Origin of the sequence: Halapricum desulfuricans, from assembly GCF_017094525.1 — an archaeon.
Classification (GTDB): Archaea; Halobacteriota; Halobacteria; order Halobacteriales; family Haloarculaceae; genus Halapricum; species Halapricum desulfuricans.
Window position 1 is genome coordinate 1,395,173 of the sequence record NZ_CP064788.1, and the last position, 109,396, is coordinate 1,504,568.

117 protein-coding genes, 1 tRNA gene and 1 pseudogene (2 of these 119 cut by a window edge) are annotated in these 109,396 nt (G+C 62.4%); 56 read left to right on the forward strand and 63 right to left on the reverse strand.

The window, feature by feature from the left end; genetic code table 11:
• On the reverse strand, window positions 1–429 hold the 5' portion of the coding sequence (locus tag HSR122_RS07190; RefSeq protein ID WP_229112107.1) for an mRNA surveillance protein pelota. Its footprint begins 639 nt before the window's first position; 429 of the gene's 1,068 nt are visible here — the first part of the coding sequence; it begins with the start codon at window positions 427–429; its stop codon lies beyond the left edge, outside the window.
• Between the two features lie 402 nt (window positions 430–831).
• On the opposite strand from HSR122_RS07190, the gene HSR122_RS07195 reads away from it, so the two are divergent.
• From HSR122_RS07195 to hypB, 5 genes are read left to right on the forward strand one after another with little or no spacing between them, the layout of a single operon-like run.
• Complete coding sequence (locus HSR122_RS07195) at window positions 832–1,116, forward strand: HypC/HybG/HupF family hydrogenase formation chaperone (protein WP_229112108.1); 285 nt, start codon at window positions 832–834, stop codon at window positions 1,114–1,116.
• Entirely contained in the window at window positions 1,117–2,229 is a 1,113-nt protein-coding gene (hypD, locus tag HSR122_RS07200) for a hydrogenase formation protein HypD (RefSeq protein ID WP_229112109.1), read from the forward strand. It abuts the gene before it with no gap.
• 3 nt (window positions 2,230–2,232) lie between these two features.
• Complete coding sequence (hypE, locus tag HSR122_RS07205; protein ID WP_229112110.1) at window positions 2,233–3,270, forward strand: hydrogenase expression/formation protein HypE; 1,038 nt, start codon at window positions 2,233–2,235, stop codon at window positions 3,268–3,270.
• A 1-nt stretch (window position 3,271) separates the two neighbouring features.
• Window positions 3,272–3,688, forward strand: a complete 417-nt coding sequence (locus HSR122_RS07210) for a hydrogenase maturation nickel metallochaperone HypA/HybF (protein ID WP_229112111.1) — start codon at window positions 3,272–3,274, stop codon at window positions 3,686–3,688.
• Window positions 3,685–4,554 carry a hydrogenase nickel incorporation protein HypB gene (gene hypB / locus HSR122_RS07215; protein ID WP_229112112.1) on the forward strand — a complete coding sequence of 290 codons (870 nt, stop codon included), beginning with the start codon at window positions 3,685–3,687 and terminating at the stop codon, window positions 4,552–4,554. Before HSR122_RS07210 ends, hypB begins: the two co-directional genes overlap by 4 nt.
• Before the next feature lie 828 nt (window positions 4,555–5,382).
• On the opposite strand, the gene HSR122_RS07220 is transcribed toward hypB, so the two are convergent.
• Both HSR122_RS07220 and HSR122_RS07225 read right to left on the reverse strand, forming a co-directional pair.
• Window positions 5,383–6,411 carry a tyrosine-type recombinase/integrase gene (locus HSR122_RS07220; protein WP_229112113.1) on the reverse strand — a complete coding sequence of 343 codons (1,029 nt, stop codon included), beginning with the start codon at window positions 6,409–6,411 and terminating at the stop codon, window positions 5,383–5,385.
• A complete protein-coding gene (locus HSR122_RS07225; RefSeq protein WP_229112114.1) occupies window positions 6,408–6,809 on the reverse strand; it encodes a DUF5805 domain-containing protein in 402 nt (133 codons plus the stop codon). The genes HSR122_RS07220 and HSR122_RS07225 overlap by 4 nt, the downstream gene beginning before the upstream one ends.
• 291 nt (window positions 6,810–7,100) lie before the next feature.
• On the opposite strand from HSR122_RS07225, the gene HSR122_RS07230 reads away from it, so the two are divergent.
• The 5 genes from HSR122_RS07230 to HSR122_RS07250 all read left to right on the forward strand — a co-directional run bounded on the left by HSR122_RS07230 (window position 7,101) and on the right by HSR122_RS07250 (window position 8,904).
• Window positions 7,101–7,322, forward strand: coding sequence for an antitoxin VapB family protein (locus HSR122_RS07230; protein ID WP_229112115.1), 222 nt, complete (start codon window positions 7,101–7,103; stop codon window positions 7,320–7,322).
• Window positions 7,319–7,723, forward strand: coding sequence for a type II toxin-antitoxin system VapC family toxin (locus HSR122_RS07235; protein WP_229112116.1), 405 nt, complete (start codon window positions 7,319–7,321; stop codon window positions 7,721–7,723). The genes HSR122_RS07230 and HSR122_RS07235 overlap by 4 nt, the downstream gene beginning before the upstream one ends.
• Window positions 7,724–7,850: 127 nt before the next feature.
• The gene (locus HSR122_RS07240) at window positions 7,851–8,438 is read left to right on the forward strand and encodes a tyrosine-type recombinase/integrase (protein WP_229112117.1); all 588 of its coding nucleotides are present in this window, start codon (window positions 7,851–7,853) and stop codon (window positions 8,436–8,438) included.
• Window positions 8,439–8,462: 24 nt separating this feature from the next.
• Complete coding sequence (locus tag HSR122_RS07245; RefSeq protein WP_229112118.1) at window positions 8,463–8,729, forward strand: hypothetical protein; 267 nt, start codon at window positions 8,463–8,465, stop codon at window positions 8,727–8,729.
• Entirely contained in the window at window positions 8,722–8,904 is a 183-nt protein-coding gene (locus HSR122_RS07250) for a hypothetical protein (protein ID WP_229112119.1), read from the forward strand. Before HSR122_RS07245 ends, HSR122_RS07250 begins: the two co-directional genes overlap by 8 nt.
• A 296-nt stretch (window positions 8,905–9,200) precedes the next feature.
• Here the strand turns inward: HSR122_RS07250 and HSR122_RS07255 are convergent, their stop codons facing one another.
• The 4 genes from HSR122_RS07255 to HSR122_RS07265 form a co-directional block, all read right to left on the reverse strand.
• Window positions 9,201–9,569 carry a mechanosensitive ion channel family protein gene (locus HSR122_RS07255; protein WP_229112120.1) on the reverse strand — a complete coding sequence of 123 codons (369 nt, stop codon included), beginning with the start codon at window positions 9,567–9,569 and terminating at the stop codon, window positions 9,201–9,203.
• Between the two features lie 47 nt (window positions 9,570–9,616).
• On the reverse strand, window positions 9,617–11,017 hold the full coding sequence (locus tag HSR122_RS07260) for a transposase (protein WP_229112121.1): 1,401 nt from the start codon (window positions 11,015–11,017) through the stop codon (window positions 9,617–9,619).
• A 200-nt stretch (window positions 11,018–11,217) separates the two neighbouring features.
• Window positions 11,218–11,454 (reverse strand): mechanosensitive ion channel domain-containing protein, encoded by a 237-nt coding sequence (locus HSR122_RS15025; protein ID WP_394355546.1) that lies wholly within the window; start codon window positions 11,452–11,454, stop codon window positions 11,218–11,220.
• Window positions 11,382–11,783 carry a hypothetical protein gene (locus HSR122_RS07265; protein WP_229112122.1) on the reverse strand — a complete coding sequence of 134 codons (402 nt, stop codon included), beginning with the start codon at window positions 11,781–11,783 and terminating at the stop codon, window positions 11,382–11,384. Before HSR122_RS07265 ends, HSR122_RS15025 begins: the two co-directional genes overlap by 73 nt.
• 179 nt (window positions 11,784–11,962) lie before the next feature.
• On the opposite strand from HSR122_RS07265, the gene HSR122_RS07270 reads away from it, so the two are divergent.
• Window positions 11,963–12,790 (forward strand): inositol monophosphatase family protein, encoded by an 828-nt coding sequence (locus HSR122_RS07270; RefSeq protein ID WP_229112123.1) that lies wholly within the window; start codon window positions 11,963–11,965, stop codon window positions 12,788–12,790.
• 1 nt (window position 12,791) lies between these two features.
• Here HSR122_RS07270 and HSR122_RS07275 read toward each other — a convergent pair whose 3' ends face one another.
• Window positions 12,792–13,517, reverse strand: a complete 726-nt coding sequence (locus HSR122_RS07275; RefSeq protein WP_229112124.1) for a DUF1028 domain-containing protein — start codon at window positions 13,515–13,517, stop codon at window positions 12,792–12,794.
• A gap of 154 nt (window positions 13,518–13,671) precedes the next feature.
• Window positions 13,672–14,592, reverse strand: a complete 921-nt coding sequence (gene uppS, locus HSR122_RS07280) for a polyprenyl diphosphate synthase (protein WP_394355547.1) — start codon at window positions 14,590–14,592, stop codon at window positions 13,672–13,674.
• Window positions 14,593–14,766: 174 nt separating this feature from the next.
• On the opposite strand from uppS, the gene HSR122_RS07285 reads away from it, so the two are divergent.
• The 3 genes from HSR122_RS07285 to HSR122_RS07295 all read left to right on the forward strand — a co-directional run bounded on the left by HSR122_RS07285 (window position 14,767) and on the right by HSR122_RS07295 (window position 17,500).
• On the forward strand, window positions 14,767–15,180 hold the full coding sequence (locus tag HSR122_RS07285) for a DUF5778 family protein (RefSeq protein ID WP_229112125.1): 414 nt from the start codon (window positions 14,767–14,769) through the stop codon (window positions 15,178–15,180).
• A 136-nt stretch (window positions 15,181–15,316) separates the two neighbouring features.
• Window positions 15,317–16,642, forward strand: a complete 1,326-nt coding sequence (hemA, locus tag HSR122_RS07290) for a glutamyl-tRNA reductase (RefSeq protein ID WP_229112126.1) — start codon at window positions 15,317–15,319, stop codon at window positions 16,640–16,642.
• 120 nt (window positions 16,643–16,762) lie between these two features.
• Window positions 16,763–17,500, forward strand: coding sequence for a beta-ketoacyl-ACP reductase (locus tag HSR122_RS07295; protein ID WP_229112127.1), 738 nt, complete (start codon window positions 16,763–16,765; stop codon window positions 17,498–17,500).
• Between the two features lie 26 nt (window positions 17,501–17,526).
• Here the strand turns inward: HSR122_RS07295 and HSR122_RS07300 are convergent, their stop codons facing one another.
• The gene (locus HSR122_RS07300; RefSeq protein ID WP_394355548.1) at window positions 17,527–18,606 is read right to left on the reverse strand and encodes an acyltransferase; all 1,080 of its coding nucleotides are present in this window, start codon (window positions 18,604–18,606) and stop codon (window positions 17,527–17,529) included.
• A gap of 112 nt (window positions 18,607–18,718) precedes the next feature.
• On the opposite strand from HSR122_RS07300, the gene HSR122_RS07305 reads away from it, so the two are divergent.
• Window positions 18,719–18,931 (forward strand): DUF5800 family protein, encoded by a 213-nt coding sequence (locus HSR122_RS07305; RefSeq protein WP_229112129.1) that lies wholly within the window; start codon window positions 18,719–18,721, stop codon window positions 18,929–18,931.
• 52 nt (window positions 18,932–18,983) lie between these two features.
• On the opposite strand, the gene HSR122_RS07310 is transcribed toward HSR122_RS07305, so the two are convergent.
• The 5 genes from HSR122_RS07310 to HSR122_RS07330 all read right to left on the reverse strand — a co-directional run bounded on the left by HSR122_RS07310 (window position 18,984) and on the right by HSR122_RS07330 (window position 23,356).
• A complete protein-coding gene (locus HSR122_RS07310) occupies window positions 18,984–19,220 on the reverse strand; it encodes a UPF0058 family protein (RefSeq protein ID WP_229112130.1) in 237 nt (78 codons plus the stop codon).
• Window positions 19,221–19,488: 268 nt separating this feature from the next.
• The gene (locus HSR122_RS07315) at window positions 19,489–20,277 is read right to left on the reverse strand and encodes an ABC transporter permease (RefSeq protein WP_229112131.1); all 789 of its coding nucleotides are present in this window, start codon (window positions 20,275–20,277) and stop codon (window positions 19,489–19,491) included.
• Window positions 20,274–21,233 (reverse strand): ABC transporter ATP-binding protein, encoded by a 960-nt coding sequence (locus tag HSR122_RS07320; protein ID WP_229112132.1) that lies wholly within the window; start codon window positions 21,231–21,233, stop codon window positions 20,274–20,276. The genes HSR122_RS07315 and HSR122_RS07320 overlap by 4 nt, the downstream gene beginning before the upstream one ends.
• Window positions 21,234–21,309: 76 nt before the next feature.
• Entirely contained in the window at window positions 21,310–21,978 is a 669-nt protein-coding gene (locus tag HSR122_RS07325) for a DUF7546 family protein (RefSeq protein ID WP_229112133.1), read from the reverse strand.
• A 1-nt stretch (window position 21,979) separates the two neighbouring features.
• Window positions 21,980–23,356 carry a heme o synthase gene (locus HSR122_RS07330; RefSeq protein WP_229112134.1) on the reverse strand — a complete coding sequence of 459 codons (1,377 nt, stop codon included), beginning with the start codon at window positions 23,354–23,356 and terminating at the stop codon, window positions 21,980–21,982.
• Window positions 23,357–23,525: 169 nt separating this feature from the next.
• On the opposite strand from HSR122_RS07330, the gene coxB reads away from it, so the two are divergent.
• Together coxB and HSR122_RS07340 are read left to right on the forward strand one after the other, a co-directional pair.
• The gene (gene coxB / locus HSR122_RS07335; RefSeq protein WP_229112135.1) at window positions 23,526–24,227 is read left to right on the forward strand and encodes a cytochrome c oxidase subunit II; all 702 of its coding nucleotides are present in this window, start codon (window positions 23,526–23,528) and stop codon (window positions 24,225–24,227) included.
• Window positions 24,228–24,285: 58 nt separating this feature from the next.
• Window positions 24,286–24,465, forward strand: a complete 180-nt coding sequence (locus tag HSR122_RS07340; protein ID WP_229112136.1) for a DUF7836 family putative zinc-binding protein — start codon at window positions 24,286–24,288, stop codon at window positions 24,463–24,465.
• 38 nt (window positions 24,466–24,503) lie between these two features.
• Here HSR122_RS07340 and HSR122_RS07345 read toward each other — a convergent pair whose 3' ends face one another.
• Window positions 24,504–24,908 (reverse strand): translation initiation factor IF-2 subunit beta, encoded by a 405-nt coding sequence (locus tag HSR122_RS07345; protein ID WP_229112137.1) that lies wholly within the window; start codon window positions 24,906–24,908, stop codon window positions 24,504–24,506.
• A gap of 205 nt (window positions 24,909–25,113) precedes the next feature.
• On the opposite strand from HSR122_RS07345, the gene HSR122_RS07350 reads away from it, so the two are divergent.
• Window positions 25,114–26,175, forward strand: a complete 1,062-nt coding sequence (locus HSR122_RS07350; protein ID WP_229112138.1) for a phytoene/squalene synthase family protein — start codon at window positions 25,114–25,116, stop codon at window positions 26,173–26,175.
• Between the two features lie 45 nt (window positions 26,176–26,220).
• On the opposite strand, the gene HSR122_RS07355 is transcribed toward HSR122_RS07350, so the two are convergent.
• Window positions 26,221–26,292: transfer RNA gene (locus HSR122_RS07355), tRNA-His, on the reverse strand.
• Between the two features lie 126 nt (window positions 26,293–26,418).
• On the opposite strand from HSR122_RS07355, the gene HSR122_RS14905 reads away from it, so the two are divergent.
• Window positions 26,419–26,553, forward strand: coding sequence for a DUF7128 family protein (locus HSR122_RS14905; RefSeq protein WP_267491227.1), 135 nt, complete (start codon window positions 26,419–26,421; stop codon window positions 26,551–26,553).
• Window positions 26,554–26,611: 58 nt separating this feature from the next.
• On the opposite strand, the gene HSR122_RS07360 is transcribed toward HSR122_RS14905, so the two are convergent.
• Both HSR122_RS07360 and HSR122_RS07365 read right to left on the reverse strand, forming a co-directional pair.
• Entirely contained in the window at window positions 26,612–27,202 is a 591-nt protein-coding gene (locus HSR122_RS07360; RefSeq protein WP_229112139.1) for a 50S ribosomal protein L15e, read from the reverse strand.
• 176 nt (window positions 27,203–27,378) lie between these two features.
• Window positions 27,379–28,515 carry a thiolase family protein gene (locus HSR122_RS07365; RefSeq protein ID WP_229112140.1) on the reverse strand — a complete coding sequence of 379 codons (1,137 nt, stop codon included), beginning with the start codon at window positions 28,513–28,515 and terminating at the stop codon, window positions 27,379–27,381.
• Window positions 28,516–28,703: 188 nt separating this feature from the next.
• Between HSR122_RS07365 and HSR122_RS07370 the strand changes: the two genes are divergently transcribed.
• Complete coding sequence (locus HSR122_RS07370; RefSeq protein ID WP_229112141.1) at window positions 28,704–29,771, forward strand: M42 family metallopeptidase; 1,068 nt, start codon at window positions 28,704–28,706, stop codon at window positions 29,769–29,771.
• Between the two features lie 199 nt (window positions 29,772–29,970).
• Here HSR122_RS07370 and HSR122_RS07375 read toward each other — a convergent pair whose 3' ends face one another.
• The 8 genes from HSR122_RS07375 to HSR122_RS07410 all read right to left on the reverse strand — a co-directional run bounded on the left by HSR122_RS07375 (window position 29,971) and on the right by HSR122_RS07410 (window position 38,875).
• Window positions 29,971–31,878, reverse strand: a complete 1,908-nt coding sequence (locus HSR122_RS07375; protein WP_229112142.1) for a molybdopterin biosynthesis protein — start codon at window positions 31,876–31,878, stop codon at window positions 29,971–29,973.
• Window positions 31,875–33,095 (reverse strand): molybdopterin molybdotransferase MoeA, encoded by a 1,221-nt coding sequence (locus tag HSR122_RS07380; protein ID WP_229112143.1) that lies wholly within the window; start codon window positions 33,093–33,095, stop codon window positions 31,875–31,877. The genes HSR122_RS07375 and HSR122_RS07380 overlap by 4 nt, the downstream gene beginning before the upstream one ends.
• Window positions 33,096–33,145: 50 nt before the next feature.
• On the reverse strand, window positions 33,146–34,198 hold the full coding sequence (gene tsaA / locus HSR122_RS07385; RefSeq protein WP_229112144.1) for a tRNA (N6-threonylcarbamoyladenosine(37)-N6)-methyltransferase TrmO: 1,053 nt from the start codon (window positions 34,196–34,198) through the stop codon (window positions 33,146–33,148).
• A gap of 53 nt (window positions 34,199–34,251) precedes the next feature.
• A complete protein-coding gene (locus HSR122_RS07390) occupies window positions 34,252–35,067 on the reverse strand; it encodes an ABC transporter ATP-binding protein (RefSeq protein ID WP_229112145.1) in 816 nt (271 codons plus the stop codon).
• Window positions 35,064–35,927, reverse strand: coding sequence for an ABC transporter permease (locus HSR122_RS07395; protein ID WP_229112146.1), 864 nt, complete (start codon window positions 35,925–35,927; stop codon window positions 35,064–35,066). Before HSR122_RS07395 ends, HSR122_RS07390 begins: the two co-directional genes overlap by 4 nt.
• Window positions 35,920–36,171, reverse strand: a complete 252-nt coding sequence (locus tag HSR122_RS07400) for a DUF2061 domain-containing protein (protein ID WP_229112147.1) — start codon at window positions 36,169–36,171, stop codon at window positions 35,920–35,922. The genes HSR122_RS07395 and HSR122_RS07400 overlap by 8 nt, the downstream gene beginning before the upstream one ends.
• Window positions 36,171–37,196 carry an ABC transporter substrate-binding protein gene (locus HSR122_RS07405; protein WP_229112148.1) on the reverse strand — a complete coding sequence of 342 codons (1,026 nt, stop codon included), beginning with the start codon at window positions 37,194–37,196 and terminating at the stop codon, window positions 36,171–36,173. Before HSR122_RS07405 ends, HSR122_RS07400 begins: the two co-directional genes overlap by 1 nt.
• Before the next feature lie 506 nt (window positions 37,197–37,702).
• Window positions 37,703–38,875, reverse strand: a complete 1,173-nt coding sequence (locus tag HSR122_RS07410) for an ISH3 family transposase (protein WP_229112149.1) — start codon at window positions 38,873–38,875, stop codon at window positions 37,703–37,705.
• A 61-nt stretch (window positions 38,876–38,936) separates the two neighbouring features.
• On the opposite strand from HSR122_RS07410, the gene HSR122_RS07415 reads away from it, so the two are divergent.
• The 5 genes from HSR122_RS07415 (at window position 38,937) to HSR122_RS07435 (ending at window position 41,898) form a co-directional block, all read left to right on the forward strand.
• The gene (locus HSR122_RS07415) at window positions 38,937–39,719 is read left to right on the forward strand and encodes a hypothetical protein (protein ID WP_229112150.1); all 783 of its coding nucleotides are present in this window, start codon (window positions 38,937–38,939) and stop codon (window positions 39,717–39,719) included.
• Between the two features lie 18 nt (window positions 39,720–39,737).
• Window positions 39,738–40,031, forward strand: coding sequence for a hypothetical protein (locus HSR122_RS07420; RefSeq protein WP_229112151.1), 294 nt, complete (start codon window positions 39,738–39,740; stop codon window positions 40,029–40,031).
• Window positions 40,032–40,115: 84 nt separating this feature from the next.
• Window positions 40,116–40,388: an HVO_A0114 family putative DNA-binding protein gene (locus HSR122_RS07425; protein ID WP_229112152.1), complete on the forward strand. Its 273-nt coding sequence runs from the start codon at window positions 40,116–40,118 to the stop codon at window positions 40,386–40,388.
• Window positions 40,389–40,496: 108 nt separating this feature from the next.
• Entirely contained in the window at window positions 40,497–40,874 is a 378-nt protein-coding gene (locus HSR122_RS07430; RefSeq protein WP_229112153.1) for a hypothetical protein, read from the forward strand.
• A gap of 64 nt (window positions 40,875–40,938) precedes the next feature.
• Complete coding sequence (locus HSR122_RS07435; RefSeq protein WP_229112154.1) at window positions 40,939–41,898, forward strand: hypothetical protein; 960 nt, start codon at window positions 40,939–40,941, stop codon at window positions 41,896–41,898.
• On the opposite strand, the gene HSR122_RS07440 is transcribed toward HSR122_RS07435, so the two are convergent.
• Both HSR122_RS07440 and HSR122_RS07445 read right to left on the reverse strand, forming a co-directional pair.
• Window positions 41,895–42,860: a hypothetical protein gene (locus HSR122_RS07440; protein WP_229112155.1), complete on the reverse strand. Its 966-nt coding sequence runs from the start codon at window positions 42,858–42,860 to the stop codon at window positions 41,895–41,897. The genes HSR122_RS07435 and HSR122_RS07440 overlap by 4 nt on opposite strands.
• Window positions 42,861–43,126: 266 nt before the next feature.
• The gene (locus HSR122_RS07445; RefSeq protein ID WP_229110974.1) at window positions 43,127–44,299 is read right to left on the reverse strand and encodes an ISH3 family transposase; all 1,173 of its coding nucleotides are present in this window, start codon (window positions 44,297–44,299) and stop codon (window positions 43,127–43,129) included.
• Window positions 44,300–44,502: 203 nt separating this feature from the next.
• Between HSR122_RS07445 and HSR122_RS07450 the strand changes: the two genes are divergently transcribed.
• A complete protein-coding gene (locus HSR122_RS07450; RefSeq protein ID WP_229112156.1) occupies window positions 44,503–45,189 on the forward strand; it encodes a hypothetical protein in 687 nt (228 codons plus the stop codon).
• 22 nt (window positions 45,190–45,211) lie between these two features.
• On the opposite strand, the gene HSR122_RS07455 is transcribed toward HSR122_RS07450, so the two are convergent.
• From HSR122_RS07455 to HSR122_RS07480, 6 genes are all read right to left on the reverse strand, one after another.
• A complete protein-coding gene (locus HSR122_RS07455) occupies window positions 45,212–46,150 on the reverse strand; it encodes a hypothetical protein (protein ID WP_229112157.1) in 939 nt (312 codons plus the stop codon).
• 1,096 nt (window positions 46,151–47,246) lie between these two features.
• Window positions 47,247–47,759 carry a GNAT family N-acetyltransferase gene (locus HSR122_RS07460; RefSeq protein WP_229112158.1) on the reverse strand — a complete coding sequence of 171 codons (513 nt, stop codon included), beginning with the start codon at window positions 47,757–47,759 and terminating at the stop codon, window positions 47,247–47,249.
• Window positions 47,760–47,826: 67 nt separating this feature from the next.
• Complete coding sequence (locus HSR122_RS07465) at window positions 47,827–48,285, reverse strand: halocyanin domain-containing protein (protein ID WP_229112159.1); 459 nt, start codon at window positions 48,283–48,285, stop codon at window positions 47,827–47,829.
• Between the two features lie 53 nt (window positions 48,286–48,338).
• Window positions 48,339–50,534 (reverse strand): hybrid sensor histidine kinase/response regulator, encoded by a 2,196-nt coding sequence (locus HSR122_RS07470; RefSeq protein ID WP_229112160.1) that lies wholly within the window; start codon window positions 50,532–50,534, stop codon window positions 48,339–48,341.
• Window positions 50,535–50,624: 90 nt separating this feature from the next.
• On the reverse strand, window positions 50,625–51,560 hold the full coding sequence (locus tag HSR122_RS07475; RefSeq protein ID WP_229112161.1) for a cation diffusion facilitator family transporter: 936 nt from the start codon (window positions 51,558–51,560) through the stop codon (window positions 50,625–50,627).
• A 24-nt stretch (window positions 51,561–51,584) separates the two neighbouring features.
• Window positions 51,585–52,145 carry an HIT family protein gene (locus HSR122_RS07480; RefSeq protein ID WP_229112162.1) on the reverse strand — a complete coding sequence of 187 codons (561 nt, stop codon included), beginning with the start codon at window positions 52,143–52,145 and terminating at the stop codon, window positions 51,585–51,587.
• Window positions 52,146–52,383: 238 nt separating this feature from the next.
• On the opposite strand from HSR122_RS07480, the gene HSR122_RS07485 reads away from it, so the two are divergent.
• Window positions 52,384–52,584 carry a DUF7835 family putative zinc beta-ribbon protein gene (locus tag HSR122_RS07485; protein ID WP_229108949.1) on the forward strand — a complete coding sequence of 67 codons (201 nt, stop codon included), beginning with the start codon at window positions 52,384–52,386 and terminating at the stop codon, window positions 52,582–52,584.
• Window positions 52,585–52,646: 62 nt separating this feature from the next.
• Here the strand turns inward: HSR122_RS07485 and map are convergent, their stop codons facing one another.
• The 3 genes from map to HSR122_RS07500 all read right to left on the reverse strand — a co-directional run bounded on the left by map (window position 52,647) and on the right by HSR122_RS07500 (window position 54,944).
• Complete coding sequence (gene map / locus HSR122_RS07490; RefSeq protein WP_229108951.1) at window positions 52,647–53,543, reverse strand: type II methionyl aminopeptidase; 897 nt, start codon at window positions 53,541–53,543, stop codon at window positions 52,647–52,649.
• 69 nt (window positions 53,544–53,612) lie between these two features.
• Window positions 53,613–54,464 carry an isoaspartyl peptidase/L-asparaginase gene (locus tag HSR122_RS07495; RefSeq protein ID WP_229108953.1) on the reverse strand — a complete coding sequence of 284 codons (852 nt, stop codon included), beginning with the start codon at window positions 54,462–54,464 and terminating at the stop codon, window positions 53,613–53,615.
• A 312-nt stretch (window positions 54,465–54,776) separates the two neighbouring features.
• Window positions 54,777–54,944: a DUF1931 family protein gene (locus HSR122_RS07500; RefSeq protein ID WP_049994193.1), complete on the reverse strand. Its 168-nt coding sequence runs from the start codon at window positions 54,942–54,944 to the stop codon at window positions 54,777–54,779.
• A gap of 195 nt (window positions 54,945–55,139) precedes the next feature.
• On the opposite strand from HSR122_RS07500, the gene HSR122_RS15105 reads away from it, so the two are divergent.
• The 3 genes from HSR122_RS15105 to HSR122_RS07510 all read left to right on the forward strand — a co-directional run bounded on the left by HSR122_RS15105 (window position 55,140) and on the right by HSR122_RS07510 (window position 55,933).
• Window positions 55,140–55,301 (forward strand): DUF7563 family protein, encoded by a 162-nt coding sequence (locus HSR122_RS15105; protein ID WP_229115535.1) that lies wholly within the window; start codon window positions 55,140–55,142, stop codon window positions 55,299–55,301.
• The gene (locus HSR122_RS07505; RefSeq protein WP_229108955.1) at window positions 55,291–55,539 is read left to right on the forward strand and encodes a GIY-YIG nuclease family protein; all 249 of its coding nucleotides are present in this window, start codon (window positions 55,291–55,293) and stop codon (window positions 55,537–55,539) included. Before HSR122_RS15105 ends, HSR122_RS07505 begins: the two co-directional genes overlap by 11 nt.
• 199 nt (window positions 55,540–55,738) lie before the next feature.
• Window positions 55,739–55,933 (forward strand): methytransferase partner Trm112, encoded by a 195-nt coding sequence (locus HSR122_RS07510; protein WP_229108957.1) that lies wholly within the window; start codon window positions 55,739–55,741, stop codon window positions 55,931–55,933.
• Window positions 55,934–56,029: 96 nt separating this feature from the next.
• On the opposite strand, the gene HSR122_RS07515 is transcribed toward HSR122_RS07510, so the two are convergent.
• The 5 genes from HSR122_RS07515 to HSR122_RS07535 form a co-directional block, all read right to left on the reverse strand.
• Window positions 56,030–56,797, reverse strand: coding sequence for a Nif3-like dinuclear metal center hexameric protein (locus HSR122_RS07515; protein ID WP_229108959.1), 768 nt, complete (start codon window positions 56,795–56,797; stop codon window positions 56,030–56,032).
• Between the two features lie 64 nt (window positions 56,798–56,861).
• Window positions 56,862–57,401, reverse strand: a complete 540-nt coding sequence (locus HSR122_RS07520; RefSeq protein ID WP_229108960.1) for a hypothetical protein — start codon at window positions 57,399–57,401, stop codon at window positions 56,862–56,864.
• Between the two features lie 275 nt (window positions 57,402–57,676).
• Entirely contained in the window at window positions 57,677–58,492 is an 816-nt protein-coding gene (speB, locus tag HSR122_RS07525) for an agmatinase (protein ID WP_229108962.1), read from the reverse strand.
• Window positions 58,493–58,867 (reverse strand): translation initiation factor IF-5A, encoded by a 375-nt coding sequence (locus HSR122_RS07530; RefSeq protein ID WP_229108964.1) that lies wholly within the window; start codon window positions 58,865–58,867, stop codon window positions 58,493–58,495.
• Window positions 58,868–58,927: 60 nt separating this feature from the next.
• Window positions 58,928–59,479 (reverse strand): peptidylprolyl isomerase, encoded by a 552-nt coding sequence (locus HSR122_RS07535; protein WP_324254636.1) that lies wholly within the window; start codon window positions 59,477–59,479, stop codon window positions 58,928–58,930.
• A gap of 142 nt (window positions 59,480–59,621) precedes the next feature.
• On the opposite strand from HSR122_RS07535, the gene HSR122_RS07540 reads away from it, so the two are divergent.
• The 3 genes from HSR122_RS07540 to HSR122_RS07550 all read left to right on the forward strand — a co-directional run bounded on the left by HSR122_RS07540 (window position 59,622) and on the right by HSR122_RS07550 (window position 62,403).
• The gene (locus tag HSR122_RS07540) at window positions 59,622–60,221 is read left to right on the forward strand and encodes a HalX domain-containing protein (RefSeq protein ID WP_229108972.1); all 600 of its coding nucleotides are present in this window, start codon (window positions 59,622–59,624) and stop codon (window positions 60,219–60,221) included.
• Window positions 60,222–60,296: 75 nt separating this feature from the next.
• The gene (gene mptA / locus HSR122_RS07545) at window positions 60,297–61,235 is read left to right on the forward strand and encodes a GTP cyclohydrolase MptA (RefSeq protein WP_229108973.1); all 939 of its coding nucleotides are present in this window, start codon (window positions 60,297–60,299) and stop codon (window positions 61,233–61,235) included.
• Between the two features lie 238 nt (window positions 61,236–61,473).
• Window positions 61,474–62,403, forward strand: a complete 930-nt coding sequence (locus tag HSR122_RS07550; protein WP_229108974.1) for a hypothetical protein — start codon at window positions 61,474–61,476, stop codon at window positions 62,401–62,403.
• Between the two features lie 116 nt (window positions 62,404–62,519).
• On the opposite strand, the gene HSR122_RS15030 is transcribed toward HSR122_RS07550, so the two are convergent.
• Window positions 62,520–62,846, reverse strand: coding sequence for an outer membrane protein assembly factor BamB family protein (locus tag HSR122_RS15030; protein ID WP_394355517.1), 327 nt, complete (start codon window positions 62,844–62,846; stop codon window positions 62,520–62,522).
• A 174-nt stretch (window positions 62,847–63,020) separates the two neighbouring features.
• Between HSR122_RS15030 and HSR122_RS07555 the strand changes: the two are divergent.
• The 3 genes and pseudogenes from HSR122_RS07555 to HSR122_RS07565 form a co-directional block, all read left to right on the forward strand.
• A pseudogene (locus HSR122_RS07555) lies at window positions 63,021–63,107 on the forward strand (IS5/IS1182 family transposase); the annotation flags it as partial.
• A gap of 291 nt (window positions 63,108–63,398) precedes the next feature.
• A complete protein-coding gene (locus HSR122_RS07560; RefSeq protein WP_185191736.1) occupies window positions 63,399–63,680 on the forward strand; it encodes a DUF433 domain-containing protein in 282 nt (93 codons plus the stop codon).
• Window positions 63,680–64,021: a DUF5615 family PIN-like protein gene (locus tag HSR122_RS07565; RefSeq protein ID WP_229108975.1), complete on the forward strand. Its 342-nt coding sequence runs from the start codon at window positions 63,680–63,682 to the stop codon at window positions 64,019–64,021. The genes HSR122_RS07560 and HSR122_RS07565 overlap by 1 nt, the downstream gene beginning before the upstream one ends.
• Window positions 64,022–64,158: 137 nt before the next feature.
• Here HSR122_RS07565 and HSR122_RS07570 read toward each other — a convergent pair whose 3' ends face one another.
• Window positions 64,159–64,620 (reverse strand): hypothetical protein, encoded by a 462-nt coding sequence (locus tag HSR122_RS07570; RefSeq protein ID WP_229108976.1) that lies wholly within the window; start codon window positions 64,618–64,620, stop codon window positions 64,159–64,161.
• A 37-nt stretch (window positions 64,621–64,657) separates the two neighbouring features.
• A complete protein-coding gene (locus tag HSR122_RS07575) occupies window positions 64,658–65,863 on the reverse strand; it encodes a CBS domain-containing protein (protein WP_229108977.1) in 1,206 nt (401 codons plus the stop codon).
• Window positions 65,864–66,147: 284 nt separating this feature from the next.
• On the opposite strand from HSR122_RS07575, the gene HSR122_RS07580 reads away from it, so the two are divergent.
• A complete protein-coding gene (locus HSR122_RS07580) occupies window positions 66,148–66,444 on the forward strand; it encodes a hypothetical protein (protein WP_229108978.1) in 297 nt (98 codons plus the stop codon).
• A gap of 690 nt (window positions 66,445–67,134) precedes the next feature.
• Here HSR122_RS07580 and HSR122_RS07585 read toward each other — a convergent pair.
• The 7 genes from HSR122_RS07585 to glgP form a co-directional block, all read right to left on the reverse strand.
• Window positions 67,135–68,739: a hypothetical protein gene (locus HSR122_RS07585; protein WP_229108979.1), complete on the reverse strand. Its 1,605-nt coding sequence runs from the start codon at window positions 68,737–68,739 to the stop codon at window positions 67,135–67,137.
• Window position 68,740: 1 nt separating this feature from the next.
• Window positions 68,741–69,496 carry an ABC transporter ATP-binding protein gene (locus tag HSR122_RS07590; RefSeq protein ID WP_229108980.1) on the reverse strand — a complete coding sequence of 252 codons (756 nt, stop codon included), beginning with the start codon at window positions 69,494–69,496 and terminating at the stop codon, window positions 68,741–68,743.
• 60 nt (window positions 69,497–69,556) lie between these two features.
• Window positions 69,557–70,849: a glucose-6-phosphate isomerase gene (locus HSR122_RS07595; protein ID WP_229108981.1), complete on the reverse strand. Its 1,293-nt coding sequence runs from the start codon at window positions 70,847–70,849 to the stop codon at window positions 69,557–69,559.
• Window positions 70,850–70,901: 52 nt separating this feature from the next.
• The gene (locus tag HSR122_RS07600; RefSeq protein WP_394355518.1) at window positions 70,902–71,534 is read right to left on the reverse strand and encodes an IMPACT family protein; all 633 of its coding nucleotides are present in this window, start codon (window positions 71,532–71,534) and stop codon (window positions 70,902–70,904) included.
• A 56-nt stretch (window positions 71,535–71,590) separates the two neighbouring features.
• On the reverse strand, window positions 71,591–71,920 hold the full coding sequence (locus HSR122_RS07605; protein WP_229108982.1) for a 2Fe-2S iron-sulfur cluster-binding protein: 330 nt from the start codon (window positions 71,918–71,920) through the stop codon (window positions 71,591–71,593).
• 48 nt (window positions 71,921–71,968) lie between these two features.
• Window positions 71,969–74,533, reverse strand: a complete 2,565-nt coding sequence (locus HSR122_RS07610) for a methyl-accepting chemotaxis protein (RefSeq protein ID WP_229108983.1) — start codon at window positions 74,531–74,533, stop codon at window positions 71,969–71,971.
• A gap of 155 nt (window positions 74,534–74,688) precedes the next feature.
• Window positions 74,689–76,383, reverse strand: coding sequence for an alpha-glucan family phosphorylase (gene glgP / locus HSR122_RS07615; RefSeq protein ID WP_229108984.1), 1,695 nt, complete (start codon window positions 76,381–76,383; stop codon window positions 74,689–74,691).
• A gap of 289 nt (window positions 76,384–76,672) precedes the next feature.
• Between glgP and malA the strand changes: the two genes are divergently transcribed.
• Entirely contained in the window at window positions 76,673–78,604 is a 1,932-nt protein-coding gene (gene malA / locus HSR122_RS07620) for an alpha-amylase MalA (RefSeq protein WP_229108985.1), read from the forward strand.
• A gap of 137 nt (window positions 78,605–78,741) precedes the next feature.
• On the opposite strand, the gene malQ (HSR122_RS07625) is transcribed toward malA, so the two are convergent.
• Complete coding sequence (gene malQ, locus HSR122_RS07625) at window positions 78,742–80,235, reverse strand: 4-alpha-glucanotransferase (protein WP_229108986.1); 1,494 nt, start codon at window positions 80,233–80,235, stop codon at window positions 78,742–78,744.
• 213 nt (window positions 80,236–80,448) lie between these two features.
• Between malQ (HSR122_RS07625) and HSR122_RS07630 the strand changes: the two genes are divergently transcribed.
• From HSR122_RS07630 to HSR122_RS07645, 4 genes are all read left to right on the forward strand, one after another.
• Window positions 80,449–81,507, forward strand: coding sequence for a TrmB family transcriptional regulator (locus tag HSR122_RS07630; RefSeq protein ID WP_229108987.1), 1,059 nt, complete (start codon window positions 80,449–80,451; stop codon window positions 81,505–81,507).
• 95 nt (window positions 81,508–81,602) lie between these two features.
• On the forward strand, window positions 81,603–85,733 hold the full coding sequence (locus tag HSR122_RS07635) for a DNA topoisomerase VI subunit B (RefSeq protein ID WP_229108988.1): 4,131 nt from the start codon (window positions 81,603–81,605) through the stop codon (window positions 85,731–85,733).
• Window positions 85,730–86,836, forward strand: coding sequence for a DNA topoisomerase IV subunit A (locus HSR122_RS07640; protein ID WP_229108989.1), 1,107 nt, complete (start codon window positions 85,730–85,732; stop codon window positions 86,834–86,836). The genes HSR122_RS07635 and HSR122_RS07640 overlap by 4 nt, the downstream gene beginning before the upstream one ends.
• Window positions 86,837–86,946: 110 nt before the next feature.
• Complete coding sequence (locus HSR122_RS07645; RefSeq protein WP_229108990.1) at window positions 86,947–87,204, forward strand: hypothetical protein; 258 nt, start codon at window positions 86,947–86,949, stop codon at window positions 87,202–87,204.
• A gap of 863 nt (window positions 87,205–88,067) precedes the next feature.
• Here HSR122_RS07645 and HSR122_RS07650 read toward each other — a convergent pair.
• Window positions 88,068–88,517 (reverse strand): metal-dependent hydrolase, encoded by a 450-nt coding sequence (locus HSR122_RS07650; RefSeq protein WP_229108991.1) that lies wholly within the window; start codon window positions 88,515–88,517, stop codon window positions 88,068–88,070.
• A 109-nt stretch (window positions 88,518–88,626) separates the two neighbouring features.
• On the opposite strand from HSR122_RS07650, the gene HSR122_RS07655 reads away from it, so the two are divergent.
• From HSR122_RS07655 to HSR122_RS07685, 7 genes are all read left to right on the forward strand, one after another.
• Window positions 88,627–89,472 (forward strand): TatD family hydrolase, encoded by an 846-nt coding sequence (locus tag HSR122_RS07655; RefSeq protein ID WP_229108992.1) that lies wholly within the window; start codon window positions 88,627–88,629, stop codon window positions 89,470–89,472.
• Window positions 89,473–89,581: 109 nt separating this feature from the next.
• Window positions 89,582–90,163, forward strand: coding sequence for a DUF2150 family protein (locus HSR122_RS07660; RefSeq protein ID WP_229108993.1), 582 nt, complete (start codon window positions 89,582–89,584; stop codon window positions 90,161–90,163).
• A gap of 69 nt (window positions 90,164–90,232) precedes the next feature.
• A complete protein-coding gene (locus HSR122_RS07665; RefSeq protein ID WP_229108994.1) occupies window positions 90,233–92,254 on the forward strand; it encodes a hypothetical protein in 2,022 nt (673 codons plus the stop codon).
• Window positions 92,255–92,329: 75 nt separating this feature from the next.
• Complete coding sequence (locus tag HSR122_RS07670) at window positions 92,330–92,743, forward strand: type IV pilin (protein ID WP_229108995.1); 414 nt, start codon at window positions 92,330–92,332, stop codon at window positions 92,741–92,743.
• Between the two features lie 42 nt (window positions 92,744–92,785).
• Complete coding sequence (locus HSR122_RS07675; RefSeq protein ID WP_229108996.1) at window positions 92,786–93,526, forward strand: ThuA domain-containing protein; 741 nt, start codon at window positions 92,786–92,788, stop codon at window positions 93,524–93,526.
• A gap of 104 nt (window positions 93,527–93,630) precedes the next feature.
• Window positions 93,631–95,118 carry a 4-alpha-glucanotransferase gene (gene malQ / locus HSR122_RS07680; protein WP_229108997.1) on the forward strand — a complete coding sequence of 496 codons (1,488 nt, stop codon included), beginning with the start codon at window positions 93,631–93,633 and terminating at the stop codon, window positions 95,116–95,118.
• A gap of 182 nt (window positions 95,119–95,300) precedes the next feature.
• Window positions 95,301–96,899 carry an alpha-amylase family glycosyl hydrolase gene (locus tag HSR122_RS07685; protein ID WP_229108998.1) on the forward strand — a complete coding sequence of 533 codons (1,599 nt, stop codon included), beginning with the start codon at window positions 95,301–95,303 and terminating at the stop codon, window positions 96,897–96,899.
• Between the two features lie 45 nt (window positions 96,900–96,944).
• Here HSR122_RS07685 and HSR122_RS07690 read toward each other — a convergent pair whose 3' ends face one another.
• Window positions 96,945–97,283: a hypothetical protein gene (locus HSR122_RS07690; protein ID WP_229108999.1), complete on the reverse strand. Its 339-nt coding sequence runs from the start codon at window positions 97,281–97,283 to the stop codon at window positions 96,945–96,947.
• Between the two features lie 105 nt (window positions 97,284–97,388).
• On the opposite strand from HSR122_RS07690, the gene HSR122_RS07695 reads away from it, so the two are divergent.
• Complete coding sequence (locus tag HSR122_RS07695) at window positions 97,389–98,417, forward strand: aldo/keto reductase (RefSeq protein WP_229109000.1); 1,029 nt, start codon at window positions 97,389–97,391, stop codon at window positions 98,415–98,417.
• An 87-nt stretch (window positions 98,418–98,504) separates the two neighbouring features.
• On the opposite strand, the gene HSR122_RS07700 is transcribed toward HSR122_RS07695, so the two are convergent.
• The 4 genes from HSR122_RS07700 to HSR122_RS07715 all read right to left on the reverse strand — a co-directional run bounded on the left by HSR122_RS07700 (window position 98,505) and on the right by HSR122_RS07715 (window position 102,873).
• Window positions 98,505–99,779 carry a chemotaxis protein CheC gene (locus tag HSR122_RS07700; RefSeq protein WP_229109001.1) on the reverse strand — a complete coding sequence of 425 codons (1,275 nt, stop codon included), beginning with the start codon at window positions 99,777–99,779 and terminating at the stop codon, window positions 98,505–98,507.
• Window positions 99,780–99,965: 186 nt separating this feature from the next.
• Window positions 99,966–101,822, reverse strand: coding sequence for a PINc/VapC family ATPase (locus HSR122_RS07705; RefSeq protein ID WP_229109002.1), 1,857 nt, complete (start codon window positions 101,820–101,822; stop codon window positions 99,966–99,968).
• 77 nt (window positions 101,823–101,899) lie between these two features.
• Window positions 101,900–102,091, reverse strand: a complete 192-nt coding sequence (locus tag HSR122_RS07710) for a hypothetical protein (protein WP_229109003.1) — start codon at window positions 102,089–102,091, stop codon at window positions 101,900–101,902.
• 119 nt (window positions 102,092–102,210) lie between these two features.
• Window positions 102,211–102,873: an RNA ligase partner protein gene (locus HSR122_RS07715; RefSeq protein ID WP_394355559.1), complete on the reverse strand. Its 663-nt coding sequence runs from the start codon at window positions 102,871–102,873 to the stop codon at window positions 102,211–102,213.
• 73 nt (window positions 102,874–102,946) lie between these two features.
• Here HSR122_RS07715 and HSR122_RS07720 point away from each other — a divergent pair, with 73 nt between their 5' ends.
• Window positions 102,947–104,071, forward strand: coding sequence for an RNA ligase (locus HSR122_RS07720; protein ID WP_229109005.1), 1,125 nt, complete (start codon window positions 102,947–102,949; stop codon window positions 104,069–104,071).
• Between the two features lie 7 nt (window positions 104,072–104,078).
• Here HSR122_RS07720 and HSR122_RS07725 read toward each other — a convergent pair whose 3' ends face one another.
• On the reverse strand, window positions 104,079–104,366 hold the full coding sequence (locus HSR122_RS07725) for an amphi-Trp domain-containing protein (protein ID WP_229109006.1): 288 nt from the start codon (window positions 104,364–104,366) through the stop codon (window positions 104,079–104,081).
• A 108-nt stretch (window positions 104,367–104,474) separates the two neighbouring features.
• On the opposite strand from HSR122_RS07725, the gene HSR122_RS07730 reads away from it, so the two are divergent.
• Window positions 104,475–105,713, forward strand: a complete 1,239-nt coding sequence (locus HSR122_RS07730) for an FAD-dependent oxidoreductase (protein WP_229109007.1) — start codon at window positions 104,475–104,477, stop codon at window positions 105,711–105,713.
• 129 nt (window positions 105,714–105,842) lie between these two features.
• Here the strand turns inward: HSR122_RS07730 and HSR122_RS07735 are convergent, their stop codons facing one another.
• Entirely contained in the window at window positions 105,843–106,289 is a 447-nt protein-coding gene (locus HSR122_RS07735; protein ID WP_229109008.1) for a DUF5799 family protein, read from the reverse strand.
• Window positions 106,290–106,401: 112 nt separating this feature from the next.
• Here HSR122_RS07735 and HSR122_RS07740 point away from each other — a divergent pair, with 112 nt between their 5' ends.
• From HSR122_RS07740 to HSR122_RS07750, 3 genes are read left to right on the forward strand one after another with little or no spacing between them, the layout of a single operon-like run.
• Window positions 106,402–106,680: an antitoxin VapB family protein gene (locus tag HSR122_RS07740; RefSeq protein WP_229109009.1), complete on the forward strand. Its 279-nt coding sequence runs from the start codon at window positions 106,402–106,404 to the stop codon at window positions 106,678–106,680.
• Window positions 106,667–107,068, forward strand: a complete 402-nt coding sequence (locus tag HSR122_RS07745; protein ID WP_229109010.1) for a type II toxin-antitoxin system VapC family toxin — start codon at window positions 106,667–106,669, stop codon at window positions 107,066–107,068. The genes HSR122_RS07740 and HSR122_RS07745 overlap by 14 nt, the downstream gene beginning before the upstream one ends.
• Entirely contained in the window at window positions 107,043–108,110 is a 1,068-nt protein-coding gene (locus tag HSR122_RS07750) for an NAD(P)-dependent oxidoreductase (RefSeq protein ID WP_267491197.1), read from the forward strand. The genes HSR122_RS07745 and HSR122_RS07750 overlap by 26 nt, the downstream gene beginning before the upstream one ends.
• Window positions 108,111–108,112: 2 nt before the next feature.
• Here the strand turns inward: HSR122_RS07750 and HSR122_RS07755 are convergent, their stop codons facing one another.
• Window positions 108,113–109,174, reverse strand: coding sequence for a hypothetical protein (locus HSR122_RS07755; RefSeq protein WP_229109012.1), 1,062 nt, complete (start codon window positions 109,172–109,174; stop codon window positions 108,113–108,115).
• A gap of 80 nt (window positions 109,175–109,254) precedes the next feature.
• Between HSR122_RS07755 and HSR122_RS07760 the strand changes: the two genes are divergently transcribed.
• Window positions 109,255–109,396: the 5' portion of an AbrB/MazE/SpoVT family DNA-binding domain-containing protein gene (locus tag HSR122_RS07760; RefSeq protein ID WP_229109013.1), read on the forward strand. 125 nt of this gene lie beyond the right edge of the window; 142 of the gene's 267 nt are visible here — the first part of the coding sequence; the start codon lies at window positions 109,255–109,257; its stop codon lies beyond the right edge, outside the window.

Genomic DNA, 109,396 nt, shown 5'->3' on the forward strand with positions numbered 1-109,396 from the left:
CTCGACGGTGGCGACTGCGACGTCGGGGTTGTCCGCGGCCTCCGCGGCCGCCTCGAGGCGGTCGAGCTGATCGGTGTTCCAGACCTTCTCGACGTCGAGTTCGGTGTGTTCCTCGACGTTGATCGTGTGGTGAAGGCCGAGCTGGTCCTCCCGTGAACAGTCGGCGATGACCCCGGAGACGCGCAGTCGGTTAGCGAACTTGGCGAACTCAACGTCTTCGACATCCAGTTTGACCCAGAGGTGTTCGCGCTCGCCGCCGGTGTCCCGGAGTTCCTCGTCGTTGCGCTGGATTCGCCGGGTAGTGTCTCCGGCGACCTGATCGCCCGGGTCGATGATATACGAGAGGTGCCACAGATCGTCGAGACTCTCGGGGACGACGGTGATCCGCTCGCCCCCGCCCTCGACGGCCTGGCGCTCTGCGATTCGCATACCTCCCGTTCCGGTTGGCGTCGGTAAGTGCCTGCTGATACTGCCGGCTGTAACAAACTGAAGGAATTCGCCACCCCGGGGTGGCGAATATCTTTACGAACTTACAGCCGGCAGTATGATACTGGTGGCGATACCATTTCGAACTGATCTGGCACGCGGTTGCATCAGATATCTTATGAACGTATCGCCACCGGTATCAGTTCATTCGCGAGGACGCAGTCGTGCGATCGATGCGGAAGGGACGTACAGCGGTCACTATCACAGAGACGACCGTGACGATTTCCAGCCCGTGATAATCGGGGGAGTATAAAAGCCTGGCCGACCCCTACCTCCTGGCAGGAACCCCCACGACCGGGATGGGTGGCATCGCGGACGTGGGACGACCAACACGAGGCGATACCAATGTGTCTAGGCATACCGGGTCAGATCACGGAGATCGACGGCGCAGAAGCCACCGCGGAGTTCTGGGACGTCGAGAAGACAGTGCGGATAGACATCGTCGACGAGGACGTCGAGGTCGGCGATTACATCCTCAACCACGCGGGGTTCGCGATCCGGAAGATCCCCGACGAAGAGGTGGAGGAGACCATCGAGATCTACGAGTCGTTCCTCGAGGGCGACGAGGACGAAGCGCTCGAAGAGATCGGCGGCGAACCCGACGAGCAGCTCGGCATCGGGGGTGATTAGATGGCCGTCGAGAGCGGCGAACCGGACCTGCAATTCCGCGACCCCGAGAAGGCCGAACAGTTGACGGATCGTCTCGAGGCGCTGATGGACGACATCGGCGAGCGCGTGACGATCATGCACGTCTGCGGGAGCCACGAGCAGGCCATCGCGAAGTACGGCCTGCGGAGTCTCCTGCCCGACGGGCTGACGATTCGGATGGGCCCAGGCTGTCCCGTCTGTGTGACCGACATGCCCGAGGTCGACGAGGCGGTCGCGCTCGCCGAGGAGGGCAAAATCGTCGCGACCTACGGGGACATGCTCCGCGTGCCGGGCACCGAGAAGAGTCTCGACGACGCCAAGGCCGACGGAGCGGACGTGCGCGTCGTCTACTCGGCCAGTGAGGCCGCCGAGATCGCCGAAGAAGAAGACGAGGAGGTCGTCTTTTTCGCGACCGGCTTCGAGACGACCGCGGCCCCAACTGCAGCGGTCCTGACCGCCGCTCCGCCGGAGAACTTCTCGATTCTCTCCGCACACAAGTACGTCCCGCCGGCGATGGAGGTCGTCGCCGAACTGCCGGACACGGACGTTGACGGCTTCCTCGCGGCGGGCCACGCCGCGACAATCACCGGCTACGGCCTCTTCGAGGAGTTCGTCGAGGACTACGAGGTGCCGACCGTCGTCGGCGGGTTCGAGCCGATCGACATCCTGTTCGGACTGGCGAAACTGCTCGAGTTCATCCGCGACGACGAACCCGGACTGGCCAACGCCTACCAGCGGTGTGTCTCCGAGGAAGGGAACGTCCCCGCCAAGGAGACGATGTGGGACGTCTTCGAGACGACGACCGGCGAGTGGCGCGGGATCGCACAGATCCCCGAAGCGAACCTCGTCTTACGCGAGGAGTACAGCCAGTACGACGCCCGTGGACGGTTCGACATCGACGTCGATACCACCAGCTCCAACCCGCTGACCGAGGAGTGTCTCTGCGGGGAGATCATGGCCGGCAAGGCCGATCCCGACGACTGTGCCCTGTTCGGCGAAGAGTGTACGCCACAGGACCCCGTCGGAGCCTGTATGGTCTCGAGCGAAGGACCGTGCAAGATCTGGCTCGAATACGGCGGCCAGCCGGATATCTGAATCATGAGTGACGAACAGGAGGTCATCACGGAGGCCCACGGCGCGGGCAGCGGGCAGATGCGGGAACTAATCGAGGAACTGGCCGTCTCGCGCTTCGAGAGCGACGACGCCGAGACTGACGTCCCGCTGGCGGCGCTCGACGACGGCTCGGTCCACCGACTGGCCAACGGCGGCGGCTCGGTGGTCGTGACCACGGACAGCCACGTCGTCACGCCGCTTTTCTTCCGGGGCGGCGACATCGGCCGGCTCGCAGTCGCCGGGACGGTCAACGACCTGGCGATGATGGGCGCGACCGAACCGACCGCGCTGACCTGCTCGCTGATCGTCGAGTCGGGAACGCCCGTCGACACCGTCGAGCGCGTCATGGAGTCGATGCGCGAGACCAGCGAGGAGGCGGGCGCGCCGATCACGACCGGCGACACGAAGGTGATGGGCAGCGGCGAGATCGACACGCTCGCGATCAACACGACGGGCGTCGGGATCGTCCAGCAGGGCGGACACGTCCCGGACGCCGGGCTCTCGCCGGGCGACAAATTGATCGTCACCGGAACGGTCGGCGATCACGGCATCTCGCTGCTCTCGGAACGCGAGGGGTTCGACTTCGAGGGCGACCTGCAGAGCGACGTCGCGCCGGTCAACGACCTCGTGGCGGCCGCGATGGACGCCGGCAAGATTACCGCGATGAAAGACCCAACCCGCGGCGGGCTCGCGACCTCGCTCAACGAAATGGCGAGCAAGGGCGGCGTCGGGCTCGAGATCGACGAGCGTTCGATCCCCGTCTCGGGGGCGGTCGCCTCGGCCGGAGAGGTGCTCGGCATCGAACCACTGAACGTCGCCAACGAGGGCAAGGTCGTGCTGGGCGTCGCGAGCGAGGACGCCGACGCGGTCCTCGAAGCGATCCGGAACCACCCGCAGGGTGCGGACGCCGCGATCGTCGGCGAGGCGGTCGACGATCACGTCGGCAGGGTCATCCTCGATACTGGATTCGGGAACCGCTATCTGACCGAACCCGAGGGCGAACAACTGCCGAGGATCTGCTGACATGCACGAGTTCTCGATCGCCGCACAGATCCTCGACACCGCTCGCGAACACGCCGAGGAGGAAGGGGCCAGCTACGTCACGCGTCTGGAAATCGAGGTCGGCGAGGCCAGCCACGTCAACCCCCGTCAACTAGAAACCTGCATGGACGCAGCCAAGACCGATACGATCGCAGCCCAGGCGACGGTCGAAATCGAGACGGCCGCACCCTACGCCGAGTGTGCGTGTGGCTGGCGCGGCGAACCAGCGGTCGCGGAGAACGCGCTGGTGTACGCGCCGGACCTGACCTGTCCGTCCTGTGGCGAGCGGATCGACCTCGCCGGCGGCGACAGCTGTCGCCTGATGAGCCTGACTGTCAGCGACGAGGTGTCGGACACCGAGGAATCGGCCGACGAGCGCGAATCGGGTGAGACCGCATGACATACAATTACGTTCACGACGACCCACTACAGCACGGTATCGGACGCATCGTCGATCGACTGCTCGACGCCGGCCGAAACCTCCCGACCGGCCCGGCGCGAGCCCACCGGTTCGGACACGGCGATCACGATCACGACGGCGACGACGCCGAGGCCGACATCCTCGAACAGTTCGCCCAACAGGCCGACGACCTCCACGAGCGGGTCGTCCACGAGCACGGAATATTCGTCGCGGAGTTTCTGGGCGCGACCGGCGCGGGCAAGACCCGCCTGATCGAGCGACTGATCGAGCGCGCGCCCGAAGACGAGCGAATCGGCGTCATCGTCGGCGACGTCGCCGGCGAGGACGACGCGACGCGGTTCCGCGAACGCGGAGCCGAGGTCGCCAACGTCAACACCGGAAAGGAGTGTCATCTGGATCCGGAGTTCGTCGAGCGCGGCCTCTCGGAACTGGATCTCGACGCGCTCGATACGCTCTATATCGAGAACGTCGGGAACATGGTCTGTCCGGCGGACTTCCCGCTGGGCGCGCAGGCCCGTGTTCTGGTCGTCTCGACGACCGAGGGCGACGACGTGGTGCGCAAACACCCGCTACTCTTCCAGGCCTGTGACGCGACTGTCATCAACAAGACCGACATCGCCGACGCGGTCGGCTCGGACCTGGATCTGATGGAGTCGGACGTCAGGGACATCGTCCCCGGCATGGACGTCTTCCGCACCGACGCCGAGCACGGCGAGGGGATCGAGGACCTCGCCGCGTTCCTTGACGAACGCGGCCACGCGCACGCCCACGATAACGAGGCATACGTGAGCAAGACCGCGGGTCACGCGCACGGCGACGACGGGCACGCATCCGAACACGACTAGACCGCAGCGCGACGAGACCGGCCGCACCGGGTGAGACGAACTTCTCGAGGACGCAGCGATTTCGAACCCGGCGACACAGTCTGGAAGAGGCGATATTACAGCGGAAGCGAGGCGAAAGCCCACCGGCTTTAGCCGTGGGATGAAGCCGACATGATATGCCGCAAACCATGCAATCTAGCCAGCCCGTAATCCTAACGGTTATTTTATTGGAGAGGCTATAAACGCAATAGACATGCGACATGCTGCTGCGGGGAACGCGCTCACGCTCAAGACGGCCACGAGTGCGTCTCAACTCCTATACTCACACACCTACGCAGTCCAACCAGCAGCGGTTGGCATGTCACTACAGTACTCCCCACTTGTGGCTGCAACGGGGAGTGGGGCCGATGGCCCGGCCCGCTGCTCACGGTGCTGGACGCCCGTGAGTGCCACTCCTGCCACGGGAGGGCAACACCGAGCGGATACTCAACACGCCACACCCTTGTTCGAGGGCCGAAGGTGCATCAGCAAACCCGCAAGTTCACAGCCGGGGTAATCAACTGGCTGGATTACCCACGGAGGAATCCCACGGCTTCAGCCGTGTGGAGGAGGTCAAAGGCGTACCGCTCTGAAAGAGTAGACAGCAGATGCTCGTCGACGCCGGTAATTTCCTATATCGAAATATAGTTTATTAGTTCCGGGACGAACAACCTGCGCGACACGAACTAGTAGAATTACGACCACGTGCCTCGAAGTAGTGCGGTAAACCGACAGGCAGTCCCTCCACTCGGCCGGAGTGAGAATTCTACCGGCCGGCTACGGTAATCCTAATTAGTCCGATAATTAATGTCAGAGCAGCTGATAGATGTGCCGCTCGTACACCTCACGGACCCGCGACCCCCAGTCGTGGGTGTACGTGTCGATGATGTCCTGAGCGACGTCGCCACGGAGGTACTTGACGATGCCCCGATCGCCAGTCCGATCGCGCAGGTGCGTCGTGAAGAAGTGCCGGAAGTAGTGGGGCGTCACGTTGTTCGCCGCGCCAGCGCCGTCGTGATACCAGCCGACGTCACGGGCATGGGCTTCGACGAGGTGATGGACCATGTCGGTCGTGACCCGCCGGCCCCAGTTGTCGCTCGTACCGGTAAAGAGCGGTTTCGCCTCGGAGACCGGGTCAGGTCGGACGGCGAGCCACCGAATCAGGACCTCACCCAGTTCGGGGTCGACCGGAACGACAGTGTCACGCTGGCGCTTGTTCGAGGCGCGACGGTGCTCGCCGTTGGTCTGTGTTCCACGCGACGGCGTTGCCGACACGTACAGCGAGTTTGACCGCCCCTCTAACTGCGGGCGGACGGTTACACCGTCTCGAGGGTCGTCGACGAGATTGAGATCACGCTGATCGAGATTACAGAGTTCGCCGGCCCGGATTCCGGTTTTTAGTAGCGTAACAATGATCGCCCGATCAAGCGGGTGGGCGAGGCGATCGACGAACGAGCGCATCTCCGGGACCGAAATCTCCCGTCGCTGTGGGTCCGTGTCGATCGACTCGTCGATCTCTTCGACGACGAGCGCCATGGGGTTCGATTCGAAGGCCCCGACCTGCGTCATGTACCCGTAGAACCGATGGAGATACGAGGCGTAGGTCGCAACGGTGCTCTCGGCGACGGTTCCACGCAGGCTGTGGACGTAAGCCATGCAGTCCCGATGTGATACCTCTCCGAGTGTCTGTACCGAGTCATCGCCGTCTGCCAGAAACCCCTCGAAATCACGGAGCACGCGCTCGTAGGCGGCGCGCGTGCGTTCGCTCTTCCCCTGATACGAGATGTCTTGCAGGAAGTACGCGATCGGATCGTCCTGCGGGTCGTCGGGTCTGCTCATGAGTCGACGAGCGTGTATCCACCGTTACGACCGCTGTAGCGGACGACGTTTCGATCCTGGAGATCGGCCAGCGTCGCCTCGAGCCGGTCTTCGATACTGTCAGTGATCGCCGCCAGAAGCTCGTCCCAGCTGTAGTATTCGCCCGTCGTCAGTACGGATTCGACGCGCTCTTCCAGGTCGCCACCGTCGGTCGTGTCTGTCGTCGCTGAACTGTCCGGGGACTGTTCGTCGTCTGTTTCCCCCTCCAGAAACCCGCGCCGCCCGGCCTGAACCATCGTCCGGACGAACTCGCTCTGGCTCATGTCGAGTTCGTCGGCGTGGTCTCGCCACTCGTCTTTCTGATACGCTGGTACGTACGTCTTGACCGTAACACGCGACTCGTCTCTTTGCTCCGACATGTGCACGCCGTGAGTCCCCTGCTACATCAATGTATCCCCCCTCTCTGAGGATAAGGCCACTGAGACTCGATCAGATAGTAGTAGCAACCAAATAGACTATTCTCAGACAGTAAAATCCGCGAGCGTCAGATTCGAGGATAAGGACCTCTCGCCGTCGCTAGACGTCGGATGTAACGAACGGGAGGGGTCGGCGTGAGTCTCGACGCGAGCGACTGGCAGCCGATCGACGACGTCGACCTGTTCGAGTGAGTCGGCGAAACATCTATTCCATACCGTACACAACGTATACACATGAGTACGATCCGAGTATCCGACGACGTCAAAGACCGACTTCGAGACCTGAAACGTGAAGACGAATCATTCAACGACCTGCTGGACCGCCTCAGCCGCCAAGAGAAGGACGTTGAAGAGATGGCAGGTTTCCTCAGCGAATTCGACGACGGCGATCTCGAAGAGAAGATGAACGAAGCCCATAAGGAACTGAACGAATCGCTGGAGAAGCGAGTCGAATGATCGTTCTCGACAACGACGTCCTCGTCAAGATCGGCGGTCAAGATCCAGACCCGACCGTCGTCTCACATCTCAAGCAGTACAGCAATCAAGAGTGGACGATCCCGGCACTCGTTGCCTGGGAATTCTACAAGTCACAGGCCAGTCGGACCCAGATGCTCCAATCGCAGCGGACGCTGAACAGGGATATCGACCGAATCCTTGATTTTTCTGATGACGTCGCCCTCGAAGCGGCCTATCTCGGTGAACGGCTGCAAACCCAGGGTGTGACGCTCGACCCCATCGACATGCTCAACCTCGCGACCGCCCACGAGGCCGGCGCGACGTTCGTCACTCACAACAGCAACGATTTCGACAAGTCTCCGATCCACGAACTTACCGACATCGACGTCATCGTTTCCTGACCCCTGTCCGGTTCTGTGGGGAGACGCGGACAGATCCGGCTCGGTCACGCCGGGGACCCCCCTCGAATCGGCCCGATCACTCCCGTATTTGGGACCTTTATGGCCGGTTAGCACGTTACCCGGAAGTGTGAATCTCGACGACTACCCCGAACAAGACGGTAAGAAAGTATGGCTGTCCGAAGACGAAACTCAGCGGTTGCTCGAAACTGCCGAGGAGGGGAAGCCCCAGCTCGCGATGGCGATCGGCGTCCGGTGTGGGCTGCGGACTGACGAGATCGTGCGCGTCGCGCCCGACGACGTCGCCGACACCGACGCCGGGACGATGCTGCGGATTTGGGAGTCCGCGAAGACCGGCGAGTATCGCGAGACGCCGATCCCGACCGACCTCGCGAGTCAGATCCGCGCCGCGAGCGAGTTCGGCGACGCGCCCGGCGACGAGGCGCTGATCGACGTCTCAACGCGGACCCTTCGGCGCTGGATGGACCAGACGACCGCAACGCTTCGCGAGCAGACCGGCGACGCTGGCTGGCAGTACGTCGGGATGCACGACCTTCGGCGGACCTGGGCCACACAACTCCGCAGCGCCGACGTCGACGCGATGGTTGTGCTTGACTGGGGCGGCTGGTCGGACCTTGAGACGTTCCTCGACCACTATCGCGGGACGCACACGCCCGAGGCCCAGCGGCGCGAGCGCGCAAAAGTCGACTGGCTATGACAAATAGGAGATCTAGGAGTGTATATGGCACCACACACTGACAACATCGACAAGATGAACGAGTACAGCGATTTGGCCGATGCAGCCAGAATGGCGCGGAAAGCAGCACTTGAGGCAGATGATGAGGTTGACGGTCTTCGATGGATTGCAGCAGGTGGGCGAGGCAACGCTTCACTTAGGGATTTGAAGGGGCTTGGGGAAGCTCTCGAAAGGAATGGAAAAGCAATCCAAGAACTCGTTGAGGAAGCGCCGGAGCCTCGACGGTTGCGGGATGGTGAGACTGATGACTGACGACGCCAGCGGCGATAGAGTTTGGATGGACGATATATCCTCGGCGTTTGTCGGTGAGCATATTGAACGCGACGGGATATCGGTTGAGGTTGAACACGTCACGGCGATTGATGATGACCCGAGAGACGACGATGCGCGTTATACCCTCGAAGTGAGGGCCTACAAAAGCGAATAAACGTAGTTATTTGTGTCTCTCGATCCCTATTTGCCGGCGGTCGACGGGCTATTTCTCCATTTCGACTCGGACGTGCCCAATATGGCCCCATATTCGAGTCTAAACCAGTTCTTCTTCGCAGGGGTGTGGTGCTCACTATCTACGTACGGCCGGAAACCGGAAAGTCGCTTCGAGGGTGATCTCTCCGGGTGAACCCCTGGGGAAAGGTTCCGGAAACCCGGTTTCTCGTTGTCGGCTGTGTTTGGGCCAGACGATACGACCGGTCGCTGGCAAGGAGCGATCGCACTCGCCGGCCGTCAAGAACGGTCCGCCGATCGCCGTTCGATCGCGAGCGATCCCGAGAGTTCCTGCGGGGACGCGGGAGCGACTGCCACACCGGCCTCGGCGAGTCGGGCGACCACGCGTTCGGCGTAGTCCGTCCGTGCGGCGAGGATGTCGGTCTCCGCAGGCTCGACTACCCAGTAGCGGATCGTCAACCGGACGGACGAGTCGTCGAGCTGCGCCACGTGGAGCGCCGGGGCGGGCTTCGAGAGAATTCGGTCGTCCTCGTCGGCGACCGCCTGAAGGACGGACCGTATCTCGTCGTGGTTCGCTTCGTAGGCGACGCTTATCGGCTCTTCGACCCGGTATCGAACGCCGTCGTACGGATGCTTGACCTCCTCCACACGACTGAAGTCGTGGGATTCCTCCGTGGGTAATCCAACCAGATCGATTACCCCGGCTGTGAACTTGCGGGTTCGCTGAGGCTGGGTTGGTCAAGTGAACGCGACTGTTCCCCAAAATCGGCGGGTATCCAGTCGTGTTCGTTCCACTGCCAGTACGCCCCCTCACGAGGTGCGTCCCTGTCGCGTTCAGCAGACAGGGCAGCGGGCCGGGCCATCGGCCCCACTTCAGACTGCAAGATGTTCCACGCCCCTGCCACGTCACTGTGTGCTTCAAGATCGCAGTCGTGGCACCGGAACGAATCACTCGCCCGAGTCACATCGCTACTCTCACACTCGGGACACTTGCTACTTGAATCGGCTTCGGTCACTTCCGCAACAGCAATCCCAACATCACCGAGTGTGAGGGTGATCCGATCTACGAGTTGCCGGTGTGACCAGAAATTGTGTGTCTTCTCGTTCACGCCAGCACTCCAATGAGTGTCCAGCACATCAGTCAAGTCACCAACGTACACCATGTCAACGTTCCGTTCGAACAGCCATTCTGTTGCGTGTTTTACTGCCGCATCGCGACTGTGATCCCGCGTTCGTGACCGCTCCTCGTACAGGCGTTGGATACGGTGGCTCGTGTATTTGTCGTCTGGCAGTTCCGATTGGAGTGTCGCGATTCGCTCGGAATAGCTCTGGAACCGCTCAAACTCCGGACGAGCGTGATACACCGCCGTCTCACCAGTTTCAGTGACGACTGCCAACGTGTTGTTTGCACCGACGTCGATGGCGGCTGCCTGCGTCGTGTTCTCGGTGTCGAGTGTGTGAGTGAAGGCATCCTCTCGCTGTTCGCTGAGTGTGTCTGGTTGTATGCGGACAGGATGCTGGACACGAAGCTGGTCAACGTGTTCGTCGTAGCTGAGTTCTAATCGGCTGTCGTCACCGTTCCACTGTGGATTGCCTCGGACTTCGAGGGAGATGCGTTCGTTGTGGTCGAAATCGTAGCGGTCTTCGAGTACGTCACCGACGCCGAATTCGAGTGTACTCCGGTCGTCGTCCCAGTCGAACGTGTAGAGGTCGTTGCGGACGAGACCGTGCAACTCGTAGCCCTCTTTGTGATTGCCCCAGTAGCCCGGCGGTGACGGTTTCTCGGTCACTGCCGGATTGGAGTCGTTGTGGTACTGGTCAAGCAACCGGAAGTGACTGCGCCACGCCTCGCTGTTTTTGCGAGTGATCTGCTGGCAGGTTGCTTTGCCAATGAGTGGGGCATACTCATCGTAGAGGTCAGTGTAGTCGGCGTCCCAAACGTCACCATCGTCGCTGAAGTACGCTTGTCGGCGTCGGTAGTTGATTTGATTCCAGAGGGGTGGTTGGGCGGCCAGCCAGTCGAACAAACACTGCCGATACCTGTCGCTGGTTGCTTCAGCAGTGTAGGTATTCGTTCGTTGTGGCCGGTCGCTCACACAGCATATTATGTGATAGATTAAGTTAATAGTTGGGATTACAACAAGGCGACGTCACGTGGTTTATGGCATATCATGTCGGCTTCATCCCACGGCTAAACAGTAGTTGCTGAAGTGGGAAATTGGACGGACTCGGTTGCGTCTCTTACTGGCTCTGAACCGCGTGCACCGAGTGTACGGAATTTTGAGTCGTGTTCGATCTACTGGCGAAACGCTATCGTCCGCGATTCAGCAACTACTGTAAAGCCGATGGGCTTTCGCCTCGCTACCGCTGTAACCCGCTTTGTCGAGAGGTCGTTGTTCGGGATCGTCACGATCTCGTTGTTCGGTGTCCGCACTCTGGTCGTCCGGAGCCCGATCCCGATCACGGTCCCGCCCCGGTCGTTCCAGCGCACGAAGTCCCCGACGTTGAAATTGCGATCAAGGATGAGGAACACGCCGCTGACGAGGTTGCTGATGACGTCCTGGCCGGCGACACCGATCGCCAGGGTACCGCGACGACGATAGCCGAGCCCGAGAGGTACCGCCCCAGGCCCGCGGCGGTGACCGCAACCGGGAACGCGAGAACCACGAAAAACACGCGTGTATAGAGGTCGACTGCGTTCTCCAGCGTCGGGTTGTTCTCGTTTCGCCGGTGAACGATCCGTACGACCGGGGGCATGAAGAGTACGCGGCCCGCTGCGTAGACGGCCAGATACGCGACGACGAACAATCCAACGCTGACGAGCAAGGACCGATACTGTTCGACGAGTGCCTCGAGAGCCATGCGGTCAGCACGTCCGCGCTATTCGTTAATCTTCGCCACGACCCGGAAATCGTCATCTCGTTTGCAACGCGTCGTCGTTGCTGTGCAACTCATAAATCACATATGGGTATATAGAGTGCGCTGACTCAGTCCGGGCCGCGAACGGAGCTACTATCACAGTGGTCTCCACACCGACACGTATGAACGATGCCCGACAGCGGGCCGCGATAGTCGAGCGAGCTGCACGCGCTGGTGGAGCAGTCGCACGGGACGCGTTCAGGGGGCCGCTCACGATCGAGACGAAAGCGGGCAAGAACGATCTCGTGACCGACTCCGACCGAGAGACACAGCGACAGATCGTCCATACAGTTGCCCAAGAGTTCCCGGATGAGCCGTTTGTCTGCGAAGAAGAACTCGAACCGGCAGGGGACGCGGGCGGGCTGCCCAGCCAGCATACCGGGCCGATGGTCGAAGCGGTCCCCGAGACGGGACCGTGCTGGGTGGTCGATCCCATTGACGGAACCGCCAACTTTGCGAGAGGGAACGTCCTGTGGGCGAACAGCGTCGCGGCGGTCGTAGACAGCGAGACAGTCGCAGCAGCGACGTACCTGCCCGCAGTGCAGGACATCTACACCGCAGGACTGGAGAATGCAACGCGAAACGGCCAGCGACTCGCGGTCAGCGAACGGACCGATCCAGAAACCTTTGCCGTCGCGCTGGTCGCAGCGTGGTCCAACGAGCGAAGCGACCGGTTCGGCGACCTCGCGCGCGCGATCAACCTGCGATTCGGTGACGGTCGCCGGTATGGGACGCTACAGTCGACGCTGGCGTTCGTTGCCAGCGGCGAACTCGAAGCGGCGGTCACGACCGAACCGACGACACCGTGGGACACGCTCGCGGGCGTCGAACTCGTCCGATCGGCTGGCGGTGTCGTAACTGACCTTCACGGCGACCAGTGGACGATCGGCAGTGACGGACTCGTCGCTTCAAATGGTGAGGCACACGAGGAACTCCTCGCAGCTGTCTGAGCTATTCGGCGTCGAGTTCGTCGGACTCGTAGTCGTCCTCGTATCGTTCCAGCGCCATTTCGAAGCCACGCCTGGCCTGCTCGTAGGTCTCGCGGAGGTCGGCGATCGGCGTCTCGGTCGCGTCGACCCGCAAGTCGTCGTAGTACGGGTCGATCGCTCGCTGTTCGGTCGAGCGAACGAGCAAGGCCGCGCTCTGGACCGGGAGTTCCTCGCGCTTGTCGCCGCCCTCGACGTGGCCGGCCTCGAGCGCGTCGATCAGTCGCGCGGCGAGTGGACGATCCGGATCGGTGGACGGATCGTCCGGAGACGTGACCTCGTAGGCCGTCGCGGTCGCTTCGATGACCGATTCGCCGGTCAGGAGGTTACCCGCAACGGTGTAGTTGTCTCCGACACGGTGTCCGTACCAGGGCTTGCACTCGTCCCCGGAGAACGCGAACTCCCCGTCCGTCCCGACGCCGTGCAACTGACGCTGCTCGCTCCCGTCGTCGGCGTTGAGCAGCGATTCCAGCGCGTCTTCGACAGCCAGTCCGTCGTCCAGGTATTCGACGCCCTTGCGGCCGAGTTCGACGTTGACGAGACTCTGGGTCGCGACCGCTCCGTTCTCGCTGGCGAACGGACAGAGCGTCCCGACGCCGGGGAGTCGAGTCGTGACCGCGACGCCGAACCGGGTCTGCTCGGTACCGTCCTGATCGCGGTAGCGCTCGCGAACGCAGATACTGAACGTCACAATTCGACGGTCGAGTGGGGTCGATGTTATACTATCGGCTCGGCTCACAGGACAACGGCCGGCTTACGCAACGTATAAATTGTATTTCGCTATATCAAATTCACCCCTCTACGGAGATGTCTACCACCGACTGCGAGAACGGACTCGGTCCCGATCAGTCCGCGAACCGTTCGACGTCGGCCTGCTCGGATAGCGCGTCGGCCTGCTCGCTGGGGAGTCGCTCGCGAAGGCGTTCGAGAAGTTGTCCGCCCTCACCGCGTTCGTTCTCGATCGCTCTGATCAGCGCGAGCGCACGCTGGACCCTGGTCTTGCGCCAGGACACCTCTCGGGACTCGTAGGTTCGGATCGCCCGCAAGAGGTCGACCTTCCGGAACTCCGGCCAGTAGGGGGCACAGAAGTACACGGCGGCCTCGTTGCCGTTGGCGTGCCACGGCAGAAAGTTCGAAGTCCGCTCGTCCCCGCCAGTTCGGATGATGAGATCGACGTCGCGGGTCGGCCCGTCGTACAGGCGGCGATCGACCGTCCCGACGTCAACGGCACCGGGATCGAGGTCGCCGTCGCGCACGTCCCGGGCGATGCCCCGGGCCGCGTTCAGCAGTTCGGCACGGCCACCGTACGCCAGCGCGACGTTGAGCTGGAACTGGTCGTACGACCGCGTTCGCCGGTCGGCGTAGGCGATCGCGTCCTGTACTCGCTCCGGCAAGCGGTCGATCTCGCCGATCGCACGGATCCGGACACCTGCCTCGTGGACGCGATCCGCGTCCGCGAACTCCCGGAGCTTCCGCTCGAGGAGATCGAACAGCGCCTCGCGTTCGTCGGCTGGCCGCTCGAAGTTCTCCGTCGAGAAGGCATACAGCGTCAACTCCTCGATCCCCAGTTCCTCGCACCATTCGAGGACAGCTTCCGTCGTCTCGGCACCCTCTCTGTGACCGTCAGTGGCGTCGTCGCCCTGCTCGCGGGCGTACCGTCGATTGCCGTCCTGAATGACGGCGACGTGGTCCGGCGTTCCCGATACTTCCCACTCCAGAAGCGTCTCGTACAGCCGCATCGCCGGTCCACGAAGCAACGATCGCACACGTGAGTCATGTCGAGCAGTCAGTATGAGTGTTGTGTTCTGATCTCGGCAACGGGAATATCGCGTCCCGGGACGGACATGACGGTCCGGTCGTCCGTCTGGACGACACGGGCTGGTCGGGCGGGCCACCGAAATATCGTGAGGCGTATTAGGCCGGGCGACAGAGCACTGATAATGGCCGAAGAGATCATCGACGAGGAACTGTACGAACAGGCCGAGAACCTGCTCGAACCGGGCGAGATCGAGCTCAACGGTCTGATCGTCCACACCGATTTCGGTCGCGACAAGGAGGCGGAACTGAACCAGGCGACAATCGAAATCGGTGACATCATCGCCGAGCATGCCGCGCCGGACGAGGAGACGTTCGTCTACTCGGGCACCGACGACCCGGAGTTCGGCCTCAACCAGCACCAGGGACTGACGCTCGAAGACGAGGAGTTCGTCTGGGAGTGCCAGCAACTCCTCCGCGAGGGGACGTTTCGGATCGTCTTCTACTACGAAGCCGACGCCGACCAGGAGGCGATCCTCGATGCTGTCTCGGCGGCCGGCTACACGGTCGTCGGCGTCGAAGGTCCACACGCTGCGTGACGTCAGGATCGATCTATCATGCGTCAAACTGGCATGGTGAATGTACACATGGACTTTGAACAGGTTTTAGATACTGTCGGACCTAACGTTCGATGAGAGACGACAACGTGACCGTAGCGACCACAGGTGAGATTACGTGACACGGGCAACAGGCGTCATCACCGGGATGAGCGTTTCCCACCGTCAGGCGGACGTCCGCGAGATCGAGTCGGCAGCGGCGACAGACCAGCACGCCGTGGTCGACTGTCTGCTCGAAGAGGAGGCCGTCGCGGAGGCGTTCGCACTACAGACGTGCAACCGTGTCGAGGCCTACGTGGTGACTGACAGCGCCGACGCCGGTCGGGCCGTTCTGGAGGAGTATGCCGCCGAGATCCCCGACTCGGTGATCGAGTGGCTCGACCACGAGGCGAGCCTCCGGCACCTGATGCGCGTGGCGGCCGGGCTGGAGTCGCTCGTCATCGGCGAGGACCAGATCATCGGACAGGTCAGAGACGCCTTCGAGGACGCCCGAACCGCCGGAGGTATCGGACCGGTACTTGAGTCCGCGATCACCAAGGCGATCCACGTCGGCGAGCGCGCGCGTTCGGAGACGGCGATCAACGACGGCGTCGTCTCGGTCGGTAGCGCCGCCGTCGAACTGGCCGCCGCCGAGCACGACATCGATGGAGCGACCGCTACAGTGATCGGTGCCGGCGAGATGGCGACGCTCTCGGCGAAGGCCCTCGACGCCAGAACCGACGTCGATCAACTGTTCGTGGTGAATCGGACGGTCGAACACGCCGAACGCGTCCTCGATAGTGTCTCAGTCGACGGTGACTCGCTCGATATGAGCGACCTCGAGCAGGCGGTGACGACCGCGGATATCGTCATTTCGGCGACGGGGACGACCGAACCAGTCGTCGATTCGGCATTGCTGGCCGATGCGGGCGAGACCATCGTGCTCGATCTCGCTCGCCCGCGAGACGTTCCCGAACGGGTCGGCCAGTTATCCGGCGTGACGCGGTACGATCTGGACGCGCTGAAGTCGGTCACCGAGGAGACGCGCGCTCAGCGCCGCGACGCCGCGCTCGAGGTCGAACAGTTGATCGAGAAGGCGTTCGAAGAACTGCTCACCCAGTACAAGCGCAAGCGAGCGGACGAGGTCATCTCCGCCATGTACGAAGGAGCGGAGCGTCACAAAGCCGCCGAGCTACAGAAGGCGTTCGCGAAACTCGATCTCGACGAGGGAGAGCGCGAAGTCGTCGAATCGATGGCGGACGCGATCGTCAACAAGTTACTCGCCCCGCCGACGAGCAGTCTTCGGGACGCGGCCGAAGACGACGACTGGTCGACGATCAACACCGCCCTGCGACTGTTCGATCCCTCTCTCGAGGGCGAAACGCCGCCGATCGAGGAGTTCGTGACGGACGCGCCGGGGTCGGAGACGGACCGCGAGATCGTGCAGGATCGATTCGACGATTGATACGGATCGTCGTGTGCCGCTCTGACCAGCCTGTCGGTACGGAATAGACTTACACGAGAGGGGTTGGGAATATTTGCCAAGGTCGCCATTGTTTTGCCGTGCTGGGGAGTAACTCTACACATGACGGCAAAAACCTGTGTCGTGACGGGATCCTCGAGCGGAATCGGGCGGGCTATCGCCGAGCGGTTCGGCGAGGAAGGACACAACGTCGCAGTGAATTACAGAAGTTCCAGAGAGGGGGCCGAGCGGACGGCGGCCGCCGTCGAAGCGGCCGGTGGCTCGGCGTTGATCGCTCAGGCCGACGTGACCGACATCGAGGCTGTCCAACGGATGGGTGAGAAGGTCCACAGGGAGTTCGGATCGGTAGACGTGCTGGTGAACAACGCCGGGATCAATCAGGACGTCAAGTTCACCGAGATGACCCACGAGGAGTGGGATACGGTTCTGGACGTGCATCTCGACGGCGCGTTCCACGCCACCCAGACGTTCTACGACGACCTGGCCGCGTCCGAGGAGGGTCGGTTGATCAACATCTCCAGTATCATCGGCAAAGGCGGGAATTTCGGACAGGCGAACTACGCGACGGCCAAGGCAGGAATGTTCGGGTTCACGCGGACGCTCGCGCTCGAACTCGCTCCCAAGGGATCGACCGCGAACTGTGTCGCGCCCGGCTTCATCGCGACCAGAATGGTCGAGGACCTCCCCGAGCATATCAAAGATCAGATCCGGGAGGACACGCCGCTCGGCCGGCTGGGTACGCCCGAGGAAATCGCGGAAATCGTCGCGTTTCTGGCGAGCGACCGATCGTCGTTCATCACCGGTGAGGTCATCGACGCTAACGGGGGCAAGGACCTGTAGCTCCCGACGAGCGAGAGTGGTTTCCGTCAGGTCGCAGGATCCGGATGATCGCCGTCAGCAGCCGGCTCGGATAGTTCCGTTGCCGCGCTGTCATCGGGTGCTTCTGCCGGGTCGTCGTCTCCCGGTTTCTCTTCGTCGGGTTCGTCTACAGCGGACGCGTCTTCGACGGGTCCGTCGTCCTCGGCGACTGGAGTCGATGCAGCTTCCATCTCGGCGGCCATCTCGGCCATCGCCTCGGCGTCCTCGTCGGGGTCGTTGAGCACGTCCGCGGTATGCAACTTGATCTCCCCGCCGGCGCGGATCGTTCCGTCGACGGTCGCGTTCTCGTGCAGGCGGACGTTCTCGGCCGCGACGTCGCCCCAGATCTTGACGCCCGGCCCGACCGCCAGATCGCCGTTGCGTGTCGTGACGTTCCCCTTGATCTCCGATCCGCGACCGACGACGACGTCGTCTTTGCCCCGGAGGCTCCCGAAGAGGACGTTGTCCCGGCCGACAGTCACCGACTCGGCCCGGACGTTGCCGTGGATCCGGCAGTCGTCACCGACCCGCGCGGGCGTCGAGACGCGCCAGGCGTCGTCGCCGACGGTCGCACCCCGCGGGATGACGACCGGCTCCTCGTCGTGGTCGCCATCGAGCAACTCCGAGAGGGCGTCCTCGGCGGCCTCCTGCTCGCCGATCCGCAACAGCTGGCCGAGATAGACGAACAGGAAGACGATCGTCGGCATGGGATTGCGGATGACGATCCAGCCGTTGGCCTCGAACCCCTCCTCGATGTCGACGTCGTCGCCGATGTCGATATCGCCTGCGACCTTCAACTGGCCGCCGACGTGGACGCGCTCGCCGAGATAGGCGTCCTCGCCGACGAGCACGTTGTCCGCGACATCACACCACATGTCCAGCCGACAGTCGCCCTCGGCCTCGATGTGGCCCCCGAAACGGACGCGCTCGCCCGCGATCACGTTCCGTCCGCGGACGCCGAACTCCACGGTCGACTGGCCGCCGACCAGTACGTCGCCGTCGGTGACGAGGTCGTGTTCCTCGACGGTCGTTCCGTCGGGAATCGCCAGTTCCTCGAGCGGGTCCGATCGAAACAGCACACGTATCATACGTCGATCGTCCGTATTAAAGCCATAGCACGCGTCTGCCGCGCGTCTGCCGCGCGTCTGACGTGCGATCGGATCGCGCTCGTTTTGAGGGTCGGGACCCAACCCGAAAGTAATGACAGTACTTTCGTTCGACGAACAGGGCGTGGACGTGATCTACGAAGGCCACGAGTTCCGCCTGGAGAAGTCCCTCATTGAGGACGCCATCGAGAAGCCCTATCCGGACGTGACCGACCACGAGGTGCTCAGGATCGTCGAGGAAAACCCGTCGCTGTCAGGAGAGCCACGGCGGATCAGCGAGGTGCTGGAGTCACCGACCGACGAGTGACCCGGGCGTTGCGACTCGTCTCGGGTCGAGCCGCGGGGCCGCGACGAGGAAATCAGTCCGCGCTGGCAGAAAGAGGTTCTTTGACTTCCGATTCCAGTTCGGACGTCAGCCCGTCAGCGAGAGCGAAGACGGCCGCCTTGTGGTCGGTTTTCGACTTGTGAATCGATGTCGGTCGAACGCCCTGGTCGAGGTATTCGTCGTGTTCGACGGTGTTTCCGGTGTGCTCCTCGTAGTGTTCCTGTACCTGTGCGAGCAGGCCGTGAAGGTGAATGAGTTCCTGCTTTTTCATGGTCATCCATCCCTACCAACTGGAGGGTTATAGTAGTATCCCGAGAATAGTTAACACACACCTCCCGTATTTCGGCGTTTTATTAGGTTCTATTACCCGATATGAAGGTAGACGAAAAACTACCTCACAGACTCGGGACGGGAACCGGTGGTCACGCCGACCGTCGACGATATTCGCTCCTTGCAGATCATACTGATGGCGATCCCCTTTCGAACTGATCTGGCACGCCGGCGTGCCAGATATCCTCACGAACGTCTAGCCACCAGTATCAATCCGTTTGTGGCAGTGCCAGTGCCCCGACCGCCAGCGCGAGCACGGCCAGTCCGGTCAGGATCGCGAGGTTCACGAGCGGGTCCTCCCGGCCGTAAGAGGCGAGCACGACGCCGTCGGCCAGCGCCGGGGTTTCGAACGTGGCCGCTCGCACGCCCCGGGAGAAGTACGTCAGCGGCGACAGTTCCAGCAGCGGTCGGAACCACGCCGGCAGCAGCGACGGCGGAACGAACGTCTCCGAGAGGAACAGAAGCGGGAGCGCGATCGCGTTGCTGGCGGCGATGACGCCGTCCTGTGAGTCGGCGAGCGCGCCGAGTATCGCTCCGATCCCGCAGAACAGCGCCACAGCGGCGACGACGAACGGAACCAAAAGCGGCGACAGGACGATCTCGGCACCCGTCACGGCGAGCAACAGACCGAGCAACAGTAACGCGGCCAGTCCGATGACCGCGACGTTGACGACCGTCTGTGCGAGCAGCCACTCCCAGCGCCGCAGCGGCGTGGTCGCGAGTTTCTCGAAGCGGTTGCCCTCGCGGTGGCGAGCCACTTCGCTGCCGACCCGCGAGAGCGGCGTGAATAGCACGACGACGGCGAGATAGCCGGGCACGTAGTAGCCGGGCGGTTCGGTGAATAGCCCACCGCCGGTCGGCTGGGTCTCGACTAGCGCGCCGAAGATGAGGACGATCAACAGTGGAAACAGGAACGTGAAGAACACGGCCGTCCGCCGCCGGAGAAACGACAGTGCCGCCGCCCGCGAGGCGGCGTGGACCCGTCCGAACCGGCTCATGGCTGGCCTCCGTCGGCCGCGATCGGACCTGCCGCGTCCAGCTCTGCCGGATCGAGCGGATCGCCCCCGTGGCCGACCGCCGTGCCGGTCAGACCCAGATAGACGTCCTCCATATCGGGTTCGCGCCAGGTGAGCGATCCGGGTGTGATCCCGGCTGAACTCAACCGATCGACGACCGTCCCAATCTCCGTCGGCGCGATGTCCATCACGACGAGTTGCCCGTCCCGCCTGGTTGTCTCGAACCCGATCGAGAGCGGCTCTGATGGCTCGCCATCGACGTCGATCACGAGCCGGGTCCGCCCGCCGTATTCCCCGATCAGCGCCCGCGGGGAATCCAGCGCGAGCAGTTCGCCGTCCGCGAGCAGCCCAACCCGGTCGGCCAGCCGCTCGACCTCGGCCATGTAGTGGGTCGTCAGCACGATCGTCGTCCCGCCGTCCGCGAGCCCCTCCAGCAGTCGCCAGACAGCGCGGCGACCCGACGGGTCGATCCCGGTCGTCGGCTCGTCGAGCACGAGCAGTTCAGGGTCGTTGACCAGCGCCGTTCCGACGCAGACCCGGCGCTGCTGGCCGCCGGAGAGGTGCTCGTAGGCGGTGTCGGTCGCGTCCTCGAGGCCGACGTCCGAGAGGACAGCCGTCGCGTCCCGGGCGTGGTCGTAGAGGCCGGCGTAGTACTCTAGCAGTTCCCGCGCGGTGAGCCGAGCAGGCGGGTCGAACGACTGGGGGAGCAGGCCGATGCGCGATCGGTCGACCGACCGCGGCGACTCGCCGAACAGCTCGACCGTGCCCTCTGCGTCGGTCGTACCCGTCAGCGCGCGCACGAGCGTCGTCTTGCCCGCACCGTTCGGGCCGACCAGCCCCAGTACCTCGCCCTCGCCGACCGAGAGCGAGACGCCCGCGAGCGCGACCGTGTCGCCGTACGTGCGGGCGAGGTCGCGCGCGAGGAGTACGTCAGTCATGTGTCTCTCTCAGAGCACGCGCGGGAAAGCCAGTTCGGTTCCGGCAGAGCCACACACCCACGAACAGCAACCGCGGTCACACTGTCGGCCGCCAGTACAATAGCCCGACAGTGACGACGAACACGGCGACCGAGAGGTCGTATCCGCCGGCGTAGACCGCGCCGGCGATCGCCGCACCGCCACCGATCGTCCCCGTGACGAAGGCGGCGACGATCGGCCACGTACAGGAGATACACGAGAACAGTCCGAGCACGCCCGCGATGGCCGATCCGGCGGCATCGATGACCGTCGCATAGACCAGATAGGCCAGCGCGAGGTAGCCGACCAGCTTGTAGGGGAGGACGGTCAGCTTCAACATCGCTCCGTCGTACAGTAGGGCCGGGCTGAATCCGGGCGGGGTCCCGAGCGCCACCTGTGGAGTGACGACGTGATGGGTGGCTGTGCCGAACAACCCGCCGACGTACGCCAATAGCAGGAGGTATCCGGCCGCGAGCGCGCCGGCGAGATACCGTCGGCGCGGCGGGGCCGGCGCGGGCGTCGTCCGCCAGAGCGCCCACAGCCCGACGTTGATCCAGACGAACGGATAGAGCACGTACCGCGCCCCGAGCAGCGAAGCGAACGTCGGTCGCGCCGTCACGAACCACAGCCACAGCACGAGCAACTCGGCGTTGACGACGAGAAACGCCCAGCGCGCGGTCTCGGGGGCCGGTCGCAGGCGGGCCGTCAAGGTGGTCGCGTTGTGCATCTTAGATCGCCAGGGCGTCGATCACGACGGCCACGAGGAACGCCCCGAGGTAGGCGTTCGAGGCGTGAAACGCTCGAAACGCGGCCGATTCAGTTCGCTCGCGGTGCAACCGGACGACCATCCACAGGAAGACGGCTCCCAGCACCACCGTCGTCGCGCCGACGAGCGCGCCCAGATCGGCGATCGCGGTCACGACCGTCGCAGCCAGCAGCGTCGCCGCCAGATACCAGAGGATGTGCTTGCGCGTGGTCGCTTCCCCGCGAACGACGGGCATCATCGGGAAACCGCCCCGGGCGTAGTCGTCCTTATACGCCAGCGCGAGGTTGTAGAAGTGTGCGGGCGTCCACAGGAAGATCAGCGTCGCCAGCGCCAGCCCGGCAGGTCCGATCGTCCCCGTGACGGCCGCCGACCCGATCAGCGCCGGGAGCGCACCGGCGAACCCGCCGATGACGGTGTTCTGGACGGTGTTGGGTTTCAAAACGAGCGTGTATATCACGCTGTAGAAGACGATCGCGACCAGCCCCAGCACGGCAACGAGGACGTTGACCGTCAGGAAGGCCGCAAGCGAGAGCGCGCCGAGCGCGAACCCGAACGCCAGCGCGTTCGTTACCGGGACCTGTTCGGTCGTCAGCGGTCGGTCCGCCGTCCGGTTCATCCGGCGGTCGACGTCGCGTTCGAGGATGTGATTGAAAGTGCCACTGGAGCCGATCGCAAGCACCCCGCCGCCGATCGTCGCGAGGATCGTCTCGATCGGGATCGAGCCGTCGGCAGCGAGCGCCATCCCGGCGGCGGCGACGAGACTGAGCAGCCACATCAGTCGCGGCTTGGTCAGGCTGACGTACGCACGAACTGTCTCGACGAGGCCGCTTGGACGGGTAACCGTCACGTCTCCGACCGGCTCGGACACGGGTCCAGGGTCGGTCGTCACCGGCTGGTCGTCGGCACCGGCCTCCAGATGCCAGGCCAGCGCGGCGACGAGCGCGCCGAAGATCGACGCCGCGACGCCGAGGTGAACCGAGGGGATCTCGCCGGCTGCGCCGGTCGTCGCGACGGCCGCACCGACGCCGATCTGGACCGGAAACAGCGCGAGGGCAACCGCCAGCGCGTATTTCACCCGGCGTCGCCGTGCGACGCGCCAGCCGACGACGGCCGTCGCGATCACGAGCAGGCCGACCAGCAGCGCAGTCACGCGATGCCCCCAGGCGATCATCAGTGCTGGCTCGGTCAGCGACGGCGGCTGCGAACAGGTCGGCCAGCTCGAACAGGCACTGGCCGCGTCTGCGATAGCCGCCGTCGCGCCGGCGACGATCAGCGCGTAGACGCCGATCACCGCCCCGGTGAGCAACGCCGTGAACGTCCGTGTGTCTGTCTCCCGCACGGGATCTGTCTCACCTATCAGGTCCGGCTCTGGATATTTAATTCTCGCGTTACCCCTCGTCCTATGTAGGGTTTTGTATATAAGGTACCAGAATAGTAGGGGTGAAAAGTCAAGGATAAAACCGCAGGGGAAGCAGGTTATTTATACCCAAGTTCCCAACACAGTGGCAATGACGCGCAACCGTGCAGGGGTCGTCGCGGTGCTATCGGGCGCGCTGGTCGCCGTCGGCAGTCAGCCCGCGCTCGCTCAGTCGACGGCCAGTTCCTCGACGGAAGAGGCGATCTGGGGGCTGAACTTCGAGTTGCTCGCGGTCGCGATCCCGATCACGATCCTCGTCGAGGCGATCCTCTTCTATACCGTCTGGCGGTTTCGGTCGAGCAACGTCGAGGAGGCAAAACCGACGAAAGAGAACCGACGGCTCGAGATCACCTGGACGGTCGCGACGGCGATCGTCCTGCTGTTCGTCGGTATCGGGGCCTACGGCGTCCTCGCGCAGGACGACGTCTCCGGGCAAGGCGAGGCGGACATGGAAGTACAGGTCTTCGCCGAGCGGTACGCCTGGAGTTACGAGTATCCCGAACAGAACGTCTCGAGCAGCGATCAACTCGTCATTCCGGTCAACCAGACGGTGAAGTTGAACATCACCTCGAAAGACTGGTTGCATGCCTTCCACGTGCCCGAACTCGGGCTGAAATCAGACGCGTTCCCCGCGCAGTCGAACTACCTCGTCACGACCCCACAGGAGACCGGCACCTATCAGGTCTACTGTGCCGAGTACTGCGGGGCGGGTCACTCGCTGATGATGTCGGAGGTCAACGTGACGACTCAGGAGAGATACGAGTCCTGGCTGGCTTCCCAGCAGGCCGAGTAATAACGCGCAAACGAGCTAGCGGCAACCTTTTTCTACCTACCCCGTGTGATACGTACACATGGAGGAAGCGTACGTACGGCTATTATGTCCCGAATGTTCCAAAGACTGGCAGTCGACGCCCCGTGACCTGCCGGAGCCGAGCGAAACCTATCACTGCCCGAACTGTCACGCTTCACGTCGTCTCTCGGAGTTCATGCGGACTGATCAGGACCTCCAGACGCTCAAGGAATTGCAGTAGTTCCAGCACGCTCCCGTCTACGACCGAACCCGAGTCGTTCACCCGCTCGTGGACGACCGGGCCCCGCAGGCCTCACATTGCAACAGCACCGCCCCTTTTTCTCGGATGAGCTTCGTGTCTGGCAGGCCACACTCCGAACAGAGGACGAACTCCGAGACGTAGGCGTCGATCGCCTCCGAGATCCGGCGTTCGCTGAAGCTCCCCGTCAGACGCGCGCGCCCGCTCTCGTCGATGTGACCACTGGTCCCCAGTTCGTTCTGGAGGAACTTGACCACGTGGCCGTCCTCGCGTCCGAGCCGATCCACGGTCGTCTGGAAGTTCTCGTAGACGGTGACGTTCCCCTCCTGTCGGATGTCGGGATCCGGTACGTCGAAGCGCTCGTTTCCGCCCTCGATGTCCGGCGTCTCCGAAATCGCACGGTCGAGCATGTCGTCGTAATCCATACCTGACCGTATCCGGCCGTCGAGTAAAAGCCTTTCATAGTGGCCGTTGTACGTCCCTTTCGGATCAACCGCACGACCTCGTGCGGTCGCACCGCTACAACGGTCACTGTCATCCTTGCTGCTGTATGTCTGTTCCGGGTCGACCGCACGCCGTCGAAGATGTGACGGAGTTTTCAACCTCCAACCCTAACAGACGATACAACGAATGGCAGACACTTCGGAAGCCGTCGACCCAGCGACGATAGAGAGCGATCTCGCCTGGAGCCACGAGATCGTCCAGGAGGTCTCCCGAACCTTCGCTATCACGATCGACATCCTCGAGGAGCCGATGTCTTCGTCTATCTGTGTCGGGTATCTCCTGTGTCGGATCCCGGATACGATCGAAGACGCCGGACACATCCCTCCCGAAACGAAGGCGTCACTGCTGGAGACGTACGATTCGATACTCGACCCGGCGGAGAGCACGTCCGTTGAAGCGTTCGAGCGAGACGTCGCGGAGTGGATTCCGGAGGATGGGGGTGCTGACTGGGAACTGGTCGCACAGACGGACCGTGTCCTGCGAGTGTTCGAGTCCCGGCCCGAGCGGATCCGGGAAGCGATCCGGCCACCGGCGCGGGAGTTAGTCGGCGGGATGGTGACGTTCGTCAGGCGGTACGCCTCGGAGGGCGGGCTGCGCCTGCAGGCGCGCGAGGAACTACACGAGTACTGTCACTACGCCGCCGGGACTGTCGGCGAACTCGTGACGAACCTCGTCACGGACGAGGAGACGCCCGCCGAAACCCGCGAACCACTGGAAGACAACGCCGAGTCGTTCGGGCTCGCGCTCCAGCTCGTCAACATCGCCAAAGACGTCGGCGCGGACTTTCACAAGGAGGACAACGTCTACCTGCCCGCCGACGAACTGAACGCACAGGGCGTCGATCAGGACGCGCTCGACAACCCGGACAACGCCGACGGCGTAGTCGCAGTCGTCAGGCGAACGATCGACGACGCCCGCGGGTATCTCGATGACGCCCAGACGTGGCTCGAACACGTCCCCGAGCGGGCGGGCAACCGCACCGCTGCGTGGGCGATTCCCTACCTGCTCGCGGTGGGCACGCTCAGAGAAGTCGAATCCCGGCCCGAGGACGTGCTCAGACCGGAGGGCGTGAAAGTCTCTCGACAGGAGGTCGGTGCCGTCATCGAGGCCTCTCTCGGCGGACTCGACGCTGACACGCTCGGGGAACTCCGTCGGCAAATCGCCGACGAACCGCTCGTTTCCCTCTGATTCTCTGACGATTTCTACGGCTCGCGGTTTGCTCGCCGCAAGAAGGTCCGGGTGCGAGAATCGAACCCGCGTCCCAGCCTCCACAAGGCTGGAGGATAACCACTACCCCAACCCGGACACGCGTTGGGTACCTCATTGTAGCCGGAGTGCGATTGATATAGGTTACGCTCCTGAACGGGTACGCCACGCCGTCACGAGGTTCCCGGAGAAACCTCTATACGGTATCACGCCACACATACAAACATGGTAACCACGACTGAGAAGGACGGCGAGACGTGGTATCAATGCGAGAAATGCGGGATGCTGTTCGACAGCCGTTCGGACGCCGAACAGCACGAACAGAACTGCGACGCGGAAGACCCGTCGTACATCCAGTGATCGCGGGCCGGCTCACGCGACGCCGTTCGACCGTCGGATCGGAGAAGCGACGACGCCGTTATTTGCCGCGTCCTTTGCCGCTGTTGTTCGAAGGACGCGTGTGCTCGGTGCCTTTGCCCTTCTGCTGGAGGCCGCGATTGGACTGGCCGGCGCTGGTTAGCCCGCGCAGCGCGCGGTTGTCGTGTGCGTCGTCGCAGATCCAGTTGAGGTCGTCGTCGGTCTCGATCGCCGGGTGGTTCGGGTCGACCAGAATGACCTCGAACCACTTCTGGCTGCCGTCTTCGCCGACCCAGTAGGAGTTGAGTACACGCAGGTTGCGGTACTTGCGAGTCGCGCGCTCCTCGGCGACGCGCTGGAGGTTCTTCCGGCGCGTGATCCGGGTGACGCCCTGCCGCTTCGAGCGTCGTCCGGCCTTGTGGCGAACTTTGCGAGCGCTGCCCTTGCGGACGCTGACACGTGCGACGACGACACCCTGCTTGGCCTTGTAGCCGAGCGAACGCGCCTTGTCCAGCCGCGTCGGGCGCTCGACCCGCTCGATCGCGCCCTGCTGGCGCCATTCCTGCATGCGCTGCCACTGTAGTTCCGCGACTTTGCCGTCGTCCGGGTCCTTCCAGGCGTCCCGGATGTGTGAGTAGAAGCTCTTTGCCATGGTTTCACCGCGGGCGTCGAGTGGTTCAGTCGGTTGCCCGACCACATTCCAGCCTGCGACTCGCCGGTCGCGCGACCGACGACGGCAGGTGCCCGCTGGAGCCCGCCACCAGCGAGTTGGCGAATCTTCTGCGCTGGTGCGCTTAAGGGCTTCGAACCCGATCGACGGTCGGATAGCTACCGTCGTGTGAACTCGATCGCGGCCCCTTGCCCGAAGCCGACACACTCGGTCGCCAGCCCCAGTTCGGCATCGCGCCTGCGCATCTCGTGCAGCAACGTCACGGGCAGGCGCGCACCCGATGCTCCGAGCGGATGGCCGAGCGCGATCGCCCCGCCGTTGACGTTGAGCACGTCGTCGTCGAACCCGAGTTCGCGCTGGCAGTACAGCGTCTGGGAGGCGAACGCCTCGTTCAACTCCACGAGGTCGTAATCAGCGGGATCGTGACCGGTCCGCTCGCCGAGTTGCCGTACCGCCGGCACGGGACCGACCCCCATCTCCGTCGGATCGACGCCGACCACCTCGTGGGCACCCACTTCCGCCAGAATCGGCAACCCGCGGTCCTCGGCGACAGACCTTGAGGTCATCAGCACGCCGGCAGCGCCGTCGCTGACCTGTGAGGCGTTGCCCGGCGTGACCGTCCCGTCGGACTTGAACACCGTCGGCAATCCGGCGAGCGTCTCCAGATCAGTCTCCCGGCGGATCCCCTCGTCTTCCTCGACGAGCCCCTCCGCCGTCTCGATCGGGACGATTTCGTCGTCGAATCGGCCGGAATCGGTCGCTTCGGCGGCCCGTTCGTGGCTCCTGAGCGCGTACTCGTCCTGAGCCTCCCTGCTGATGTCGTACCTCTCGGCGACCGTCTCGGCGGTCATCCCCATCTGGAGCTCGCCGACGTTGTACAGCTCTGCGAGTCGCGGGTGGACGTTGTGGGTGTTCTCGCCCATCTTCACCCGGGACATCGACTCGACGCCGCCAGCGATCACGCAGTCGCGCTGGCCGGCGGCGATGGCGTCCGCCCCGCGCATAATCGCTTCCGCGGAAGACGCACACCACCGGTTGATCGTCGTCGCCGGCACCGACTCGCCGAGTTCCGAGAGCAACGCGATCACTCGCGCGACGTTGTTGCCCTGTTCGCCGCGCTGCTGGGCACAGCCCCACAGCAGGTCGTCTACGTCCTCACTGCCCAGCCCCGTCGCCGCGAGCAACTTGTCGATCAACGGGACCGACAGGTCCTCGCTCCTGACGTCCGCGTAGACGCCGTCTTCCGTTCCCTGCGGCGTTCGCACCGCCTGCACGATCACGGGTGCCTGATCCATAATCATCTATCAATCGAATACTGGCCTGTTAACAGTTATCCAACCGGAAACGGATTGTCATATGGGTTATTGTACGTCTGTTCCGGATCGGTCGCCCGATGCAGGGCAGCCGGAGCGGTAAATCGTTACAGTAATCTGTATCGGGGGGCAGGCGTGACACTCTTGGTCGCCTCGGTCCGAGTGATCGTATGGAGGACTACCAGCGGGAGTTTCTCGACAGCCTGCTCGAGACGGCATCACCGTCGGGGTTCGAGACGGCGAGCCAGCGTGTCTGGGTCGAGTACGTCTCGGAGTTCGCCGACGACGTGCGCGTCGACGACTACGGGAACGCCGTCGCTGTCCACGAGGGCGACGCGACCAAGGTAATGATCGCGGGTCACGGCGACGAGATCGGGTTCATGGTTCGGGACGTCACCGACGATGGCTATCTCAGGTTGGCCCGGATCGGCGTCTCCGACCGGACGGTCACGCGAGGCCAGCACGTCACCGTCCACACTGACGGCGGTCCGGTCAACGGCGTCATCGGCCAGACGGCAATCCACCTCCGCGAGCGCGAGGACGAGAGCGTCGACGACGTGGCCGAGCAGTACGTCGACATCGGCGTCGCGGACGGCGACGCGGCCCGCGAGCGAGTCTCGATCGGCGATCCGATCACGTTCGCCTCGGGGGTACGATCGCTCGCCGGGGCCCGACTGGCCGGCCGGGGGATGGACAACCGCGTCGGGATCTGGACGGCCGCGGAGGCGCTGCGCCGGGCCAGCGACTGCGACGCGGACGCGACGGTCTATGCCGTCAGCACCGTGCAGGAAGAGGTCGGGCTCAAGGGCGCGAAGATGGTCGGGTTCGATATCGATCCGGATGTCGCCGTGGCCGTGGACGTCACGCACGCGACCGATACGTTGGGTGTGCCCGAGAAACAGTCCAGCGCGATCGAGCTCGGCGGCGGCCCGGTCGTCGCTCGCGGGAGCGCGAACCACCCGCAACTCGTCGAGGCGCTTCGATCCGTGGCCGACGCCAACGCGGTGTCGATCCAGCTCGAGGCGGCCGGTATCAGCACGGGAACCGACGCCGACGCGTTCTACACCCAGCGCGGCGGTGTCCCGTCTGTGAATCTCGGGCTCCCCAACCGGTACATGCACACGCCCGTCGAAGTCGTCGACACCGAGGATCTGGACGCGGCCGCCGACCTGCTTGGCGCGTTTGCCACGTCTGTCGGCGAGTTCGAGCCGTTCACTGTCGATCTGACCAGTGAGTGATACTGCTGGCTGTAACAAACTGAAGGAATTCGCCACCCCGGGGTGGCGAATATCTTTACGAACTTACAGCCGGTAGTATGAGCAGTCTGTCATCGATCCCCCGGGGGGTACGGGGCTGTTGAGGGTGGTAGTGTCACGATGGAAACGCTGCTACGCCATGAGAGCGTGAGCCAAGATATGGGTCGTGTTGCAAAGTGCCCTATAATACGCCGTCGGTAGCGTATCCCGGCGTCGAATCAGCGACCGAGTCGAGTTCGCGTTCAAGCACTGATTGGAGCGTCCGCATACCGGACTTGCCGAGACGGTCGGGGGCCGCGACAACGCTGAGCCGTTGTGTTCCGATCGGCACGAAATCAACATCAAGCACTGTTTCGGCGAATCGAAGCCCGAGCCCGACTGTCGCCGACCCATCGGCCACACGACGGGCCGGACTCCGAATGCCGGACACCGTCCGGTCGTAGCCGTGGATCTGATCGGCGAGATCGCGTCCTGACACACCGGATTCGGCGGCTATCTCGCTGAGGGCGTCGTCGAGAGTCGACCGCAAGGCCGACGACTGCGGGAGGTTGTAGAACCCTTCCACCTCGAAGAGGTCGGTGAGTTCCGACACGTCGTTGGGATTGCCCGCCGGGACGATCAGCCCCCATTCACGGGTGTACGTGGCGAGGGTATCGCCATCAGCGGCATCGGCGTCGTCCTCGTCAAGCAGGGCGAAATCCGGGACCCCATCGCGCAGACGGCGACGCCCCTCGGCACTTCCGTGCGGGAGATAGCGCGGCCCGTCGAGCCGATCAAGCAACCGCGAGAGCAGCGGGTCAGGCTCGCCAATAGCGAGTATCGACGGCGGGCGCGTCTCCGCGGAGAACAGCTCGACAGTGACGGACTCGCCCCGGTCGAGCAGTTCGGTCTCGGGCGCCATCTCGACGACGCCGTCGGCCTCGGTGAGACTTGTGATCGCCCCGCTGCCCTTGTCGACCGGATAGACGAGAACGTCGCCCGCCTCGTCTTCAATGACGGCGACCGGGAGCAGGTAGGTCCGACCTTCGGTGTAGCGCTTGGAGGCGACCATCTCCCCTGCAAGCGTTGGCGCGGATTCCGGGGGTCGGCCGGCAGCCTCCCGGATCGCGGGCGCGACGAAGGTCCGGAAGATACTCAGCGCCGAGACGGGGTTGCCGGGGAGCCCGACGTAGGGAGTGTCGGCGATTTCCCCGACGATCGTCGGGCGTCCGGGCTTGACCGCCACGCCGTGGAGATCGAGCGATCCGTGGTCGTCGACGACCCGATAGAGTACGTCGGTGTCACTCGCGCTCGTCGAGCCCGAAGAGAGGACGAGTTCACACCGCTCGCCGACCGACTGTAGCGTCTCGTGCATCTTCTCGTAATCGTCGGCGATGTGTGGAACGACCTCCGGTCGGCCACCGGCCGCTCGTACTGCCGCCGCCAGCGCGTACGTGTTGAGGTCGTAGATCTGGCCGCGCTCGGCTTCGAGGGGCTCGCCCGGTCGCACGAGTTCGTTCCCGGTCGAGACGATTCCGACCGACGGCGGCTCGACGACCGGGACCGTCTCGACGCCGAGCGCAGCAAGCAGGCCCACATCCCGCGTCGTCAGCACCGTCCCCGGACCGACGGCCCGGTCGCCGGCGGCCACGTCGTCGCCGCTGTGCATGACGTTGTCCCCCGGCGCGACGGCCGTTCGGATCTCGACGACGGTGCTATCGTCGGTCGCACGTCGGGTCGTGCGCTCGACCGGGACCACTGCGTCAGCACCCTGGGACAGCGGCGCACCCGTCGCGACGCTGACAACGGTTCCCGCGGAGACGTCCGTCTCGGGGCGCTCCCCGGCGTCGACGGCGCCGGCGAGGTCGGCCACCAGCGGATCACCCTCGGAGGCGTCGAACGTGTCGGTAGCCTGGACGGCGTATCCGTCCATCGTCGAGCGATCGAACCCCGGTACGTCGATAGCGGCGTCGACCCGCTCGGCCGCGACGCGACCGTCGGCGTCCAGTAGCTCGACCGATTCCGTCCCAGCCCCAATATCCAGCGCCTCTATTGCCAAACGGAGTTCAGACGGCGTCGCAAGGTCGCGGAACTGCTTGCGCTCGGTCACGGCTGGGCCTCCCAGAACTCGACTGTGACGCGATCGCCCGCGTCGTACCCCTCGATCGACTCGGGCACCTGCACCCAGCCGTCGGCAAGCGAAACACTCGAGAGAATGCTCGCGCCGCTTTCGTGGACCGGTTCGGCGATAGCGCCCTCGTCAGTCTCGCTGACGGTCACTCGAACGCAACTCCGGATCCCGGGTTCGCTCCGGATCTTCCGGTCGAGTTCGGCCTCGACCCGGGCTGGCTCGTCGGGTTCCGTGTCGGCTGTCCAGTTGAGGACCGGTCGGACGAACTGCCAGGCGTTGACGATACAGGCGACGGGATACCCCGGCAACATAAGCACCGGCGTGTCCTCGACCTGGCCGAGCGCGACCGGATGACCTGGCTTGAGTGCGACGCCGTGGACGAGCAATTCGCCACGGTCCTCGACGACGGCCGGCAGCAGGTCCCGCTTGCCGATCGAAGAGCCGCCGGTCGTCACGATCACGTCCGCGTCGAGATCGGCCTCGATCGCGTCCACGAGCGCGTCCCGGTCGTCGGTCACGACGTCGCGATACCGGGTGTCGCCGCCCCAGCGCTCGGCCAGCGAGGAGACCATCAGCCCGTTGGTCTCGATCGCCTCTCCAGGGTCTGGGTCGCTCTCGACCAGCTCCTCGCCGGTCGGGATCACGGCGACTGAGGGCCGTTCCCGAACCGTGACCGACTCGATGCCGACCGACCGCAGCAGCGCCAGATCCGACGGTCGGAGCCGATGCCCTGAGTCGAACAGGTGCTGGTCGGCCTCGATGTCCTCGCCGACCTCGCTGACGTTCTGGCCGACCGCGGCGGCGCTGGTGACCTCTATGGAGTCGCCCACTTCCCGTGCGTTCTCGGTCTTGACGACGGCGTCGGCCGGCTCCGCGACGGGACTGCCCGTGTGAACCCAGGTCGCCCGTTGCGGGCCAGCACTGTCACCGACGGCGAGGGTGGCGGGCGATCGGTCGGCCGCGCCGAAGGTATCCTCGGCTCTGACCGCGTAGCCGTCCATCGCCGCCCGCGGGAAGTCCGGGACGTTCCGTGGCGATGTCACTGTCTCGGCAAGGACACGTCCGTCCGCCGCCGCGAGCGCGAGTGTCCGCGTGCCCGTCGAGACGTTCATTGCCGCTCTGAGGGTTTCGAGTGCCTCACGGACCCGCGTCCGCTCGACGAATCCTGCTCCTCGAACTGACTCGGCATCTCCCATAGTAGAACCGAATGCCGGCCGGAACCAAAAACCCGTGTCTCCGACGACGCCTACTCGACGAACCGATCGTCCGACGTCCGGCGGTGTTCGTTGTCGATTGCGCCCTCAAGCCACCCGATCCGGGCGTCTTCGACCCCGTTGAACTCGGGGACAAACGGTTTGATATCGAGCAGCGGCGTCCCGTCGAGTACGTCGACCCCGGAGACGAACAGCGAGCCATCCGAGACGTTCTCCAACTCGAGGACGGACATCCCGAGCGGGTTCGGTCGTCGCGGGGCCCGCGTCGCGAAGACGCCGTGGACCTCGTCTTCCATAAACGGCTGGGGCTGCAGGTCGTAGTCCTCGGCGGCGTGGAACTGATAGAGCACGACGATATGGGAGAACTCCGCCAGATCGAGCAGCCCAGGTTCGTACTCGGGGTCGACCTCGACGACACCCATCGCCTCGGAGAAGGCACCCTGGATCGGCATCCCTGTCTCCTCGGTGTACGGCGAGTGGATGGTGCCGATCGGCTGGGTTGACCCGTCCGACGATCGGGTCGAATCGAGTCCGGCGGTCGAAGCCGTCACGCCGCTGCCGTCGGTCGTCGCCGGCGTCGTGACTTCCCTGAGGACGGCGGCGAGCCAGTCGGCCACGTCGGAGTAATCCCGGGCCGTAATCAGGTTGCCGTCGACGACGCCCGCATCGTTCACGAACGTCCCACCGGCGGCCTCGACGTCGTCTTTGATCGAGGGATGGCAGGCCAGTCGCCGCCCCTCGACGACGCCGGCACTGACGAGCAACTGTGCGCCGTGACAGACCGACGCGATCGGTTTGTCCCGCTCGTCGAACGAGCGAACGATATCGATGGCCTCGGGGGCTTGCATCCGGATCGCCTCCGAGGAGTACCCGCCCGGAAGCACGAGCAGGTCGTAGGCCGCCGCGTCGGCCTCCGCGATCGGCAGGTCGGCTTCGAAGTCGATCCCGTTGAGCCCGGTGATCGGCTGTCCGCCGGGAGCGGCGATATCGACGGTGTGGCCGGCCTCCTGGAGGCGGTAGTAGGGGTAACTGAGCGAGCGATCGCCGAATCGATCCGCCGCGAGTGCGAGTGCGTTCAGTGTCATAGGTTATTTGGGTGGTGTCTGGTGAGTGTCTGGATTATCTGTGCGTTGTTCAGTCAGTGTCTTGGCTTGGTGGTGTGTTTTTCGGAGCGTCGAGCAGTCGACTGGTCGGTTCCCCGGCTGTCCCGAATCGTGTTTCGGATGGCGCTCACGTAGGGGTCGAACCGGTCGGTCTCGAAGTCCCGCGGCCGATCGAGATCAACATCGACGACAGTCCCAATCGTCCCGCGCCCGTCGAAGACGACGACCGCATCCGAGAGTCGAACCGCCTCGCCGACGGTGTGTGTCACGAGGACGACTGTCTTGTCCAGGTCGTTCCAAATCCCGAGCAGATCCTCCTGCAGTGACTCCCGGGTCGCCACGTCGAGATCCGAGAACGGCTCGTCAAGCAGCAGGACCTCGGGATCGGGAGCGAGCGCCCGAGAGATCCCGACACGGGTTCGCATACCGCCGCTGAGTTCGGAGGGATAGGCGTCGGCCCGGTCGGCAAGCCCGACCATCGAAAGGAGCCGCTCGACTCGCCGGTCAGCCACAGTCGCGCTCGTGTCATCGACCTCCAGTCCGAAGCGAACGTTCTCGGCCACCGTCCGCCAGGGATACAGCGTCGTCGACTGGAAGACGAGTCCCCGGTCGGGGTCCGGCCCGGTGACCACGTCGCCGTCGACGCGGACGCGCCCGGAGGACGGCGATTCCAGACCCGCGACCAGCCGGAGAAGCGTCGTCTTCCCACAGCCGGAGGGGCCGACGAGACTCACGAACCCGCCCTCGTGGACTGAGAGGTCGATCCCCTTGAGTGCGGCGATAGTCCCCTCGCCGGTCTCGTAACGCTTCGAGACGTTTTCGAGGGCGAGAAACGTGTCCTCGTCAGTCACGGGGCAACCACCTCGCGAGTGACCTGAAAGAGCGCGTCCGTGGCCAGATACGCAAGCCCGAGCGCGAGCATATAGGCCATACTGACGTCCATCGCGAGACTCTGGGCCGTGTGGATGATTCGATAGCCGAGCCCCGGCGCGCCGAACAGTTCGGCGGCGACGATGATCATCCAGCTTCGGCCGAGGCTGGTTCGGACGGCGGTGAAAACCGACGGCGCAACGCCAGGAACCACGACCTTCCGAAGCATCGTAGTGTGATCCTGGACGCCGAGACTCTCCCCGACCTCGATCCACTCCGTCGGGAGTTCCCGGACTCCGTCGTGGGCGCCAAGCAGTGTGATCCAGAACGAACCGATGGCGACGATGACCGCCGCGCCGGCGTGGCCGATGCCGACCCAGGCGATGACAAAGCCCATCCACGCCAGCGGTGGGATCGGTCGCAGCAGCCCCACAGCAGGCGTGAAATACTCGTCCAGCCGCGTCGAATACCCCAATGCGATGCCCAGCGGCGTCCCCAGCCCAACACCGAGAAGCAAGCCGGGGACGTAATGCAGCAGGCTCTGCAAAAGGACGGCCGAAAGTTCCGTCAACTGGAGTGTAACGCCGGCGAACGCGAACGTCGCCGGCGTCGTCAGCTCCGTGACGAACGCCCCAAGGACAGCCGCAGGTGTCGGAAGCAGGTACGACGGGACCGTACCCGCGAGCGACCACCAGCCGGCCACGAAGACGACCGCGCCGACGAGACCGCGCCCTACTCGACCCGAAATGAGCGACGATCGGTCGACCGCCCCGAACGCGACAGTGGCGGATTCGCGCGTGGCCGACAATACGTCATTGCGATCGGACGGCCGACTAGCCATCGCTGCCCCCCTCGAATCGGAAGCGGTCCCAGATTCGCTCGTAGGCGTAGTACGTCCCCGTCTTGAGGATATTGGTGACGACCCCGATCTGTAGCGAGGCCGTCGAGTCGGCCGTGACGGCGTAGGCGACGACGACAGTCAGGACGATCATAAACAGCCGGTAGACCAGCGCTTTAAGGAGCGACTCACTCCAACTGCGGCGCGGATCGTCGACCGTGATCGGTAACAGCGATCTGCCAGCCATCACTGATCCCCGACGGCTTGGTCGTAATGAGACATATCGAACAACTCATCGGCCGTAAGACGCGAATCAGTTTTCCCGAGTCGGTGGGCATACTCGGCCAGCACCTCGGCCCCGGACGTAATATCGTGTGGGTCGGTGGTGTACTGCGTCGCCGGTGAGTCGAGCGCGGCCCGCGCTGTCGAGGCGTCGAGGGCATTTTCGCCACCGTAGACGTCGCTCATATACGTCGCGGCCTGGTCGGGATTGTCGTGGATGAACTGGGTTGCCGATGCGTGCCGATCGATGAACGCCGCAACGGCATCGGGACGCTTCTCCGCGAACGCGTCCCGGACGACAGTCACGCCGGCCGGTTCGCCGGGAATGAACTGCTCGACGCGTGCGACGCGCTGGTAGGGGGCGTCCGTACGCTCCTCGATCAGCGTCGGCGTCGGCTCCGGGATAACGGCCCCGTCGACCTCACCGGCGAGTAAGGCCTGCCGGGCAGCGCCCGGTCCGCCGAGATGGACGAGTTCGACGTCCTCGAGCGACGCTTCACGTTCGTTGCTGATCCAGTATCGAGCAGTGATGTCCGAGACACTCCCTTTCGGATACGTGCCGAGTGTGAACCGTCGCCCGTCTACCGCGTCGAACCCACCGCTGTCGGCCGCGAACCGGTCGGCGACCGACTCCGCGATCAGCACGACGAAGCCGTTTTTCGAACTCGCCGAGACGACGTGCGCCTCGGCGTCCGAATCCGCGACGACGAGTGCCGGAACCACACCGATCATCCCGATATCAGCTTTGCCAGTCGTAAGCAGCTGGACGATACTATTGCAGCTGGCTTCGTCGGTCTCGAAGTCGGCATCCATCGCCTCGAACCAGCCTTCCCGATCCATAACGACTGCCTGGAAGTGAGGTGGTGCCGCGTCGTAGGCCAGCTGGACCGGCCCAGTAGCGCCGCTGTTTTGCCCGAACACCGTACAACCTGAAAGGGCGGTCGTGCTGGCAACACCGAGACTCCCAAGGAACGCACGCCGATTCATCATACCCGAATATCGGAGAATATTGCCATAAGAGTAACGATTATAGCCAATATCTTGCGAGGGAGTAACCATAATCGGCAACAATTTTCGGATCTTTCCATAGCGGTCCGATCGCGTTCGAGTCGGCTCGTCTGATCTCAAGACTCTCGATGAGGTCATTGAGGAACTCTCGAAGGAGTGCAACGACTCCGGTTCGAACCGATCGTGGAACGCTGCATAGGAGGGTTGCGTAACAGCTACGAAAATCGAAAATATTAAGCAGTAAACAGCATTAAACAGCAGTAATGGCAAAGGTCGTTACTTCCCGAACGAGTCGAGAGGATGCTGCCTGAACGCCGCGAAACAATCACTTTCTGTATGATTTGGCGGTCAGTCTCGGCTGCTACCGCTGCGTAGATCAAGACAAGTCTAATTCACCACTCCAAACAGACGATCTCACCCGGACTTCGACGGTCTCTGCCGACAGCTGTTGCTCACCGCCCAACGAATAGGCTGTGGGCTGACCCCAGTCAGCCCGCTGCCGTTGCCTGTGACGCCCGCACACCAACCCCGTTCGCTTTGATCTTCCACCGGCGGTGTAACTCCTCTTCCAGTTCGTGCCGAATCCAGTCACAGAACGTCTTGAACGTGAACTCCTCGGGCAGGTCGCGCCCGCCCCGCCGCGGGCGGGCGACGACCGCCCACCTCAGCACGAGCCACAGGTTCTCCAGCAGTGCCGCGACGAGCATAATCGCAAACCGCACGATTGGATCACGTGTCGTCGTGATCCCGCGTGCTTGCCGCAGCAAGCGATAGGTTGTTTCAATGCCTGACCGCTTCCTGTAGAGGCGTTCGACCTGCTTGGCCGAGCGATCAGTAACGCCGCACGCGACGTAGCCACGGACAACCTCACCGTGCTTGCCGCGATCACCGTTTTGGTAGGAGACAGCGACCACGAGCGGGAAGCGCAGTTCCCGCTCGCTGTCTTTGTACATACGATAGGTCGTCATGTACGACTTGTGGACGTCGAGTTTGTCCTTCATACGTTCGCCCTTCTTGGGCACGTGAACGACCGTTGCGGCGATATCACGAGCACGGCGGATGACGCGTTCGTTGTAGAATCCGCTGTCGGCAAGCAGCAGGTCGATCTCGAAGGGGTAGTTCTCGACGCGGGCGAGCACGCGCTCGACCGCGTCAGCCTCATCTTCGTCACTGCGGACATACGTCATCGCCAGCGTCACCGGCTTCTTGTTGGAGACGACGTAGGCCGTGCAATAGCGGTGGCAGGTAGTTGTCCCGTCCTTGGGAGCCATCGAGCAGAGTTCGCCGTCGTCGGCGTAGTGCTCGCCATGATAGGGGTTATCGATGAAGTCGATGGAGACGATTCTCGACCGGTCAGGGTCGAGAATCGTCATGGCGAGGCGTCCGAGCAGACGGTTAGCGACGAACTCGAGCCACGCTCGGTCGAGCGTATGGAGCCATGTGAAGACAGTGTCGTCACACGGCGTTCCGTTGGTGTCGTTGCAGGTTTCCCAGATTGAGGTCTGGTTGACGCAAGCCAAGATGACGACGAGCCAGATGTCGCCGGGGTCGAGGGGGCTCCCCTCGACACCCGGCAACGGGAGTGGAGTAATGACTTCTTCCGCTACGTCTTTCACGTCCGATGCCGAAAGGTAACCGTCTGGATCGGGGATCTTGAACACATCCAGATCCAGACACTTTCTCGTTGTTAACTCGGCGATTCAATTCCGCTGATTACGCCGGTTGGGAAGTACCGAAGCTGCATACGGAAAGTATGGTACTGATTCCTGTTTTGCGGTTCCCCGGGTTGAGAAGAACGGACAGGTGATCGATGACTACGATCTTCAGAATAATCCGATCGTCCGATATTCCAGTTGGGTCGACAAGGACAGCACAGACAATAGGAACGTTGATTACGGTGATGTCGAGGCCAGGTTTGCTGTTGCTTTCTACATGGAGGAGGCGGTTCATTACGGGACTTACTACGGTGTGCAGCAGTGCTACGGGCCGTTCAATAATTACGTCCTGGATGTGCCGTTTGACGAAATCTCGATGACTACTGATGCCCCTGAAAACGTGACTGAGGGGGAGCCAGTAGAGGTTGATGTCCGGTTTGAGAACGATTGGAAGCCGTTAGAGGCAGATCTGAATGGAGAAGCCTGTATTTCTGGTTACTGTAGTGAGTTCTCCAGGGAGAACGTTTCTATCCCGACCGGTGGTAGAACGATAGATGTTGAAGTGGCGGAGCCGGTGTCGAACTTCACTGGCGATGTCTCAGTGGATATGGGTGGTACTCTTGGCTTGGATATGGAGGAGTTCCGGACGGAGAATGTGGCTACTGATTGTGACGGCGACGGCGAGAAAGAGGATGCTTCAACGTGTAGCACGGTGAAGATTGCAGATTTGGAAGGTAGTCAAGTGGTGAACGTTGTTCGGGCTCCGGAGGAGCCACCTGAGGATTCCGGGCTCTTCGAGGAGGTCTTGCAAATGCTGCAACCCGTAATCAAGATCCTGACCTTCGGGTGATGTTGTATAGTAAGTAATGTGTCGGAAGCCGTGGCTTCGGCTGGGAATTATACGGGATCGTTGAATTACAGTGAGGCGATTCAGGTGTTGTCGAGTCCGGAGTCGGCGGAGCAGGCGTTGATGTTGTTTCAGTTGGAGAGTTCTTTGGCGGTGGCGTTGACCTTGCTGGCGTTTGTTCCGTCGGTTGCGTTATTTGCAGCAGGGGGTGCCTTGGAGATGTATGAGGATTCCCGGTTCTGGCTGCTGTTGTTGGTCGAGGTTTTCTTTTCGGTGGTGGTGCTGGGTTCGGTGCCGTTCCTAATCTCGATGTAGGAACTGTGTTCGGCTTTCGGTGAACCCTTTTAAATGTCGGGTGAGGTATAGTTCTTAGAGGATCTGTTTTAGGGGTGGATTGATGTGGAATACTTAGTACTGAGGAGTTCGGTGATCGGCAAACTGAATGAGACGAATCGAGAGATGTTGGAAGAGTTGAAAATGGCTGACAGTGAAGGGATGCGGGTGAAGGATTTGGCCGGGTCTCTGGATAAGAGTAAGGGTCATATCTCTGATCAGGTCTCCAAGCTTGAGAACTATGATTTGGTGGAGAAACGAGTTGCTGATGATGGAAAGCAGCGTGTCTTCCTTGGTGACGACATTCGGTTCCTGCAGGAAGCCAACTTCCCCCGGTGAGTTCTCCGGGCCATATACTTTTTACATCTGATTCTTCTCAATTTACTCAAGGGTTCTCCCGTTCCTTCGAAACGGGTTTCCCTAGAGGGAAAGGGGTGCAGTAGTTGAGTGGTTGATGACGATCTGTACGATGAATTGGAGCCATCAGAGGATGGTGAGCGGTATTCTTGGGGTGATGTCGTTGAGGAGTTGGAAGAGCCTCGGATGAAGAAGCTGGCAAGGAAGATACGGAAGCGGAGGGACGACGTCGTTGAGGATTTGGATGATGCGATCGAGGAGAATCGTGAACAGCTTCGTAGATCTCAGGGCTTTGCGGGCGGTGATACCGAAGAGTTCCGTGAAAGGATACGAGAATTAGAGCGGGAGAAGCGGGATAAGAAGCAGCGTTTTGCTGACCGAGTTGACGAGATCCGGGACGAGATCTTGGAAATCCAGGAAGAGATTGAGAAGCTGGAGGACATCAAGCCAGTCGACGAACTACTATAATTCGTGCGTAGCGATCTCATCAGCACTCCAGCTCGTACTCGTGACACTGGTAGGTGGAACCGTGATGGGAGTCGTCGCCGGGCCCATGATGGGACAGATCGAGGACGGCTTCTCCGTACTCGGAGAGATGACTACCAGCACAACACTGAACATCTCGGACGAAGCAACTTTCTCCGCAGCAGCGGACTACGTCTACCATAGAGCATCAAACGATGGATGCAGAGACCCGGATGAGACAGGAAAGACCACCGTACAGGACCGGATAAACGAAGGTAAATACGACGCTCTAGAAGACACATTCCTCACCTCCCAACCACCGTGTGTGGCGACAGACGACCCACAGGGAGGAGATCAGGAAGGAAAACTCTCCCGCGTAGAATTCGTCATAGACGAGACCAGTGAGGGGATCACACTGAACACAAGCGGGCAGCTTTGGATAGAGAAAAACCGACGTATAATGGGCGTCAGAGATGCCGGATTCTACGATGCAACAAGAGAACAGTGCAGTAGAGATGTTTGGGAAAATGGACTACAAGCAGGTGGACACGCAGCAGTTATGGGTGCTGCAGTGAGTAGTGGCAACCTAGCTGTAACGGTAGCCAGTGGAGGAGTAGGATTTTTCACTGGTGCAGCAACGTCAGCCATAGCTGGAGAAAGATTCGTGGGCAACAAAGACAAATACATTATCTATGTAAATGATGGAGAAGCATCAGAAATCAGCGACGATATACTTGACGATAGCACCGGTTTCGGAAATTCAATCTATTGTTACGCTGTAACCGACCAGTTGACAGGATTTAGCTTAAGTGGGGACGACGGAGTCCAATTTCTGGCTTCTCCTCTTAAACAGACCTATGATAATGAGTTTGGAGGCAAGGTGGATGTAAAACTCTGTCCCGGGACTCGAGGATATATTCAGGTCAATAAAGAAAAGCCCCAGAACGATGGAGAGGCCGGGGAGAGCATCTGGGGATGGGCTCAGAAATACCCATTTATTCAGATAACCGAAATGGGGGAGTGTTAGAAGAGTTTCACTCCCAAGTGTCCCAAGTCATAGGTGTCATCCGGCATCCCGATTCCTCTTACATCTTCTTCTGTCTCAGTGATCTGACCATTACTTTCTATAACAAAGTTGTCTACTTCTACACCCTCTGATTGATAGTCAAAATTAGCTCCCGGATATCTTCCCTCTGATTCACTTATAGGCGATGAACCTCTTACATTCTCTTCTAGATATATATCAAAACCATCGGAAATATCCCTCTTGGAGAGCCCATCTAATATTGGGGTGCCATCAACGAGGGAAGTAGGATTTTCTGATTGTATTGTCTCTACAATCGGAATAATTGTTTCTTCACTATAATTTTCTGGAAGACTTGCTCCAAGGCCTTCTACTACTATTTCTCCATCATAGGCTATTACAAAATCACCTTCTTCACCATCACTGAGTTCTTCTGTTCCTTGATAGATATCGAAGCCATTATACTCTTCAGCAGAGCCAAATGATTCCTCCAACTCTTTTGTTACATCTTCATCCACGACCCAGATTGTCGCTGGCCAAGCCGCTAATCCCTCAGATACTTGTTCCATACCTATATCAGTCCAGTATTGAGGACTAAACACTCCTTGATCATCGTATTCAGAGACTGCCTGAGCACCTATATCTTCAGCTATATCACTCGGCCTTGCATATATGAAATTTGCAATATCTTGATTCCTTGTTTCTGGAATCCATGTCAGCATGTCCAGACCGTATCCTTCCAGGTCCTGTGATGTTTCCGTCGTGGTCTCTTCTTCTGTCGTTTCCTCGCCTTCGGTAGTATTTTCTTCTGTTGTGGGATCGCTGGATGTTGTTTCGGGTGTGTCGGTGGCGGTGTTGGTCGGCGTTTCTTCGTCTTCTCCGCCTCCGAGGCATCCTGCGGCTCCGACTACTCCTGCTGCGATTCCAAAGTCCTTCAGGTATTCACGACGGGTGCGTTCTGACATACCATCGTTTTAGAAGGATATTGACTTAAAATCCATCAAACAACCCAAATATCGTTACTTCCCAAATGAGTCGAGAGGGGCCTGTCTGAACGGCCCGAAAAAGTCACTTTCTGTATGATTTGACTATCAGTTTCGGCTGCTCCCGCGGTGTAGATCGAGATGATTCCGATTCACCGCTCCGAACAGACGATAGCAACCAAATCTCGCCGGTGTCTGCCGACAGCTGTCGCTCACCGCCCAGTGAACAGGCCGTGGGCTGACCCCGGTCAGCCCGCGGCCGTTGCCTGTGACGCCCGCACACCAACCCCGTTCGCTTTGACTTTCCACCGGCGTCGTAACTCTTCTTCCAGCTCGTGCCGAATCCAGTCACGGAACGTCTTGAATGTGAACTCCTCGGGCAGGTCGCGCCCGCCCCGGCGCGGGCGGGCGACGACCGCCCACCTGAGCACGAGCCACAGGTTCTCCAGCAATGCTGCGACCAACATGATGGCAAACCGCACGACAGGATCACGCGTCGTCGTGATCCCGCGTGCTTGCCGGAGTAAGCGGTAGGTTGTTTCAATGCCAGAGCGTTTCCTGTAGAGGCGTTCGATTTGCTTGGCCGAGCGATCAGTAACGCCGCACGCGACGTAGCCACGGACAACCTCACCGTGCTTGCCACGATCACCGTTCTGGTAGGAGACAGCGACCGCGAGCGGGAAGCGCAGTTCCCGCTCGCTGTCTTTGTACATGCGATAGGTCGTCATGTACGACTTGTGGACGTCGAGTTTGTCTTTCATGCGCTCGCCCTTCTTCGGAACGTGGACGACCGTTGCGGCGATATCGCGAGCACGGCGGATGACGCGCTCGTTGTAGAAGCCGCTGTCGGCAAGCAGCAGGTCGATCTCGAAGGGGTAGTTCTCGACGCGGGCGAGCACGCGCTCGACCGCGTCAGCCTCATCTTCGTCACTGCGGACATACGTCATCGCCAGCGTCACCGGCTTCTCGTTGGAGACGACGTAGGCCGTGCAATAGCGGTGGCAGGTAGTTGTCCCGTCCTTGGGAGCCATCGAGCAGAGTTCGCCGTCGTCGGCGTAGTGCTCGCCATGATAGGGGTTATCGATGAAGTCGATGGAGACGATTCTCGACCGGTCAGGGTCGAGAATCGTCATGGCGAGGCGTCCGAGCAGACGGTTAGCGACGAACTCGAGCCACGCTCGGTCGAGCGTATGGAGCCATGTGAAGACAGTGTCGTCACACGGCGTTCCGTTGGTGTCGTTGCAGGTTTCCCAGATTGAGGTCTGGTTGACGCAAGCCAAGATGACGACGAGCCAGATGTCGCCGGGGTCGAGGGGGCTCCCCTCGACACCCGGCAACGGGAGTGGAGTAATGACTTCTTCCGCTACGTCTTTCACGTCCGATGCCGAAAGGTAACCGTCTGGATCGGGGATCTTGAACACATCCAGATCCAGACACTTTCTCGTTGTTAACTCGGCGATTCAATTCCGCTGATTACGCCGGTTGGGAAGTACCGAAGCTACCTACCGTACCAGCACAAAATGATCCTGACATAGATCTTGGTAATGAGTTAAATGAGCCAGCCCGTCGCCAAGAAGGCTACCCCAAACTCAAGAATACCTTCTTAACTGAAAAACCACCTTGCGTGGCCACCGATGAAGCAGAAGGTGCAGATCAGGAGGGAACACTCTCCCGGGTAGAATTCGTCATAGACGAGACAGAAGGACCAATTGTTCTCAAGAAAGGAGGTCAAACATGGATCGAACAACGTATGCGAGGCGCTAGACAGAAAGGTTTCTATGAAGCAACCCAAGAAGAATGCTCAAGAGACATTTTCGGAAACGGAGCTAATGCAGCCGCGATGGGTGCAGCATTAGCTTATCAATCTACAGGAAACCCTTATCTCACCGCAGGAGCAGCTGCAGGAGGATTCATTATAGCAGGATCTGCTGAAGCAATAGCAGGGGAACGTTTCGTGGGAGCAGGAAATAGATACCTAATATTCTTCAAAGACGACGTATCTGACTCTAGAACGAGCGCTTGGTTATCAAATACAGATGCTGAAGATTTCTCCGACCGGATTTATTGTTATGCTTTCTTGGACGAACTTAATTTCCCTTGGTCCGACTATCAGTTACATAGCTCCCCTCTAGACCAGACACAACAGGATTTCAACGATAACTACGAAATTAAGTTATGTCCGGGAGACCGAGGATACATCCAGATGAACAAGATGAAACCTCAAAATGACGGAGAAGCCGGAGAGAAGTGGGGAAATGCCCACAATTTCCCATTCATCCATGTGACCCAGACCAAGACAGACTCATGTTAAACCTTCCAAATACGAACCTCTGTCAGAGTTGACCCGCATATTTACCCGGATCGTAATTCTCGGTAGCTGTAACGCTTACATCTCCATCCTCACTGAGTTCTATTCTCTCCATCTGGAGTTCATCTTCCCCAAACACGTATCTCGCTCCTCCAGCGACAACGTCTTCCCAACCTTCTGAACCTATTTCTGTTGCATCTTTGTAATCTATCTCAGTCAGAGCCTGACCTAGACTGGTTTCATCCACAAACCTATTCGCTTCTCCTTCTGAAGCATCTACTAAGGTCTTCAAAGTATTGTAAAATCTTTCCTCATCACCAGGCATCGTTACACTCATTGCGTATTCTCCGTCTGTCAGAACTAACCTATCTATGGTATCATCTGAGAAAGGTTGCTCTGCATCCTCTAAATATAGGATATCAAAACCTTCATACTCTCCTCTTTTTTCCATCTCACTGTTCAGACTCTGGGAGATATCTTCATTAAACTTCCAAATCGGAATCCAATCTACTCCCTTAATATCTGCTACAACTTCTTGTTCGACCTGAGACATGTCTACGTCAGCAAAATCGTATGGAATAAATGTGCCTCGTTCTTCATAGCCCTGCTGAATTTGATTAGAAATATTTCCCGCGATCTGGCTGGGAAAACCTACACCTATTGCCGTTACTGGGGTCTCACCATCGTATTCAGAACTGTTTATCTCATCCGCCGTAGGAACAAAATCCATTACCTCTGGTACACTTTCATCATGAGAATTACCGGTCTCTTCTTCTGTCGTTTCCTCGCCTTCGGTAGTATTTTCTTCTGTTGTGGGATCGCTGGAGGTTGTTCCGGGTGTGTCGGTGGTGGTGTTGGTCGGCGTTTCTTCGTCTTCTCCGCCTCCAAGGCATCCTGCGGCTCCGACTACTCCTGCTGCGATTCCAAAGTCCTTCAAGTATTCACGGCGAGTGCGTTCTGACATACCATCGTTTTAGAAGGATATTGACTTAAAATCCATCAAATAACCCAAATACGGGAGCTTTTGATACCCTTGATCCACAATTTCGAGAGGTCGATCGCTGCCATTTAGTAGACTAATCAATACAAAAACCACGATATTAGAGGTAGGACGAAGGGTCGATTAACATGGACGCTTCCCCGGTGTTTTATTGAATTGGCTGCATAACACTACTCCTACGGAGTACAGCGCTGACTGCCGGAAAATCGGGGACAGCGAAGGGATCCCGGCCGTGGATGGAAATCTGTGAATCTGAGACGCCAGAATTCTATTGATGCTTGTGTAGTTGTCGGTGGCAGTCTGCGCAGAGCCAGGTGACATCTAACGGTCTGCTGTAGTCTTCATGGTGGGCGTGAACGTTCTCCGTAGAACCGCATTCTTCGCAGGGTTGTCTTTCTAGACGTCCGGATCGAAGTGCGTGGTGGACTTTTTTCCTGGCAGCTACTTTTTCGGGGTGTCGCTGTTTGGCTCGTTTCTTGTACCGGTAGTGGTTCTGGGAGATTCCTCCTTTCCAGTTTGGGTTGTTGGCTCCTTCGAGGCCGTGTTCGGCGTTGCGTTTCTTGGCTCCGAGTGTTCCGGCGCAGGATCTGCTACAGGTCTTTCCGTTTCCCTGTTTTAGGTTGTCGAGTCGTGCTAGGTATGGGTCGTTGCAGATGACGCAGTATCTCAGGAGGTAGCGTCTGAATTCGCCGTCAACCTTGGCTGCGTGGACGAATTGTCCTTGAAAGGTTGCTGTGGTCAGTACTGTAGCTTGTATTGGCGAGTCACCTTTCTACGGTTACCTGGTGACTCGATTTTTATTAGGGTAAGGAGGGGAGGTGCTGCGGGTGAGTCGGTTTGATTTATTGAATATCTGTTGCCGAAAGGCTTAGTAAGTAGACGTGCGTGTTGCTTTCCGCCTATGCTTGGCACCAAAGGTGTGGCCTCGGCACTCACAGGGATCGTCATCGCCGGGTGTCGAAGCCGGCTCGGAACGCGGGGTCGTCCCGCGCTGGAGTCGTCATCGGCCATCGAGACGTTGTGCGGCAGGGAAAATGAGCGCACCGCTCTCGACGCGCGGTCACAGCGCGTGGAAGGGAATCGGGTGACGGATCTCGCCGCTGACGCCCTCGAGCGCCCCCGGCCGACACGGCCAGACCTGAAAGGCCCCCGGCGGCGGATCGAGGTCGCTCTCCAGCCCGTAGGTCGACGCAGGTTCGAAGCCGAACCGCTCGTAGAAGGCGGGGTCACCCTCCAGAACGACGGCGGCACAGCCGGCGCGGACACAGCAGCGCATGGCCGTGCGCACGAGTTCCGAGCCGATCCCCTCGCCCTGACGATCGGGAACGACGCCAACTGGCCCGATGACGGCGACGTCCACGCCGGGCGCGTCCGGGAGATCGGCGTCCGAGACAGCCGCGAACCCGGTGGGTTCGCCGTCCACCCTGGCGAGTACCGAACAGTCCTCACGGAGCGTTCCCTCCTCGCGCAACACGTCGACGAGTTCGGCCTCGGTTTCGTCTCCGAACGCCGCCGCCAACACGGCGTGGATCGTCTCGCGGTCGGCAGTCGCCGCTGGTTCGATATCGACCACGCCGGGGGCTTCTGTCGGCGGGTGTATTTATATGTCGATTCGAGCGCCGGGGACCGACGGGGCGCGATCACGCCGATTCGACGACGACTGCCCCTTTCATGCCGTATCGTCTGTGTGGCGAACAGTAGTACGTGTACGTGCCGGGGTCTTCGAACGTGTGCTCGAACGTCAGGTTGGTCCCGAGATCCGACTCGAAGGTGCCGTCGGTGTCGATGACGTTGTGGCTGCCGCGAATCCACTCCCAGACGACCGTCGTCCCGGGCGAAATCTGGATCGCCGGTGGGCTGTAAGCGTTGTTTCCGCTATTGCCTTCAGCCCCGACGGCGACGTCCACTGCCTCACGGTCCGTGAGATCGAGTGCCTCACCCTCGAAATGTCCGGTATCCGAGAGGTACGAACGCACTTCCTCGGGCACGGGAACGGTCGGGGCGTCGTAGCTCGGCGTCTGTGCACCGCCGGTCGAACAGCCGGCGACCGCGGCAGTGCCGCCGACGAGTGCCAGATACGTGCGTCGCGAGAGCGCCATACCAGGCTATTCGTTCGGCGGAAGGTGCGACTGTCGCCCCCGGCGAATATTGGTCATACCCACTCGACGCCGGTAAACTCGAACCGCGCGCCGCCGGCGTCGCTTTCGGTCACGTTGACGTCCCACCCGTGGGCCGTCGCGACCTGCTCAACGATGCTCAGCCCGAATCCCGTCCCCGTCTCGGTCGTCGAATACCCTGCCTCGAAGACCCGCTCGCGCACGTCCGGCGGGATACCGGGACCGTCGTCCCCGACGTAGAACCCGCCTTCCAGTTCGCCGATCCGGATCGTGACGCCACGGGTCGGGGAGCCCTGATCGGCCTGTGTGCCGGCACTCGATCCGCGCACCAGCTCCGGGGAAGCGCCGATGTCGCTGCCGGCCGATCCGTGCTCGACGGCGTTCCTGAACAGGTTTTCGAACAGTTGCCGGAGGCGGTTCCGATCGGCACTGACAGTTCGATCGATCGCGACCTGCAGGGTGGCGACGCTGTCGACGTTCCGCCAGCAGCTTTCGACGAGCGAGGCCAGATCGATGTGTTCGCGCTCGTTCACTTGATCGTCCTCACGTGCTAGCGTCAGCAGATCGTCGATCAGCGTGTCCATCCGATCGAGGGCGTCGACGATCGTTTCGTGGTGTTCGCTGTCGCAGTCCTCGCTGGCCAGTTCGAGCCGCCCGCGGGCAACGTGAAGCGGGTTCCGGAGGTCGTGGCTGACGACATTCGCGAATTCCTCGAAGCGGTCACGCTCGCGCTTGAGGGTTCGCTCGCGCTCTTTCTGCTCGGTGACGTCCCGATACATCCACAGGTGACCGCTTCCGTCCGGGAGTTCGAGCGGTCGATAACTCAGGGCGAATGTCCGGTCGTCTTCGAGCACGAACTCCACGTCGTCGACGGGATTGCGCGTCTCGATTCGGTGCTCAATTTCGGCAATGAAGGCCTCCGTGTCCGCAAATATGCCTCCCGCGTCTTCTGCCAGTCGCTCGCAGTCGGCACCGACGATGTCGCTCGGCGTCTCCTTAATGTCGAACAGTTCGAACAGTCGTTCGTTCGCCGCGAGTACCTGTCGGGATTCGTCTTCGGCGAGTACGCCGACCGGCAGGGCCTCGAACAGCGTCGAAAGCAGTGCGTTCGTCTCCTCGAGTTGCTGCTCGTATTCGCGCTGCTCGGTCACCTCGCGCGTGACGCCGACGACGCCCTCGACGTCGCCGTCGACTATCAGCGGTGTCAGCCGGTAATCGAGGACCTGATACCCGCCTTCCGGAAACTCGCCGGCGACTTCGCCCGTGAGTTCCTCCCGCTCGCCGGTGAACAACTCCCCGAACGCGTCGTCGTCGTACTGGGCGTTGATTCTCGGCACGAGGTTGCTCTTCTCGCCGACGAGGTCGTCCGGAGTCGTATCGTAAAAATCGGCCAGGTACTCATTGACGGCCTCGAAACGCGCGTCCTCGTCGTAGATGCAGGCCGATTCCTGCATCGTGTTGACCATCCGTTCGTACTGGCGTCGTTCGCGTTTGCGGCGCTCGCGCTCGGTGATGTCTCGCACCGTATACAGTCTCGTCCCAACCGGGATGTCGACCTGTTTGACCGTCACCAGTACCGTTCGTCGGTCGCCCTCTGCCGTCGTGATTTCCGTCTCAATGTTTTCGATTTCGCCGCGTTCGTCGAGTTCACCCGGCTCGAACAGCGGCTCCTCGAACAGTGCATCGACAGTACCGAGATCGGTCACCTCGCCCGCAGAGTACCCGAAGACGTGGCTGACGTTCGGGCAAACGTAAGAGAAAGCCCCGTTTTCGTCAGTCATCAACACAGTGTCGGAGATGTCCGCCAGGAGCATCTCGTATCGCTGGATGGCCGAGGCCTGCTGTTGGCGGTCGCGATAGTCAGCACAGGCTCGCTGGATCCGCTCGGCAACGTCCGAAAGCCGATCCGACTCCTCTCGCGGGAGGTAGTCCGCCGCACCTGCTGCAAGCGCGTCGCTCGCGAGACGCTCGGAGCCGTGTGCGGGCCAGAACACGACCGGCAGGTCCGGGTGAGTTTCCTTGAGTGTCGAGAGAACATCGAGGCCGTTTCCGTCCGGGAGTTCGTATGCACTGAGAACGCAGTCGAAACCGCCTTCGCTGAGTGTGTCGAGCGCGCGTTCCGGAGTCGATGTGACGACAACGTCCAGCCGGTCGTCGACGTCCGAGAGCGACGCTGCGCTCGGGGTCAGACTCTCGGGCTCGACTGCGAGCACCCGGACCGGCTGGTCCATACCTACGCAGACACATTCAGAACGTATATTTCCACCGACAGACTCGTATACTGCCGACACGTCCTTTGTTCGACAATGACGAGTTTCGGTCTACCGGTTCGATTCGTCGCCGGGCTGGACCAGTCGATCGACCTCGTCGTCTGCCTTCCACTCGCCGAGTTCCCTCGGATCGACGTGGACGAACACGTCGTCGACCTCCGGCAACGCCTGGATCGACTGGATGACCGCCGTCTCGATGTCGTGAGCTTCCCGGAGCGTTCGGTCGCCCTCGACCTCGATGTGGAGGCTCACGTCGATCTCGGGGCCGACGTAGTGGGCGATCACGTCGTGCGCTCCTTCCACGTCTGGGTGTGAGAGGGCGCGCCTGACGATCCGCTTTCGGAGGTCTTCCGGTGGTGCTCGACCGACCAGGTAATCGACGTTGTCCTGGACGATCTCGACGCCGGTGTAAAGGATCCCGAACGCGACGACGAACGCGGCGATCGGGTCCAGCAGCGGGAAGCCGAGCGTGGCCCCGACGACGCCAGCGAGCGCGGCGCTGGCAGTGAGCACGTCCGCGCGGTTGTCGGCCGCCGTGGCCCGCAACGCCGGCGAGCCGTGCTCCCGGCCGATGGCGTCGACGTATCGATAGAGACCGTACTTGACGACGACGGTCCCGGCGAGAACGGCGACCGCCGCGAGGTTGCGCGTGACGGAGACGTTCCCGCTGAGCACGGTCCGACCGGCCTGATAGAGGACGCCGATCCCGGCCGCGAACACCCCCAGCGCGACGAACAGCGAGACGAACGGCTCGATTCGCTCGTGGCCATGCGGGTGTTCGAAATCGGGCGGCTGGGTCGTCAGGTAGAGCCCGCCGACCGTGACGACGCTGTAGACCGAATCGGCGAGGCTGTTGACGGCCTCCGACTGGACGGCCAGACTGCCCGTGTACCACCAGACAGTCCCCTTCGCGAGCACGAGGGCCACGTTGCTCGCGAGCACGAGCAGCCCGACCCGGCGTAGCGTTGCCCGACGGGACCTCGACATCGGTGTCGGCTTCGATGCGAACGGTCAAATCGGCTTCGACGTCGTCTCGATCTCGACCGCGGTGTCGTCGCCGTGCGTCGTCGCGCCCTCCTGGGCGGCGAACGCGTCGTGGAGCCGATCGTAGGTGTCCTCGATGGCCTCGACGATGACGGTCGTCTCCGCGATGACGGCCATGAAGTTGGCGTCACCGTTCCAGCGCGGGACGACGTGCGTGTGGAGATGGTCGTCGATCGAACCGCCGGCAGCGCCCCCGCCGAGGTTCATGCCGACGTTCAACCCGTCGGGTTCGAGGGCCGTCTCGATCGCCTCGACGGTCCGCTGTTGCAGTCTGGCGTGATCGAACAGTACCTCGGAACTCAATTCCTCGTATGCGCCCGTGTGCTCGTAGGGAACCACCATCGCGTGCCCCGGGTTGTACGGGTAGTTGTTCAGCAAGACGTAGGCGTGGTCGCTCCGGGCGACGAGGTGGTACTCGCGGTCCGCGCCGAGTTCCGGGAGTTCACAGAACACGCACTCGTCGATTCCGGGATCGTCGTGTGGACGTTCTACCCACTCGATTCGCCATGGCGCGAACACCTGCTCCATGTGGTCCGTTGTGTCACCCCGACAGATATGCGTGCTGTTCGGCGGCTGAAGTACGTACTTAACTATTTCGGCCGTTTTCGAAGTAATACCATCAAAACGGTCTCAAATAGAGCAATAAACAGTCTGCATCTGTCTGAGGCTATAACACCGAATACGCCTCCAATCCGTCGATTATCCCGTAAACAGTTCCTAACAGTCAGCCGTTTTTATACCCCGTACGGCGGAACGAGTAACCACGATGGCAACGAACGCGGGGGCTCCGACCGAACGATCCGAGTTCTGTGAGCACTGTGGGCGGGAAACCATTCATTCCGTCTCGCTGCAGCTCGTGACCGAGAGCGACCGCTCCGACAACGCGGAGTTCTCGCGAGAGCCGTATCGCGTCACGGAGTGTCTGGTCTGTGGGGAACAGACGGCCGTACGGATGAACAACGCGTGACACCCCAGTACAGCACGCGGCTGGCGTCGAGTGCAGGGCAATGCGTAGCCGGCGCGTACTGATTATCGCGATCGGGTCGTCACTTCACAGCCGTCTTCGGTGACGATGATCGTATGCTCTTTCTGGCTGACGTAGTAGCCGTCGTCTTCCTTCAGGACGGGATAGCCGTGGACGATGTCCTGCTGTTTGAGACGGCGTAGCGCCATCTTCGGCCGGGAGACGTCGAGCCATCGAGTGGCGAACGGGAGGGTTCGGAACTCCTCGACGATCTGGTTGAGCGCCTGCCGGGCTGTCCGATCGCGGACCGACCCCTCGCTGTCGAGCGCGAAGATCTCCTCGTCGCTGCCCTCGCTGACCTTGCCGCTGCCGTCGGTCGCGAACGGTTCGATCGCCACCACGTCGCCGACCTCCAGTGTCGTGCTCTGGGACACCTCGCGGTTCGGGATGTTCGGCGTCGTGTGCTGCTCCCAGTGGCCCAGTCCGTGGCCGGTGAGGTTCACGACCGGGTTGAAACCGTATCCGTCGATGACCGACTCGACGGCCGCGCCGATCTCGCCGGTTTCGACGCCGGGTTCGACCAGTTCGAGGGCGGCGTCGAGCGCTTCTTCGGAGGCGCGGGTCAGTTCGTCGTGGCCGGAGAGATCGACCGTGACGGCGGTGTCGGCCAGCCAGCCGTCGACGTGGACGCCGATGTCGAGATTGACCATCTCCTCGCCGAAGGTGCTGTCGTCGTCGATCTTCGGCGTCGCGTGGGCGGCCTCCTCGTCAATCGAGATGTTCACCGGGAACGCGGGCTCGCCGCCGAGTTCGCGGATGCGCTGTTCGGCCCACTCGGCGACTTCGAGGTGTGACGCACCGACCTCAACCATCTCGGCGGCCTCGTCGCGCACCTCCGCGAGGATCTCGCCGGCCTCGCGACACTTCTCGTACTGTTCGCTCGTCAGGTCGACCTCGCTCATGTCGATGGCGTTCGACCCCCGCGACCGAAAGCGTTTGTGTTCCGCCCCGTGGTTCGGAGTCGCCGCCGACTAGAAACGGTCTCTGGCAGTCTGCATCGATTCCCCGCAGTGAGCACGCCCGGCGTCGCCGTCCGTATCCATGACGATCACGCCGGCGACGCTGTCGTGGCTGTTCTCGAATTCGGCGATCGTCCGATCTGCAGCGGTCTGTGGGCCCGCCCCTTCCTCGAGGTGGCGAACGGCCCGCCTGGCGAGCGTCTCGCGGGCGATGTCCTCACCGGCACCGGTGGCGCTGGCTCCGCCCGTCTCGCTGGCGTAGAACCCCGCACCGATCTGGGGGACGTCACCGACCCGACCGGCCAGTGCGAACCACCGACCCCCCGTCGAGGTTGCGGTCGCAACCCGTTCGCCGTCCGACGCGACTGCACCGACCGTGTCGTGCCCGGTGAAGTGATCTTGGACCCATGCGAGCTGATCGGCGGTGCCCGTCATCGGCGGGTCGACCTCGTTCCAGCGTCGCCGCGTCCGTTCGGTCCAGAGATCGACGCGCGTGTTGACTCCGAACGACGCGGCCAGATCGACGGCGTGCTCGCCGGAGATGAGCACGTGTGGCGTCGAGGTCATGACGGCGCGTGCGACCTCCACGGCGTGTTCGACACCCGGCATCGAACAGGCCGCACCCGCCGACCCGTGGCCGGTCATGATTCCCGCGTCCGTCCGGATCGTCCCGTCGCTCTGGACGACGCTCCCGACGCCCGCGTTGAACGCCGGAGCCGACTCCAGCCAGCGAACGGCGGCGACGACGGCGTCGACCGGTGACGCGGCTTCCGAGCCCCTGCTGGCCGCCGTTTCCAGCACCGAAAGCCGTTCGGACGGCTGTTCCGGCTGTGTGCCTGCCCCGCCGTGCACGATCACGTCCATACCCCGTGTTTTCGCCCGTCTGACTTAACTCTCCACGTCGGCACGTGACGCCACGAGCAGCCGATGCGCGCGCATCGACGCAATTACTATAATGTTCTATAATTAATGTACTTGTATGACGCCACAACGAGTCAGTGAGCGTCTCGAGCAACTCCAGGAACGGGTCGACCGGGAGCAATATTACCGGGCGCTTGAGTACGTCCACGACGACGGTCGCTGAGAGTCGGGAACAGACGCACGATGGTCACACCAGACGACAGCAGCCGCTGGCGCGTCAGTCGGCAAAAAAACGGGTCCGTCTAGAAGCGTCAGTTACAGGTCGCGCGGCTGGACCGTCTTGCGGTCGTTGGCCTCGGCACGACGAGCGGCGTCTTCGAGCAGCTCGTCGACTTCCTCGTCGAGGGCATCGTAGAAGTCCGAGGCGACGTTCATGTCATCGAGCGCTTCCTTGACAGCGGCTTTGACGATTAGGTCTGCCATACAGGACTGGTATTCCAGAGGGGAGTTTATAAACGTTCCCGTTTTCGACCGGTCTCGAACTCGCTCGCGGCGGTTTGTGGGCCGATGATTCGGTCGCCAACACTCTCGCCGATCGACATACCCAACTATATCGGGCCAAGGGTATTCCCCTCGCATCTCCAACGAATACGTGCCGGCGGTGGCCGGCGGAGTCGAATGCCAAAGTGTAATCACTGCAACGCACACGTTTCAGACCAGTTCGCACGCGTCTTCGCCAACGAGTACGGCGAGGTGCTCGCATGCCCGAATTGCTCGGCGAACGCGGGAATCGCGGAAGTCGCTCAACAGCGCGCCCGCGAAGCGTCGAATGTCGGATAGTCACTACGTTTACGTTCTCGAGTGCGCCGACGGGACCTTCTATACGGGATACACGACCGATGTCCAGCGGCGGGTCTCCGATCATCAGGCTGGAGAGGGTGCGAAATACACGCGCGGGCGCACACCGGTCGAACTCGTCCACGTGGAATCGTACGACGACAGGGGCGAAGCGATGTCCCGCGAGTACGAGGTCAAACAGCTCTCGCGGGCAGCCAAAGAGCGGCTGGTCGAGGCCTAACGTCCATCAGACGAGTGTTTCGAACCTCGTTCGGCCGTGACCGGGCGGTCGGCACGAGCGCGATCTCCGGGAAATCGTCGAACGGGTCGTCACACGGGACCGTCTATTTGATCGTTGATACGATCTCGAAAATCGTTACAACCGACCGTATGATCGCAGCACCGAGGACTTTTTCACCTGCGGGCCCCGATCCGAGGGTATGAACGAGGACCTGCTTGACATCATCTGTTGCCCGCTGGACAAGGCCGAACTCGAACTCGATGTCGACGACCGCGACGACGGCGAGATCGTCAGCGGAACGCTAACTTGCACGGACTGTGGCGAGACGTTCCCGATCGAGGACGGCATCCCGAACCTCCTGCCGCCGGACATGCGAGAGGAAACACCTGCGTAACGATTTATCGGTGCGACCACACGCCCTCGTGTGGTCGACCCAGAAGGGGCGTACAACGGTCACTGTGAAGGCGATCCCTGCACCGACGTGACGGTGTCACAACCCCGTCGGTTCGTGAATGAACGTCGTTTTCAATCCCCACTCTTCCAGCCGGTCCTGGAGGGCCTTGACGCCGAACGTTTCGGTCGCGTAGTGGCCGGCGAGGAAGACGTGTATCCCGTGTTCCTTCGCCAGGTGATAGGCTTTCTGCTTGCCCTCGCCGGTGATGAACGCGTCGACGCCGTTCTCGGCGGCGTCTTCGAGCCAGTCGACGCCGCTCCCGGTGACGATGGCGATGTCTTTGATCTCGGTCGGGCCGAACTCGAGTACCTGCACGCCCTCGCCGCCGTGGACGAGTTCGCCCGCGAGGAGATTGCGCAGCGCGTCGACGCTGTAGGCGTCGGGGGCGGTTCCCCGCTGGCCGACGTGGACGGCTCCGAGTTCGCCGAACGGCTCGGTGTCCGTCAGTTCGAGTAGGTCGGCCAGTCCGGCAGCGTTCCCGAGCGTCTGGTGACCGTCCAGCGGGAGATGAGCCGCGTACAGCGCCAGCCCGTTTTCCATCAGGGGGGCGAGTCGCCGGTAGGCCGTCCCGGTCACGCGGTCGATGCCGCCCCAGGAGATTCCGTGATGGGCAATCAGGAGGTCTGCCTGCGCGTCGACGGCCTGCTCGACCGTCGAGACGGCCGCATCGACCGTGACGGCGACGCGGGCGACCTCCCGGTCGGCCGGACCGACCTGAAGTCCGTTAGCACTCGCGTCGATGTCCGCGTACTCGTCGATCCGCAGCCGTTCGTCCAGCCGTTCGGCGAGCTCACCACAGCGCATGGTCTCCGATTGACCGCCCGGTAGTGTAGTGGTTGCGGTCACGAACGCGCCGACGCACTCGCGATCAGGCGCGAACGAGTTCGTCGCCCCGGTCCTCGAGGATCTCGTTCTCGATCAGCGCGCTGAGAATCGCGTGTGTCGTATCTCGGTCGATCCCGTACGCGCTGCGTGCAACGACCGTGATCTCCTCGATCTCGACGGGGAACTCCCGGTTCTGGAGCAGGCGCACGACTTTGTTGTACTCGCTACGCCGGAAGTCGTCGTCAGCGGTCCCCGTCTGACCCACAGTCCCCTCGCTGTCTCCCGAGTCCGTTGTCTCTCCGTCATCGAGGACTGCCGTTTCGCTCTCGCTGCCGCCCGCTATTCGGGTTTCATTGTCGTCGCTCTCGTCAATCTGAACGTCGTTTTCGTCAGCCTGAACGTCGTCTGCGTCGTGTCCGTCTGCTGGATCTCCTGAACCGTCCGATGACTCGTCGCCCAGGGAGTCGACCGACGCGCTGTCTGCTGCAGCCATCGCGTCCGGAGCGGACGCTTCGAGCGTCTCCAGTGGGTCGCCGTCGAGATCGACCGACTGCGAGTCAGGCGACTCGGTCGCAGCGTCCAACACTTCCTCGACGACGGCCGTGAGTTTGCGTCGACATGACGGACAGAGGACGACGGACGTGCCGGTCTCGACGCTGTCTGATACGGTCGGTTGTAACGATTTACCGGTACGATCGCATAACGGATGCGATCGATCTGGAACAGACTTACAACCGACCGTATGAGGTGACGAGCGGATACTCCTCAAGCTGGGCGTCGACGGCGTCACCGCAAAAGTAACACGAGACGAGGTTGTCCATGTCCACGATCAGAACGGCGCGGATCAAAAGCTATATGTCAGCGATATGTTCTGGCGTCGGCGTGCGCGAAGACAACTGATCGAGCGAGCTTCGCCCCGAGGACGGCGGCCTGGTCGTCGTCCTGGTCGTTGACTTCGACGACGTCGGCACCGACGGCCTGTGGCGCGACCGTTCGCACGACCCGTTCCATCGTGGCCGGGTCGAGACCGAACGGTTCGAGCGTCCCGGTCCCCGGCGCGAACCCGGGATCCGCCGCGTCGATGTCGACGCTGAGGTAGACCTCGCGGTCGAACGCGGGGTCCCAGTCGGGCACCTCCTCCGGCGGAACGACCGTCACGTCGGCCGCGGCTGTGCGCTCCCACTCGCGTTTGCTGCCGGCGCGCGCACCGAGGATCACGGCCTCCTCGGCGACCGAAAGCGCGTGACGGGTGACGGTCGAGTGACTGTACGGATCACCGCCGAACTCCTCGCGGAGGTCGAGATGCGCGTCCAGACAGACGAACACGTCCGGTTCCAGCGCCCGGACGGCCGCGACGGTGACGGTATGCTCGCCGCCGAGCAAGAGGGGAACTGCGCCGTCCCGGTCGGCGTCGCCGACGACTCCCTCGAGAAACGTCAGGTACTCTTCGACGTCCCCGCCGGGGTGGACGTCACCGTGGTCGTGAACGTCGAGGGCAGTGAAGCGACTGTCGGTGTGGTGGTCGTAGTCCTCGAAAGATTCGGCGACGGCGCGGATCCGCCGCGGTCCGAACCGCGTCCCCGGCTGGTAGGTCGTCGAGCGGTCGAGTGGCGCACCGACGACGACGTAGTCGGCGTCCGATCGCTCGGCGTGTGCGCCAGGGAACCCCGCCATTCAGACGATCTTGCGCTGCCCCTCGTACTCAAGGAACTCGATATCGTCGTCGGGACTCAGATTGACGTCGTCAGGGCTGACCATCACGAACGTCTCGTAGGTGTCCAGGTCCATGACCTGAATCTCGTCGTCTTCGACGTTAACGACCTGTCCCTGCTTGCGCTCGATGATCGGGACCCACACCTTCGCGTCCACAGGTTGAGAGAGCGATCGCTTCTTGCTGTCGAAGACGCCCTTGCCTTCGATTCGGGCCTTTGCGCTACCGTGTTTGCCCGGCTTGGCCGTGCTGTAACTGGTGATCTTGCACGGCGTCTCGTCCATCATGACGTAACTCCCTTCGTCGAGGTCACGCACCTCGTTCTGCTCTTTCGCCATGTAGCGTCGTTGCCTCCCGCCCAGTATAAACGGTTTGGAACGCCGCGGGAACGACAGTCGCTACTCGTGAACCTCGACGCTTTCAATTGTGACCGGTGACGTCGGCTGGTCGTTGGGATCGGTATCGACTGACCCGATGGCCTCGACGACGTCCATCCCGTCGATCACTTCACCGAACACCGGGTGTTTCTCGTCGAGGTGCGGCTGGGCTGCGAGCGTGATGAAAAACTGCGAGCCGTTGGTGTTGGGGCCGCGGTTGGCCATCGAGAGGACCCCGGGGCCGTCGTGGCGTAACTCCTCGTGGAACTCGTCGTCGAAGGTGTAGCCGGGGCCGCCGCGGCCGTTGCCCAGCGGGTCGCCGGTCTGGATCATGAAGTCCTCGATCACACGGTGGAACTCGACGCCGTCGTACAGCGGGTCGATCCGCTTTTCGCCGGTCTCCGGGTCCTCCCAGGCACCGGTCCCCGGCGCGATTTCGGTGTTCTCGTAGTCGTCCGCACCTTCGGCCAGCCCGACGAAGTTCTCGACCGTTCGGGGGGCGCGCTCCTCGAACAGCCGCGCTTCGATATCGCCCTCGCTCGTGTGTATCGTCGCAGTCAGATCCGAACTCATGGGAATCACTGACGGGCCGGGCGGCATAACAGTGGCGATGCGACCGGCGACGGAGCGCCGGAAAGCGATCGGGTTAATGACGCTTTTCTAATCGGTAGCCAGAAACTTTTTCATTATCCGGGAAAGTTACTCACGTATTCACATGGCATCCGGTGACACACAGACCGTACTCGTCGTCGACGACGAACCGGACGTCGCCGACGCCTACGCCGCACAGTTACGCGATCGGTATACTGTGTGGACGGCGTATAGCGGCCAGCAGGCGCTCGAGGCGGTCGACGAGACGGTCGACGTCGTGTTACTGGATCGACGAATGCCGGAGCAGTCCGGCGACGACGTGCTCGAATCGCTGCGATCGAAGGGAATCGAGACGCGGGTTGCGATGGTGACGGCCGTCGATCCGGATTTCGACATCATCGAGATGCCGTTCGACGACTATCTCACGAAGCCGGTCTCGCGCACGGAGTTGTTCGACACGGTCGAGCGCTTGCTCACCTGTGCGAAGTACGACGAGCAGTTTCAGGAGTTCTATTCGCTGACGAGCAAACTCGCGACGCTGCAGGCCAACAAGAGCCAGTCCGAACTCGAAAACAGCGAGGAATTCGCCGAGCTCACCGAGCGGCGTGAGAACGTCCGCGAGCAACTCGACCGGACGCTCTCGGAGTTCAACGACGACGCGTTCGCCGCGATGTTCCGCGAGTTGAATCCGAGGCCGCCGCTCACAGACGAGTTGATCGATTGACCTTCCGCTGTCGGCTGTCCCGGATAGTGTCGCTTCCGAAAGCACTAACGTCGGTTCGTCCCTAGGACTGTTCGAATGAGTGAGCAGTTGCCGGACGTCCAGGCGACAAGCCCGGACGTTACAGTCGGATTGAATCGGGTCGGCGTCACGGGTGTCGAGAAACTCGTCAAACTCGGGCGCGAGGATAAACGGCCGATCGTCCTGATGGCCGAGTTCGAGGTGTTCGTCGATCTCCCGTCCTGGCGGAAAGGTGCCGATATGTCCCGGAACATGGAGGTTATCGACGAGACGCTTGAGGCCGCCGTCGCCGAGGAGGTCTACCGGGTCGAGAACGTCTGCGGCGAGGCCGCGGAGCGCCTGCTGGAGAAACACGACTACACCGAGGAGGCCGAAGTGCGCATGGAGGCCGAGTACGTCACGCGGGATCGGACGCCCGAGAGTGACAAGCCGACTCAGTCGACGGCCACTATCATCGCGTCCGCGACTGCTACCGAGGACGGCACCAGAGAGGAGATCGGTGCCGAGGTTACGGGCATGACGGTCTGTCCCTGCAGTCAGGGGATGTCCGTCGCCCGTGCCCGGCAGACGCTGACCGATCTCGACGTCGAGGAGGACGTCATCGACGAGTTCCTCGAGAAGGTGCCCCAGCCGGGACACTCCCAGCGCGGCCACGCCACGCTGACGGTCGAGACCGACGGCGACCCGCCAGTGGATCTCAACGAACTCATCGAGATCGCCCGTGAGTCGATGAGCGCTCGGATCTACAACCTGGCCAAGCGCCCCGACGAGGACTATATGACCTACCAGTCACACAGCGACGCCAAGTTCGTCGAGGACTGCGTCCGCTCGATGGCCGAGGGCATCGTCGATCAGTACCCCGACCTGGACGACGACGCGGTCGTCCGCATGAAACAGTCTAACGACGAGTCGATCCACCAGCACAACGCCCACGCCGAACGGATCGCGACCGCCGAGGACCTGAGAGGCGAAGTCAACGGCGACGGCAGCGAGTGAGCGCGGCGATCGAGCAAACGCGGCCACCAGAGGTTTTCAGGACCCGGAAGGTCACCGGGAGACTTCCCTGGGGTCGTCTCCCGAGCCTTTGCTCGCTACGCTCGGAAAGACGCCGGTTCGCTCGCGCGAACGGATGTGAGCGTGAGGCCGACGAGCGACTAACGCGAGCGAAGCGAGCGGCAGGAGCGAGGACAGCTTTTCCTTTATTTTTATCAGGTGCGCACTCAGAAGAGTTCTTATGGTGGATGAAGGACGTCGACGAACATTAAAGCAGATCAGTACATCTGTTGGTGTACTAGCTATTGCTGGTTGTTCTGGAAGCGGAGAAAATGAAGAAGCAGGTTCTGAGACGACAGAGAAACCAAACAAAACTCCCGGGAGTACATCCGAGGGTGCTTCTCAAACCACTCCGGACGATACGGAAGCACCTGGAAACACCGAGACAGAACAACAGACAGTTTCGGGGTATGGAACCGAGATGTTCAGTTGGCTTCCGGACACCCGCAGTGAAGATGAGATGGGATTCATTTCGTATTCCCGTCCGTCGGACATAGCGAAATCTGTGGGGGACACAGTAGCATCTCAGTACCGAGAAAATGGCTATTTTGTGCCGATCTGGGCCGACATCTCGTTATCTGATATGCCCGAAGCGATCAATTCCAGATACGAGACTATACGGATGATTGATCGGGATATTTCATCACAGTTAGAGGAACGGTTCGAAACAGTCGGAGAAGAGTATGGCTTTACAATTTATCGAGGACAGGCTGAGAATGACCGGGGTGGTGATAATGATGTGGTAGTCGCATATGACGGTGAAAAAGCCGTAAGTGAAGCAGTATTCGATCTCCCCGAGAATTATGTACAGAACTATCTGCTGCCCGTACTTGCTAGACTAAATGAAGAGGGCACCCCATTCATTCAGAACAGACCTGCCGAAGCGGCAGTCGAGCAGGTAGGTTTTGACGATGCACTCCGCGTTATATTTGGGAGAGATCCTGAAGAAGGAGAAATATTGATGCAAGCTATTGATTTCACGAGTGATGGGTATTCTGTAAGCGTATATGGTGCGACTCAGGATGGAGAAGTTGTCGAGACGACGGGATTAGCAATAGACGGCCATAGTGAAACCTTTGAGCTCGGAGAGTATCCAGGAACTCTATTATAGATTGTTCTCTGTTGAAGTGGAGTTGCTGTACCGCTTGATCGACAGCATGTAGCACGGACATCCACACCTGACTGGTGTATAACTCCCGGCAGATCTCATCTCGGACTCGTCAGCACCTATTCGAGAACGTGCAGACGTCCCAAACCGCCCGCCGGATTGGCCGTCGCTACGAACAATCTCCCGTCAGCTACCACCACTGATGACCGGACGTGATCGCCACGCTTGAGTCGGAGTTCCCAGAGGAACTCACCTGTTGACCGGTCGAACCCAACGACAGTCTCGTTGTCGGTTCCTGCAAAAACGTGACCCTCAGTTACGGCGGGTGAACCAGACACCGGATTGGGTGACCCTGTATTTTCGTCCCATTCGAGTTCACCGGTTTCAAGCGACAAGGCTTGGATGTTGCCTGATTCCGAACCGACGTAGACAGTCCCATCGTACACTGTTGGCGAGGAATCCTCGTGAGTTTCATAATAATATGAGCGGTGGTGCAGAAGTCTTCACACACTCTGAACTGTCCGATCTCGGTTTTTGAATGGGACAAGCTTTCGCCCCGATATGAACCGCTATTGCCCTCCGAACATTGGTTCGGTTTATACGAGCCCGCTGATCGAAACGTGCGTGCGCGATCCTGGTATGGCCAATTTCGAGAACTCGTCTTGATGTGTGCGGTTCACAACATCAACCAGGCAGTGAAACAGTGAAATCAAGCTACGTCTGGCGATTCACCACGGCCGGCGGACCTCATTCCGGTCTCATTGTCATCGGCAGTAACCGAAATCCGGAGAGAAAGAGGAGCTACTACGGGTAAATCTCATTCAACGATAGACCCTGACTGAAGTGATTTGTATTATTTACAGATAGTTCTAGTAACATACTTGGAGTGTACGCCCGCAACACTACGGGGCGAGTTTCTACTAGTAGGCTCGGTGAAAGTGAAATCGGACAGAAATCCAGTCCAGACGTTCAAGTATGATGGCGGCGTAGCGTACAGTATGAGCCAGGTGACGAGACGTATCGTGCGGGAACTCCACGACGAGCCACATCTCGAAGGCCGACGGATTACTGTTCAGTTCCTCAAAGAACAAGTCGAAGAGCGGGGGCTCTCCCCGAGAACGGTTGCCGATCGCCACGACCTCGATGTGGCCGATGTCTATCGGGCGCTCACCTACTATCATGACCATCCTGAGGAGATGCGGACGATCGAACGCCAGCGGCAATCCGCGATCGAAGAACACGACCACTTGACGACCGATCCCGACAGTGTGCGTGACTAATGGGGTATCGCATCCTCGCTGACGAAAATGTCGAGCGGGCGACGATCAACTACCTGCGGAAACTCGGTCACGATGTCGAATGGATCGGCGATATCGAAGAACTCGGCCTCGGGGCTGACGATGGATCGATCGCTACGTACGGACGCGAGACAGACCGCCTCATTCTCACGCAAGATGACGACTTCTTCACCCAACTGGATATTGGGGATACTGCCGGCATTCTCTTTCAGAAAGATCAGACGCTTTCGGCTCAAGAGGTCGGGGACATCGTACACGAACTCTCCGAATACATAGACCAGTCCGAAGTGACGCTCGAATACGTGAGTCGGAACTGGCTATAGAGCACCTTTTCGTTGAATATCTGAAATGTACGCCCGCAACACTACCGGGCGAGCAACTACTAGTAGGCACAGCGGAAGTGACATTGTGTGGCAGTATCCTTCTCTCAGATGCCGTCGAGCAGGCTGTCGTGAGTCTTTCACTCCTCGCGGTTCCCGTACGCTTGCTCACCCCACCCATGGTCGGACACGTCGTCGTTCCGTTCGATGTAGTTCTTCAGCACCTCCTGTACCACTCGGCCGAGATCGTCTACTTCATCGTTGATCATCGAAACCGTACTCGAATCGAGCGACGCAGTCGCGTCTCGCTCCCGCCAGTCGTCCGGAATCGTCGGGGCGTCGAAGCGAAGGCGGTCCTCTGTTGGGTCCCAGTAGAAGTCCAACGCCTGGAACAGGCCGAAGTCGCTCACGATTCGAATCTGCGCTTCGTCGAGGGTTGTGTACTCGCCCCACTCGTTAAATCCTTCCTCCCACGCCCCCTCCTGGAGCAGGTCCTCGATGTCCTCGCGGTAGAAGTCCTCTGACCCGAGCGTCTCGTCTTGCCACTCGAATTCTCGCGGCGTCCCTCGGTTCGAGAGGTCCGGCGGTTCTGGAACGTCCATCAGGAATCACCCACAGCCCTTCGGACAACTGAACCGGTCATCCGCCGAGCCACCACCCGTAGAGGCGCTGTTGGGCCTCGTTGTCAGGGCGACGCTCCGATTGCGCGTACGTTTTCCCCTTGAGTATCTGTCGCTCGACTTTGTTCGCGGCCAGTCTGAGGGCGTGAGAGGCACCGTAACCTTCAGCGTCGGCTGAGAAATAGCCACGATCAGTCACCAGCCGAATCCGTGCGAGCACCAGCGACACGCCCCGAGATTGCTCTTTGTGTTCCTGGAGTTCAATGCTGGCTTTGATCACGCTCATCTCAGCGTACTTCGAAGTCATGTCCTCGATCAATGCGGAGACAGCGTCGTAGTCCATTCTGTCCAACAGATCGAGCCCGAACACCTGTATTGCGTTCCGGTCGTCCCGTTCCCAGGTGAGTGCCTCGAGAATATCCGTTTTGGTGAGTAGGCCGATGGGTTCATCGCCCTCATCGTCGAGGACGACCACCGAGGAGATCCCCCGGTCAAACATCGTTTCGACGACATCGCCGAGAGTCCCGCTTTGTCGAGCCGTGACGACGACGTCGGACATCAGGTTCCGTATCGGCAGATCGAGCATACGATCGGAATCGCCCTCACGCGCTCCCATTCCACCGGGGCTCTCACCGCCACCTCGGATCCCGAAGTCCCCTGATGAGCCGCCCTGGCTCTTGGTTCCGCCCCGCGTCGTGAAATCGACGACATCGTACAAACTGACCATCCCAACGGCTTCGCCGTCCTCGATGACGGGCAGGTGGGCGATTCGTCCTTCTCGGAGCGTGTTGAGGGCTTTCCCGATTGTCGTGTCGGGGGTCGCACTGATCAGTTTCTCCGTGTACGCGTCCGCGACCGATGCGGCACGGAGGAAGGACTGCACTGCCGTAAGGACGCTATCGCCAGTCACGACACCGACGATTCGGTCGTCGTCCAAGACAGGGAGCGTTTTGGCACCGCTGCCGATCATGAGTCGCGCGACTTCGCGGACGTCTTCGGTTCGGTTGACAGTCGGGACGTGCTGTACTCGTGATCCAACCTTCGCCGACGGCTGGTTAGAGGACTCGGCCAACTGTCGGCGGCTCACGACGCCCCGGTACTCGTCACCGTCTGTTACAACGACGGCGTCGAGTTCCTGATTCTCGAACGCCCCCGCGACTTTGGAAAGTGGGGTCCCAATATCGAACTCAGTATACTTCGGCGACACGATTTCAGCAATGTCCATGTGTGATCCAGCAGGCGGAACCGCACAGTAATGTCGTGCTTAACCGGTCCTGAGGGAGTGTGAAAATGTGACCCGCACACTGTCGGGGGAAACTACTGGCAGGCATAGTAACAGTGGAGTGTGACTACTTAGTCCAGTAAGCTGGTGCAAACAGGACGAGCGTGAATCGTTTGTCGGCGTCACTTTCGTCTGCGAGATATGTCGCAGTGCTGTACTTGACCATCGTCTCTCACCTGTGTCGTGTCGAGTTCATCGCCCGTCTCGCATTCGCCGTCGATGGGTGAGTGGTCCTCGGGATACTCGCCGATGACATCGGTACCCTCCAGGTTATCGTGAACAACAGTACCCACCCGTTTGCCGACGAGCAGCACGTCGCTGTCGCTATCTCTACGAAGACATACGACGACTCGCTTCCGCTCAGTGAGGTCATTTGGGAAGTCGGCGGCATTCCACGAGAGTCGTTCGTCTCGCCATGGGCGATCCATTCTCCCCGGAGCGAGGACCTCGTCGCGTGGCAAGGTCGAGTGACAGATCAGTTCGTGGACCGGGTCGTTGACTCGATAGAGACGTATCTACGGTAGTTCTGAAATGTACGCCCGCAACACTACCGGGCGAGTTTCTACTAGTAGGCGCAGTGGAAATGAAATGGTCGAAAGAGAGCATCCGGCGACCGAGCGGTCCGTCAGGACCCGGAAGGTCACCGGGAGACTTCCCTGGGGTCGTCTCCCGAGCCTTTGCTCGCTACGCTCGGAAAGACGCCGGTTCACTCGCGCGAACGGACGTGAGCGCGAGGCCGACGAGCGACTAACGCGAGCGAAGCGAGCGGCAGGAGCGAGGACGGCTTTTGGTCGAGCTTTTGCAAGTGAGCGAAGCGAACGCTGCAAAAGGTCGTAATGTACGCCCGCAACACTAACGACCGACATCATCCCTGGCGGCGTGCCGGGTCAGCCGGGAAACCCTCGTGGCGGGCGGGTTCTGCTGTCAGGCAGAACCGATCGCCGAGACGGCGTCAGCCGTCGAAGCGAGTCGCCCTCCGGGCGACTAGGGGCACGAGCGGCGCGAGCCGCGAGTGCGGGCGACGCTACGCGTCACCGGATGCCAGGGCGGTAGAACCGCCGAGGCGGGAGATCCCAGTTGGGACCTCCGGATGTGTATGTGCCGTACCTGGGTTCTCCGTGCCGTCATCGCACCCGTTCGGGAACGCTCGGGCGGGGACTGTGGTACGCAGGGTTCTGTTGGCGTCGGCCCCGAATAAGTCCTTCGCGGTGGTGTCAAATATCGTCCAGCGTGAACGCGTCGAAACGCTGAACGGCATACCGGTAGCCGCCCCACGACGCGAGAGCGAGGACGGACACGTACAGGAGCCAGCCGAGCGCGACCGGGAGCAGATATTCCCCTGATAGCGTCACCGCGAGCAACGCGAACCCGATCACTGCGACGATCGTGCCCCCGAAGAAGAAACCGAGTGACGCCCACTGTGAGGGATGTGCGCGCTCGACGTTCATGTACTCGTTGCGCTCGAACTTCGGGGCGATCGCACCGAGACCAACGGCGATGCCGACGCTGGCGACGATCAACACGACCGCGAGCAGCGATTGCCCGAAGACGTATCCCGGGTCGTGTTCGACCACCGCAAGGGGTGTTCCGATCCCGAGCGCGACGACGGTCCCGAGCGCGCCGCCGGCGACCATCCGACCGCGAAGCACGACGTCGACCGAGCGCGTACTGGTCAAAAGGAGCGGGAGTTGATCGCGGTCGTCGCCCATCGGGTTCAGACAGTAGGCACTGCCGGCGAGCACCGCGCCAGCGACGACCGTCGCGCCCGGACCGATCGTGAGCACGAGACCGGGATCCTGAAACGCCGATCCGGCGAGGCCGAACGCGCCGAACAGGATCGGCGTGAGGTGTGCGAGCATCCGGGGATCGCGTCGCGTCCGGACGAGATAGCGCCAGCCGACGCGCACGGTGGGCGACGCATCGAAGACGCGCGGCACGCCGTAACTCTCCTCGACGTGGCCGGTCGTCGATGCGTCACTGCCGAGGTCGCTGACGAGTAAATACGTCTCGAGTTTGAGCGCGATGACGACCCCAAGCGGGATCGCCGCCAGTAACAGGCCCGTGACGACGACCCCGAACGGCCCCGTCGTCGTTCCAAACGGTGCGAACACGACGGCCGCGTAGGACTGCAGCGGCGTCCCGGGGACGAGCGCCCCCACGGCGAACTGGGTGCCAGTCTCGTATCTCGCGTCGAGCAGGACCTGCGTCCCGAGGAAGATCGCACCCATCACCCCGAGCAACAGGAGCGCTTTCACCCACATCGATATCTGCAGGCGCTCGTTTCCGTATCTCGCGACCGTCCCGACCACTCGTCCGACGAACAGTCCGACGACCATCGGGGGCAGCACGGCAAGTAGCACGGCCCCCGCGACGAGCGGGCCGCCGCCGACCGCGACGCCCCCGAGCAACAGTGCACCGACCGGCACGATAAACCAGGTCGCCCGGACGGTCTGTGTGACGATCCGTCCGAGCGAGACAGCCCGCGGCGGGATCGACGTCCGGGCGAGAGCGGCCACCGTCCCGACCTGTGACTGGTTGAATCCGCTTGCCGCCCCGAAGTACGCGACGGCTAGTGTCACGGCCCACAGTGCCAGCCCCGCCGTCCCGAGCGGGACCGCCTCCCCGAACTCGTCGCCGAACGCGATCGAGCCGGGCACGAAACTCAGGCCAAGAAACGCGCCGAATCCGAGTACGCCGACGACTGTGGCGAGCAATCGTCGCCTGTCCGATCGGAGACGTCTGAGCTGTGCACGCAACTCGGTCCGGGCGAGCGTCCAGCCGTCCCGCAGGTCCTCGATAGCGTGTGCCCGTGCCGTCATGTTACCACGCCGTCGCCGGGTCGTCGGTCACCTTGAGGAACGCTTCTTCGAGGTCGGCGTCTCCGTCATTGCCGACGCCGTCAGTGAGTTCCGCGGGCGACCCTTCCGAGACCAGCCGTCCGTCGTAGAGGACGCCCACCTGATCGGCGATCTCCTCGACGACCGGCAGGATATGCGTCGAGAGGAAGACGGTCGTCCCGTCGTCGGCCAGCTCGACGATCAGTTCTCTGAGGGTTCGAGCCGCACGCGGATCGAGCCCGGAGGTCGGCTCGTCGAGAAAGACCACTGCCGGATCGTGCTGGACCGCCTGGACGAAGGCAGTCTTCTGGCGCATGCCCTTCGAGTAGCCGTCGATCCGTCGATCGAGATCGTCGTCGAGATCGAGACGGTCAGCGAGGCCGAGCGCCCGATCGAAGATGCGCTCCCAGGGGATATTCCGGAGATCAGCCGCGAACTGGAGTTGCTCGCGACCGGTGAGTTCGTCGTATAGCGGCGGTTTTTCGGGTAGCAGCCCGATCCGGTCCACGAGGTGTCGGCGCTCGCTGCAGTGGGTTCCGGCGACGAACCCGTCACCGTCGGTCGGCTCGACCAGCCCGGTCAACATCCGCATCGTCGTCGTCTTCCCGGCCCCGTTCGGCCCCAGAAAGCCGTAGACGACTCCCGACGGCACCTCGAAGCTCAACCCGTCGACTGCGGTCGTCGAACCGTACTGCTTGGTCAGCGAACGCGTCGATATTGCCGGCGAGGACCCATCCATCGCCCGGGATTTCGGCCGAGGGATATAAAAATGTCGCTGATCCGACCGACTTGCCTCGTGCTACTCGATCGTCAGTGTCGTCTTCTCCGCGACGGCGTCGGCCTCTTCGAAGTCGCCGCCGCCTAGCAGTCCGCGCGCGGCCTTTTTGCCCCACTCGACGGCCGGTTGGACGAACGTGTCGACATCGTAGAGTTCGCCCGCCATGACGGTCGCGGCCTCCATGCTGTAGAGCAACTCGCCCAGTCCGTACTCGTCGACGCTGTCGATCTCGATCCGGACGTTCGGCAGATCCGCGGCGGCGAGACTGGCCTCGGTGGCCTCGAACTCCGCGTCGAGCAACCCGCCCAGCGACGAACCGCCGAGATACGAGAGGCCTTCGAGGTCGGTCTCGGGGATCGCCGTGTCCTCGCGGTCGGTCGCTCGCACGAACGTGACCATCTTGTTGTTGGGTCCGGCCCGGTACAGCTGCAGTTGCGAGTGCTGGTCGGTCGCACCGAGTGCCCGGACGGGCGTCTGGCCCAGGCCGTCCTTGCCGAGGCTCTCGGCCCACAACTGGGCGTACCACTCGGCGAAAGTCTCCAGGCTCTCCTCGTAGGGCATCATCACGTTCGTTCCCGCGCCGCGAACGTCAAGCGCGTAGGCGATCGCGCCGTAGGCGTAAGCCGGTGAGTCATACAGCGAGGGCGTGAGGTCAGCCTCGGCGGCCGCGGCACCCTCGACGATCGCGTCGATGTCGTGGCCCTGCAGCGCGGCGGCTGCCAGCCCGACCGTCGACAGTACCGAAAAGCGGCCGGGGACGCCGTCGGGAACCTTCAGTGACGGGAGGTCGTGTTTCTCGGCCAGATCGCGGAGATTGCCCTCCTCGCCAGTCGTGACCCACGTGCGCTCGGTCCAGTCGACGCCCGCGTCGTCCATGGCGTCCCGGACGACCAGGAAGTTCGACAGGGTCTCGGCGGTCGTCCCCGACCGGGAGACGACGTTGACGGCCGTCCTCGAGAGGTCGACCTCCTCGAGGATCGACGCGACCCACTCGGGATCGACGTTATCGAGGTAGTAGGCCTCGACGTCGCTTTCCAGTCCGGCCGAAAGCGTCGCCGCGCCCAGCGCCGAGCCACCGATCCCGACGTTGAGCAGGTACTCACTGTCCGCGAACGGTTTGACGGCTGCCCGAATCTCGTCGGTGTCGACCGTCCCGGGCAGGTTCAGCGCCTCGTACCCGTGTTCGTTGTTCGCACGCCCCTCCTCGATGCGGGCGTGGGCGTCAGCGACCCGATCGTCGAGTCGGTCCAGCGCGTCCTCGGGGACGCCCGGCGTCGCGACCCGCTCCAGTGCGTTTCCGATATCGACTCGCATACCCGGACAGTCGCCGCCCACCTACCTACCTTTATCGGACTCCGGTCGCCGGTCACGCGTCCCGATCGATGTCGGCGCGTCCGCTGGTGGCGCTTCGGATCCGATCTCGAAGGGCGGCCGCGTCCGGTTCGGGCACTCGCACTGCGAAGGAGACGACTTCGCCGTAGTCGGCCTCGAACTCGACGCCCTCGCTCTCGAGGATTCCCCGCGCCGTTCCGCTGTCGTCGTACTCGACAGTGACCTCGAAGCGTTCGTGCGGGCGCTCGGTGACGACGCCGGCGTCGTCGACGCCCTCCTTGACGGCCCGCGAGTACGCCCGGGCCAGTCCCCCGACGCCGAGCTCCGTCCCGCCGAAGTACCGGGTGACCACGGCGACGACGTTCTCGACCTCGCGCTGGGCGAGGACGTTCAGCGCGGGCTTGCCGGCGCTGCCGGAGGGTTCGGCGTCGTCGTTCTGGTACTCGCGCAACGGGTCCGCCCGGACGCGATAGGCGGGGACGTTGTGTGTCGCGTCGGCGTATTCGTCGCGGATCGACTCGACGAACGCCTCCGCCTCCACGACGGTCGTCGCGGGCGCGACGTGGCCGATGAACTCCGACCCGCGGACCTCGAAGCGAGCGCGTCCGCGACCGGCGACCGTCTGGTACTGCTCGGACACGACCGGCCGTTCGTCGGCGAGTGCCAAACGGGTTGTGCTTTGCGGGCTCGACGGCGCAGCTGCTCGGGTCGCGCGCCCCGGCGCTACGCTCGACCGCCCCACATGCGCTTGTCCGGCACGACGACCGAGCAGTCCGTCGCGAGTTCGATCTGACACGACAGTCGGGGATAGCCGAACTCCTCGGCCAGTTTGTCGTGCCAGTGGTCGGCGTCGGGCGTGTCCGTCTCGAAGCGAACGCCACAGGTCGCACACAGGCCACGACCCCCGCAGTTTGCCTTCGTTGCGTACCGGCCGTGCGGCGAGATACCGGCTTCGAGCAGGACATCCCGTAGCGTCGCCCCGCGCGTGCTCTCGATGCGACGGGTCTCGCCGGTCGCTTCCTCGCGAACCCGGACCATGATGCGCTCGTCCATACGGACGTTCGGGCGGCCGACAGGAAAGTTCTCCCGGCCGCGGTCGGCTCATCCGGTCCGGTAGTTCTCCAGCAGTCGCTCGACCTGTGCGTCGAGATCGGTCAGAGCCGTCTCGACGTCGGTGTCGCGGGCATCGAGATACGCTTCTTCGACGAGCGTCCGAACCGTATCGAAGGGGCCGATCCGGGCTCCGTTGGTTGCCGGGATATCAGAACTCGCGAGCAACTCCTCGAGGGCGGTCTCGAAGTGGGGGTTCTCCCGGAACCAGCCGTCGGAGCGTAGCGACTCGACCGCGCCGTGGTTGATCGGGAAGTAGCCGGTCTCGCGGTGCCAGCGGGCCTGCTGGGCGGGCCGGGCCAGCCACGCGAGGAACTCGCCGGCGAGCCGCTGGCGCTCGCGCGACACTGATTCGGGCACCCACAGCGAGGCCCCGCCGACGACCAGCCCGTTGCGCTCGTCGGCCACCGGGAGCGGTGCCGTTCCCAGCTCGAAGCCGGCCTCTCGTGCGCTGTCTTCGATCCCGGAAAGCGACGAACTCGACGCGACGAGCATCGCCGCCGTCCCGTCGAAAAACGCCGATTTGGCCGCTCCGCGCGCCTCGATGCCGGGATTGTGGTAGAGCCCGTCGAGTTCGAGGTCGCGCCACCACGAGAAGAGTTCGCGGCCCGCTTCGCTGTCGAAATACGACTCTGTGGCATCGCCGTCCCGGCCGTTGCGCCGGTCCACGAGCGGCTGACCCGCCTGTGCGAACCACTGCTCGACGTACCAGGCGTAGTTGGCGAACGTGATCCCGTAGTCGGCGACGCCCGCATCGACGAGATCGCTCGCAGCCCTCCGGACGGCGTCGAACGTCTCGGGCGGACGGTCGGGGTCCAGTCCGGCGCGCTCGAAGGCCGTGCGGTTGTAACAGAGCACCGGCGTCGAGGAATTAAACGGCAGCGAGTACAGCTGGTGATCCGTCGTGTAGTACGATCGGACGGGATCGAGCAGATCGGTTTCGTCGAAGTCGGCCGGTAACACCGATTCGACGGGGACGAACCCGCCGCTGTCCATCGCTCGCTTGGTCCCGATCTCGAAGATCTGGGCGATCGTCGGCGGCCGACCGTTCTCGACGGCGTTAAGCGTCGCATCGAGCGTCCCGCGGTAGCTCCCCTTTGCGGTCAGCTCGACCGAGACGTCCCCGTCGTGTTCGTCCTCGAACTCGCGGGCCAGCGACTCCAGCAGGACGCCCTTCTGGCCGCTCATCGCGTGCCACATCTCGATCGTCGTGCTGTCGGCGTCGGCTGCGGCTCGCGTCGTCTCGAACTCGTCGAGCGACTCGATCAGCGTCTCGGTCCGGTCGGCGAGCGTGTTCGTCGCCGTCTGGACCTCGGTGAGGACGCTGGTCTGGTCGCGGGCGGCCGCGGCGACCTCGTCGGCGGTGTCCGCGGTCTCCTCGCTGATCTCGCCGACTTCCTCGGCCATGACGGCCACCTGCTGGGTGGACTCGGCCTGGGACTCGGTCGCGTTGCTGATCTCGCCGACTCGGCCGGAGACCTCCTCGACGTCCTCGACGATGTCCTCCAGGGCCGTCAGCGCCTCGTCGATCGTCTCCCGGCCGGAACCGACCCGATCGCGCGTCTCGCGCATGTCGGCGGCGGCCTCGTCGGCCTCCTCGCGCACCGCGTCGATCGCACCCTCGATATCATCCAGCGCCGACTGCGTCTCCTCTGCGAGGCTCTTGACCTCGTCGGCGACGACCGCGAAGCCGGCACCCTCCTCGCCGGCGCGGGCCGCCTCGATCGAGGCGTTCAGCGCGAGGATGTTCGTCTGCTCGGCGATATCGTCGATCACCTCGACGATCGATTCGATGTTCTCGACCGAGTCGGCCAGGCTCTCGACGCTCTCGAGGGTCGTCTCGGTCTTCGTCTCGATCCGCTCGAGTTCGTCGATCGCGGTCGTCGCGGCCTCGCCGCCGGAACGGGCGCGCTCCGCGGAGACTTCCGCCGCACTGGCGACTTCTTCGGCAGACGACGCGACTTCCTCGACTGTCGCCGAGAGGTCCTCGACTTCGCCGGCGACATCTTCGATGCGATCGTGCTGGCGGTCGGCGTCGGTCGCGATGTCGCGGATCGACTCGTTGACCTCCCGGCTTTTCGTCCGGACGGTCTCGGCCGTCGTGGCGACCTGTTCGGTCGCGCCGCTGACCTGCTGGCTGAACTCCTCGACGCGTCTGATGGACGCCGACCACTCGCCGATGAGTTCGTTACACGCGGTCTCGAGTTCCTGTGCCGCCGGGTCGTCGGCCGCGATCTCAGCCCGCACGGTCAGGTCGCCGTCGACCGCCCGCTCCATCGTGTCGGTCGCCGTCGTGATCGCCGTCTCCAGCCGATCGGCCCGCTCCCGTGCTCGATCGCGTTCCTCCCGCAGTCCGTCTCGCTGGTCCTGCAGTTCGTCCACCTGCTCGCGCAGACGCGCGAGCTCGTCCGGATCACACTCCTCCCCCTCCACCGTTTCTGATTGTGACACTGATGCTGTCGATGGGTCGTCCCCGCCCTCGTTTTCGACGTCCGATGCGCTCTTAGAGGTATCGTCCGCCGTCCCGAGGTAGAGACTGGTGAGGAATCCGGTCATACGCGCTGTGTGGGTAACACGTTGTCCTCTCCTGAATAATAAGTATATTTATTTCTGGCAGTCAATCAACAGTAAACTTCGGGCCACAACCTATCGGGTCGCACGACCGTGGTTCGATCGGCGGGAAAACAAGTTTGTCGGACTCGACGGGACCGTCACTGGGTGTAGGCGTCGTCGAGGTACTCCCGGACCATCCGCTGGGTGTGGTAGTACGGGCCGTTGAAGGACATCGTATTGCGCATGATATCGATCCACTTCTCGCGGTCTTCGTAGTACATCGGCACGACCGTGTTCTCCAGTTGGTCGTACAGGTCCATCGCGTCCTGGCGGTCCTCGTCTGCAGCCGCAGTCTCGTCGGGTTCGCTCTCCTCGGCCTCGGGACCGATCTTCCAGCCGGTCTCGTTCTCGATGTGGCCCTCGACCCACCAGCCGTCGAGCGTGCCGAGCTGCGGGATCCCGTTGTAAGCGGCTTTCATCCCCGAGGTGCCGCAGGCCTCAAGCGGCCGTCGGGGGTTGTTGAGCCAGACGTCGACGCCGGAGGTGAGCTTCGCGCCGACCTCCATGTCGTAGTCCTCAACGTACTCGACGTTGATCGCGTCGTTGAGCTGCCAGGCGTCGTGGAAAATTTTCTGGATGTTCCCGCTGCCGTCCTCGTCACCGGGGAACGCCTTGCCGGCGAAGACGAGCTGGAACTCGCCGACGTTCTCGGCGATGTGACGCAGGCGTTCGTGCTCGTAGAAGATCAGGTCCGCGCGCTTGTAGGCGGTCGCTCGGCGAGCGAACCCGATTGTGAGCTTCTCCGGATCGAGATCCGACCCCTCGCGCTCGTTGATGAACTCGATCGTGTCCCGCTTTTCCTCCATGTGGGCCTCCCAGAGGTCGTCGTCGGGGATGACCGACGCGTGCTTGAGCTTGTAGGGGTTCTCGCGCCAGCCCTCGACGTACTCGTCGTACAGCTCCTTGAAGGAGTCACCGACCCAGAAGGGCACGTGGACGCCGTTAGTGATGGCGTCGATCTCGTACCCGGGGAACATGTTCTGGGAGACTTCCTGGTGTTTCTTCGCCACGGAGTTGGCGTACCGCGAGAGGTTCAACGCGAGCAAGGTCATGTGCAGGTCCTGCTCGCGGCTGTACTTCTTGAGGACGTCCTGGGGAACAAACTCCCCGAGAACCTCGTTGACCAGTCCCCAGTTAAACTGATCGTGGCCGGCCTCGACCGGCGTGTGGGTCGTGAAGACGGTCTGTTCGCGGACCGGCTCGGGATCCATATCGTTCTCTTTCAGCAGCTCCAGCGTCAGGAGGGCGGCGTGGCCCTCGTTCATGTGGTACGTGTCGATCTCGTAGCCGAGTTCGGCGAGTATCCGGGTGCCGCCGATTCCGAGGACGATCTCCTGAGCCAGCTGGACGTCCTCGCCGTAGCCGGGGCTGTACAGCCGCTGGGTGTACTCCCTGGCCTCCGGATCGTTACTTTCGACGTTCGTGTCCAGATAGATGATCGGGACCGTGTGCCCACTTCGTTCGGAGACGACGTCGTACTGCCAGGCCGTCACCGTCACGTCTCGCCCGTTGATCGGGACTGTCACTTCGACGTCGAGTTTCTCGCAGTACTCCTCGACCGGCCACGGGTCCTCCTCGCTGATCTGTGTCCCGTCCTCTTCGAGCGTCTGCTTGCAGTAGCCACGCTCGTTGAGCTGGGCGACACAGACCGCGGGGACGCCCATGTCCGCGAAAGACCGGATCGTATCGCCCGCCAGCACGCCCAGCCCGCCGCTGTACGTCTTGACGTCGTTTTCGATTCCGATCTCCATCGTGTAATACGCGATCCGTCCGTCCAGGTTTTCCGACACCATGTGCGCGACCTCTTCTATGAGATTGCGTATCTCGGGGTAAAACTGTTGTTGTTTTATTTCATCAACGATCCGATCCCAGTAGCGGGCCTGAAACGCCGACAGACGAGAAATAAACCATCGATAATACGATTTATCGAAGGCACACAGTCACGAATAAATATATCTTGCGACGGCTGCTGTGCGGCTCTGTCCCCTTCTAGTCTGCATATTTGACCAAGGTGTCTCCCCAATGGTGCAGACCGATGTCGGAAGATTGATTGGAGGTGGTCTCGCTGACATACATACATACATGCACCACCCAGGCCCACCGCGGTTCATGGCAGTCGGAGAGACACAAGAACTAGCCCCACGCGACCCCGATCCCGGCGAGACCTACGTCTGGTCGATCTCGGAGTCGCCGGCGGACAGTTCGGTCGTGCTCGGCGACGAGCCGATCGAGTATCTCACGCCGGACGAACCGGGGACTTACACGGTCGAACTCGACGCGCCGGACGGAACCCACGAGCTGACCGTCCGCGTCTATCCCGGTGAGAAAGCGGTCTCCCAGCAACCGAGTCGTGCCGGCTACAGCGGCCAGAGCGGCTACAGCGGTTACAGCGGCTACAGCGGTTACAGCGGCGTCCCGGGTGTCTCCGGGGGACAGAGCGGTAGCGGCGTCGGTTCCGGAATCGCCCGCGACATTGGCGAACGCGGTCGTCCCCGGATCACGCTCACGGGCGAGCAGGTCGGCGACGAGGTCGTCATCACGGCCCATCCCAAGACTGCGCCAGGCGCTCCCGAGGAAGACCTCGACGTCGAGTTTTTCGTCGACGACCGTGACGATCTCGAAGAATACGAGATCGACGGCTACGAGTTCCGCGCCCCGCTTGCGGCTGTCGAGGAGCCGGTTCGGATCCACGGCGTCGCGATCGGCTACCAGTACAGCGTCCCGGACACCGTCAGCGTCCACCCCGACGGCGGCGTCGATCTGCTCAACGAACCGCCGGAGTGGACCGACGAGATGTCCGTCTACGAACTGTACGTGCGCGGGTTCGTCGAACCCGAAGACGACGAGTCGATCCTCGAGGCGATCACCGACCGGCTCGACGACATCAAGGATCTCGGGCTGAACACGCTGTGGTTCACGCCCGTTCTGCAGAACGACGACTTCGACCACGGCTACAACATCACGGACTTCTACTCGATCGCCGACGACCTCGGCGGCGAGGAGGACTTCGAGAAACTTATCGAGGAAGCCCACGAGCGGGACATGAAGGTCCTGTTCGACCTCGTGCTCAACCACTCCGCGCGCGAGCACGAGTTCTACCAGCGCGCCGTCGAGGGCGATCCGAAGTACCGCGAGTGGTACGACTGGCAGGACGAGGAGAACAACGTCCCCGACACGTACTTCGACTGGCCGTACATCGCGAACTTCAACTACGACAACCTCGAAGTACGTCGGCACCTGCTGGACGCCGTCGAGAAGTGGGCCGAATACGTCGACGGCTTCCGGTGTGACATGGCATGGGCCGTGCCACGGCCGTTCTGGCAGGAGATCCGCGCCCTCACCAAGTCCAAGGACAGCGAGTTCCTGCTGATGGACGAGACGATCCCCTACGTCGCGGACTTCCACAACCTCTGTTTCGACGTTCACTTCGACGCCGGGCTGTACTTCGATCTGCTCCAGATCGGCCAGGGTAACCAGCCCGCCGACCAGATATTCGATTCGATCGAGAACCGGTACAAGATCGGCTTCCCGGATCACGCCGGGTTCCTCACCTACATCGAGAACCACGACGAGGATCGCTACATCGAGCAGGCCGGTGAAGCGGCCGTCCGGGCGGCTGCAACCGCGTCCTGGACGGTTCCCGGCATCCCCATGATCTACGCCGGCCAGGAAATCGGCGAACGCCAGCGTCGCGGCCACACCCACTGGGAGTACGCCAACGAGGAACTGCGGGAGTTCTACCACCAGTTGACCGAGACCTGGGAGGATATCGACGCGCTGAAAGTCGACGCCGACTTCGAGCGCGTCGATTACGAGAGTGACGACGACGCCGTCACCGCCTTCGCTCGAGACGGCGAGGACGGTCGCTACGTCGTCGTGCTGAACTTCTCGGGCGAATCAGAGGTCGTCGGACTCGACGAAGAAGTCGAAGCCATCGACCAGATCACCGGCGAGAACGTCGCCGCCGAGAACGGCGTCACCGTCGAGGACGCGGTCGTCCTCCCCGCAGAATAGCGTTTCCGGTCAGATCCCGCTGCTTTGCTCGTCGACTTCTAGCCCGTCGCGTCCCCGACGACGGCCTCGCGACCCACCCGCCCGACCCAGAACATATCGGCGAGGTTGTGAACCTGCCTCGGGGCCAAGTGGTTCTCCTAGTCGGTCAGCCGTCCGGTCGCCTCGGTGATGTCATACAGTCGCTGGGCGACCTCGTCGGTCAGAGCGTCTTCACTGACCCGCCAGGACCAGTTGCCTTCCTCAGTGCCGGGGACGTTGAACCGTGCTTCCGAGCCGTAACCCAGCGGATCCTGCACCTGCGCGAGCGTGATGGCCGAGTCCGACCCCCAGACGGTATCGAGGATGTCCCAGTGGACGTCCCCGCCCTCGTAGTCGACGGCGTAGTGCAGACAGTCGAGCTGTCGATCGTCGAGGTCCTCGTACCAGCCGACGAGCGTGTCGGTGTCGTGGGTTGAGGTGTAGGCGACGGAGTTCTCGTCGTAGGTCACCGGGTGATAGCGACTATCGCCGTCACACCAGTCGGCGAACGCTGCGACGTTCATGCCCGGATACCCCAGATCGTCGCGGATCCGGTCCATCTCCTCGGTGATCTCGCCGAGGTCCTCGACGACGATCGGGAGGTCGCCCAGCTGGTCGCGGACAGCATAGAAGACCTCCTCGTGTGGTCCGACGACCCACTCGCCCTCACGGGCGGTGTCGGCGTCGGCCGGGATCTCCCAGTAGCTCTCGAATGCCTTGAAGTGGTCGATCCGGAAGATGTCGACTCGCTGGAGCAGACGCTCGAAGCGACTGACCCACCAGCCGTAATCGCGCTCGGCCAGCGCGGCCCAGTCGTAGACCGGCGTCCCCCACATCTGGCCGTCGTCCGAGAACTCGTCCGGCGGGACGCCGGAGACGTACTCGGGTTCGCGCTGTTCGTCGAGTTTGAATATCTCCGGGTTGGCCCAGACGTCGGCGCTGTCGAGGTCGACGTAGATCGGCACGTCCCCGACCAGCTTGACGCCGCGTTCGTTGGCGTACTCTTTCAGCGCGGACCACTGCTGGTCGAACAGCCACTGGAGGAACTGCCGGTACTCGATCGTCTCGGCCAGTTCCTCGCGGTACCGTTCGAGGGCGTCTGGATCGCGCATCTTCGCCTCTTCGGGCCAGTCCAGCCAGGAGACGCCGTCGAAGTGCGTTCGGAGCGCCCGATACAGCGCGTACTCCTCGAGCCACTCGCCGGCGTCGTCCTTGAACTGCTCGAACGCCGCCCGCTCGTCGTCGCTGGCCGCCTCCTGAAAGGTCTCGAAGGCCTCCTCGAGACGGGCCTCTTTGAACTCCCGAACCGGTTCGTACTCCACGTTCGCGTCGTCGAAATCGGGGCGGTCGAGTTCCTCGAGCCAGCCGCGCTCGACCAGATCGTCCAGATCGAGAAACAGCGGATTGCCGGCGAACGCCGAGTAGGACTGATACGGGGAGTTGTCGTGGATTGGGATCGTCGGTCCCAGCGGACAAAACTGCCACAGCGACTGCCCGGAATCGGCAAGAAAATCGACGAACGTTTCCGCCGGGTCACCGAGCGTTCCGATGCCGTCCGGACCTGGTAACGAGGCAATGTGCAAGAACAGTCCGCTCTGTCTATCAAATTCCATCCGTACCGTTCAGGTTGTTCATCCGAAGACTTCAAAGTAGCCGATTCGTCCCGACCGTCTCGTTTTTCAGTTACTCCCACCAGAAGTATGAAGAAAAATTACAAACAATATATGTATCCCGAGTGCGAGGGTACGAAACAGGATGTGGGCACATAGACCGGCGGCAGGTCGAATCGGAACACCCATAACTTGGAGTCAAGGAGGCAAGAAAGTATGACTTCGGCCGGGATCGAAGACCAGCTCAAGCAGTTCGGACTTTCCGAAAAAGAGATTCAGACGTACCTCGCGATTCTCGAACAGGGTGAGGCGAAAGCGAGCACGATCGCCGACGACACAGGCGTTTCGAAGCGATACGTCTACAGTATCTGCGAGAAACTCGAAGACCGAGGCTTCGTCGATGTCGACGACCACGTCGTTCCGACGAAGATTCGGGCGAAGCCACCCGAAACCGTCATCGAGATGCTCTCCGGGCGGCTCGAAGATATCGAACCCGTCCTGAAACAGCGCTTCTCCGAGACCTCTTCGCGACCACAGCGGTTCGACGTCATCAAATCGCGCGTGACCGTCATTAAACGCCTGCGCGAGTACATCGAGAGCGCCGAGCAGGAGGTGGTACTGGCCGTCCCCGAAGGGTATCTTCCGGAGGTAGCCGAGGAACTTTCCGCGGCCATCGACCGCGGCGTTCTGGTCCTGTTGTTGGTCAGCGATGTCGACGATCCCGAGCACGCGCTCGACGGCATCGACGGCCCGGTCGGGAGCGTCGTTCGCGTCTGGGAACTCGGGATGCCGGTCCTGCTGGCGGCCGACGAGCAACTCGGGATCGCCTCGCCGGCGGAGATGGTCTCGCGAGCCAACAGCGACGACCGGGCGATCGCCATCGTTCAGGGACAGATCGTGCCGATCATCTCCAGTTCGTTCCTCGCGAACTACTGGCCGTTCGCCCGGCAACACTTCGTGGTCGATCCGGTCGAACTCCCCCAGACCTACCGGAGTTTCCGCCACGCGACACTACAGGCGACGTTGCACAGTCAGGCCGAAGCGACAGTCTACGCTCGAGCGACCGGCCAGCCAGTCGAAACCGACGACTCGTTTACCACGCTGCAGGGTGCCGTCGTCGAGACCCGCCAGGGCATGGTCGAACCGCAGACGAATACAATCCCGATTGAGCACACGATCATCATCGAAACCGAAGAGGGCAACGTCTCGATCGGCGGCCCGGATTCGTTCCTCGAAGATTACGAGGCGCGCAAGGTCACGCTGGAACGGCCGTAGCGGTTCTGCCTCCCCGGTCGCTCGAAGGAGCAGTATCACTTTCACCGCGGTACCGAGAAGGCTTTATGCCATGCAGGACTGGTTGTTCCCAACGAATGCCATCGATGCAGTCCACACTGGGCGAGTCGGGGATCGCCGAGGAACTGGCCGAGAGCCAGCGCCAGATCTCCATCGCCGAGTTCTTCGAGAAGAACAAGCACATGCTCGGGTTCGACTCGGGGGCCCGGGCGCTCGTCACGGCAGTCAAGGAGGGCGTCGACAACAGCCTCGACGCCTGTGAGGAAGCCGATATCTTTCCCGATATCTACGTCGAAATCGAGGACCTCGGCGACTACTACCGGCTCGTCATCGAGGACAACGGCCCCGGGATCACCCGCGAGCAGGTGCCGAAGGTCTTCGGGAAACTGCTGTACGGTTCGCGGTTCCACAAGCGCGAGCAGTCGTTGACGCCAGACCAGCGAGTGCTCGTCAGGCGGAACGACACGGTCGAGACAATCCCGATCAGGGTCCTGTGCGACGCCTACCTTCCGGAAGACGGGGAAGCGACACGACCGATCCCCGACGACATCGAAGTACCGTCGTTCAATCGTGAAACCCACGAGATGTCCTGGGAGTCGGTCACGAACGCCATTCGACACGAAACCGACGAGGCCACGTACGAGATAACGACCGAGAAAGGTCGGACTGTGGAAGTGACCGGTAACCACAGCCTGTTTTCGGTGACGAGTGCGGGCGAGACGAAGGAGGTCGAGGCCAGCGACTTACAGCCAGGTGACACGGTTCTCACACCCCAGACGCTTCCGTCGTTCGAGGAGTCGGTTGAGTCGGTGAACCTGCTGGAGTACATCACGCCGGACCAACTCGACGGTCGGCGAGTGTACGTATACGGCTTCGACCGGGAGACACTCGAACGACTAAAAACTGGAGAGAAGGTCCGAAAGAAACCGTCGCCGGACAGCGATCGAAAGCGGACCTTCTATCGGTACGATGGCGTCGAGGTTCTCAAAGACAGTCTCGAAACGAACTACCTCGAAAAGGGATACCTACCCGCAGAGACGGTGATCGAACTCGGCTGGGAAGCGAAAGCCGCCGACTGTGAGTTCAAGACCTACCAGGTCGGTGGCGAAGAGACGACGATACCGGTGTCCGTCCCCATCGACCGGTCGTTCATGCGTCTGCTGGGGTACTACGTCGCAGAAGGACACGTCGACGACCGGCAGGTCGGGTTCACCTTCGGTACCCACGAGGAGGAACTGATAGCGGAGACCGAGTCGGCCGTCGCTACTGTGGGAGGGACCACGACGACCGTCGATCGCGAGCGCAACTCGACGCGAGTGAAAGCGTTCGGGTCACCGCTCTCGATGTTTCTCGAAACCGTCTGTGGCGAGAGGGCAGAGAACAAACGGATCCCCGAGTTCGTGTTCAGCACGGACCGCGAACACCAGCAGGAGTTCATCACGGCACTGTACCAGGGAGACGGCTCCGACTCGCATCCGAGCAACGAACTGTCCCATACGACGACCAGCGAGACGCTCGCACGGCAGCTATCGGTACTGTGGAACATGCAAGGCGTGCTCGCGAGTACGGAGATTGCGACGGACGACAACGGATACAGTGACGACCCCAGCACGCAATACAGGACGAAAGTCTACGGCGAGGACGTGAACCTGACGGACGTATTCAGCGAGCGCCGCCCGCCGGGCGAGCAGCAGTACAAACGCGTTCCCGTCTCGCTGCTCTCGGACCACCGAGTGGGACACGTCGGCCACGAGACTGTTCCGGATACCATCCCAGGGTTGTTGCTCGGCGTTGGAATCGGCTCGAACCTCGAACACGCCGAGGTCTACCGGTCGTTGATCGAACGGGCACTGGATGGAGAGTACGTCGAGAAGCCCCGGTACGTGCACAATCTCAAAGAGATGGGGCTGCTCGACGGCGACCACCAGCCGACTGAAACGCTCGAAGACCTGTGGGAGACGATTCACGAACTCCAGGGGATCACCGAGACGGACCTGTGTCTGCTCCCGGTGAAAGACGTCGAACAGACTGAACCACCCGAATACGTCTACGACATCTCGGTTCCAGGAACGACGGGCTACGACGAAAATTTCGTCGTGGTCAACGAGGGGGCACTCTCGGTGAAAAACAGCCGCGGTCAGCAGGGGATAGGGATCTCCGCAGCGGTCCTCTACTCCCAGTTGACGAGCGGCAAGCCCGCCAAGATCACCTCCCGAACGAAAGGGTCGAGCGAGGCACACTACTTCGAACTCATCATCGACACCGACACCAACGAACCGGAGATCAGCGTCGAGGAGACGACCTCGTGGGACCGGCCGCACGGCACGCGGATCGAGCTGGAACTGGAGGCGAACATGCGCGCGCGCCAGAGCCTCCACGAGTATATCGAACAGACGGCGGTCGTCAACCCGCATGCTCGCATCGAGTTCGACGAGCCGAACCTCAAGGAGCCGCTGAAGTTCGAGCGCGCCGAGGACGCCGAACTCCCCGCCGAAACCGAGGAGATCCGTCCGCATCCCCACGGCGTCGAACTCGGGACGCTGTTGAAGATGCTCGAGGCGACCGATTCCTACTCCGTGTCCGGGTTCCTGCAGGAGGAGTTCACGCGGGTCGGTCAGAAGACCGCAGACAGCGTTCTCGACCGATTTCGCGATCGGCACTTCGGTCGCGAGATGGCCTGGCGGCCGCCGCAGGTCCACGAGGACGCCGACGTCACGACCGCCGTCCGGGCCGCCGTCTCGAACAAGGGCAAAGAGGCGACGAAGTCTTTCGCGAGTGCGGTGGCCGAGACTATCGACGATCGCGACCGTGTGGCCCACCACGAGGTCCGCGAGATCGTCGACCGCGAGGCCGACGTCGTCGAGGACGAGTTCGGGACGACCTTCGGTTCGACCGTGCGCGAGAAGGGCACCGAGGCCGCCTGGACCCAGCTACTCGGCAATGGTGAGAGCGACGAGGACCGCAGGGAGGCGCTCACATCGGACCTCTACCCCCTCGTGGACGACGCCACGAGCACCCGGAAAGACGACGCAGTGTTGCAGGGGCTCTCAGAGCGGCTCGCGGCCAAGTTCGTCACCAGTGATGACGAGCGCCATCGACTGACCCGCGAGGGCCTGGCCGACTACGTGGCCCGGGCGGCCGATGCGACCGAGGAGTACGACGACGCGACCTTCGGCGACACGGCCAGAGAGAACGTGATCGAGGCGATCTGGGACGTGATGGTCACGGTGCCGGACGACCTGCCAACCGTCAGCTCGATCGCCGACGACCGCGACGCGGCGTCCGAACTCCTGGAGGCGATGCGAGCGACCGACATCATGTCGCCGCCGACAGGGTGTCTCGCGCCGATCACCGACGACCTCGTTCTTTCGGGGCTGCAAAAGGAGTTCGACGCGGACTTCTACGCCGCGGCGACTCGCGACGCCGCGGTCCACGGCGGCGATCCGTTCGTCGTCGAGGCGGGGATCGCCTACGGCGGCGAACTCGAAGACAGTAGTAGCGTCGACGTGATGCGCTTCGCCAACCGCGTCCCGCTGGTCTACCAGCGCGGCGCGTGTGCGACCACCGACGTGGTCAAGTCGATCAACTGGCGCAATTACGGGCTTGACCAGCCTGGCGGGAGCGGCATCCCGAACGGCCCCGCAGTCGTGATGATCCACGTGGCCTCGACGAACGTTCCGTTCACCAGCGAGTCCAAGGACGCAGTCGCGAACGTCCCCGAGATCGAAAGCGAGATCGAACTCGCCGTCCGGGAGGCGGCCCGTGATCTCAAAAGCTACCTCAAGAAGCGCCGATCGATGCGCAAACGCCGCGAAAAGCAGGACAAGCTGGCGACGATCCTACCTGAGATGGCAGAGAAGCTCGCCTCGGTCACCGGTCACGAAGAGCCGGACATCGACGAGGCGCTGGCCCGCATCATGAACAACGTGCTGGTCGAGCGCGCGGTCGAGGACGGCACGGCGACGATCAGCGTCGAGAACAACGCCGATAGAAACGCAGACCTCGAAGTGACCGAGATTCTCGACGCCCAGCCCCAGGACGCGAACGGCGCGAACGTCGTCGAGATGGACGGCGAGTACTACCTCAAGTGGTCACCGACGGTGCGGAGCGGCGAGACGGAACGACTCGAATACAGCATCGACGGCGACGCCGACAGCGAACTCGCAGTCGACGGAATCGACGACGAGAAACTCACGATCCAGTCATGAGCACGGACGACGATATCAACTACGGCGAGGGCGACGCGCGCCAGCGACTTCTCGATCTGGCCGAACAGTTCTACGAGCAGTTCGAGGACGGTGACGTCCCCCGATTGCAGGTCCCGACACGGACCAAGACCAACATCGAGTACGACGAGGACAGCGACGTCTGGGTGTACGGCGACCGGACCTCGACACGGAGCGCCAAGACCGTCTCGGGGGCGCAGAAACTCCTGAAGGCTGTCTACACGATCGACTTTCTCGCCCAGCAACTCGGTGAGGACCGCTCCTCGACTCTGCGTGAACTATATTATCTCAGCGAGTCCTGGGACCTCGACGAGGCGCAGTTCAACAGTCAGGACGAATCGAACCAACTGATCGAGGACCTGGAGATCGTCTCCGGGGTCACGCGCGAGGACTTCCACATGCGTCCCGAGGAGTCGGGCGCGACGCTGATGGGACCGCTCTTGATCCGCGAGCAGACCCGCCGCGGCGAGCGCGAGATCCACTGTCAGGAAGACGTCGGCGAGGGCGGGTATCAGATCCCGAACAACCCCGATCAGATCGAGTTCCTCGAAAACGACGCCGAGTTCGTGCTCGCAGTCGAGACCGGCGGGATGCGCGATCGGCTGGTCGAAAACGGCTTCGACGAGGAACACGACGCCCTGATCGTCCACCTGAAGGGCCAGCCCGCCCGCGCGACGCGGCGGATCACCAAGCGCCTGCACGACGAGCTCGATCTGCCGGTAACGGTGTTCACCGACGGCGACCCCTGGTCGTATCGCATCTACGGCTCGGTCGCCTACGGCTCGATCAAGTCCGCTCACCTCTCGGAGTATCTGGCGACGCCACAGGCGCAGTTCGTGGGCGTCCAGCCCGAAGACATCGTCGAGTACGATCTGCCGACGGATCCGCTGAGCGACTCGGACATCAACGCGCTGGAGTCGGAACTCGAAGACCCCCGGTTCCAGACCGACTACTGGGAAGAACAGATCGAACTGCAACTGGACATCGAGAAGAAGTCCGAACAGCAGGCACTGGCCTCTCACGGGCTGGACTTCGTTACCGAGACCTATCTGCCCGAACGTCTCGAGGCAATGGACGTGCTCTAGAGAGGATCGAGACGTCGTCTCGTCGCTGAATTCTGCCGCGCGATTTATATACCCCTGATAGTAACGATCGTTCTTGATGGTCGTGGATGACTAACAGTCACATGGGAACAATGGTCACTATCGAAGTCAGTGAGGCTGTATACGAGGCGCTCGAGGCAGAGACCGATCCGGGGGAATCGATCGACGATCTACTGACGCGCGTACTCGACGTCGGATCGGTGGAGGAGCCGGCAGAGGTAGACGATTCCGGGGTCGAGTCGGGAGACATCCACGGCGGCACGAACATGTGGACCGTCTACGACCAGCTCGGGCGCGAGCGAAAGGAAGGCGAGTCGCTTTCGGACACGTTCCGTCGACTTCAGGGTTAAGGCACTGTGATCGCTCTCCTGTTTTCGAGAACAGTAAGTCGCCGCGAAGCCGCCGCCTAGCGAGGCGGATAGGCTTGCAGCAGCGGCACGGGCCGGCGGTCAGGGGTAGCGGCCCGACGGAAACCGGCAGGATCAGCGCACACCTGATCCGCCGGCGCAAGCGTCGAACACTGGTAGCTTAAGCGCACGTGGTCAGTCGCCGGACGATACTTTCAGTCTGCCGTTTGAGTGGACTTAGTATTATTCTTTGATTCTCTCACTATCTTGTCGACGTAGGCTGGTGAAACACCACGACCTTGTGTTTCCATAGCAAATAGTTCCAGGAAACAGGAATATATAATGCTTTTGTGCAGACGTGGTTTCAGTGTCCGGCATTCATAATACGATATTATGACTGATTTCCCACGAGAACCACAGCGATCACTGGGAAGTATTTCGGACCGGCTCGCCGCTGGATGATAACTCTCCTGGTTTCGAGAACGGTAGTTCGCCGCGAAGCCGCCGCCCGGCGGGGCGGATGGGCTTGCGGCAGCGGCACGGGCCGGCGGTCAGGGGCACCGGCCCGACGGAAACCGGCGGGATCAGCGCACACCTGATCCGCCGGCGCAAGCATCGAACACTGGTAGCACGCTCAAGGGCACGTGGTCAGTCGTCGGGCGATACGTTCAGTCTGCCGTTTGGGTGTATTTTGACTTATTCTTTGATTCTCTCGCTATCTTGTCGACGTAGGGTGGTGAAATACCACGTCTTTTCGTTTTCGTCGGCAATTAGTCGCAGGAACGAGTACCATATAAGGTTTACGTGCAGATGTCGCTAGGGCGTTGGGTATTCCTTATATTATATCAAGCCATTTGTCACCGCGATCAGCCGAGGCGTCGTCCGCTGGACAGCCAGAGGACGACCAGACAGCACGTCCAGATGGCCACGGTCGGGATCGGTGAATGTCCGGTCGTTCCGAGGTCGAGGTAGTAGTTCGTCTCGAAGAGCGGATAGAGGTGTGGAACGCCCTTCGGGGTGGTCGTGTCGATCAGCAGGTGCGAGCCGTACGTGACCGCGACGGCCGCAGCGGTCTGGCGGTTTCGATAGGCGACGATCCCGACGACCAGCGCGCCCACGAGCAGCGTGTGCGTGATCCCCCGATGGACGAACGGCCACCCGAGCGCGTTCGGAAACAGGAAGTCGACGTCCGGGGCCACGCCAGCGAGCAGCCCGGCGATCGGCCGGTCGAAGAGGGCCTTCCCGAGCGTGTAGCCGATGACTCCGTGGGTCGCGATCGCAACGGTCAGAAAGACCGCGTGCTCCAGCGAAACCATCATTGCCTGCTGGGAGCCACCAGCCTATAGTATTGCCGAAGACCGTCCGTGCGTGGTCGTCGTTTCCGGAGACAAACCCCTTTTGCGCTCGCCACACTCACCTACAGGTATGGATATCGAGGACACGCCGGTACTGGACAACCACATGCATCTCGATCCGATCGAGGGGCAGAATATCGACGCCGTCGAGGACTTCGAAAGCGTCGGCGGGACGCACCTGCTCGTGCTCAACAAGCCGTCGTGGCATCTGTTCGACCCTGCAAGCGACGAGGCGACCTTCGAGGAGGTGTTCGAGTTGACGATTGAGGCGGCCGCCGACGCGAGCGAGGTATTGCCCGGTCGCGCCTGGCCCGTGCTGGGCGTGCACCCGGGGCTGATCTCGCAACTGGTCGACGAGGGATACACGGCGGCGCAGGCGCGGGATATCATGCAGGCAGGGCTCGACGTCGCCGCCGAGTACGTCGCCGACGGCCCGGCGCTGGCGATCAAGTCCGGGCGGCCCCACTACGACGTCTCCGAGGACGTCTGGGAGGCCTCGAACGCCGTCATGCGCCACGCGTTCGACCTGGCGAGTGAGGTCGGCTGTGCCGTCCAACTTCACACCGAGGGAAGCGAGGACCTCACCGAGATCACCGAGTGGGCACAGGACGAGGGACTGCCACCCGAGCAGGTCGTCAAGCACTACTCGGGGGGCCGCCTCGCTGGCCCGATCAAGAGCGTCATCGCCGAGAAAGACGAACTCGAGATCGCGGCCGAACTCGACGAGCCGTTCCTCATGGAGACGGACTTTATCGACGATCCCGACCGGCCGGGCGCGGTGCTGGGCCCGAAGACCGTTCCGCGACGGGTACGGTGGATGCTCGAGGAGGGATGGGAAGACGCCGTCCGGCGCGCTCATGTCGAGACGCCCGCGAGAGTGTACGGAATCGACACCGAGGCGACGCTGGGTCGGTGATTCGGACGGGTCTCTGGAGAACGTATAGCCACCAGTATGAGTATGCGGGACCCCCACAGACGGACCGGGCAACGAAAACCATATCCCCCGACGGACGAACAGGGTTGACATGAGCACACCACCGGGGGAGTACTACACCGAGGAACGGTGGCAGAACTGGTTAGACCGCATCGCAGCCGAAGAGATCGATCCCGAGGACGAGGACTCGGCGCGCCTGCTGTTGAATCTGCAGGACGATACCGCCATCGCCGTCGCGAAGATCATCACCGACTATCAGGACGCCGACCTCGAAGCGGAGACCGCGCTCGAGGAGCTGGCGGACATCCGCGAGGTCGTGCTTTCGGAGGTCGATATCGACGACGAAGAGAAGTTGATGCTCGTCGACGGCGTCCAGACGTCGCTCGTCTGCGTGTTCTACGCGGCCGAAGAGTACGTCGCGGGTGGCCCGCCGGAAGAGGGAACGGTCGGCGGGTACATCGAGGCCGCGAACGAGGCCGAAGGCGAAGAGGACCTAGACGCGGCGCTCGGCTACTGCGCACAGGCCGGGACGCTGATTATCGACGGGGCGGAGCTGGATCGGGAGGTCGCAGAGGATCTGGAGTTCGGGCTGGTCGCCGAGTGGGTCAACGGCCTGGACAGCCTCCAGACCGCGATGAGCGACCCGGAAGTTATCGAAGAGGACGACGAGTAGGCGGCTTCGCTTCGAGTTTTGAGAACCGGGTGGTCACCTTTTTGCGTCTCGGGCAGTCATATCAGGGCAATGCAGTTCCGGGGCGACCGTCGCGGCCAGGCGATCCAGATCGGAGCCGTGCTGCTGCTCGGCGCGATCGTCCTCTCGTTTGCGATCTATCAGTCGACGGTCGTCCCCGAGCAGAACCGCGAGATCGAGTTCCAGCACAGCCAGACCGTCGGTGACCAGCTTCAGGACGCTCGAAACGGGATCGTCTCGACTGGCTCGACCGGCGACGGACGCTCAGTATCGGTAACGCTCGGAACCCAGTACCCCTCGCGGGTGATCGCGATGAACCCCGCCCCGCCGTCCGGGACGCTCGCGACCGTCGGGACCACAGACAGATCGATCAATGCGACGATCGCCAACGCGGAGGCGACCGGCGAGACGGGCGATTTCTGGAACGGAACGAACCGGACGTACAACACGGGTTCGCTGGTCTACCGACCGGGATACAACGAGTATCGGAACGCGCCGACGACGTGGTACGAGAACTCGGTACTGTTTGATGAGTTCCGGGACGCGAACCTGACGGAAACCGGCCAGCGACTGATCGACGGGACGACGATATCGCTGGTAGCGCTCAACGGCTCCTACCGGGCGAGCCGAACGGGAAGCGTCTCGCTGGATTTCCGCGGGACGAGCGTCTCGAGTCGGACAGTCTCTGTCACCAACGAAACCGGCTCGAACGTCACGATCACGGTGCCGACCCGGCTAGACGAACAGAACTGGGAGGAGTTGCTCGCAGACGAGCCCCACTTCGTGGATGCGCGTCCGGTGTCGGTCGCCGGGGCGGACTATCACCTGATGCAGATCGTCCTCGAGCGGAGCGTGACCTACGACCTTCGGTTGTCCCGGGCCGGACTCGGGACGAACGTCGTCAAGCCGGAGCCGGCGTATCTGACCCGGGTTGCCGAGAACACGCCGACAGTGCCCGAGGGCGGGAAGGTGGATGTCACTGTCGAGGTCCGCGATCGGTTCGACAATCCGAAGCGGGACGTCGAAGTGATCGCCGGAACGAGCGCAAGCGGGTCGACAGTCTCGCCGAACAGTCTCACAAGCGACGGCGACGGACAGGTGACAGTGACCTACGAGGCACCGAGTATCTCGGGCGAGAGCCAGCTAACAGATCACGTCCAACTGAGTCTGAACACGTCGCTTTCGAGTGCGGTCAACGGGTCGGAGTTCAACGGCTCGACACCGGTCAACGTCTCGGTTCCGATTCGGGTCGACAACAGCGACGGGAGCGGGCTGGGCGGTAACGGTGGCGGCGGTGCATATGACACGACCTGGAAGGACCCCTCCGGGCAAACGGGCGTGAGTGGCAGCAACGGCGTCTACAGGGTCGACGCCAGCGAGACGTCGAGCGTGACGCTGACGGGAGAAACCACCCCGGTCGCCGAAAACGCCTCGATGGAGTTCACGCTGAACGACTCCTCGGTCGGCAGCCTCTCGCCGACGACCACCAGGACCGATAGTAACGGTGAGGCGACGACGACGTTCACGCCTATGTCGAACGGGGCAGTCGCGACGTTCGTTTCGAGTGGCGGGAGCGGTGAGCAACTTGATTTGATAGTCGAAAACCCCACAGTACAGACAAGTGCCAACTCGGTACAACTCATTACCAATAGCGAAAGCAAGAGTGGTAACGACAACCAGAGCGTGACCTTTGAGTTGGAAAATACAGGATCCTCAGTCGCGACGATACAGAATATTACTGTAATAAATACATCTAACGGAAACGCTGAAATAGTCGGTAACGGAACACGGGTAACCGGCGGTGGACGCAGCGATCCCTATGTTGATGCAGGACCCGAACTTCGTAGTAACCGATCCGGGACGCTACTCAATACCACAGACCCATTCAATGTCGGGAGCACTGTCACGCTGAACACCACAAGTTCGCTATCTAGTGGCGAAGCGACACAGTACAAGCTCGCCGAATTTAGGCAATCCGCCAATTACAAGCAACGGGACCCGGGGAGCCAAGTCTACGTCAGTTTCGGATTCGATGACGGAAGTATCAAAGTCGTCGAACTCAACTTCCCGTGATATTCACGCTCGTTCGATAATATCTATGTCTGCTAATCCAGCGGATCGCGGCGAAACAGAATTCAGGAACGAGAAATGAAGCGACGCGCCCAATCCGAAGTCGTCGGCGTCGTCATCCTCGTCGGGGTGTTCGCGCTCCTCGCGACCATCGTCGGCGTGCTCGTCATCGGCAACGTCACCGACCAGGCAAGCGACGAACCGCTGGTCGATCTAAGTGCCACAGCGACCGCCGGGAACCTGACGCTAGCCCACGGCGGCGGTGATGCACTCGATGCGGCCGACGTAGACGTGATCGTCCGCAACACGAGCGAGGAGCGCCGGTTAGATCTCGAGGACTTCGACGAAACGCAGGGCAACGACGATGATCGCTTTACTGCCGGCGAGAAGCGCCGACACGAAACGCCGTTCGATTCAGGGACGCTCCGGGTGCTCGTCGTCCACGAACCGTCGAACGCTGTCATCCACGACGAGACAATCGAGATCTCGTGAACGACCACGGTATTTACTCCCGGAGGATATAACACTTCGAGTATGCCCACAATCACAGTCTGGAACGAGTACGTCCACGAGAAAGAGAACGACCGCGCCGCCGAGCTCTACCCCGACGGTATCCACACTCACATCGCCAACATTCTCGCTGAAGCGGGCCACGACACCCACACTGCCACCCTACAGGAACCCGACCACGGCCTCACAGAAGACGTACTCGAGGACACTGACGTCCTCTACTGGTGGGGGCACATCGCACACGACGAAGTAGCGGATCAGGTCGCCGAGCGCGTCGCCCGGCACGTCCGCGAGGGGATGGGACTGGTCGTATTGCACTCGGGCCATCACAGCAAACCCTTCCGGAAACTCCTGGGAATGGACGCCGACCTGACCTGGCGCGAGGTCGGAGAGCGCGAGCGCCTGCACGTGATCGACCCCGGCCACCCCATCGCAAGCGGGCTGCCCGAGAGCTTCGTCGTGCCCGAGGCCGAGATGTACGGCGAACCCTTCACCGTCCCCGAACCCGACCGGCTGGTGTTCGTCTCGTGGTTCGAGGGCGGGGAAGTCTTCCGCTCGGGGTGTTGCTATCGCCGCGGCAAGGGCCGGGTTTTCTACTTTCGGCCCGGCCACGAGACCTATCCCGTCTACCATCAGTCGGAGGTCCAGACAGTCCTGCGAAACGCCGCCGAGTGGGCCGCGCCCGTCGAGGGCAGTCCCTACCCGACCGAACCCCGCAACGTGCCCGACCCCGCCGAAGACATCGACGGGTACGAACCGCGATAGTGACGTGACTCGTTGCCGATCGCCGAGCCATCTCCTTCAGCGGTGGGTCCCGACGCCGGGCGAACCGCCCACATATAAGACCCTTCCACCGGAACCGTTCGGGTATGTCCTTCGAGAGACAGAGCGGCGTCTTTCTTCACGTGTCGTCGCTGTCCGGGCCTGACGGCATCGGGACGCTCGGAGAGCCGGCTCACGAGTTCGTCGAGTACCTCGAGACGGCCGAACAGTCCCTCTGGCAGACCTGCCCGATCGGTCCAACCGATCCGAGACAGGGCAACTCCCCGTACTCGTCGTTCTCCGCGCGTGCGGGCAATCCCCTGTTCATCGAACTCGACGCGCTCGTCGAGGAAGGCTGGCTCGACGACCCTGACCGCCCCGATTTCGACGACCGCGAGGTCGAGTACGAACGGGTGATGGCGTTCAAGCGGGAGGCGCTTCGGGACGCCTTCGAGGGCTTTTCCGACGTCGCCGACCCGGACGACTTGACGGCCTTCGAGTCGTTCTGTGAGGAGAACGCCGAGTGGCTCGACGACTACGCGCTCTTCCGGGCGCTCGATGATCACTTCGACGCCGATACCTGGCTGGACTGGCCCGACGGGGCGAAGTTCCGCGATCCCGACGCGCTCGAGCGGTACCGGGAGCAACTCGCTCGGGACGTTCGGTTCCGACAGTTCCTCCAGTGGGTCTTCGATCGACAGTGGGCGGAGCTACGCGAGCACGCCCACGAACACGGGATCGAACTCGTCGGAGACATGGCGATCTACGTCGGTACCAACAGTGCCGACGTCTGGGCCAACCCGGAGATATTCAAACTCGACGAGGAGCGAGAACCGATTTACGTCTCTGGGGTCCCGCCGGACGACTTCTCGGACACGGGACAGCTCTGGGGCACGCCAGTCTACGACTGGGAGACGCTCGCCGACCGCGAGTACGACTGGTGGATACAGCGTTTCGCCGGATTACTCGACCGCTTCGACGTCTTCAGGATAGACCACTTCAAGGGGTTCGAGAGTTACTATCAGGTGCCAGCCGAGGAAGACACGGCGATGAACGGCGAGTGGGTCTCAGGTCCGGGTCGGGACTTCTTCGAGGCCGTCCGTGAGAGACTCGGCGACCTCCCGATCGTCGTCGAGGACCTGGGCGAGGTCACCGACGCGACGCGGGCGCTCCGGGACGCGTTCGGGTTCCCCGGGATGCGAGTGGCGGGGATGGCTGACTGGTGTGACGACGATCACACGCATCACCCGGCGAACTACGACGACGACTCGGTCGCCTACGCTTCCACGCACGACACGAGCACGACGCCCGGGTGGTACGAGGACCTCTCCGAGACGCAGAAACAGTGTCTCCACTCCGTGGTCGATCACGAAGGCGACGAGGTGCACTGGGATATCATCGAAGCCGTCTGGGCGTCCCCGGCGATCATCACGCTCGCACAGTTCCAGGACTTCCTCGGCCTGGGGGACGAACATCGGTTCAACCTTCCCGGCACGGCGACGGGGAACTGGAAGTGGCGAATGCGTCGGTCAGAGCTCGATCCGGCTGTTGCTGAGCGGCTCGCCGACGTCACCCGACGGACTGACCGACGCTGATACTGCCGGCGTCAGCGCGTATCCGGCACTCTGTCGCGCCGTGATACACCTACCGTAATGACTAAGTTTAACTGCGGTTGTAAAAACACTAGGACGGTAAAGCGGACGCGACCGGCTCGATCCTACTCGTGGCCGTTCGTCCCCGCCCGCGTTCGGGGTCCGTCTCACGCGGAGGAGCTACCATGACAGACCGGATCGAGACGCTGTGGCGAGAGATTTACGGGACCGACTATCCAGAACGCTTCGAGGAGTTGCGGGCGCTGCTCGACGAACGGAGCACGCAGGTCGACTACGCGCCAGAGGAAACTGACTGGTACCAGACCGGCGTCGTTTATTCGATGTACGTCGATCTCTTCGCGGACGACTTCGACGGGCTGGTTGAGCGGCTCGAGTATCTCGACGAGCTCGGTGTGACGATCGTCTGGCTGCTGCCCGTTCTCGAATCGCCGATGGTAGATCAGGGATTCGACGTCTCGGATTTCACCAGCATTCGGGACGAGCTCGGCGGGAACGAAGCGTTTCTCGAGTTCGTCGACGCTGCTCACGACCGGGGAATCAAAGTCGTCTTCGACGTGCCGATCAACCACACGTCCGACCAGCACCCGTGGTTCCAGAACGCCCGACAGAGCGAAGATGCCGAGTACCGCGACTACTACATCTGGAACGACGATACCGAAAAATACCAGGACGCGCGCTTGCTATTGAAGGGCGTCTCCGACTCGAACTGGACGTACAACGAACCCACGGACGACTACTACTTCCATCGGTTCTACGACATCCAGCCGGATCTGAACTACAGGAACCCGGACGTCCTGATCGACATGCTCCGAATCCTGACACGCTGGCGTGTCGCAGGCGTCGACGGGTTCCGGATGGACGCCGCCCCGTTCCTCTGGAAGCGAGAGGGGACCGACTGCGAGAACCTCCCGGAGACCCACGCGATCCTGAAGCTCTTCCGGGCGGCGGTCGAGTACGTCGCCGACGGGACGGTGATAATCGCCGAAGCCAACCAGGAGCCCGCGGACGTCATCGACTACTTCGGCGACGATGACGAGTGTCATGTCGCGTATAATTTCCCCGTCATGCCGAAGTTCTTCCTGGCGCTGGCCGAGAACGACCCGACCCGTCTCACTGACGAACTGGCGGCACTCGAGACGCTTGACGTTCCCGATGACGCACAGTGGTTCACGTTCTTGCGCGTCCACGACGAGCTGACGCTGGAGTTCGTCAGTCCGGACGAGCGCCAGTTGCTCAACGATCACTATCTCGAGGACGAACGCTGGTCGTTCCGCGACGGTGAGGGGATTTCCGGGCGGCTGTACAACCTTCTGGAGGAGGATCCCGACCGGGTACTGCTCGCCTATTCGATGCTGTTCGCCGTCGAGGGCACCCCGATCATCTACTACGGCGACGAGATCGGTATGGAAAACGATCGCGGGTTTTACGAGGAAATGAACGAGACACTCGGCTACGGTGACAGCCGCTACCTCCATCGCGGCCCCTTCGACGAGACGCGCAAGACGTCAGCAGTAACCGGCGAGGACGACGACGCCCACGCGATATGGTCCGGGCTCCGGGAGATGATCGATGTCCGGACGAATAACCCGGTTCTGTTCGGACAGACACCGACATACAGCGCCGAGAACGGCGTATTCGTCTCGACGCGAGTGCATGACGATCGGACCGCGACGATATACAACAACGTCACTCCGGAACCTCGAACCGTCGACGGGGTCAAACTCGACGGCTACGAGTACGTGTGGGACCTATCGGACCGCTAGTACCGTTCGCCATCCGGTTGCGAGACGCCGAGCAATCTGACTGCTTCAGAACTGGTAGCGACGGTCGTCAGGGTCGCCCTGTGGGCCGTTGCCCACGCCGGCCGTCCCGCCAGTCATCTCGTCGAATGTCATACCGGAGAGATATTCGTCGTAGGTAACGTCGTACTGATCGCGGAGCTGGAAATCGAGTCGGCCCGTATCGACCTGCTGCTGGAAGAACGCGTGGACGGCCCGCCGGACGAGTTCGTCGGGATCGGTCGGCCCCAGCGCGGCGGTCAGCATCGCGAGTTCCGTTCGAGTCTCCCGATCGAGAGTGACGTCGATCGAATCGCCGAGTTCGCCTGCCGTGTCGGTCACGTCCGCGTCGAGGTCGTCGAGACTCATACCGGGTGATACGCCGCGACCGGGAAACGCCTTTCGACGACGGACGACGGTGTCCGACGGTCCGGCCGGTACTTATACGTGCTCGGGAGATGTACTCTGGACGGCATGGAGTACACGACACTCGGAGCGACCGGCACGCGCGTCTCGCAACTGTGTTTCGGCACGTGGCGGTTCGGACGGGAGACCGGCGGCGTCGTCGAGACCGGCCGCGAGCAGGCACACGAGTTGCTCGATGCGGCCAGAGATCACGGGATCAACTTCATCGACACGGCCAACGTCTACGGGACGCCACACGGTACGAGCGAGGAATACGTCGGCGAGTGGCTGGCCAGCCACGACCGGGAGGACTTCGTCGTCGCCTCGAAGGTCTACTTCCCCTTCGACGGCTGGGGCGAACCCGGACCGAACGACCGGGGGCTGGGACGCAAGCACATCCGCGCCCAGATCGAGGGGACGCTCGAACGGCTCGACACCGACTATCTCGATCTGTACTACATCCACCGCTGGGACGAACAGACGCCGATCGAGGAGACGCTCCGGACACTGAACGACCTCGTCCGGGCGGGGAAGGTCAACTACCTCGGCGCGTCGACGATGGCGTCCTGGCAGCTGACGAAAGCGCTCTGGAAGAGCGACGTCGAGGACCTCGCCCGGTTCGACGTAGCCCAGCCGCTCTTTCACGCGGGGTATCGCGACGACGTCAAGGACTATCTCGACGTCTGTGCCGATCAGGAGCTGGCAGTCTGTCCGTACTCGCCGCTCGCGGGCGGGTTCCTGACCGGCAAGTACGAGCGCGTCGACGAGGACGACCCCACGGCGTTCGAGGGGCCGGAGGGCGCCCGCGGAAGTCTCGACGATCGGTTCGACGACTACTACCTCTCGGAACGGGGCTGGCACGTCCTGGATGAGATCCGTGCGATCGCGGACGAACTCCACGCGACTCCCGCGCAGGTGGCGTTGCGCTGGTTGATCGAGCAGCCCGACTTCACGACGGTCCCGATCGTCGGGGCGCGGACGACAGAGCAGCTCGAGGAGAACGTCGGCGCGGTCGACATCTCGCTGTCCGACGAGCAGTTCAACCGCATCGTCGACGCGAGATACGCCGACGAAGGCAAACGCTGGGGACACCGGTGACAGCGACACCGTGAACGAGACGATAAACTGACACATTCGCGATACGGTGAACCGACGCCGATCCCGGACCAGTCGCTGTGGCGGCAATCAGAAGATCTCGTCGGGGTCAGCCTCGGTCCGGTCGCGCCGCGAGACCAGCAGGTCGTCGAGCGCTTCGCTCAGTTGCGTCTCGTTGGGGAGCGCGTGGATCTCGCAGTCGAACGCGACCGAGTCGGTTGTGATCCGCGACTCGATCGTGTACGCGTGCGTCTGGAACGGACCGAGCTGTTCGGTGACCAGTTCGATCAGCGTCATCTCCATGTCGTCGCTGAACTCCGGCGGCGTGTGATCGACGGCGGTCTGCAGGACGTTAGCCCACCCGTCGATGAACCCCGAGGCCATGTTGTTGCCCAGCTCCTCGAGCGCGCTTCTGTGCATCTGCGTGAGTCCGTCCCCGTCCGGGTCAGTCGGGAGCATCTCCTCGGCGACGCGACGGGCCGACTCGTCGGGGAACATGATCGCCAGGTGACCGCTTGGCTTGCCCTCGAACTCCAGGGTCGTCCCCACGTAGGAGTCGGCGTCCAGACTCGTCGAGATGTCGTCGATCGGTGTGAAGTTAATCCCCGCGATTTCGGTGTCAGTCTCAATCCCGGTAAACGCCGTCACCCGCTCGGCGGCAGCTCTCGTCCCGGCTCTGGTCAGATCGCTGAAAACCGAGAGCTTGTCCAGCGACAGCGGCGTCGACGTGCCGTCGTCGCTCTCGAAGAGGCCGCTGTCGCTCTCTCCAAACGAGGTGTCACCGCCGTCGGAAGTAGCATCGTCGCCGATCTCGACACGCTCGTTGCCCTCCTTCGACAGCAGTGTCTCCAGCGACGCCGCGTCGGGTACGAGGTACAACTTCACCCGTCCCGGACGACCGACGACGTCGATGCTGCCCTGAAACAGCGGCGTACTCTCGGCGTCGTCGCTGATCGAATCGAAGCCGAAATCGTGTACGGCCGGATCAGGTACGTACGTTACCGTCTCGACTCTCAGATCGCCGCCGACGTACGATTCCCACTCGTCGACGAACGCGTCGAACAACTCGCTAGCCAGTCCGTCGACTCCCTCCTCATCGCTGCGGCTCCGCACCAGCGACCGCACTCCCTCGTCGAACGTCAGAAGCGCCGTCCCGGAGAGCGGACCGGCGACATCGAACTTGAGACACTCCTCGTCGCCTGTCAGCAGCGCCGCGACCAGATCCTGCTGGCTGGTAATCCGGATCCGGCTCGCGCCGATCGTCGTCTCGACACCGATCGTGTCCGAGAACTGCTTTCCCGCCCGCTCGGCTCCGTCTCGCGTCCTGAGATTGAGCTGCTCGAGGGAGTCGGCGTCTACTTGCATGTGCTCACCTCCAGTGGTCCGGACGTCCCTGCTGGCCGCTTGCAGGTCTGTGTGTCCATCACGCGAGAGACTCGACTACGGCCGTTAAGGTCTTGGGGAGCAGTTCTCAATCGTGGTAATCGAAGGTCTGCTAGTGGTCGCTCGGAATTTGCGGCGGTTCGGCGTTCCGAGTGAGAGACGTTCGACCTACGAGGGCACGACGGTGATCCGCTTGCCCCGGTCGACCGCCTGCTCCAGCTCGTCGGCGATCGCACTGCCGCGGGAGACCTGAATCTCGCCGCCGCGGGAGACCGTCGCTGTGAAGAGGTACTCCCCGTCGGCCTGTACTTCGACGGTCTCGCCCGTGTACTCGTGGGCCGGGACGATCACGTGCCGCGAGGTGATCTCCGGCGTGACGACGTCGCCTGTGGAGCTGGCCGGCTCGGCGCTGCCGCCCTCACTGCTCGACCCCGATTTCCCGCCGGGGCGCTCCTCGAAGGTGCGGACGTCGATGTCGATGCCCAGCCGGTTCTCGATGTCGGAGATCCGGCCGCCGCCCTTGCCGATCACGTGGCTGATGTCGTGCTGTTCGACCCAGACGACCGCGCGGTTCGACCCCTGCAGTTCGACCTCGACGTGGCCGTCCGCGACCGATCGGATCTCGCGCTGGATCTCCTGGCGGGCGATCCGATCGACGCCGCTCTCGTCTCCCTCACCTTCGTCCAGCGGCACCGTCACGACCTGCCGGTTGAACGTGTAGATCTCATACTCGGGGCGGCCCGTCTCGAAGTCCTGAATGGTGATAACCGGCCGCGCGAGGTCCTCTTCCATCAGCCCCTCCGGCACCTTGACTTCCGTCTGCACGTCGTAGACTTTCGCGATCTCGCCGGCCTCGATGTAGACGACGGTGTCGACGATCTGGGGGATCATCCCCAGCTCGACCCGTCCGACGAGCCGCTGGAGGGCGTCGATGGCTCGCGTCGCGTGGACGACGCCGATCATCCCCACACCCGCAAGACGCATGTCCGCGAAGACCTCGAAGTCGTCGGTCTTGCGGACCTCGTCGTAGATGGTGTAGTCCGGTCGGACCATCAACAGCGAGTCGGCGGTCTTGGCCATCTCCCCGCCCAGTGCCGTGTACTGGGTGATGTCCGCGCCGACCTGCAGGTCACGGGGTTTCTCCATGGTCTTGACCGCGTAGTCGTTGTCGGTCAGAAACTCCGCGACTGCCTGGGCGAACGTGGACTTGCCGGCCCCCGGCGACCCGGAGATGAGGACGCCGCGCTGGTGTTCGGCGAGCCGATCCCGAAGTTCGTCGGCGTACTCGTAGTCGTCCAGTTCGGTCTTGACAATCGGTCGGACCGCAGTGATCTCCAGCGCGTCAGCAAAGGGCGGTCGGGCGATTGCGATCCGGAACTCCCGGAACTGGACGATGCTCATCCCGGGTTCGTCGAGTTCGAGGAACCCGTCCGGACTGGCGCGGGCCCCCTCCTCGATCTCGTGGGCGTACTCTTTCAGTTCGGATTCGGTGGCCGGCTCGTCGCGGATCCGCTGGTAGTGCATGTCGCCGATGTCGCCGCGCTTTGCCTTCGGCGAGACGCCCACCTTGAGGTGGACCGACATCGTCGACTCATCGAAGAAGTTCTCGATCGAGAGTCGCTCGACGTCTCGGCCGTGAGGTTCGAGATAGATGACCTCCAGCCCCTTGGCACGAGCGACCTCGCTCTGGACGACGTCGCTGGTCAGCAGCGTCGCGTCGCGCTCGTCGGCGAGGTCGCGGATCAGCGCGTCGATTTCGCCCTCGCCGGCCTCGCGTTTCTCCACGGCGTCGGGACGCCGACCGACGTACTCGACCGCGATGTCGCCCTTGTCGTGAAGATCGGCCAGTTTCTGTAACTCCTCGAGGCCGTCCCAGCCCTGCTGGCGGCTGTCGTTGGCCTGTGACTCGAGCTCGCCGACGACCGCCTCCGGAACGACAATCGTCGCCCCCGCGAGGTCGCCGTCGGCGATCTGCTCGGACACGCGGCCGTCGATGACCACGCTCGTGTCCGGTACGATTTCCATACGCTAATTCGGCGACCGAGCCTGATAAACACGATGACTCCCCCTCTGCTCGCGGCCGCTCGGCCGCGAAGAGCTGCCTAAAGTCCGTACTGTCGCTTGCAGCGACTCTCGAACGCCCGGATGCGATCGAACTCGCGCGGGCTACCGACAGTCGTGCTGTCGAGGACCTCTCGGCTCCCGTTCCCGTAGACGCCGATGCCCTCGATGTAGACGCCCATCGCCCTGTCGGTCTGCTCGAACTCGATCGCCTGGATATCGGTGTCAGTCATCATCTGTGTGTGCCGATTCGAGCCACAAGTACCCTTCCCTGATACGCGCTTGGACAGCCTAAAGTATGGATACGCCTACTAGGGGCACGTGTTATCGTCACACATCTTTCTCGGCATCGCTACTCCTCGACACCAGTGGCTCGCAGGTACTCCTCCAGTAGCGTCGGGAACTGCCCGCCCCGGACGTACCTGAGCCCGAACCGATCGGCCCAGGAGATGATCCCCCGGTCCTCGGTCACGACGCCGGCCTCGAGTTCCTTCGCGAGCACGAGCAGGTCAAAGTCCTCCCGGGAGTCGAGCACGCCCTGTCGTAGCGCCTGGCGGTACTTGTCCCGGAGGTTCGAGAGCACGCGGTCTGCCTCGGTCATGTAGTCCTCGCTCGTCCCCAGCGTGTCGGGATCGAGTTGTTCGACTTCCCGGAGTGCTTCCTCGGAAACTCGGAGTCCACGGTCGACCCGGTCGCTCATCTCGTCGACGAACTGGTAGACGATGTCGGCGGGAATGTCGACCCCGTAGCGGTCGGGGCTCTTGCGGACGACCCACGTCTCCAGTCGGTGGAAGACTTCCTCACTCACGTCGCGTTCGCGCAGCATCGTCACGAGTTCATCGTGAATGGAGGGCGGCATGTGACAGGAGATGTTGAGTTCGAGCCGGGCCGTCGCGATCAGATCGAGCAGCCTGAGGATGGCGTCCTCCAGCGTCTCCTCGGGCTCTCGGATCTCGTCGGTGATGAACAGCGACGTGTCGAGCACGAACTGCTGTCGCCGTAGTTCCGCGGGCATGCCCGGACGTTGTACGTCGATGCCCATAGAACCACCCCCGTCGCTTTTGTCCGAATCCGGCGTAGATGCGGGTATGGACAGGGACGCCTGGCACGAGCGACTCGAGACGAGCGCCGACAGCCCGTCGGAACTGTTCGAACACTTCCAGACCCGCACTGATCAGCGGCTCGAGTACCAGTACCTGCCCGACGCCAGGCACGGTCTCGAGCGCGGGACGGTCCTCGTCGAGACGACCGGCGAGGTCGTCCGGGGCTATCCCAGCGTTCCGCGCGTGCTCGTGCTCAATCCCGGCGTCCGGAACTACTTCGAGAGCGACCGAATCACGCTCGAAGAGAAGCTCAACGGCTTCAACGTCCGCGTCGCCGACGTCGACGGCACGACGGCGTTCACCCGCAGCGGCTACGTCTGTCCCTACACGACCGCACGGGCTCGCGAACTACTGGATCCGGCGGATTTCTTCGCGGACCACCCCGGAAAGATGCTCTGTGCGGAACTGGTCGGCCCGGAGAACCCCTACACGGTACACGACTACGAGGGGATCGAGACGAACGCCTTCCGGGTGTTCGACATCCGCGATCGGCAGACCGGTCGGCCGGTGGCGCCCGATCGACGGCGGGAGCTGTGCGAGGCGTACGGGTTCGAACAGCCCCCGACGTTCGGCTGGCACGACACCGACGACGCCGCCGGGGCCGTGCGCGACGCTATCGAGCAACTCGACGCCGAAGGGCGGGAAGGCGTCGTGATGAAATCGGACGACGGACAGTCGATACTGAAGTACACGACCGAGGCGACCCACCACCAGGAGCTGGGTCACGCGTTCTCGCTGCCGTTCGATTACGGTCGGGACTTCCTGTTCTCGCGGCTGCTCCGGGAGGCCTTCCAGACGGTCGAGTTCGAGGAATCGCCCGAGCGGCGGCGCGAGCGGGCGCGCGACATCGGGGAGTCGATCCTTCTGCCGATGGCCGAGACGATCGAAGCCGTCGCCGACGGCGAGACGGTCGGCGAGCGACACACGGTCCGGGGCGATCCCGCAACGATCGACGCGCTACTCGCCCACCTCCGGGAGTTTCAGCTGACGCTCGACGTGGAGTCCGACCGCCGCCTCGACGGCGAGCGCGTCGTCACCTTCACCAAAGTCGCCGCCTCGACCAACGACCGGATCGAGCACTACCTCGACGGCGGGATTGTCGACGAGTGACGCCCAGTCACTCGATTTCCAGTTCCCCGCCGGGTTCTCCCTCGCCCTCGGCGTTCTCGGGCCACTCGAGTTCGAACTCGACGCTCAGTTCCTTCGGGCCGTCGGTCGCCCCTTCGCGTTCGGCTTTGACTTCGAAGGTCGGACGCGCAGGCGGGCTCAACGTTACGGATTCGCTCCCCGCTTTGAGCGTGATGTCCGTTCCCTGCTCCAGGTTGTCCGCGACGGTTCGGAGGAACGACGCGATCTCATCCCCGCTCTGTCGGTTCTCGGATTTGAATAGCACTTCTTCGGGCATACACGACAGATACGGTCTGTGCGTTGATAACTGTACGTGTCGCCGACTCGCTGGTGGCCAATATACCCGTTAGCGGCAAGCACATGTGGCTGTGGCCGAATAGGACGTATGCGAACGACAACCGTTCTCGTGATTGGCGGCGGTGCAACCGGCGTCGGAATCGCCCGCGACCTTGCGCTTCGGGGCGTCGACGTGACGCTCGTCGAGCGCGACGGTCTCGGAAGCGGCACCTCCGGGCGCTCGCATGGACTGTTACACAGCGGCGCGCGCTACGCGGAGTCCGACCAGATCGGTGCCGAGGAATGTATCGTCGAGAGCCGGATTCTCAAAGACATCGCGGGCGAGTGCATCCGCGATACCGGCGGCCTGTTCGTCCAGCTCGCCGGGGACGATCCCGAGTACTTCGAGCGAAAGCGAGACGCCTGCGAAGACGTGGGGATCCCGACCGAGACGCTCGACGCCGAGGCCGTCCGCGAGCGCGTCCCCGAGATCGCCCCGGATGTCGAGCGGGCGATGGAGGTGCCCGACGCTGTCATCTACCCCTCCCGGCTCGTCGCCGCGAACGCGGCCGACGCCCGGGATCACGGCGCGACGATTCACACGCACGCACCAGTCGAAGACGTCACCGTCGAAGACGGACAGGTTCAGCACGTCACGGTCGGCGGGAGCGTCGACGACCGGATCGAGGCCGAGTACGTCGTCAACGCGACCGGGGCCTGGGCCGAGCAACTCGCCGAGATGGCGGGCCTCGACGTCGGGATGAAGCCGACCCGCGGCGTGATGCTGTCGGTCGAATACGACGGACTCGGACCGGTGTTGAACCGCGCCCGGGATCCGGACGACGGTGACATCGTCGTCCCGCACGAGGGGGAAGTCGTCCTGGGGACCACCAGCGTCGAAGTCGAGAATCCGGACGAGTACCCGCAGGCGGACTGGGAGGTCGAGCGGACGGTCGAGGAGTGTGCGGCGATGCTGCCGCCGGTCGCGGACGCGCCGACAGTCCGTACTTGGTGGGGCGTGCGCCCGCTGTACGCGCCCGACGAGGACGAGCGCGGCGGACGGGGGATCTCGCGCGGCTTCTTCCGGCTCGATCACGCCGAAGACGGCATCGAGAACGCGGTCAGCGTCGTCGGCGGGAAGTTGACCACCTACCGGCAGATGGCCGAATCGACGGCGGACCTCGTCTGTGACCGACTCGGCGTCGAGGCCGAGTCCGTGACGGCCGACCGGCGGCTGCCCGGCGCTGACGACCCCGACCGGCTCGACGCGTTCGTCGCGGAGTTCGACGCGCAGGGCGAGACCGACGCGGGCGTGGTCTCACCGCCGGCGAACTCCGGAAGCGACTGATACTGGTGGCTACACGTTCGTGACGATATCTGGCACGACGGCGTGCCAGATCATTTCGAGATGGTATAGCTACCAGTATGGCTTCCCCTTTCGGAGCGCCCGCCGAGAACCGATCGCGGTCGCGGGTCGTCACTCCTCGGCGGCCTGCTCGCAGATACTTTGCCAGCGGTCGCGTTTCTCAAGGCGCTCCTGGAGTTGCTCTGCGTACTCCTCGGCGAGCGATTCGGCCTCACGCTGGCGCTCCCCGCCACCGGAGCCGCCACCGGAGAGCAGACTTGCGAGTTTGCTCAGCAGTCCCCCGCCGCCTGCAGTACCGCCCGTACCGCCCGCGGCACCACCCATGCTGCCCCCGTCCATCTGTTCGATCTGGCCCATGACGCTCGGGAGACTGTTCGTGTCCGCGATCAGCTGTGCCGTCTCCGGGTCGGACGGGGTTTCGATGTCGAACTCGACGGCCGTCATCACCAGCCCCCACTGCTGGCGGGAGAACGACGACGACTGGACCCGGTCCTCGAACTCCTGGTCGACGCGCATCCGCTCGGCGGCGAGCATGTCTCGCCAGCTGTTGTCGCTCATGCGTGGGTGTTCGTCCCCTGCCCCGATGAACGTTTCCCGACCGGTTTTGTCGCCTGTCTCGGGTTTGAAAATACCGGGCGATTATTTGTGTTTGTGTACACATACACAAACTATGGGGACCAAGACGATCGGTCTCAGAGAAGACGTATATGAACGGCTAAAGGCCCGGAAACGAGAAGACGAGAGCTTTACAGACCTCATGGACCGGCTCCTGGACCAAACGACTACCGACTGGCGTGAGGGGTTCGGCACACTGGCTGCGGAAGACGCCGACGAACTCGAAGCGATCGCTGCGGATTCACGCGACAGAACGAGCAAGGGATTATCCGCGCGACAACAGGAGGCGCTCAGTGAGATGACGAAACGCGGGGCTGACGATGAAACTGCTTGATACGACGTTTCTCATCCACTACTGGGCGGGACGAGAAGCGGTCGCGGACTACCTCGAACAACACGACGAATCGGAGTTCGTGACGACGACCCTGAATATCAAAGAGATCGCCGTCGGACGAGTGATGCAAGAGCGGCTCAATCCACATGAAATCCGGTCAATATTCGGGTGGACGACTACCATTCCGTTTCGATCCGAACACGCCTTTGCTGCCGGAGAACTGGAGGCGGAGCTTCGTCGGAACACGGACCTCAATCGGGACAAAATAAATTCCCTCGCAGGGGATCTGTTGATTGGGGCCGTCGCCAGAGTGGAAGGCGCAACGATCGTCACACGGAACACGGACGACTTCCGGCTGCTCGATGGCGTGGCTGTCGACACCTATTGAGATCACGGGGACGAGCGCAACCGATCGGAGCAAGTTCGTCTCCGAGTGGATCGACAGATGGACAAAGCGGGTGACTCAGCACTTGATCCAGAGCGGTTCACGCGAATCCCCATCAGAAGAGACTTACAGAAATCACTCCAAAATCCATCTACGCATGCAAACGATCGGATTCATCGGACTGGGCGCGATGGGAGCGCCGATGGCTTGGAACCTCGAGGAGGCCGGCTACGACCTGCTCGTGTACAACCGCAGCGACGGCCCGACGGAGCCGTTCGCCGAGGCCGGTATCGAGGTCGCAGACTCGCCTCGGGCGGTCGGCCAACAGGCCGATATCGTCGTGACGATGGTCACCGACGACGAGGCGCTGGCGGCCGTGCTGGACAGCGAGACGGGACTGCTCGCCGGTCTCGGATCGGGGACGACCGTCGTCCAGATGAGCACGGTCACGCCCGAAGCCACCGAGGCGGCCGCCCAGACCGTCCGCGCGCAGAACGCCCGGTTCGTCGACGCACCGGTCTCGGGCACGGTCGGCCCGGCCGAGGAGGGGGCGCTGACGGTTCTCGCCGGCGGTGACGACGACGTCATCGACGACGTCGAGGGGGTCCTGGCCGCGATGGGGGAGCCGATCGTCCGGTGTGGCGAGGCCGGCGACGGCGCGCGAATGAAGCTGTTCGTCAACCTCCTGCTGGGCGATATGATGGGCGCGTACGCCGAAGCGCTGACTTTCGGGGCCGCACAGGGGCTGGATCTGGAAGCGATGCAGCAGGTCGTCGAGGCCGGCGCGGTGGACTCGCCGCTGTTCGAGATCAAGGGCGACCTCATCGCCGATCGGGACTTCGAGCCCCGATTCCCGGTCGACCTGCAGTTCAAGGACCTGCGGTACGCCAACGAGGTGGGCAACGAGATCGGCGTCCAGCTGCCCCAGACCGCTGCCGCGCGCGAGTCGTTCAGTGCCGCCAGCGCGATGGGGCACGGCGACGAGGACATGACGGCCGTGATCAAGTACCTCGAATCGATCGCCGGCGTGACCGTCGAGCGGTAAGCTTACCCGGATCGACTGTTCGCCGGAACAGCCGCCCAATCTCCCGCTATCGCGGCTGCGATCCACCGCTCGTCGCTGCCGGTCCGCCGTTCGACGAGCCCGACGAATCGCTCGACGGTGACTGGTTCGTCCTCGGCGTTTATCGCCCGGAAGACGTCGACCAGCGCGTGCTCGCCGCCGGTTTCGGCACGGATCTCGGCGTCGACGGCCGCCAGCAGCTGAGCGCCGGCGTGATAGTGGTCAGTCGTCCCCGCCCAGGTCGTCCGGTTCGCGAGGACGACGCGTTCGTCCCCGGGCGATGCGGCGAGTTCCGCCCGGAGGTCGGCTGCTGTCACACCCTCGTATTGCTCCTGCATGAACCGGGCACTGAGATAGCGGGCGCTGGCCTCCCGGAACCACACCATGCCGTCGGCGGTCCGGAAGTCCTGACGCGCGTGGACGTACTCGTGGAGCCAGACGCTGTGGGCGTCGCCGTCCCAGAACGCCTCGACGGTCACGTATCCGCGGTCGTCGGAATACATGAGTCCCTCGTGTGGGAGTGCGTCGGGGACCGAGAGGAGTACGACGCTCCGATCGGCGTTCGGCGACAGCGGGTACGGGCCGGCGAAGGCCTCGATGAACCCGGCTTTGCGGGCCGGATCGACGTCCCGCCCCGCCGGAACGACGACGGACAGTTCCGTCCCGTCGATCGGAACCGTCGCCGTCTCGACCGCGCCGACCAGCGCCCACTCGCCGAATCCGACCACGCCGTTGCCGGGGTCGTCATCGACGGCACGCAGCACCGAGGGCAGCGACGACCGATCGACGATCGCCCAGCCGTGTTCGGGGCTGGCGAGGGCCGGATCGACGCCGGCGACCGTAAACTGATCGGACGCGCCGGAAGTGTCGGTGTAGGTGACTGTGACAGTCCCGGTGCCCGAGACCGACTCGACGGACGGGCCGTCGTCGGCACCGGCTGTTGCACCGGGATCGAGAACGACGACAGTGACGACCGCGCCCGCAAAGAGGACGACGAGCACGACACTCGCTGCCGAACCCGGGAGTTCCTGGAACCGACTGGGCATCTTCTGACCGTTTCGGGCTACGGGATGATAACTTTCGTCGGCCCGAAACCGTTTTGAGTATGAATATGATATGAATATGCATGGATCGAGCCGAAAAGCGCAAGGTCGGAGAGCGCGGGCAAGTCACGCTGCCCAAGGAACTTCGAGAGAAATTCGATATTCAGGGGGGAGACGAGGTACTCATCCACGAGGAAGACGGGAGAATCACCATCGAAAAGCCGG

Excerpts from the sequence above, each read along its gene's own strand:
- HSR122_RS15105 (WP_229115535.1), top strand. The coding sequence starts at position 55,140 with ATGCCAAAGTGTAATCACTGCAACGCACACGTTTCAGACCAGTTCGCA.
- HSR122_RS07655 (WP_229108992.1), top strand. The coding sequence starts at position 88,627 with ATGGATATCGAGGACACGCCGGTACTGGACAACCACATGCATCTCGAT.
- HSR122_RS07665 (WP_229108994.1), top strand. The coding sequence starts at position 90,233 with ATGCAGTTCCGGGGCGACCGTCGCGGCCAGGCGATCCAGATCGGAGCC.
- HSR122_RS07405 (WP_229112148.1), bottom strand. The coding sequence starts at position 37,196 with ATGATGAATCGGCGTGCGTTCCTTGGGAGTCTCGGTGTTGCCAGCACG.
- HSR122_RS07710 (WP_229109003.1), bottom strand. The coding sequence starts at position 102,091 with ATGACTGACACCGATATCCAGGCGATCGAGTTCGAGCAGACCGACAGG.
- HSR122_RS07360 (WP_229112139.1), bottom strand. The coding sequence starts at position 27,202 with ATGGCAAAGAGCTTCTACTCACACATCCGGGACGCCTGGAAGGACCCG.
- HSR122_RS07475 (WP_229112161.1), bottom strand. The coding sequence starts at position 51,560 with ATGTCGAGGTCCCGTCGGGCAACGCTACGCCGGGTCGGGCTGCTCGTG.
- HSR122_RS07235 (WP_229112116.1), top strand. The coding sequence starts at position 7,319 with ATGATCGTTCTCGACAACGACGTCCTCGTCAAGATCGGCGGTCAAGAT.
- HSR122_RS07285 (WP_229112125.1), top strand. The coding sequence starts at position 14,767 with ATGGCCGAAGAGATCATCGACGAGGAACTGTACGAACAGGCCGAGAAC.
- HSR122_RS07575 (WP_229108977.1), bottom strand. The coding sequence starts at position 65,863 with ATGGACATTGCTGAAATCGTGTCGCCGAAGTATACTGAGTTCGATATT.
- hypE (WP_229112110.1), top strand. The coding sequence starts at position 2,233 with ATGAGTGACGAACAGGAGGTCATCACGGAGGCCCACGGCGCGGGCAGC.
- HSR122_RS07370 (WP_229112141.1), top strand. The coding sequence starts at position 28,704 with ATGGAGGACTACCAGCGGGAGTTTCTCGACAGCCTGCTCGAGACGGCA.
- HSR122_RS07485 (WP_229108949.1), top strand. The coding sequence starts at position 52,384 with ATGGCAACGAACGCGGGGGCTCCGACCGAACGATCCGAGTTCTGTGAG.
- HSR122_RS07230 (WP_229112115.1), top strand. The coding sequence starts at position 7,101 with ATGAGTACGATCCGAGTATCCGACGACGTCAAAGACCGACTTCGAGAC.
- HSR122_RS07435 (WP_229112154.1), top strand. The coding sequence starts at position 40,939 with ATGGGAGTCGTCGCCGGGCCCATGATGGGACAGATCGAGGACGGCTTC.
- HSR122_RS07640 (WP_229108989.1), top strand. The coding sequence starts at position 85,730 with ATGAGCACGGACGACGATATCAACTACGGCGAGGGCGACGCGCGCCAG.
- glgP (WP_229108984.1), bottom strand. The coding sequence starts at position 76,383 with ATGGTGTCGGAAAACCTGGACGGACGGATCGCGTATTACACGATGGAG.
- HSR122_RS07750 (WP_267491197.1), top strand. The coding sequence starts at position 107,043 with ATGGCGTGGCTGTCGACACCTATTGAGATCACGGGGACGAGCGCAACC.
- hypD (WP_229112109.1), top strand. The coding sequence starts at position 1,117 with ATGGCCGTCGAGAGCGGCGAACCGGACCTGCAATTCCGCGACCCCGAG.
- HSR122_RS07540 (WP_229108972.1), top strand. The coding sequence starts at position 59,622 with ATGGCATCCGGTGACACACAGACCGTACTCGTCGTCGACGACGAACCG.
- HSR122_RS07400 (WP_229112147.1), bottom strand. The coding sequence starts at position 36,171 with ATGGCTGGCAGATCGCTGTTACCGATCACGGTCGACGATCCGCGCCGC.
- HSR122_RS14905 (WP_267491227.1), top strand. The coding sequence starts at position 26,419 with ATGGTAACCACGACTGAGAAGGACGGCGAGACGTGGTATCAATGCGAG.
- HSR122_RS07645 (WP_229108990.1), top strand. The coding sequence starts at position 86,947 with ATGGTCACTATCGAAGTCAGTGAGGCTGTATACGAGGCGCTCGAGGCA.
- HSR122_RS07195 (WP_229112108.1), top strand. The coding sequence starts at position 832 with ATGTGTCTAGGCATACCGGGTCAGATCACGGAGATCGACGGCGCAGAA.
- HSR122_RS07315 (WP_229112131.1), bottom strand. The coding sequence starts at position 20,277 with ATGAGCCGGTTCGGACGGGTCCACGCCGCCTCGCGGGCGGCGGCACTG.
- HSR122_RS07345 (WP_229112137.1), bottom strand. The coding sequence starts at position 24,908 with ATGGATTACGACGACATGCTCGACCGTGCGATTTCGGAGACGCCGGAC.
- HSR122_RS07675 (WP_229108996.1), top strand. The coding sequence starts at position 92,786 with ATGCCCACAATCACAGTCTGGAACGAGTACGTCCACGAGAAAGAGAAC.
- HSR122_RS07745 (WP_229109010.1), top strand. The coding sequence starts at position 106,667 with ATGAAACTGCTTGATACGACGTTTCTCATCCACTACTGGGCGGGACGA.
- tsaA (WP_229112144.1), bottom strand. The coding sequence starts at position 34,198 with ATGACACTGAACGCACTCGCACTCGCGGCGGATCGATTCGGCGATCGC.
- HSR122_RS07265 (WP_229112122.1), bottom strand. The coding sequence starts at position 11,783 with ATGGCTCTCGAGGCACTCGTCGAACAGTATCGGTCCTTGCTCGTCAGC.
- HSR122_RS07500 (WP_049994193.1), bottom strand. The coding sequence starts at position 54,944 with ATGGCAGACCTAATCGTCAAAGCCGCTGTCAAGGAAGCGCTCGATGAC.
- HSR122_RS07670 (WP_229108995.1), top strand. The coding sequence starts at position 92,330 with ATGAAGCGACGCGCCCAATCCGAAGTCGTCGGCGTCGTCATCCTCGTC.
- HSR122_RS07305 (WP_229112129.1), top strand. The coding sequence starts at position 18,719 with ATGACAGTACTTTCGTTCGACGAACAGGGCGTGGACGTGATCTACGAA.
- HSR122_RS07715 (WP_394355559.1), bottom strand. The coding sequence starts at position 102,873 with ATGCCCGCGGAACTACGGCGACAGCAGTTCGTGCTCGACACGTCGCTG.
- malQ (WP_229108986.1), bottom strand. The coding sequence starts at position 80,235 with ATGGAATTTGATAGACAGAGCGGACTGTTCTTGCACATTGCCTCGTTA.
- HSR122_RS07755 (WP_229109012.1), bottom strand. The coding sequence starts at position 109,174 with ATGCCCAGTCGGTTCCAGGAACTCCCGGGTTCGGCAGCGAGTGTCGTG.
- HSR122_RS07380 (WP_229112143.1), bottom strand. The coding sequence starts at position 33,095 with ATGGGAGATGCCGAGTCAGTTCGAGGAGCAGGATTCGTCGAGCGGACG.
- HSR122_RS07635 (WP_229108988.1), top strand. The coding sequence starts at position 81,603 with ATGCCATCGATGCAGTCCACACTGGGCGAGTCGGGGATCGCCGAGGAA.
- HSR122_RS07565 (WP_229108975.1), top strand. The coding sequence starts at position 63,680 with ATGGGGTATCGCATCCTCGCTGACGAAAATGTCGAGCGGGCGACGATC.
- HSR122_RS07705 (WP_229109002.1), bottom strand. The coding sequence starts at position 101,822 with ATGGAAATCGTACCGGACACGAGCGTGGTCATCGACGGCCGCGTGTCC.
- HSR122_RS07295 (WP_229112127.1), top strand. The coding sequence starts at position 16,763 with ATGACGGCAAAAACCTGTGTCGTGACGGGATCCTCGAGCGGAATCGGG.
- HSR122_RS07470 (WP_229112160.1), bottom strand. The coding sequence starts at position 50,534 with ATGGACCAGCCGGTCCGGGTGCTCGCAGTCGAGCCCGAGAGTCTGACC.
- HSR122_RS07685 (WP_229108998.1), top strand. The coding sequence starts at position 95,301 with ATGACAGACCGGATCGAGACGCTGTGGCGAGAGATTTACGGGACCGAC.
- HSR122_RS07395 (WP_229112146.1), bottom strand. The coding sequence starts at position 35,927 with ATGGCTAGTCGGCCGTCCGATCGCAATGACGTATTGTCGGCCACGCGC.
- HSR122_RS07725 (WP_229109006.1), bottom strand. The coding sequence starts at position 104,366 with ATGCCCGAAGAAGTGCTATTCAAATCCGAGAACCGACAGAGCGGGGAT.
- HSR122_RS07605 (WP_229108982.1), bottom strand. The coding sequence starts at position 71,920 with ATGGACGAGCGCATCATGGTCCGGGTTCGCGAGGAAGCGACCGGCGAG.
- HSR122_RS07530 (WP_229108964.1), bottom strand. The coding sequence starts at position 58,867 with ATGGCGAAAGAGCAGAACGAGGTGCGTGACCTCGACGAAGGGAGTTAC.
- HSR122_RS07325 (WP_229112133.1), bottom strand. The coding sequence starts at position 21,978 with ATGCACAACGCGACCACCTTGACGGCCCGCCTGCGACCGGCCCCCGAG.
- HSR122_RS07740 (WP_229109009.1), top strand. The coding sequence starts at position 106,402 with ATGGGGACCAAGACGATCGGTCTCAGAGAAGACGTATATGAACGGCTA.
- HSR122_RS07695 (WP_229109000.1), top strand. The coding sequence starts at position 97,389 with ATGGAGTACACGACACTCGGAGCGACCGGCACGCGCGTCTCGCAACTG.
- HSR122_RS07440 (WP_229112155.1), bottom strand. The coding sequence starts at position 42,860 with ATGTCAGAACGCACCCGTCGTGAATACCTGAAGGACTTTGGAATCGCA.
- coxB (WP_229112135.1), top strand. The coding sequence starts at position 23,526 with ATGACGCGCAACCGTGCAGGGGTCGTCGCGGTGCTATCGGGCGCGCTG.
- HSR122_RS07560 (WP_185191736.1), top strand. The coding sequence starts at position 63,399 with ATGAGCCAGGTGACGAGACGTATCGTGCGGGAACTCCACGACGAGCCA.
- HSR122_RS07660 (WP_229108993.1), top strand. The coding sequence starts at position 89,582 with ATGAGCACACCACCGGGGGAGTACTACACCGAGGAACGGTGGCAGAAC.
- HSR122_RS07550 (WP_229108974.1), top strand. The coding sequence starts at position 61,474 with ATGGTGGATGAAGGACGTCGACGAACATTAAAGCAGATCAGTACATCT.
- HSR122_RS07720 (WP_229109005.1), top strand. The coding sequence starts at position 102,947 with ATGGACAGGGACGCCTGGCACGAGCGACTCGAGACGAGCGCCGACAGC.
- HSR122_RS07465 (WP_229112159.1), bottom strand. The coding sequence starts at position 48,285 with ATGGCGCTCTCGCGACGCACGTATCTGGCACTCGTCGGCGGCACTGCC.
- HSR122_RS07570 (WP_229108976.1), bottom strand. The coding sequence starts at position 64,620 with ATGGACGTTCCAGAACCGCCGGACCTCTCGAACCGAGGGACGCCGCGA.
- HSR122_RS07245 (WP_229112118.1), top strand. The coding sequence starts at position 8,463 with ATGGCACCACACACTGACAACATCGACAAGATGAACGAGTACAGCGAT.
- HSR122_RS07510 (WP_229108957.1), top strand. The coding sequence starts at position 55,739 with ATGAACGAGGACCTGCTTGACATCATCTGTTGCCCGCTGGACAAGGCC.
- HSR122_RS07730 (WP_229109007.1), top strand. The coding sequence starts at position 104,475 with ATGCGAACGACAACCGTTCTCGTGATTGGCGGCGGTGCAACCGGCGTC.
- HSR122_RS07495 (WP_229108953.1), bottom strand. The coding sequence starts at position 54,464 with ATGGACGTGATCGTGCACGGCGGGGCAGGCACACAGCCGGAACAGCCG.
- HSR122_RS07270 (WP_229112123.1), top strand. The coding sequence starts at position 11,963 with ATGAACGATGCCCGACAGCGGGCCGCGATAGTCGAGCGAGCTGCACGC.
- HSR122_RS07630 (WP_229108987.1), top strand. The coding sequence starts at position 80,449 with ATGACTTCGGCCGGGATCGAAGACCAGCTCAAGCAGTTCGGACTTTCC.
- HSR122_RS07590 (WP_229108980.1), bottom strand. The coding sequence starts at position 69,496 with ATGGATGGGTCCTCGCCGGCAATATCGACGCGTTCGCTGACCAAGCAG.
- HSR122_RS07300 (WP_394355548.1), bottom strand. The coding sequence starts at position 18,606 with ATGATACGTGTGCTGTTTCGATCGGACCCGCTCGAGGAACTGGCGATT.
- HSR122_RS07320 (WP_229112132.1), bottom strand. The coding sequence starts at position 21,233 with ATGACTGACGTACTCCTCGCGCGCGACCTCGCCCGCACGTACGGCGAC.
- HSR122_RS07735 (WP_229109008.1), bottom strand. The coding sequence starts at position 106,289 with ATGAGCGACAACAGCTGGCGAGACATGCTCGCCGCCGAGCGGATGCGC.
- HSR122_RS07650 (WP_229108991.1), bottom strand. The coding sequence starts at position 88,517 with ATGGTTTCGCTGGAGCACGCGGTCTTTCTGACCGTTGCGATCGCGACC.
- HSR122_RS07310 (WP_229112130.1), bottom strand. The coding sequence starts at position 19,220 with ATGAAAAAGCAGGAACTCATTCACCTTCACGGCCTGCTCGCACAGGTA.
- HSR122_RS07700 (WP_229109001.1), bottom strand. The coding sequence starts at position 99,779 with ATGCAAGTAGACGCCGACTCCCTCGAGCAGCTCAATCTCAGGACGCGA.
- hypB (WP_229112112.1), top strand. The coding sequence starts at position 3,685 with ATGACATACAATTACGTTCACGACGACCCACTACAGCACGGTATCGGA.
- HSR122_RS07585 (WP_229108979.1), bottom strand. The coding sequence starts at position 68,739 with ATGACGGCACGGGCACACGCTATCGAGGACCTGCGGGACGGCTGGACG.
- HSR122_RS07250 (WP_229112119.1), top strand. The coding sequence starts at position 8,722 with ATGACTGACGACGCCAGCGGCGATAGAGTTTGGATGGACGATATATCC.
- HSR122_RS07610 (WP_229108983.1), bottom strand. The coding sequence starts at position 74,533 with ATGACCGGATTCCTCACCAGTCTCTACCTCGGGACGGCGGACGATACC.
- HSR122_RS07210 (WP_229112111.1), top strand. The coding sequence starts at position 3,272 with ATGCACGAGTTCTCGATCGCCGCACAGATCCTCGACACCGCTCGCGAA.
- HSR122_RS07340 (WP_229112136.1), top strand. The coding sequence starts at position 24,286 with ATGGAGGAAGCGTACGTACGGCTATTATGTCCCGAATGTTCCAAAGAC.
- HSR122_RS07690 (WP_229108999.1), bottom strand. The coding sequence starts at position 97,283 with ATGAGTCTCGACGACCTCGACGCGGACGTGACCGACACGGCAGGCGAA.
- HSR122_RS07225 (WP_229112114.1), bottom strand. The coding sequence starts at position 6,809 with ATGTCGGAGCAAAGAGACGAGTCGCGTGTTACGGTCAAGACGTACGTA.
- HSR122_RS07365 (WP_229112140.1), bottom strand. The coding sequence starts at position 28,515 with ATGGATCAGGCACCCGTGATCGTGCAGGCGGTGCGAACGCCGCAGGGA.
- HSR122_RS07455 (WP_229112157.1), bottom strand. The coding sequence starts at position 46,150 with ATGTCAGAACGCACTCGCCGTGAATACTTGAAGGACTTTGGAATCGCA.
- mptA (WP_229108973.1), top strand. The coding sequence starts at position 60,297 with ATGAGTGAGCAGTTGCCGGACGTCCAGGCGACAAGCCCGGACGTTACA.
- HSR122_RS07505 (WP_229108955.1), top strand. The coding sequence starts at position 55,291 with ATGTCGGATAGTCACTACGTTTACGTTCTCGAGTGCGCCGACGGGACC.
- HSR122_RS07535 (WP_324254636.1), bottom strand. The coding sequence starts at position 59,479 with ATGAGTTCGGATCTGACTGCGACGATACACACGAGCGAGGGCGATATC.
- speB (WP_229108962.1), bottom strand. The coding sequence starts at position 58,492 with ATGGCGGGGTTCCCTGGCGCACACGCCGAGCGATCGGACGCCGACTAC.
- map (WP_229108951.1), bottom strand. The coding sequence starts at position 53,543 with ATGAGCGAGGTCGACCTGACGAGCGAACAGTACGAGAAGTGTCGCGAG.
- HSR122_RS07515 (WP_229108959.1), bottom strand. The coding sequence starts at position 56,797 with ATGCGCTGTGGTGAGCTCGCCGAACGGCTGGACGAACGGCTGCGGATC.
- HSR122_RS07595 (WP_229108981.1), bottom strand. The coding sequence starts at position 70,849 with ATGCGAGTCGATATCGGAAACGCACTGGAGCGGGTCGCGACGCCGGGC.
- malQ (WP_229108997.1), top strand. The coding sequence starts at position 93,631 with ATGTCCTTCGAGAGACAGAGCGGCGTCTTTCTTCACGTGTCGTCGCTG.
- HSR122_RS07480 (WP_229112162.1), bottom strand. The coding sequence starts at position 52,145 with ATGGAGCAGGTGTTCGCGCCATGGCGAATCGAGTGGGTAGAACGTCCA.
- HSR122_RS07350 (WP_229112138.1), top strand. The coding sequence starts at position 25,114 with ATGGCAGACACTTCGGAAGCCGTCGACCCAGCGACGATAGAGAGCGAT.
- malA (WP_229108985.1), top strand. The coding sequence starts at position 76,673 with ATGCACCACCCAGGCCCACCGCGGTTCATGGCAGTCGGAGAGACACAA.
- HSR122_RS07220 (WP_229112113.1), bottom strand. The coding sequence starts at position 6,411 with ATGAGCAGACCCGACGACCCGCAGGACGATCCGATCGCGTACTTCCTG.